Genomic DNA, 115,343 nt, shown 5'->3' with positions numbered 1-115,343 from the left:
CGCGTCCGGGCCCTCGGCGTCGGTCACCCAGGCGGCCCGGTTGCCGTAGCCGAGCACCAGCGGCAGCCGGCAGCGCACCCCCGGCGTGTCGGCGAGCACCCGGGCCGGGCCGTCGCGGTGGGTCAGCCAGTACAGCGAGCCGCGCACGTTCAGCACCCCGGCCCGGCCGGTGGCGTCGCAGGCCAGGTCCTTGACGTTGGTGGCGGCGCTGACCTGGTACGGCCGCCGCCCGGCCCGGGCGCCGCCGAGCGGCACGTCCAGCCGGCGCGGCGCCGGGGCGTCCAGCGAGTCGAGCAGCCAGACGTCCCCGGCGTGCTGGTACACCACCCGGACGCCGTCGGTGGCGGCCTCCCGGGCGTAGTACGCGGCGTGGTCGGTGTGCCGGCGCAGGCCGGTGCCGTCCGGGCGGACCGAGTACAGGTTGCCGACGCCCTCGTGGTCGGAGAGGAACGCGATCCGGGTGCCGTCGGCGCAGGTCACCGGCATCGGCGAGGCCAGGTGCCCGGGCAGGCCGGGCAGCAGCTGGTCGTGGTCCACCCAGAGCCGGCCGGTCGCGCCGCCCCGGTAGCGCTTCCAGAACGCGGGCTCGTGCGGCGCCGCGTCGGTCAGCAGCACGGTGTGCCCGGCGCCGACCTGCGCGTCCGCGACCGGCCCCCACGGCAGCCGCCGCCCCGGCGCGCCGTCGGCCGGCAGCTCCCACGCCCAGGCGTAGTGCGCGAACGGCTCGTGGTAGGAGGTGACCGCCAGCACCTCGCCGTTCGGCAGCCAGCCGCGCACCCGGGTGTCCTGGCTGCCCCAGTACGTCAGCCGGACGGCCTCGCCGCCGTCGACCGGCGCGGTGAACACCTCCGGGGTCAGCGCCGACCAGCTCGTCCAGGCCAGCGCCGCGCCGTCCGGCGACAGCCTGGGGTGGCTGACCCTGGTCCGGTCCGCGCTCACCCGCCAGGCCCGGCCGACCGCGCCGTCCGCGGCCAGCGGCGCGACCCAGACGTCGTCCTCCGCGGTGAAGGCGAGCAGCCCGCCGCGCACATGGGGGTACCGCAGGTATCCGGACACCCCTCCATGGTTCGATCAGCCGCCGGAGCCCGCAAACGCGGCCGGCTCCGGCGGGCCCCGCGGGGCCCGCCGGAGGGGCTGACAGCGGGTCATCGAACCGTGCTCTCCGGTCCATTGACAGGGAGGAGTCACAGCCGCTTCAGTGGTCTAGTCCAACTCCTGGGTGGGTGCCGGTGCGGCGGCACGCTCCCGGCCGGGAACCCCACAGTCCGGCGGACGGAGGAGGGCGTCCCCCACACAGAGGCAGGAGCATCCCCACATGCACACTCCCCGCAGGAAGCGGCTGCTCGCCGCCGGAACCGCCTGGGCGGTCGCCGCCACCGGCGCCGTCGCCCTCAGCTTCGGCCTGGCCGGGTCGGCCTCGGCCGGCGAGTTCCTGGTCAACGGCGGCTTCGAGACCAACGCCCTCAGCCCCTGGACCTGTACCGGCTCCACCGGCTCCGTGGTCACCGGCCACGCCCACTCCGGCACCTACGCGCTCGCGGGCGCCGCGTCCGCGTCCGACACCGCCCAGTGCACCCAGACCGTCGCGGTCGCCCCCAACACCACGTACACGCTCAGCGCCTACGTCAACGGCGCCTACGTCTACCTCGGCGTCAACGGCGGCACCTCGACCTGGACGCCGAGCACCGGCGGCGCCTACCAGAAGCTCGCGGTCAGCTTCACCACCACCGCCACCCAGACCTCCGCCACCGTGTTCACCCACGGCTGGTACGGCCAGGGCACCTACTACGCGGACGACATCTCGCTGGACGGCCCCGGCGCGCCCGCCTCGCCCTCCGCCAGCGCGTCCCCCTCCATCCCGGCCTCGCCGTCGCCGTCGACCTCCGCCTCGGCCTCGCCGTCCAGCTCGGCCTCCGCGTCGCCGTCGACCTCGACCTCGGCCAGCCCGTCCCCGTCCACCTCGGTGCCGCCCACCGGCAGCCACGCCCTGGTCGGCTACCTGCACGCCAGCTTCGCCAACGGCGCCGGCTACCTGAAGATGGCCGACGTCCCCGACAGCTGGGACATCATCGACCTGGCCTTCGGCGAGCCGGACTCCATCACCGGCGGCACCATCCACTTCAACCGCTGCCCGGTCACCGAATGCCCCGGCGTCGAGTCCGACGCCGACTTCAAGGCGGCCATCGCCGCCAAGCAGGCCAAGGGCAAGAAGGTCCTGCTGTCGATCGGCGGCCAGAACGGCGAGGTCCAGCTCACCACCACCGCCGCCCGCGACAACTTCGTCAACTCGGTCTCCGCGATCATCGACAAGTGGGGCCTCGACGGCCTCGACATCGACTTCGAGGGCCACTCGCTGTCGCTCAACACCGGCGACAACGACTTCAAGAACCCCACCACCCCGGTCATCACCAACCTGATCTCCGCGGTCAAGTCCCTCAAGGCCAAGTACGGCGCGAAGTTCCAGCTCACCATGGCGCCGGAGACCTTCTTCGTCCAGCTCGGCTACCAGTACTACGGCTCGGGCCCCTGGGGCGGCCAGGACCCGCGGGCCGGCGCCTTCCTGCCGGTCATCTACGGCCTGCGCGACGACCTCACCCTGCTGCACGTCCAGGACTACAACTCGGGCTCGATCATGGGCCTCGACAACCAGTACCACAACATGGGCGGCGCGGACTTCCACATCGCGATGACCGACATGCTGCTCACCGGCTTCCCGGTCGCCGGCAACACCAACAACATGTTCCCGGCGCTCAAGCCCTCGCAGGTCGCGATCGGCATGCCCGCCAACACCTACGCCGGCAACGGCTACGTCGCCCCGGCCGTGGTCAACCAGGCGCTCGACTGCCTCACCAAGGGCACCAACTGCGGCTCCTACACCCCGCGGGCCGGCAAGCAGCCGAACCTGCGCGGCCTGATGACCTGGTCGATCAACTGGGACAACTACAACAACAACGAGTTCTCGAAGAACTTCCACAGCTACTTCGGCTGAGAACCGCCGCAGCAGCAGTGACGGAGCCGGTCGTTCCCAGCGCGGGGGTGGCCGGCTCCGGCCGTTGCGGGGGTGGGGGCGGGGAGCGGCTGGCGCCGGTCGTTGCGGGGCGGGGGTAGGGGGTGGCTGGCGCCGAGCTGTGGGGGAGGGGGAGGGGGCAGAGCGGTCCGCCGCGGCAGGAGTGACGGAGCCGGTCGTTCCCAGTGCGGGGGCGGCCGGCTTCGGCCGTTGCGGGGCGGCGGGAGGGTTCGGGGGGCCGGCCCGGGGCCCCAGTTCCTCCCCAGAGGGGCTCTAGGGAGGGGTGTGATGCTGCCGGCCTCGCCATGCTCCGCCGTCGACAGGGGGAAGACCATGAACGGACCGGTCACACTGGTGGAAGCGCTCGCCCGGCACGCCGTGGAACGGCCGGGCCGGGAGGCGCTGGTGGTGCTGCGCGAGGATCCGGAGAGCAGAGCCCCCAGGTCGCGCCCCGGGGTCCGGCTGCCCGGTCTCCTGGTGCCCCGGGGCCTGGTGCAGGAGAGGGACGAGCCGGTCCGCCGCGGCGGGCGGCTGGCGCCGCTGCTGGCGACCCGCACGGACTACGCGGAACTCGACGCGGCGGCCCGGCGGTTGGCCGTGCTGCTGGCGGACCGGGGCGTGGCGGGCGGACGGGTGCTGGTCCTGCAGTCCGAGACCGCCAACTTCGTGTCCAGCGTGCTCGGCTGCCTGTACGCGGGGGCCGTCGCGGTGCCCGCGCCGGTGCCCGGCAACCGGCGCAACCACGACGAGCGGACGCTGGGCATCCTGAAGGACGCGGCGATCTCGCTGGTCCTCACCGACCGGGCCGCCGCGCCCGGCATCTCGCGGCTGATCGCGGAGGCGGGCCACGGCGGCGTCCCCTGCCTGGCGGTGGACGCCATCGAGCAGCCCGACCCGGCGGACTGGCGGATGCCCGCCCTCGACCCGGACGCGCCCGCCGTGCTGCAGTACACCTCCGGATCGACCGGCGACCCGCGCGGCGTGATGGTCAGCCACCGCAACCTGGCGGCCAACCAGCGCGCCGTCACCGCCCTGCTCGGCACCGGCCCCGAGGACCGGATCGGCGGCTGGCTGCCGCTGCACCACGACATGGGCCTGATCGGTCAGCTGATGCACCCGCTCTGGCTGGGCGCGACCTCCGTCCACCTGCCCGCCGAACTGTTCATGCGACACCCCGTGCACTGGCTGCGCACCGTCTCCGAGCACCGCCTCACCGTCAGCGGCGGCCCCGACATCGGCTACGAGCTGTGCCGCCGCCGGGTGACCGAGCGCCAGCTGGAGGGCGTCGACCTGTCGGGCTGGCGGACCGCCGTCAACGCCGCCGAGGACGTGCGCCCGACCACCCTGGACGGCTTCGCCCGGCGCTTCGAACCGTACGGGTTCCGGCCCGAGGCGTTCCTGCCCGCGTACGGCCTGGCCGAGGCCACCCTCGCGGTCACCGGCGGCCGCCGCGGCCGCACCGGGCCGCTCGCGGCGGACGCCGCCGCCCTGGAGCAGCACCGGCTGACCGGGCCGCTGCCCGGCCGGCCGGTGCGCGAACTCGTCGGCTGCGGCCGGCCCGGGCCCGAGGGCCCCGAGCTGAGGATCGTCGACCCGCAGACCCGCGAGGAGCTCCCGGAGGGCCGGATCGGTGAGGTCTGGGTCCGCGGCGAGTCGGTCGCGGCCGGCTACTGGAAGCGCCCGCTGGAGAACAACGCCACCTTCCGGGCCGTCACCGCGGCCGGCGCCGAGGGCTTCCTGCGCACCGGCGACCTCGGGGTGCTGCGCGACGGCGAGCTGTACCTCACCGGCCGGCTCAAGGAGCTGCTGCTGGTCGCCGGCCGCAACCTGTACCCGCAGGACATCGAGCGCGGCGCCCAGCAGCTCTCCAGCCGGCTCGGCGCGGGCGTGGTGTTCTCCGCCGGGCCGCGCGACGGCCTGGTGCTCGTCCAGGAGGTCCGCCCGGGCGGCCGCGCCGACCTCGACCTGCCGGCCCTCAACCTGTCGCTGCGGGTGTTCGTCTCCCGGGAGTTCGAGGTCCGGATCGGCAACGTGCTGCTGGTCCGCCCCGGCACGGTGCGCCGCACCACCAGCGGCAAGCTGGAACGCTCCACGATGCGCTCGCTCCTGCTCGCCGGACGGCTGCGCCCGCTGCACCAGGTGCTCGACCCCGAGGTCGCCGAACTCGTCGAGGCCGCCTCCCCGACGGCCCGGAAGGACCGGACGTGACCCTCCCCGTCGAACGGACCGCCCCGGCCGACACCCGCCCGCAGCACCAGGACGACGCCGCGGACGCCCGGATCGCCGCCCTGGAAGCGGAGCTCGGCGACCCGTGGAACCCCGCCAACCCGTACGGCAACGACACGCTGCTGCTCGCCGACGAGCGGGCCGAACTCCCCGCCGAGGCCGTCCGGCTGCTCGACCGGTTCGGGCTCGGCGCGGAGTTCGTGCCGGCCCGGCTCGGCGGCCGGCTCGAACGCGCCGACCTGCTGGTCCGGATGCTGCGCCCGGTCTTCCGCCGCGACCCGTCGCTCGGCGTCGGCTACGGCGCCGGCTCCTACCTCGCGGCGTCCGCGGTGTGGGCGGCCGGCAGCGAACGGCAGCAGCGCGACACCGCCGACCTGCTGCTCGCCGGCCGCCGGGCCGCCGTCGCCTACCGGGACCTCGCGCACGGGAACGCCTTCCTGCGCGAGGAGTTCCACCTGGCCGGCGCCCCGGGCGCCCGGCGGCTGAACGGCGCCAAGCGGGTCATCGTCAACTCCGCGCAGGCCGCCGCCGCGGTGGTCTTCTGCCGCACCGACGACCGGCCCGGCAGCCGCAGCCACACCGCCGTGCTGCTGGAACGCGACCGGCTGCCCGCCGACCGGGTCCGCGACCTGCCGCGCTACCCCACCGTCGGCCTGCGCGGCTGCTGGATGGGCGGCCTGGCCCTCGACGACTGCCCGGTGCCCGACGACGCGCTGCTCGGCGAGTGGGGCGGCGGCGTCGACCTGGCGCTCTCCTCCTTCGCCCTCACCCGCAGCGTGCTGCCCTCGATGGTGCTGGCCGGCGTCGACACCGCCCTGCGCACCGCCCTGCGCTTCGCCCTCCAGCGCGGCGTGTACGGCCGCCCGGTGCTGCGCAACCCGCAGGCCCGGGCCAGCCTGGCCGGCTCCTTCGCCGACCTGCTGGTCTGCGACAGCCTGGCGCTCACCGCGACCCGCGCCGCCCACCTGTACCCGGAGGCGGCGGGCGGCTACGCGGCCGCCGTGAAGTACCTGCTGCCGATCCTGCTCAGCGACACCGTGCACGACCTGTCGGTGCTGCTCGGCTCCAACCTGTACGTCAAGGAAGGCGAGTTCGGGGTCTTCCAGAAGCACGTCCGGGACCTGCCGATCACCAGCCTCGGCCACTCCGGCACGGCCGCCTGCCACTCCACGATCATCCCCCGGCTGCCGGTCCTGGCCGACCGGTCCTGGCTGCGCGAACCCCCGCCCGCCCCCGGGCTGTTCCACCTGCGCGGCGACCTGCCCGAGCCCGACCCGCGGCGGATCGGCCGCACCGCCGACCACGACCCGCTGCTGGCCGAACTCGCCCACGGCACCGCCCTGCTGGCGGACCTCCCGGACGAGCGCCACCCGGCCGCGCCCGCGCTGGCCGCCGTCCTGGACGCCGAACTGCGCGAACTGCGCGACGCCTGCCGGGCGATGGCCGACCACGGCCGCACCGGCCTGGCCACCCCGCGCAGCTACGGCCTCGCCGACCGCTACACCCTGCTGCTGGCCGCCGCGAGCTGCCTCGGCGTCTGGCGCCACCACCGCGACCGCGACGACTTCCTCGGCCGCCCCGGCTGGCTGGTCCTCGCCCTCCAGCGGATCTGCCGGCGGCTCGTCCCCGGCCTCACCGACCGGGCCGCGCCCGAGGACGAGACGCTCACCGAACTGCTCCGCCGGTACCGCGAGGGCGGCAGCCTCGACCTGTACGACACGCCGACGGCGGCACGAGGGGAATGACCACCGATGGAGACCCGGAGCCGGCGCCCGCAGCGCCGCGGGAGGAGGCACGGATGAGCACCGTACTGGAGCAGCCGCTGCTGCGCGGGGTGGCCGCCGAGGTCGCCGCGCTGCTCGCCGAACGCGGCGAGCGGGACGGCGGGTTCGAGCCGTCGTCCCGGTTCCACGACGACCTGGGCTTCGACTCGGTCATGCTGATGCAGTTGAAGTACCGGATCGAGACGCGCTTCCCCGAGCTCGGCGAGCTGTCGCTGGCCGACATGGTGGACGGCCTGACCGACGTCGCCACGCTCGCCGGCCACCTGGCGGAACTCGCGGAGGAGGACCGGTGATCCCGTTGCGGGACGCCCGCGCCGCGATCGGCGAGCCGATCGCCGTCGCCCCCGGCCCGGCGTCCGGCTGGGAACGGGTCCGCGAGGCGCTCGCGGTGCGCGGCAGCGCCGTGCTGGTCGCCCGGCTCGGCGAGTGGCTGCCGGCCGCCGGGGCCGACCCCGCGCCGGAGACCGGCTACCGGGCGGTGCTCGGCCGCGACTGGAACCGCTACCGGGCGATCACGCACAGCCAGGTCCGCGAACGCTTCCTGGCCTCCCGGATGCTGCTCAAGCGGGCCGCCGGCGAGGCGCTGCAGGCCCCGCCGGAGAGCGTCGACCTGGCGTACAAGCTCGGCGGCCGCCCGTACCTGCGCGGCTGCGACCAGGTCGACATCAGCCTCAGCCACACCGCCGAACTGCTGGTGGTCGGGCTGACCCGGCGCGGCTGGATCGGGGTGGACACCGAGCTCGACGACCGGGTGCTGCTCGGCACCGGCGCCGAGAAGCAGATCTGCACCCCCTACGAGGCCGGGCAGCTCGCCGCGATGGCCGAGCACCGCCGCAACCCCGCCCTGGTGCGGCTGTGGACCCTGAAGGAGGCCTACAGCAAGGCCATCGGGCAGGGCCTGCGGTTCCGCTTCACCGAGTTCGGCTTCACCTCCGAGGAGGCCCCGGTCACCGTGCTGCGCCCGGACGGCTCGCCCGGCACCGGCGAGGAGTGGAGCTTCGGCACCTGGGCGGTGGACGGCTACACCGTCAGCGTCGCGCTGTTCGACGCCGGGTTCGGCGACGCCGCCGACATCGCGGCGCTGACCATGCTCGACGACGGCCTCGTCGACGCGCTGATCGGCGGCCCGGGCCGCGGCCCGGACTCCCCAACGTAGCGGAAACGTCGCACGGCGCGACCGCCGGGCTATGATTCACCTCTGTCGGAGCCGTGGACGGGGGGCCAGTGATCCGGATACTTCTCGCCGAGGACATGAACATGGTGCGGGGCGCCTTGGTCGCGCTGCTCGGGATGGAACCGGACATCGAGGTGGTGGCCGAAGTCGACCACGGCGACCGGATCCTGCCGGAGGCGCTCGCGCACCGGCCCGACATCGCCGTGATCGACATCGACCTGCCGGGCATCGACGGCCTCACCGCCGCCGCCCGGCTGCGCGAGCAGCTCCCCGGCTGCCGGTCGCTGATCCTCACCAGCCTCGGGCGGCCCGGCACGCTGCGCCGGGCGATGGCGGCCAAGGTGTCGGGCTTCATCCTCAAGGACGCGCCACCGGCCGACCTGGCCCGGGCGATCCGCAAGGTGTCCGCCGGGGAGAGCGTGATCGACCCCCAACTGGCGGTCGCCGCCTGGGAGTCCGGCGACTGTCCGCTGACCGGGCGGGAGATCGAGGTGCTGCGGCTGGCCGCGGAGGGCGCCGAGGTGGCGGAGATCGCCTCCCGGCTGTTCCTGTCCTCCGGCACCGTCCGCAACTACCTGACCACCGTGGTCTCCAAGCTCAACGCCCGCAACCGGGTCGACGCGATCAGGGTCGCGAAGGCGGCGGGCTGGCTGCCTTGACCGGCCCGGCGGGCACCGACGCGGCCACCCGGAACGTGCCGCCGGGCAGCCGGTCCGCCGTCAGGCTCCCGCCCAGCCGGCCGACCCGGGTCCGCAGGTTGCGCAGGCCGCTGCCGGCCCGGCCCGGGGCCGGGCCGGACACCCCGTCGTTGTGGATCAGCAGGCGCAGCACCTCCTGCTCGGTGCCGAGTTCGACCCGGCAGTGCTGCACCTTGGAGTGCCGCAGCATGTTGGTCACCGCCTCGCGCAGCACCGTGGCCAGCACGGTGTCCGCCGGGCCGACCGGCATCGGTCCCTCCAGCACGGTGTCGACGGTGATGCCGGCCGCCTCCAGCATGGCCCGGGCCGCGTCCAGCTCGTTGCCCAGCGACATGTTCCGGTAGCTGGTGGCGACCGCCCGGACGTCCGACAGGGCCTGCCGGGACACGCCCAGCACCGACTCCAGCTCCTCGACGGCCCGCTCGGGGTGCTCCGGGACGAGCCGGATCGCCACCTCGCTCTTCAGCGTGATCGCGGAGAGGCTGTAGCCGAGCAGGTCGTGCAGGTCGCGGGAGAAGCGCATCCGCTCCTGGGAGACCGCGAGCCGGGCCAGCAGGCCGCGCGCCTCGTGCAGTTGGACCACCAGGGTGACCAGCCGGATCAGGCCGAACACCATCAGGCCGGTCAGCATCGTCGAGGTGGTCAGGTAGCTGATCGACTGCCCGTCGTAGTCGTAGTACAGGCCCACCCCGGCCATCGACAGCACCACGGCGGTGTACGAGGCCCAGTTCCACGGCGACCCGAAGGTCAGCAGGCAGGACGCGGCCAGGAAGCCGCCCGCGGCGCCCCACAGGCCGTGGTAGGCGACCACCGGCAGGTAGGTGAGCAGGGCCTGCAGCAGGAACACGTACCTGCCGTACCGGCGGCGGGCCCGCTCCAGGCCGGGCTGGGCGTGCAGCATCAGGCAGACCGAGATGACGGCGAAGGCGACCACCCCCGGCAGCACGTGCCAGGCGTCGGAGCGCACGGCGAACAGGTTCACCGAGACCTGGAACAGGAACGCCGCCAGCGCCGTGTAGAGGATGCCGAGCGCGAGCCCGGGCACCGGCCGCTCGGCCGGCCCCCCTTCCGGTCCTTCGCCCGCTCCTTCGCCCGGCCCCTCCCCCAACGCCTCCCCTGGCCCCTCCCCGAACTCCTCGCCGACCCGTTCCGAGGTCATCCGCTTCCCCTCCCGACTCGGACAGAACCCATCCGAGCCTACGGGGTCGGGGCCCCGGACGAGGCGGATCGCGGATGCCTGTCCGCCCGGCCGGGTGGCGGGGGTCCGGCTGGCTGGGCATCAGAAAGCTTCCGGGCAGCGGGGGTTGGGCCGTCCGGGCGTCAGGACGCGGCCGGGCCGAGCACCGCCTGGCCCACCGGCGACTCCAGCCGCCAGTCGGTGCCGATCGCCCCGCTGCCCGCCGTGATGTCGCTGGTGCCGACCGGGACGGCGGCCAGCCCGAGCACCGCGGCGGCCAGGCAGAGCACCTGCAGGGCCGCGCCGGCCTCGCGCAGCACCAGCGAGTAGGGCTGGCCGCTGTACTTCCACGCGGAGCGGGCGAACCGGGCGGTCCAGGTGACCACGGCCGGCGGGCGGCAGGACAGGCCCGCCGCCACTCCCGTGCAGTCCAGCAGCGTCGCCAGGTCCGCGGGGGAGTCGTTGACCAGGGTCAGCCGGTGGCCGAGCGGGTCGTAGTGGTAGGTGCCGGGCGCCAGCCCGGGGCAGGACCAGGCGGACAGGTACAGCTCCAGCGGGTGGGTGCCGCCCAGGCCGAGGTAGGGGCGGGTGCTGATCTGGTGGCCGGCCGGGCCCACCGGGTCGGGGCGCACCGCGCGGGCCCGGGCGGCCCGGTGCAGCAGGGCGCCGATCCGCTCCAGCGGCAGCGGGCCGCCGCCCGGCGCCGGGTCGGGGAGCCCCGGGTCCAGCAGCGCGAACAGCTCGGCCCGGGCCGGGGCGTCCGGCACCGGCGGCAGCGCGATCCGGGGGCCGGGCGGCAGCGGCCGGACCGCGGGCGCGGGCCCGATCCGGCCGGTGTGGGCGAAGGTCGCCCCGAAGTCCCCGTCGTGCCGACCGGTGGTCGAACGGGTGTGGAACATCAGGTCGGTGGGCGTCCACAGGGACAGCACCGGGTCGGCGTCCTCGGCGAAGCGGGCCGGCTCGCACTCCTTCCGGCGGTGGCCGGCCACCGCCAGCCCGGCGGCCAGCAGCAGGCGCAGCACCGCGTCGACGGCCGGCTCGGGCAGGCCGGTCTCGCGGGCCAGCTCGTCCGGCGCGACCGCCCGGCCGATCCCGGCCAGCAGCGCGGCCGCGGCGGGCCGGTGGCTGTGCGCCCGGAACAGCGACAGCGGGGACTGCGCGAGCAGTCCCCGCTCGCCGGCGGACAGCACGGTGAACCGCGACAGCCGCACCACCGTCCCCGGGCGGACGGCATCGTCCAGCCGGGCCTCCGCCGCGATCGGCACCAGCGACAGCAGCGGCACCTCGGAGTCGTCGAGGCCGACCGAACGGATCGTCAGCGGCGCGATCCGCTCCAGCAGTTCGGCCAGCCGCCGCTCCGCGCCGGGGTCGGCCCCGGCCAGCACGTTGGACAGCGAGATCGGCCCGAACGCCATCCGCCGCAGCGCCTCCCGGGCCACCGGGTCGGGCCGGTCGAGCCGGACGGTGCCCCACCGGTGGTGCAGCAGGGTGTCGCCGTCCGGCCCGTCGAAGTCCGCCGCCACGTCCTCGCGCAGCGACCAGAAGTGCCGTACGTCCAGTGGCTTGTCCGCCGGGGGCCGATCCATCCGTGTTCCTCGTGCCGGGCGGTCGTCGGGCGACCGGATCGATGCGAGCCACCGAGGATGCCCGGCTCCGCTGGAGCACCGCTGGAGCCGGGCGAAAGCCTCAGCTCAGAGGAACAGCGGGACGGGGTTGAGCCGTTCGTACGGGGTCGGTTCGGCGAGCCGGCCCAGCCGCACCGGCACGTCGAACAGCCGTCCGGGGGCGAACCGCGCCCAGAAGTGCCGCAGCCCGGGGACCAGCACCCGCACCACCGGCAGGCCGATCTCGGGGCGGGTCTGCTCCAGCACCAGCAGCTCCATGCCGTGCGCGGCGACCAGCCGTTCGGCGGTCTCCACGTCCTGCTTGAGGCAGGAGGACGCGGGCCACGGCCAGCGGCCGGGGCCGGACGGGGCGGCCGCCGGGTCGGGCAGCAGGTACGGGTGGGCCTCGGTGGTGGCCCCGCCGAACCAGGCCCGGGCCACCGGGTCGGCCAGCACGCCGTCCGTCCGGCCCCGCCCGGCCGCCGCGGCGGCGGGCAGCAGCTGCTCGCACTCGGCGACGGCCCGGCGCGCGGCCGTCACCAGGTCGAAGTGCGCGCCGAAGCCGAAGGACAGCTGCTGCGGCCCGCCCCCGGTCCGCGCGGAGACCGCCACCACCACCGGCACGCCCAGGTCGGCGGTGAGGTCCAGGGCCCACAGCCGGCGGCCCAGCCGCCGGTGGGTGGCCGGGGCCTGGTCCAGCCACGGGTCGCCCAGCGCCGCCAGGTCCACCCTGGGGTGCCGGGTGCGGTTGTACCACCACAGCGCGACCGCGTCCCGTTCGACCAGCTCCAGGAAGCCCTGCAGGATCGCGTCCTCCAGGCTGCTGCCGGCCGCGCAGCCGTTGGAGTCGGCCCTGGCCCAGCGGGCGCCGGTCCCCGGCGGGTGCGGCCCGTAGTAGAGGAGCGCGGTCGGCAGCAGCACCTCGCGCCGCCGGGTCAGCGACCACACCGGGGACCAGTCGACCGGCACGTCCGGATCGAACCGCTCGGTGACGTACTGGTAGAGCGAGTGGTCGGCGTTCCAGCGCTCCCGGTCGGCGAACTGCCGCTCGTCGTACAGCTGGCAGGTGTTCGGGTGCAGGGCCCGGTCGCCCAGCTCGCGCAGCGTGGCGCGGACCCGCGGCTCGCCGCCGTGCAGCGCGCCGGAGCGGTGCTCCAGCGCCTCGCACAGGGCGCTGACCCGGGCGTCCAGCTCGGTGGCGCCCTTGCCGCCGGAGATCCGGCGCAGCGGGGAGCGGCCGACCGGGGCGAGCGCGGACTGGGCGACGTACGAGTGCACGCCGTCCGGGCAGTGCGCGGCCCGGCTGATCCGGCCGATCAGCCCGGAGACCGGGCTGACCAGGTGGCCGTAGCGGTCCAGGACCTGCTGCGGCGTCAGGGCGCGGTGCCCGTTGCCGGCCCGGGACGCCTTGGGCACCGGACGCAGCACCACGGGGCGGGGCGGCCCGGGGTGCGCGGCGGCCGCGGCGGGCCCGGAACAGGACGGGCAGCGCGGGTCGCGCAGCACGGCGTGGCGCGCGACGGCCGGGCGGAGCAGGTCGAAGGTGTGGATCGACTGGTGGCCCGGCTCGCGCAGCCCGGCCAGCCACTGCTGGGCGCGGACCGCCGCCAGGTGCAGGCCGAGCGCCCGGGTCGAGGGCAGCGACGCCTCCGGGCAGGTCGGCGGGTCGGTCAGGGCGAGCGCCCGCTGGACCGTCAGGTCCTCCGGGCGGTTGTCCCGTAACCGGTGCGCCATGCAGTGCCAGCAGGCGGCGGCCTCGTCCCGGGGGTCGAAGAACGGGCCGGTCCAGATCTCGGTGCCGCCGGTCCGGGCCAGCATCCAGGCACCGCCGGCCGCCCGGCGCTCCGCCTCGACGGCCGCCAGCGCGCCGGACAGGTAGTCGCGGCAGAGCACCACCGTCAGGTCCGCGTCGGTGGCGTCCGTGACGCGCAGGCCGGCCGCCTCGAAGGCGGCGGTGGGGCCGGGGTCCGTCCCGTCGGCGCCGACCACCCGCACCCGGGCGTCGGCGAGCGCGCGGACGGTCGCCGGACCGTCCAGCCCGGCGGCCTCCCAGAAGCCCTCCGCCCGGCCGTCGGCCTGCCGCGGCACGCTGCCGCGGAAGGACAGCAGACCGGCGCTGGACAGCGACCCGACCAGGTTGCCGATCTCGGCGGCCGACCCGTCGGAGCTGTCCCGGACCAGCTCCCGCAGGTCGCGGGTGCCGTCCAGGAGCGGTGCCAGCGACTCCAGCAGCCGGCCCCGGAGCCGGGTGGTGCCGCGCTCGGAGATCAGGAAGGTCCCCTCGCCGACCACCACCTCGGCGCGCAGGTGCCGTTTGAAGCCGACGGGAGGAAGGACCCCGGCCCCCACCTCAGTTGCCCTCGATGGTGAAGCTCAGCGCGGTCGGACAGGCGTCCGCCCAGGGGTTCTCGGAACGGGCGCCGCCGCCGGGCAGCACCGGCGCGGTGGCGCCCTCGGGCAGCGAGAGCCCGAACTCGGCCAGGACCTCGGCGGGTTCCTCCAGGTAGCGCAGGCGGAGACCGGGCTCCAGGTGGGTCCGAACGACGAGTTCGGCGAAACGCCAGTCGGACTCCAGGTGCCGGGTGGACGGTATCGGACGCGGGACGGTGGCGAGCACGGACGTTCTCCTTGGGATGGGGACTTGCTGACCGGAGGACAGGTGTTCGTACGGGAGGGAATCCTCCGTGACGCCCACCCGGTCGGAACAGTGGTTCCCTCACGCCTTGCGCGTGAATATCTCATGTGCCCGGCGTTCCGGATTCCCGCCCGAATCCGTGAGGATCTCACTGTTGTCGGGACGGGTCCGCGTGCCAAGCTCCAGGGAACCCATCCGTCCGCCCGCCACTGGAGAGGAGGCGGATCAACCGTGCAGATCAGTCTTCTGGGACCGTTCACCGCTGAGCACCTGGGAAGCCCTTTCGTTCCGAGCGCGGCCAAGCCGAGGCAGATCCTGGCGCTTCTGGCGCTCCAGGCCAACCAGGTCGTCACCGCGCAGACCCTGATGGAGGAGATCTGGGGTGAGGCGCCGCCCCGATCGGCCGCCACCACCCTGCAGACCTACATCCTCCAGCTCCGCCGGCTGCTCACCCAGGCCCTCGGCTCGCCCGCCGCCGCCAAGGACGTGCTGGCCACCCGCTACGGCGGCTACCTGCTGGACGTCCAGCCGGGCGAGGTCGACAGCAGCGAGTTCGAGCGCCTCGCCGCGCTCGGCCGGGCCGCCCTCGACCAGGGCGACGACGAGAGCGCCTCGCTGCTGCTCTGCCGCGCCCTCGACCTGTGGCGCGGCCCGGTCCTGGTCGACGTCAACATCGGCCCGGTCCTGGAGATCGAGGTGATGCGGCTGGAGGAGGCCAGGCTGTCCGCCCTGGAGGGCCGGATCGGCGCCGACCTCCGGCTCGGCCGGCACGCCGCGCTGCTCGGCGAACTGACCGTGCTGTCCGCCCGCCACCCGATGCACGAGGGCCTGCACGCGCAGCTGATCCTGGCGCAGTACCGGTCCGGCCGGGCCTGGCAGGCGCTGGAGACCTACCGGCGGCTGCGCGAGACGCTCATCCGCGAGCTCGGCATCGAGCCGTCCAACCGCGTCCAGCGGCTGCACAACGCCGTGCTCGCCGCCGACCCGCGCCTCGACCCGGTCTCCGCCGGGGTGCTGGAGGCCGACCGCCTGGTCGGCTGAGCACCCCGGCCGGCCCGTTCCGCGCCCGTCCCACGCCCGTTCCGCGCCAGTTCCGAGCCCGCCTCGGGTCCACCCGGACCCGAGGCGGGCTCGACGCGTGCGCCGTAGCGTGCCACCGGGGTCCGTCCAGGGCCCCTCCAGCGGCCCTCCAGCTCCCGGGTGCACGCTGCGGGGGAGATGCCACTGCGAAGGAGTATCGATGACAGCGTCCCGACCGTTGCCCGGTGACCAGGCCGAGACTGAGATCCGCGGCTGGCTGATCGACCGGCTCAGCGAGTCCCTCTCCCGGCCCCGCCACGAGATCAACCCCGACATGCCGTTCATCGAGTGCGGCCTCGACTCGGTCGCCGCGCTCAGCCTGTTCGGCGACATCGAGGAGAAGTTCGGCCTCTACCTGGAGCCGGCGATCGCCTGGGAGTACCACCCCACGGTGACCGCGATGGCCGCCTACCTGGCGAGCGAGGCCGGCGCCTCCGCCTGAACCCGGACGCCCCGGGCCCGGGCGGAGGCGGCCGCCCGGGCGGAGCGGAGTCCGGCGCCCGCGGGACTCCCCGTCCGGAGCCCCGCGGGCGGCCGGGCCGGGGAGCGGCGGCACCCCGGCCCGGTACCCCGGCCCGGTACCCCGGCCCGGCTGCGGAACGCCGGGCCCGCTCGCGCGAGACGCCCGGCCGGGAGCCCCGGCCGGGCGTCTCGCCGCTGCCCCGCCGCCCCGCGGCCGGGCCGGACCCGTCAGTGGTCCACCGGACGGCCCGTGGTGCGCTGCCCGAGCGTCAGCACGGTCAGCGTGAGGAGCGCCATCGCCGCCGCGATCACCCCGAACAGGGCCCCCGCGCCGTGCTGCTGGAGCACCGGCAGCAGGACGAACGGCAGCGCGGCCGCGCTCAGCTTCGACAGCGAGTACGCGGTGCCCGAGGCCGCCGCCCGGATCGCCGTCGGGTACTGCTCGGCGAGGTACACGTGCGAGACGGTGGAGAACACGTTGCTCGCCAGCGTGTACAGCACGCCGCACACCACCACCGAGGCCGCGCCGTTCGCGAAGCCGAAGCCCAGGCCGGCCAGCGCCATCACGGACGCCGACAGCGCGGCCAGCAGCTTGCGCTCCATCCGCTCCATGATCGGCACCGACAGCAGCGAGCCCAGCGGGTAGCCGAGGAACGACGCCGCGGTGTAGCCCAGGCCCGCCACCACGCCGTAGCCCTTCGCGGCGAGGATCTGCGGGGCCAGCGTCCCGAAGCCGTAGTAGCCGACCACCGACAGCACGCAGAACAGCCACAGCATCACGGTGCGGCGCAGGAACCGGGGCGAGAACACCGCCCGCACCCGCACCCGGGGCGCCGGCGCGTCCGGGACGGCGGGGGTCGCGGGCGGCTCGCCCGGGGCCCGGCCCTCCAGCAGCGCGGTCAGCCGCTCGGCCTCCTCCCGGCGGCCCACCGCGGCCAGCCAGCGCGGCGACTCGATCAGCTGCCGGCGCAGCACCCACACCACCGCCGAGCCGAGCGAGCCCAGCACGAACAGCCAGCGCCAGCCCGCGATCCCCAGCGGCGACAGCGGCACCAGCCACAGCGCGGCGAAGCCCACCGCGGGCACCCCGCAGAACGCGATCGTGTACGCCCAGGCGGTGAACCGGCCGCGCCGGTTCGCGGGCAGCACGTCCGCCAGGTAGCAGTCCGACAGGGCCTGCTCGGCGCCGATGCCGACGCCCGCCAGGAACCGGGTCGCGATCAGCCACTCCGCGTTCGGCGAGAACGCGCCCAGCAGCGAGAACCCGGAGTACAGCGCCAGGTTGACCAGGAACGCGGTGCGCCGGCCGACCCGGTCGGCCAGCCGCCCGAGCAGCAGCGCGCCGACGAACTGGCCGACGAACGCGGAGGCCAGCACCAGCTTCAGGGTGGTGCCGTTGAAGGCGAAGTCGTGCTGCAGGACCTTCGAGATCACCCCGGACAGGTTGTTCTCGAAGGTGTCGAAGAGCAGGCCGACGCCGATGATCGCGGTCAGCCTGCGGTGGACGGGGCCGATCGGCGCGCGGTCCAGCCGCGCGCCGATCGAGTCCGGGACGGCCGGGCGGGCCTGTCTGGTCTGCTGGTCGAGCATGAGGGGGCTCCTCCCACCGCGGCGCCCCGGCCGGGACCGGCCGGGGCGCCGCGGGAACACGGGTGACGGTGGAACGGGACGGGTGACGGGCGGTCAGGCCAGGCGGGCGGCCGCGGCCGCGTCGCCCTCGCCGCGCCGGACGGGCGCGCTGACCTCGTGCAGGAAGCCGGCGACCTCCTTGTAGGAGGCCCAGAAGCCCATCTCGACGTACGGGATGCCGCGCTCGGCGCAGTACTCCATGGTCAGCACCCGCGCACGGGCCAGGTGCTTCTGCGGCATCGCCGGGAACAGGTGGTGCTCGATCTGGTAGTTCAGCCCGCCGTACAGGAAGTCGATCAGCGGGGACGGGGTGATGTTGCGGGAGGTGAGGACCTGGCGCTCCAGCCAGTCCAGGGTCTCCTCCTCGCCGTCGCGGATCTCCATGCCCTTGTGGTTCGGGGCGAAGATCATGCCGAAGTAGACGCCCAGCACGGCGTGCTGGACCAGCAGGAACGCCACCGCCAGGCCCGGCGGCAGCAGCCAGAACACCAGGCTCAGGTAGAACGCGGCCCGCACCACCAGCAGGGTGGTCTCCAGCACCGGGCGCTTGGTGTCGCCCTTCACGATGGCCCGCACCGCGGTGCGGTTCATCTTGAAGGCCTCCAGGGTCAGCAGCACGAAGAACAGCACGCTCTGGTAGCGCACCACGAACCGCTGCACCCCGGTCCGGGTGGCGTACTGCTTGATGTCGAAGATCGCCGTGCGGCGGCCGATGTCGGGGTCGAGGTCCAGGTGGTTGGGGTGGCTGTGGTGGCGGTTGTGGTGGTTGACCCACCAGCCGTAGCTGACGCCGTTGACCAGGTTGGCGTGGAAGTAGCCGACCACGTCGGCCGTCCAGCGGCTGCGGAACATCGCCTTGTGGCCGGCCTCGTGCCACATGAAGGCGCTCTGCGCGCCGCACAGGCCCATCCAGGCGGCGACCAGCAGCTGCCACCAGGAGTCGCCGATCAGCGCGAAGGCCGCCAGGCCGCCGACGATCATCGCGGTGTTGACGGAGATCCGGCCGTAGTACCAGCGGGGCGTCAGGTCCAGGAGGCCCTCGGCCTTCACCCGCTGGAGCAGCTCGGAGAAGGACGCGGACGCCCCCTTGCCGGCCGGGGCGGTGGCAGTGCCGGCCGCGCCGCGCCCGGCGCGGGCCCGGCGGGTGTCCAGCGGGGTGGCACCGCCCGGGGTGTCCGTGGTGACGCGTGGAGTCTGCATTGCGTGGGCTCCCAGAATCAGGCGCACCCGGTCGCGGCGGACGGCGGAGACGGCCCGACCGCGGGGCACGACACGAAGAAGGTGAAGCGGCCGGGGTGCGCTGCCCGGGCCGTGGACGGGGCGAACACGGCACCGCGCGCCCGCCGCACCAGCATCCGACCGGGAGCTGACGCCCCCCTGATCGGCCGCTGACCCGGCCCGCGGCGGCGCGCCCCTGACCTGCCGGTTCAGCTCTCGGCGGCCAGCCGGGCGTCCAGCTCCCGGACCACCCGGTCGGCCGCCTCGGCGACCTCCGGGTCGTCCGGGGCGCCGACGATCGCCATGAAGGACTCGACCAGCGACTGCCGCAGGGCCTCGGTGGACTGCTCGGACATCGGTACCTCCTACGGAACGGGTGGACGGGGGACGTCAGAACGCGCCGCAGGCGCGGAAGATGTGCGCGAACGCGGGCAGCGACGCGGGGCCGTCGAACGCCACGTACTCGGTCAGCACCGTGTCCGGCGCCCACTTCTCCTTGTAGGCGAGCTGGGTCTGCGCCGGGTACACGGCCGCGCCGTGCTCCCACAGGAAGTGCATCAGCCAGCGGAACGACGGGCTGTGGCCCGGCAGTTCGCGCTCCTCGGCCAGCCCGGTGAACGGCGTGAAGCCGAAGTGCAGCCACTCGACGCCCTCCGAGCGGAACAGGTCGATCGCCGCCGAGTTGATCGCCTCCATCAACCCCGGCGACCCGCCCGGGATCCGGCGGCTCAGGTCGTGCATCCAGCCCGCCCGGGCGCCGTACACCGGCGAGTACGAGATGTAGCCCACCGGGGCGCCGTCGATCGTCCCCAGGAACAGCCGGCGGTGCTGCTGCGCCTCCCCGCCGAGCTGGCCCACCAGGAACTCCAACTGGTGGACGTCCTCGCCCTTCGAGCCCAGCCACTGCCGGTCGATGCCCTCGATCGCCGAGGCCCAGTCGCCCGGCTCGACCTCGGTCACCCGCAGCCCGTTGCGCAGCGCCCGGGAGATCTTGTTGCGCAGCTGCATGAACCGGGTCCCGCGCAGCGAGAACTCCGGCAGGTGCACCGCCCAGGACGCGCCGATCTGGTTCACGGTGAAGCCCCGCGCGGCGTACGCCTCGGCGTCGTGCCGCTGCAACTGCACGGCGACCAGGCTCCGCCCCTCCTGCCGGACCCGGGCGCGGAACGCCTCCAGCAGCGGCGCGTAGTCGCCCTCGGCGGCGAACGGGCCGCCGAACTGCACCGCGAAGCGGCCGGTGCGGCGGAAGACCACCACACCGTCCAGGCCCGGCTCGGTGAACAGCTCGTTGCCGCTGTTCAGTGCCAGGAACGAACTCGGATTCTCGGCTTGCGTGTGCCGGCGGACGGCCTCCAGGACCTGCCCGGGGGATGTGGCGGTGACAGCCGTGGTCATCGCGGAATTCCTTTCTCGGGTAGTGGGACGAGAAGAGTAGAGCACCTGCCAAATAGGTCGGGAAAGGGGTTTCGGAAGGGCCTTTGGAAGCGTCAGTACTTCGTCAGCGGGATGTCAGCGGGGTCGGGCAGAGTTCTTCTCGTCGAGACCGGAACGGGAGACCGGAAAGGGATCGAGGAGAGGTGCCCGGAGTGGTTGATCGGGGGCTCGGGTTTCGGCTCGGGTCGGGTTTTACCGCCTTCGCAGGTTCGAATCCTGCCCTCTCCGCGTAGGGCTGTGTGTTTGGGAGAGGTGCCCGGAGTGGTTGATCGGGGGCTCGGGTTTCGGTCCGGGTCGGGTTTTACCGCCTTCGCAGGTTCGAATCCTGCCCTCTCCGCGTAGGGCTGTGTGTTTGGGAGAGGTGCCCGGAGTGGTTGATCGGGGGCTCGGGTTTCGGCTCGGGTCGGGTTTTACCGCCTTCGCAGGTTCGAATCCTGCCCTCTCCGCGTAGGGCTGTGTGTTTGGGAGAGGTGCCCGGAGTGGTTGATCGGGGGCTCGGGTTTCGGTCCGGGTCGGGTTTTACCGCCTTCGCAGGTTCGAATCCTGCCCTCTCCGCGTAGGGCTGTGTGTTTGGGAGAGGTGCCCGGAGTGGTTGATCGGGGGCTCGGGTTTCGGTCCGGGTCGGGTTTTACCGCCTTCGCAGGTTCGAATCCTGCCCTCTCCGCGTCAGCAGCGGCCGTCCTGCCCGTTCGGGGCGGGCGGCCGTTTCCGCGTGAGGTGCCGGAGAGGCTGGAATGGCTGTGACGCTCGCTCCCCGACGGGCCCTGGTGGTGGCCAACCCGGCTGCGGGTACCACCGGGGAGGAACTGGTCCGTGAGGTGCTGGCCGTGTGCCGGGGGTCGCTCCCCGAGGTGGCGCTGCACCGCACCGAGTACCGGGGCGACGCCGAACGGACGGTGCGCAGGGCGCTGTACGGCGGCGGTCCCGCGCCCGACCTGGTGGTGGCGGTGGGCGGCGACGGCACGGTGCGGGAGGTCGTCGAGGGGATGACCCGGGGCGCGACCGGCGCGCCCGCCGCCCTGGCGATCGTCCCGGCCGGCACCGGCAACTCGGGCTACAAGATGCTCTGGGGCGAACGCCCGTGGACCGAGGCGCTGGGCGCGGTGCTCGCCGCCGGCCCCGGTGCCCGGCTGCGCCGGCTGGACCTGGGCCGGGTCGCCGAGAGCGGCCACCTGGTGCTGCTGGGCGCCTGCTCGGGCGTGATCGCCGAGGCGCTGGTCACGGCCCGGCGGATCCCGCTGGCCGGGCGGGCCCGGTACGCGCAGGCGTTCGCGGAGACCGCGGCGGCGTTCACCCCGTACCCGGGCCGGGTGCTGGTGGACGGCACGGTCGTGCACCAGGGGCCCACCGTGCTGGCGAACGTCGGCGGCGGGCAGCACCGCGGCGGCCGCTACCGGGTGCTGCCGCACTCCGAGCTGGACGACGGCCTGCTGGACGTGTGCGTGATCGGCGCCGAGGTCGACCCGGCCGACGTGCCCGCGCTGACCGAGCGGGCCGAGCACCTGGAGCTGCCCGGCGTCGTGTACGCCCGGGGCCGGCGGATCACCGTGGAGCGGCTGGACGGCCGCCCGCTGGTGTTCGAGCACGACGGCGAGCTGCAGCCGCCCCACTGGAGCTCGATGACGCTGGGCGTGCTGCCCGGCGTGCTGCCGGTGTGGGGGGCCGCGGCGCTCGCCGCGGTCTGAGGGAACGTCTGGACCGGCCGCCCCGGGGCCGGCCCGGGGCGGCGCCACCGCCGAACCGGGGGAGCCCCGTACATGCCCGTGCTCAAGGAACTCACCGCCTGGGCCGCCTGGTTGCGGCCGGAGGACATACCGGAGCGGGTGCGCTCGCTGGCGGCCAGCCAGGTGCTGTCGCAGCTCGCCTCGATCCGGGCCGGCGCCGACCACCACCTGGGGCGCCGGCTGATCGAGGCCTTCGGCCCGCCGCTGCAGCCCGACCCGAGGGTCGGGGCCTGCGTGCTGGCGGGCCTCGGCTCGTACCTGAACCTGGACGACACCGCGTACGCGGGCCACCTGTCCAACTCGACGGTGGCGGTGCCGCTGGCCTTCGCCCGGGCCCGCGGCCTGGACGGGGCGGCGCTGCTGGCCGCCGTGGTCGCCGCCAACGAGTGCGCGGCCCGGATCACCGCCGCCGCCACCCTGGGCCCGCTGCGCGGGCACAGCGCCGTGCACACCCACCTGGCCGGCTCGGTGTGCGGGCGGCTGCACGCCGAGGGCGCCGACGACGCGGTGTGGACCAACGCGCTCGGCCTGGCCTTCGCGATGCCCAACTGGCCGCTGATGCGGGCCTTCCTGGCCAGCGACGCCCGGCTGTTCAACTCCTTCACCCCGGTGCGCACCGGCATGGACGCCTGCGACGGGGCCCGGGTCGGGCTGCGCGGGGCCGCCGACATCGTCGAGCACCCGGACGGGTTCCTCGACCGCTTCTCCGCCGTGCCGCTGCCGGACGCCGTCAACGCCGGGCTCGGCGAGCGCTGGCACACCGAGACGCTCTCCTTCAAGCTGCACCCGGGCGGGCCCGGGATCGACGCGGCCGTCGACTGCGCCGCCGACCTGCGCCGCGACCTCGGCCCGATCCGCCCCGAGGACGTCGCCGAGGTGGTGGTCGAGGTCTCGCTGTACACCCTGTTCGCCGGGCGCAAGGCGGCCGGCTACGTGGTCGGGCCGGGCTCGCCGATCGGCGCGCTGGTGCTGCACACCCCGTACCCGGTGGCGACGGCGCTGCTGACCGGCGGCCTGACCGTCAACGACTTCGGGGCGCCGCTGCTCAACGACCGGGGCCGCTGGGCGGTCGCCGAGAAGGTCCGGCTGGTGCACGACCCGGAGCTGACCCGGGCGCTGTTCGCCTCCGAGGCGCCGTTCGGCGAGGCGCTGCGCCAGGCCGGGCCGGACGCCGAGCCGTGGCTGCGCGAGTTCGCCGGCGAGGACGAGGCGGCCCGGGCCGTCGCGGCCGCCAACTCCCGCCCGGCGGGCGACTTCACCAGCGCCGCCAAGGCCACCGGCGCGCGGATCACCGTCCGGCTCACCGACGGCCGCAGCGCGGTGCGCGAGCGCCTCGTCCCGCTGGCGGCGGCGGGGCCGCACACCCGGGCCCACCACGCCGAGCTGATGCGGGAGAAGTTCACCGAGCACGGCGGCGACCGCTCGGTCGCGGAGGCCGCGGCGGGCCTCGACCGGATGGATCCCGACGAACTCCGGGACTGGATCAGTGCCGCACTGGCCTGACCGGAGGGGGGAAACCATTCCATTCCCGGCATCAGATTCATGTCAGGAAGGCGTCAGAACCCGATGTCATCATCGCATCGACTCGGGTCCGAAAAATCTCGGCGGAATTCTGCGGAAAGGCTGATGATGACGCTGGAGAACACCTCTCGGGAAAAGCCGCTGAAAAGCTACAAGCTCTTCATCGGCGGAAAGGACCTGGAAGGCGACGGCTGGGTCTACACGGTGAGTTCGCGTTCCCTGTTGGAGGACGTGTTCACCAGCGTCAGCCTCAAGCGTGCGCTCGAACAGGACGAGGACAACACCGAGGCCGCCCAGCACCCCTACGTGGTGGGCCGCTGCGCGATCGCCTCGGACGAGGCCATCGACCTGGCCAGCGAGGCCGCCGCGGCCGCCGCGCCCGGCTGGGCCGCGGTGCCGCTGGAGCGGCGGATGCGCCTGGGCACCCGGTTCCGCGAGGAACTGCTGCGCCGCCAGGACGAGTTCGTGGACATGCTGGTGGCCGAGGCGCACCCGGTGCGGCTGGCCCGCTGGGAGCTGTCCTGCCTGCTCCAGGTGTACAGCGAGGAGTCCATCTACTGGTACCGCCAGCGGATGCACACCGAGTTCGAGCACGCCGGACGGCGCCTGATCGTCCGCCGGCAGCCCGACGGCGTGGTCGGCTTCAACCCGCCGCAGAACGCCCCCGCGCCCTCCGCGGCGCTCGCCGTGCTGGCCCTGATGGCCGGCAACGCGGTCGTGGTCCGCGCCCCGCGCTCCATCGCGCTGTCCACCCTGTGGGTGCTGCGCGACGTGGTCGCCCCGCTGCTGGACGAGCTCGGCGCCCCGCCCGGAGTGCTCAACGTGGTCTGCTCCAACCCCAAGCAGACCCTGGACCGCTGGGTGTCCAGCCCGCTGGTCAACGACATCTTCTACATCGGCGGCAGCCAGGAGGGCCTGCGCTTCCAGGAGCAGTGCGTGGCCACCGGCACCAAGCCGATCCTCGAACTGGCCGGCAACGACGGCATCATCGTCTGGGAGGGCGCGGACCTCAAGTACGCGGCCGAGGCGATCACCGAGTCCTTCTACGGCTCCGGCCAGATCTGCATGGTGCCCAACTACGTGCTGGCGCACCCGGCGATCGCCGACGAGCTGATCGAGGAGGTGAAGCGGCAGGTCGCCGACGTCCGCCCCGGCTACCCGGAGGACGAGGGCGTGCTGCTCTCGCCGGTCCGCCGCTCCGAGAAGTTCTTCACCCTGCTCAACCAGGCCCTCGACCGGGGGGCCACCCTGGTCACCGGCGGGCAGCGCACCGAACTCGACGGCACCCCCTCGGAGACCGGCGTCTTCCTGCAGCCCACCGTGGTGCGGGTGGACGGGCTGGCCGGCGCCCGCGAGTACGACGTGGTCAAGCAGGAGACCTTCTTCCCGCTGCTGCCGATCGTCGTCCCGGAGGTCCGGCCGAACGACGAACTCCTGGACAGCTTCATCGACTTCGTCAACTCCAACGAGTACGGGCTGCGCAACTCGCTGTGGGCGAAGTCCGCCCGGGTGATCAACGCCTTCGTGCAGCGCGTCACCAACGGCGGCCTGCTGAAGGTCAACGACTCGCACATCGGGTTCCTGCCCTACCTGCCCAGCCACGGCGGCACCGGCCTGACCGGCGGCGTGTACGGCGAGGCCAACTACCCGATGCTCAAGACCTCGCACATCCAGGGCGTCTCCATCGCCCACGACGTCAGCCCGCGCCAAGCGGTCTTCGGATCCTGACCCCCACCGCCCACCACCCCTGACAGAGGTGCCCTTCCGATGCGTTCACTCGATGTCGCCCGCGAGGTGTCCGAGCGGTACCACCCGGGTCTGGCCAAGGCCCTGGGCGAACTGCCGTACGCCGAGCGCGAGGCCCCCGGCAGCCCGGTGATCGACCTGTTCCGCCGGCATGGCGGCGTCGGCCTGCTGATCCCCGCCGAGTACGGCGGTCTCGGCGCCGACCCGCTGGAGGCCGTCCGGGCGCAGCGCGCCCTGGGCGCGCTCTCGCCCTCGCTGGCCGCCGCCGTCACCATGCACCACTTCACCGCCGCGATGCTGTACGCCCTGGCCGACGGCCCGGGCCGGCTGACCGCCGAGCAGCTCGAACTGCTGCACGGCGTCGTCCCCGAGCAGCGCCTGATGGCCTCCGGCTGGGCCGAGGGCCGCACCCAGCAGAACATCCTCACCCCGGCCGTCACCGCCGACCGGGTCCCGCACGGCTACCGGCTCAACGGCTCCAAGAAGCCCTGCAGCCTGGCCCGTTCGATGGACCTGCTGACCGCGTCCATCGCGGTGCCCGGCGACGACGGCACCCCGGAGCTGGCGCTGGCCCTGGTCCGCGCCGACACCCCGGGGCTGAGCGTCCACCCGTTCTGGGGCAACGACGTGCTGGCCGCCGCCGAGAGCGACGAGGTCCAGCTGTCCGCCGTGTTCGTCCCCGAGGAACTGGTGATCCGCACCGCCGCGGACGACCCGGACCGGATCGAGGACCTGCAGAACGCCGGCTTCGCCTGGTTCGAGCTGCTGATCTCGGCCGGCTACCTCGGCGCCGCCTCCGGCCTGGTCGAGGAGGTGCTGCGGCGCGACCGCGGCGGCGTCGCCGACCGGGCCGAACTGGTGCTGCGCACCGAGGCCGCCGCCGCGCTGCTGGAGGGCGCCGCCCGCGCCGTCGCCGACGGCGTGAGCGGCGAGGAGGCCGTCGCCCAGGTGCTGGTCGCCCGCTACGCGGTGCAGCGCGACCTCACGGCGATCGCCGACCAGGCGCTGGAACTGCTCGGCGGACTGGACTTCATCCGCTCCTCCGACCACTCCCGGACGGCCATCGCGCTGCGCCCGCTCGCCTTCCACCCGCCGTCCCGGGCCGCCGCGGCCGGGCCGCTGCTCTCCTACCTCTCCGGCGACCCGCTGGTGCTCTCCTGAAACCCGTCGTCCCGAAAGCGAGTTGATCGATGACTACCGTGCTGGAACCCAGGGTCGACACCGAGGAGGAGATCCTCGGCCTCTACCGGGCCCACCTGAGCAAGGGCCGGGCCACCCTGGCCGAGCTGTTCGGCAGCCACATGGAGGTCGAGTCCTCCGGCGCCTGGCTGACCACCAGCGACGGCGAGCGCTTCCTCAACGCGGGCGGCTACGGCGTGTTCATCATGGGCGCCCGGCACCCGATCGTGGTCGAGGAGGTCGCCCGCCAACTGCACACCCACCCGACGGCCACCCGCATCCTGCTGGAGCCGACGGTGGCCCGCGCGGCCGAGGCGCTCACCGCGATCACCCCGGCCGGCCTGGACCGGGTGCACTTCGCGCTCTCCGGCGCCGAGGCGGTCGAGACCGGCCTGAAGCTGGCCCGCGCCAACGGCCACAAGCGCACCGTCTCGTTCAAGGGCGGCTACCACGGCAAGACCCTGGGCGCGCTGTCGGCCACCGCCAAGGAGGTCTACCAGGCGCCGTTCCGCCCGCTCATCCCGGACGTCCTGCACCTGCCGTTCGGCGACATCGACGCGCTGCGCGCCGAACTGGCCGCGCACCCCGGCGAGGTCGCGGTGATCATCGAGCCGGTGCAGGGCGAGGGCGGCGTGATCATCCCGCCGAAGGGCTTCCTGAAGCAGGTCGAGGAGGCCGTCCGCGAGTACGAGGGCTTCCTGATCCTCGACGAGGTGCAGACCGGCTTCGGCCGCCTCGGCGAGTGGTGGGGCGCCGACATCGAGGGCGTCACCCCCGACGTCCTGCTGGCGGGCAAGGCGCTCGGCGGCGGCATCGTCCCGGTCTCCGCGGCGATCGCCACCCGCAAGGCGTTCAGGCCCTTCGACAAGGACCCGTACGTCCACACCGCGACCTTCTCCGGGCAGCCGCTGCTGATGGCCGCCGTGCAGGGCGCCGTGCGCGCCGTGCAGGAGGAGCGGCTGGTGACCCGGTCGATGGACCTCGGCGCCCGGCTGCTGCCGCGGATCGAGGAGATCGCCCGCCGCAACATCCCCGAGCTCGTCGTGGACGTCCGCGGCCAGGGCCTGCTGATCGGCGTGGAGCTGGTCGAGGCGGGCCTGGCCGGCGAGCTCCTGATCGAACTGTTCAACCACGGGGTCGTGGCCAACCACTCGATGAACGGCAGCTCGGTGGTGCGCTTCACGCCGCCCGCGATCCTGGCCGACAGCGACGTGGAGTTCCTCCTCGACTCCTTCGACAAGGCCACCCTCGACCTGGTCCGGGGCTCGGCCACGATGCCGGAAGGCGGTAAGTAACCGTGCGACACGTGACCCTGGACGCGGTGGTGAGCGGCGAGAGCGCCGAGCACGTCTTCGCTGAGGTGCTCCGCTGGGAGCGCTACCCGGACCTCGCCCCGCACGTGCGGGCCACCACCGTGCACTCCACCCTGCCCGAGCCGGTCGGCTCCTCCAGCTGGGAGCTGCACTTCCGCAGCGGCCTGCTCCGCTGGACCGAGGACGACCGGTTCTTCCCGGAGCGCCTGCAGCTCGAGTTCGAGCAGAGCGACGGCGACTTCGACTCCTTCACCGGCCGGTGGACGTTCACCCAGGCCGGCCCGGACGTCAACGTCGCCTTCGAGGCCGACTTCGACTTCGGCATCCCCAGCCTCGAAGGCATCCTCGACCCGATCGCGGAGCGCGTCATCCGGGAGACCGTCGCCTGGGCCGTCACCGGCCTGTTCCCCGCGACCAGGCTGACCGGCGACGTGGAGCTGGTCGCCGGCGTCACCCACTGACAGGAGGCACCCCGTGGACCAGGCAAACCCGTTCGAGACCCCGAGAACCCACGCCCTGCACCGGGCCGAGTACCTGACCGCGCTGGCCGTCACCACCGGCCTGATCGTCTGGCACCTCGACGAGATCCGCTGGCTGCCCGCGATCGGCCTGTTCCTCTACATCGACCTGATCGGCTACATCCCCGGCGCCCTGGCCTTCCGCCGGGCCGGCGGGAAGCCGATCGCCAAGGCGTACTACGTCCTCTACAACACCATGCACAGCCTGCTCACCCAGGGCGCCGTCGCGGCGCTGTGGTGCTGGCTGGTCAAGCCGGAGTGGGCGCTGCTGGTGCTGCCGTTCCACCTGTTCGGCGACCGGGGGATCTTCGGCAACTTCATGAAGTCCTTCGCGCTGCCCTTCGAACCGGTCCGGCAGCCCGGCTACCTGCGGCTGCTGGACGACCTCGGGGTCGCCCACCCCAAGCCGCTCGGCCACGCCTCCGACCCGGTACCGGTCGGCCACCGCCCCCGCGGTGCGGCCGCCGCCACCCCGGCGGCCGCGCCCGAACCGGCCGGGGCGGCGCGGTGAGCGCGCCCGCCCAGGCCCCGGTCGAACCCCCCGAGGAGGTCCGCCGCCGCCGGGCGCTGTACCACCTGGCCTCGCCGGTGGCGGTCCTCACGGTGGCCCACCGGGGCCGCCTGCACGGCACCACCGTCTCCACCGCCACCCTGGTCTCGCACCGGCCGCTGATCCTCGGCGCCAGCCTGCGGGCCGACTCGGTGCTCGCCGAACTCGCGGTCGCCGAGGGCCGGTTCTCGGTCAACGTGCTGGACGGCGACCAGGGCGGCCTGGCCCGCTGGTTCGCCGACTCCGGCCGGCCCGAGGGCTCCCGCCAGTTCGACGGCCTCCAGTGGCGGCACGACCCGTACACCACCGCCCCGCTGCTGGACGGCGCGCTCGCCCAGTACACCTGCCGGACCGCCGGCCGCACCCCGGTCGGCGACCACGAGGTGCTGCTCGGCCGGGTGGTGCGCGCCTCCGCCGAGGACTTCGGCGTCCCGCTGCTCAGCTACGCGGGCGGCCTGTACGTCGGGGAGCTCTTCCCGGTCACCGACCACTCCGCCACCAGACCATCCGAGAAGGGGAAGCAGCAGTCATGACCGAATCAGTGGCCCGCGAGGCCGACTGGGACCTGGCTCCCGGCCTGCTCGACGGGGCCAAGGAGCTCGCCCTCTCGCCCGCCGACTGCGACCTCGCGTACTGGATCACCCAGGTCGCCCAGGGCACCCTGCGCGGCCGCGGGGTGACGGGGCACCACGAGAGCGCCGGGGTCCCCGACTTCCTGCGCGCCCCCGGCCCGCTGCGGGACGCCCTGGTGCTGGAGTTCGGCTTCCGCGGCCTCTCCGAGGAGATCGCCACCCGGCTGCTCGCCCACTACGTGGCGATCGCCCCCGGCATCCCCGAACTGGAGTTCTACACCACGCAGTTGGTGGACGAGGCCCGGCACGCCCGGGTGTTCCGCAACCACCTGGTGGAACTCGGCCTGCCCGCCGCCACCCTGCTGCGCGACATCGACGACATGGCCGCCGACTACCGCCGCCGGGTCCTCCAGCCGGTCGAGGACTTCACCCTCGACATCGTCCGCGACCAGCGGGACTTCATCGGCGGGGTGGCCGTCTTCGCCATCGTCATCGAGGGCGTCCTCGCCCCCGCCGCCGAACTCAGCGAGCGCAAGTGGACCCCGCTGTCGCCCGCCACCGGCGAGATCTCCCGGGGCACCGCGATCGACGAGATCCGCCACCTGACCGTCGCCTCCACCATCCTGCGCGACCACGTCGCCGCCCACCCCGAGTACCGGCCGCGGCTGCTGGAGATCCTCCGGGCCGGCGTCAAGCTGTGGGACGAGATCCCCGACCGGGAGTTCGTCATCCACCGCGAGGAACTGTTCCAGCAGGGCATGCACCAGCACGCCGACCTGATCGGCGACTACGAGGTCTGGCCCGGCGTCCGCCTCCTCGACACCACCCCCGAGCAGCGCTACGACATGGCCGAGCGGTGGACCGACGAGATGGCCGAGGCCCGGATGGCCTACATGGGCCTGCCGGTCGAGGTGCTCTCCTCGGAAGGCGACGGGATATGACCGTCGGCCTGCCCGAAGCGGCCGGCCGGCCCGGCTACCCGGCCGACCGGCACCCGGTGATCTGCGGCGTCGGCGGCTACGTGCCGCCCGACGTGGTCACCAACGCCGACCTGGTCGCCCGGCTGGACACCTCGGACGAGTGGATCCGCACCCGCACCGGCATCGCCGCCCGGCACTTCGTCGGCCCCGGCACCGCCACCTCCGACCTCGCCGTCGAGGCCGGCCTGCGCGCCCTCAAGTCCGCCGACGACTCCCAGGTCGACGCGGTGGTGCTGGCCACCACCACCCCCGACCACCCCTGCCCGGCCACCGGCCCCTCGGTCGCCGCCCGCCTCGGCCTCGGCGGCGTCCCCGCCTTCGACGTCTCCGCGGTCTGCACCGGCTTCCTGTACGGCCTGGCCACCGCCGGCGGCCTGATCGCCTCCGGCGCGGCCGCCCGGGTCCTGCTGATCGCCGCCGACGCCTTCACCACCATCGTCAACCCCGGCGACCGCTCCACCGCGGTGATCTTCGCCGACGGCGCGGGCGCCGTGGTGCTGCGGGCCGGCCGGGCCGACGAACCCGGCGCGGTCGGGCCGATCGTGCTCGGCTCCGACGGCGACCAGCGCGAGATGATCACCGTCCCGGCCGGCGGCTCCCGCACCCGCTCCACCGACGAACAGCCCGCCCACGGCGACCAGTACTTCCAGATGGCCGGCCGGGCGATCTTCCGGCAGGCCGTCGAGCGGATGACCGAGTCCTCCCAGCAGGCGCTCGCCGCCGCCGGCTGGCAGCTGGCCGACGTCGACCGGCTCGCCTCCCACCAGGCCAACGCCCGGATCCTGGCCGCCGTCGCCGAACGCCTCGACATCGACCCGGAGCGCCAGCTCTCCAACATCGAGCGGGTCGGCAACACCGGCGCCGCCTCCATCCCGCTGCTGCTCGCCCAGTCCGCCGAGAGCGGCGACCTGCGACCGGGCCAGCGGGTGCTGCTCACCGCCTTCGGCGGCGGCCTCACCTGGGGCGCCGCCACCCTCACCTGGCCCGACCTGGGCCCCCACCCGACACCCGACGCCCGCTGAGGAAGGACACCGCCGTGTTCGAAGAGATCAAGGCCATCCTGGTCCACAAGCTCAAGGTCACCCCCGAGCAGGTCACCCCCGAGGCCACCCGCGAGGACATCGAACTCGACTCCCTCGCCGTGGTCGAGCTCTCCCTCGTCCTGGAGACCGAGTTCGGCGTCAGCGTCACCGACGACGAACTCCTCGACACCGAGACCATCGGCGAGATGGCCGAACTCGTCGAGTCCCGGATGAGCCGGGTCTGATGGCCGCGCGCGAGATCGCCGTCACCGGACTGGGCCTGGTCACCCCGGGCGGGATCGGCACCGGCCCGAGCTGGGCGGCGGTCCGCGCGGGCCGCGGCACCGCGTCCCACGACCCCCTGCTCGCCGAGCACCCGGCCCGGATCTCCTGCCGGGTGCCCGGCTGGGACCCGGACCGGCTGCTCGGCCCCCGCCGCGCCCACCGCCTCGACCGCTTCACCCAGTTCGCCCTGGTCGCGGCCCACGAGGCGGTCACCGACGCCGGACTCGACCCGCGGACCTGGGACGGCGCCCGGGTCGGCGTCGTCCTCGGCTGCGCCGACGGCGGACCCGGCACCGTCGAGGAACAGCACCGGGTGATGCTCGAAAGCTCCCCGAGCCGGGTCTCCCCGCTGCTGCTGCCCATGCAACTGCCCAACATGCTGGCCGGCCAGGCCGCCATCGAGTTCGGCGCCACCGGCCCCAACCTGGTGGTCGCCACCGCCTGCGCCTCCGGCACCACCGCCCTCGGCACCGCCCGCGACCTGCTGCTGCTCGACCGCTGCGACATCGTGCTGGCCGGCGGCGCCGAAGCGATGATCACCCCGCTGGTGATGGCCGGGTTCGCCAAGATGGGCGCCCTCTCCACCCGCTTCGACGACCCCGCCACCGCCTCCCGCCCCTTCGACGCCGACCGCGACGGCTTCGTCGCCGGCGAGGGAGCCGGCGTCCTCGTCCTCGAACGCGCCGCCGACGCCCGCGCCCGCGGCGCCCGGATCCGCGCCCGGATCGCCGGCTACGGCGCCACCGCCGACGCCCACCACGTCACCGCGCCGCACCCCGAGGGCCACGGCATCGACGCCGCCATCCGCGCCGCGCTCGCCGACGCCGGCGCCACCGGCGCCGACGTCGACCACGTCAACGCGCACGGCACCTCCACGCCCCGCAACGACCTCGTCGAGGCGACCGTGCTGCGCCGCACCCTCGACGGCGACCCGCTCGTCACCTCCACCAAGGGCGTCACCGGCCACCTCCTCGGCGCCGCCGGCGCCGTCGAGGCCGCCTTCACCGTCCTCGCCGTCGAACAGGGCCTCGTCCCGCCCACCGCCAACCTGAACACCCCCGGCGACCGGATCGACATCAAGATCGCCACCGCCGAGACCCACCGGCCGATCGGCCTCGCCCTCAGCAACTCCCTCGGATTCGGCGGCCAGAACGCCGTCGTCGCGATCACCCCCTGACCGCCCGACCGGGCGGCGGACCACCGCGCCGGCGCACCGCACCCCGACCCCGGCGGGCCCCGGGCCCCACCCCGGCGACGGCCCGCCCACGCCAGCCCACCGGAGCCCAGATGACCGTCACCGCCCCCGCCGCCGTCCAGGCCGCCGCCCCCGCGGCGAGACCGGGAGGACGGCTCGGCACCGCCCACATCGTCTTCCTGATCGTCTCCGCCGCCGCCCCGCTCTCCGCCATGGTCGGCACCGTGCCGCTGGCGTTCGCCATCGGCACCGGCGCGGCCGTCCCCACCGCCTTCCTGTTCGCCGGCGCCACCCTGCTCTGCTTCTCGGTCGGCTACGCGGTCAGCGCCCGCCGCACCGGCGGCTCCGGCGGCTTCTACGCCGCCATCGCCGACGGCCTCGGCCGCCCCGCCGCGATCGGCGCCGGCTGGCTCGCCGTCCTCGCCTACAACGCCGCCACCGTCGGACTCGTCGGCGCCCTCGGCTACTTCACCCAACTGGTCCTCGCCGCCCACGGACTGGACCTGCCCTGGCAGCTGTGCGCCGCCGCCGGCCTGCTGGCCGTCGCCGCGCTCGGCTACCGCGACATCGCGGTCAGCGCCCGCCTGCTGGCCGTCCTGATGGTCGGCGAGATCGGCATCCTCGCCGCCCTCGACCTCGCCATCGCCGGCCGGCACGGCGCCGCCGCCCTGCCCGCCGCCGGGATCTCGCCCTCCGGGGCCCTCGGCGCCGGCGCCGGCGTCTCGCTGATGTTCGCCTTCATCTCCTTCATCGGCTTCGAGTCCGCCGCCCTGTACGGCAAGGAGGCCCGCGACCCCGGCCGCAGCGTCCCCCGCGCCACCTACGTCGCGGTCCTGCTGATCGCCGGGTTCTACGCCCTGACCAGCTGGGAGGCGGTCGGCGCGATCGGCCCCGACGCCGTCCGCGACACCGCCGCCGCCCAGCAGGGCGACCTGCTCTTCGGCATCGGCCGGGACTACCTCGGCGGGGCCGGCGCCACCACCCTGCAGATCATGCTGTGCACCAGCCTGTTCGCCGCCACCCTCGCCCTGCACAGCGCCGCCAACCGCTACGCCCAGGTCCTCGCCGACGACGGCCTGATGCCCGCCCGGCTCGCCGCCCTGCACCGCCGGCACGGCTCCCCGCACCGGGCCAGCCTCGCCCAGAGCGGGCTGAGCGCCGTCGTGGTGGCCGGCTTCGCGCTCGCCGGACTCGACCCCTACGCCGACCTCACCACCAGCATGCTCGGCCTCGGCACCCTCGGCATCGTCGTCCTCCAGGCCGCCGCCGCCCTCGCGGTGCTGGCCCGCGCCCGCACCGGCGGCGCCGGCTGGTGGCAGGGCGTCCTGGCCCCGCTGCTCGGCCTGCTCGGCCTGGCCGCCACCGTCGTCCTGGTGGTCGGCAACTTCGACCTGCTGACCGGCTCCCACCACGGACTGGTCTCCGAACTCCCGTGGGCCGTCCCGCTGGTGGCCGGAGCCGGGCTGCTCTACGCGCTGCGGATGCGCGCCACCCGGCCGGTCCGCTACCGCCGGATCGCCGCCGCCCACCTGCCGCCCCGCCCGCGCCCGCGGCGCACCCGCTGACCACCCGCTGACCACCCGCCCCACCCGCGGCCCGGCCGGCCGGCGTCCCCACCGCCGTCCCGGCCGGGCCGCGTCCCGGCCACGACCACCCGCCAGGAGAAGACGTGCACGACGTACGCGAGCTCATCGACCTCGGCCCCGAAGCGGTCCGCCGCCTCGGCCGCCGCCGGTACACCCTGGACCTCGACGGCCTGCGCGCCCTGCACCGGCGCCGCGCCGAGCAGTTGGAGGAGCACGAGCGGCTGCGCGGCGAACTCAAACGCGCCGCCAAGGGCGGAGCCCGCGACGAGGACGCCCGCGAACTGGCCCGCCGGCTGCGCGAGCACGCCCGGACCGCCGAGGAGGCGCTGCGCGCCACCGAGGACGAACTCCAGGCCCGGCTGCTCACCATCCCCAACCTGCCGCTGGACACCGTCCCCGACGGCGACAGCGAGAAGGAGGCGGTCGAGGTCCGCCGGTCCGGCCCGCACCGCCCGGTCGGCGGCCCCGCCCTCCACCACGCCGACCTCGGCGAGGCGCTCGGCATCCTCGACCTCCCGCGCGCCTCCCGGCTCTCCGGCGCCCGCTTCGCCGTCACCCGCGGCCCCGGCGCCCGGCTCGAACGGGCCCTGGGCGCCTTCCTGCTGGACCTGCACACCACCGAGCACGGCTACACCGAGTACTCGGTGCCGCACCTGGTCGACCGGGCCACCATGACCGGCACCGGCCAACTGCCCAAGTTCGAGGAGGACCTGTTCGCGACCTCGGTCGGCGACCGCGAGCTCTTCCTGATCCCGACCGCCGAGGTGCCGCTCACCAACCTGGTCGCCGGAGAGCTGCTGGACGCCGGGGCGCTCCCGCTCGCCCTCACCGCCCGCACGCCCTGCTACCGCTCCGAGGCCGGCTCCTACGGCCGCGACACCCGGGGCATCCTGCGGCTGCACCAGTTCGAGAAGGTCGAACTGGTGCGGATCTGCGCCCTGGAGGACGCCCAGGCCCAGCTGGAACTGATGGTCGGCCAGGTCGAGGAGTGCCTGAAGAGGCTCGAACTCTCCTACCGGGTCGTCCTGCTGCCCGCCGGCGACCTGGGCTTCTCGGCCCGGACGACCTACGACATCGAGGTGTGGATGCCGGGCGGCGACACCTACCGGGAGATCTCCTCGGTCTCCGACTGCGGCTCCTTCCAGGCCCGCCGGGCGGGCATCCGGCACCGCGGCGCGGAGGGCCGCAAGCAGGTCGCCGCCACCCTCAACGGCTCCGCCCTCCCGATCGGCCGCACCGTCGCCGCCCTGCTCGAACAGGGCGCCCAGCCCGACGGCTCGGTCCTGCTGCCGGCCGCGCTCGCCCCGTACACCGGCTTCCGCCGGATCCTGGCCGACGGGACCACCGCCTAGGCCGCCGTCCCGGAGCCCCGGAGCCTCGGAACAGCCCGGGGGCCGGGAACGGCCCGACGCCCCCGCCGCGACCCCGTCCGCGGCGGGGGCGTCCCCTTCAGGCGGTGCGGGCCAGGTCCTGGTTCAGGACGCCGTGGAAGACCCGGGTGAGTTCGGGCGAGGGCTCCATGCCGAGCTCGTCGACCAGGCGCTTGCGGGCGGCCCGGTAGACCTGGACCGCCTCGGCCTGGCGGCCGCTGCGGTAGAGCGCGACCATCAGGGTGCCGGTCAGCCGCTCCCGCCACGGGTGGGCCGCGCTCATCCGGCGCAGCTCGCCGATCACGGCCGTGGGCTGCTGGTGGTGGGCGCCGAGCCAGAGCAGGTCCTCGCGGGCGGCCAGGGACTCCTCCTCCAGCTGGAGGGCGGTGGAGCGGCACAGCGGGCCGGGGGAGACGTCCTGCAGCGGGGCGCCGCGCCAGTGCGACAGCGCGGCCGTCAGCAGGTCGCCGGCGAGCGACGGGTCGGTCGCCATCACGGCGCGGGCGTGCGCGAGGTCCTCCTGGAAGAGCACCAGGTCGACGTCCTGCGGGGCGACGTCCAGGACGTAGCCGGAGGAGCGGGTGATCAGGGCGGGGGCCTCGCCGCCCGGGCCGGCCAGCTTCCGGAGGGTGCGCCGCAGCCGGGAGACGTGGGCCTGGAGGGCGTTCTCGACGGTGGCCGGCAGGTCGTCGCCCCAGATCTCGGCGTACAGCTGGTCGGTGGGGACGAGTCGGCCGGCGCCGATCAGGAGGGCGGCCAGCAGGGTGCGCTGCCCGACGCCGGGGATGGGGCGGACGCGGCCGTCGACTTCCACGCTGACCGGTCCGAGGATCCTGAACTGCATGGGGTACTCCGTTGGGGTGTGGTGGGCCTGGGAGCGCCGGGGAGGCCGCCGTCCGTTCCGGAAGCGCGTTCGGATTGTCGGATCACCACCTTGAGCGCGGCTGGAGGCCCCGGACAGCAGGCCGCCCCCGCCCGGGGCGGGCGGGGGCGGCCTGCTGGTGACGCGCAGGGGGGAGGGATCACCAGGTGACGGGCAGTCGGTGGGTGCCGTAGAGCAGCATGTCGTCGCGGAACGGGACGTCCGTCAGGTCGACCGCGAGCCGCAGGTCGGGGAAGCGGTCCAGGATCGCGTTGAGCGACACCTCCAGCTCCAGGGTGGCCAGCGGCGCGCCCACGCACTTGTGGATGCCGTGGCCGAACGCCAGGTGGTGGTGGGCGTCGCGGCGCAGGTCCAGCCGCTCCGGCTCGGGGAACACCTCGGGGTCGTGGTTGGCGGCGGGCAGCGCGAAGATGATGCCGTCGCCCTTGGGGACCGCCACGCCGCCGATCTCCATGTCCTCGGCGGCGGTCCGGATGAAGTCGTGCTGCTTGATCGAGGAGTAGCGCATCAGCTCCTCCACCGCCCCGGGCACCAGGCTCCGGTCGGCGCGCAGCTCGGCCAGCTGCTCCGGGTTGCGCAGCAGGAACAGGATGTTCATGGAGATCTGGTTCGCGGTGGTGTCGTGGCCCGCGAACAGCAGGAAGCGGGCCATCGCGACCAGGTCGTCCCGGCTGATCTCGCCCTTGTTGTAGTGGTTGACGACCAGGCGGCTGATCAGGTCGTCCTGCGGGTCGGCCTGCTTGCGGTCGATCAGCCGGCTCATGAAGTCGGTCAGCCCGGCGAACGCGGCCCCGGCCTCCTCGGGGGTGGCGGTGGGGGAGGTGACGACCCGGCCGTTGGTCTGGAACTCCTCGTGGTCCTCGTACGGGACGCCGAGCAGGCGGGCGATCACCAGGGTGGGCAGCGGGTCGGCGAAGCCCTCGACCAGGTCGGCGGGCTTGGGGCCGGCCGCCAGGTCGTCGAGCAGGCGGTGGGTGATCCGCTCCACGTCGGGCTGCAGGGCGCGGGTGGCGCGGGCGGTGAACTCCGGGATGACCATCCGGCGCAGGGTGGCGTGGTCCGGGTTGTCCAGCCGGAACATCGACAGCGCCCGCGGCGTGGGCGGCAGCGGGATCAGCGCGGGGAAGTTCTCCGCCATGTCGTCGGAGCTGACCCGCCGGTCGGCTATCGCCGAGCGTACGTCCTGGTAGCGGGTGACCAGCCAGGCGCGGCGACCGCCGGCCAGCCGCACCGGCCGGGGCCGGCCTTGGCGCAGCTCGGCGTAGGCGGGCGGCGGCAGCAGCGGGTCGGTGCGCGGCAGCGGGTAGTCGAGGAGCGTCTCGGTGTCGGTCATCCTTCTGCTTCCTGTGCGGGACGGGGCGGTGCGGGACGGGGCGGTGCGGTGCGGTGCGGTGCGGGCGGTGCGGGGCCCGGCCGGGTGGCGGCGGCCGGGTGGCGGGCGGCGGGCGGGCGGGTCAGACCCGGTCGGTGATCCGGACCACGGCCCCGGCCACGGTGAAGCCGACGCCGACGGCGAACAGCAGGACGTGGTCGCCGGGCTGGAGCTCGCCCTTCTCCCGCAGGTGGTCGAGTCCGGCGAACTGGTCGCCGGCGCCCAGGTGCCCGGTGTACCGGCCGAGGTCGGTCCAGAGGGTCTGCTCCTCGGTCAGGCCGAGGAGGTCGTGCAGCTCGGCCTGGCCGCCGCCGCGGTGCACGAACGGCAGCACGGCCCGGGTGATCTGGCCGAGTTCGAGCCCGGCCTCGGCCAGCACCTGGTCGCGGGTGCGCAGCACCAGGGCGATCCAGCGCTCGAACTCGCCGGCGGCCTCCGGCGTCGACGCGTGCGTGTCGAAGCGCCGCTCGATCGGCACGGGCTGTTCGGCGAGCGGCGCGTCGGCGAACGGGACGGTGCCGCGGTCCCAGGTCTCCAGGCCGTTGTCGGCGTTCTCGACGCTGGCGAGCAGCCGGGCGAAGCCGCCGTCGGCGGAGAGCACCAGGGCGGTGCCGCCGTCGCCCCAGATCGACTGGGTGTAGGAGTTCCAGCGGTCGATGGCGGGGGCGGCGAAGCGGTCGCCGGTGGTGAGCAGGGCGTGGTCGACGGTGCCGCAGTCGAGGTAGGCGGCGGCGAGGTGCAGCGCGGCCAGGCCGCCGGCCGAGCGCTGGTCCAGGGTCAGCGCGACGGCCTGCGGGCCGATCGACTGCTGCGAGACGTACGAGGCGGGTGCCCAGCAGTCCAGGCCCTGGAACCAGACGCAGGCGTGCAGGTGCAGGCCGATCGCGGCGGGGTCGACGCCGGAGCGGCCGACGGCCTGGCGGGCGGCGTGCACGGCCAGGTCGACGGGCGCCGCGCCGTCGGTGTCGATGGCGATGGACTCGTAGCCGAGGTCGCGGTGGCTCTCGCCGACCAGGCCGGCGCCGACGGCGGCGTCCAGCGGCCGGGCGGCGGGGATGCAGCGGCCGGTGCCGGCCAGGTACAGCTCTCTGCGGTAGCGCACGGGTTCTCTCCGGGGTCGTGGGCAGGTCACCAGGAGGGCACGTCGGTGATCTGGAAGACCGCGGCGGCGAAGTTGAAGCCGACGCCGCAGCCGTAGAGCAGGACGTGGTCGCCGGGGGAGACCAGCCGGTTGGTGATCAGGTAGTCGAGTCCGGCGAACGGGTCGCCGGCGCCGATGTGGCCGGTGTGCCGCCCGAGTTCGTTCCAGACGGTCTGCTCCTCGGTCAGGCCGACCAGGTCGTGCATCTCGGCCTGGCCGTCGCCGCGGTGCTGGAAGGGCATGGCGGCGCGGGCGATGTCCCCGATGGCCAGGCCGGCCTCGGCGAGCACCTCGTCCTTGAGCCGGATCATGCTCTCGACCCAGAGCTTCCCGTCGGAGGCCGCGTCGGGGTTGCTGAGCTGGTACTCGCCGCGCTCCCAGACCGGGACCGGCCACTGGGTGCCGGGGCGGTCCCGGAACTCCTGGTCGGCGCGGGTCCAGCCCTCCAGCTCGTTGAGGCCGAAGGCGGTGGTGGCGACCAGCCGGGCCGGGCCGGGGCGGGTGGTGAGCGCGGCGGCGGTGGCGCCGTCGCCGAAGATCAGCTGGCGCTGCATGTTCCAGCGGTCCAGCATCGGGGCGGTGAAGCGGTCGGCGGTGGTGATCAGCGCGGAGCTCGCGGCCCCGGAGGTCAGGTAGCCGGCGGTGAGCTGGAGGGCGCCGATCGCGGTCAGCGAGCGCTGGTCGATGGCGAAGGCGACGGCCTGGCTGCCGGAGGTGCGGGCGGCCACGTAGTTGGCGGACGACCACCAGTCCAGGCCCTGGAACCACAGGTGGGCGTGCAGGTGGAGGCCGTACTCCCCGGTGGGGATGCCGGCCCGTTCGACGGCCTGCCGCCCGGCCCGGACGGCCATCTCGGGGGCGGAGACGGAGCCGGGCTCCACGGTGACGGAGAGGTAGCCGAGGTTCTGGTTGGGCTCCTTGACCAGCCCCTGGGCGACGGCGTCGGCCACCGCGAAACGCTCCGGCAGCCAGACCCCGGTGCCCGCCAGGTAGACGTCTTGCCAGCGCATGCTCTCTCCTTCGTGCCAGTACCACCGCCATGAGTAGGGACAGTGTGGGGAGGAGCGCTGACCCGGGCCTGACCCGGCGTTGACGTGCCGCGGCCGGAGCCGCCGCAGCCGCCGGAGGAGCGTGCGGAGCCGTCGGAGGAGCGTGCGGAGAAGCCCGAACGCCCGCGGCCGGGGGATGCCGCGGGCGTTCGGGAGCGGTGGGTCAGCCCTGCTTCGCCGGCTTCGGCAGCAGCTGGACCGAGGCCGCGACCAGGACGCCGAGCAGGGCCAGCACCTCGGTGCTGACGGTGAAGGCGTGGATGAAGGAGGACGGCTTCAGGTCGGTGCCCAGCAGGTTGTAGAACAGGTTGCCGATGATGGCGACGCCCAGCGCGGTGCCGACCTGCACCGCGGTGGACAGCACCCCGGAGGCGGCGGCGGCGAACTGCGGCGGGATGCCGGAGAGCACCGTCGCGGACAGCGGGGCCATCACCATGCCCATGCCGAAGCCCGCCACCAGCAGCGCCGGGATGATCCAGCCGATGGCGCCGTCGGTGCCCAGGTCGTCGGCGATCAGTTCGAGCGCGCCGAGGCCGACCGCCAGCACCAGCGAGCCGACCGCGAGGGTCTGCCGGCCGAGCTTGGCGCCGATCTGCTTGGCCGCCATGGACGCCGCGAAGAACCCGGTGCCCAGCGGGATGAAGATCGCGCCGGACTGCAGCGCGCTCTGGGCCCGGCCCTGCTGCAGGTACAGCGCGAACACCAGGAAGAAGGTGGACATCACGGCGTAGAACAGCAGGGTGGTGACCAGGCCGACGGAGAACGCCCGCTGCCGGAACAGCCCCATGGTGATCAGCGGGGCGCCGCCGCGGGCGCCCAGCCGGGCCTGGTACCAGGCGAAGGCCGCGAGCAGGACGACGGAGACCGCCAGGCACTCCCAGGTCCAGGCGGGCCAGCCCTCCTCGCGGCCCTTGATCAGCGGCAGGATCACGCCGACCAGGCCGACGGTCACCAGCAGGGTGCCGAACAGGTCCAGCTTGGCGCTGCCGGTGCCCTTGGACTCCGGGACGAACCGGGGCGTCATGGCCAGCACCAGCACGCCGATCGGCACGTTGATCAGGAAGATCAGCCGCCAGCCCAGGCCCCACAGGTCGGCCCGGATCAGCACACCGCCGATGAGCTGGCCGAACACGCCGGCCAGGCCCATCGCGATGCCGTAGTAGCCGAAGGCCTTGGCGCGGGCGGGCCCGCTGAAGGCGACCGTCAGGATCGCCAGCACCTGCGGCATCATCAGGCCCGCGGACACGCCCTGGGCGACCCGGCCCGCGATCAGCTCGCCGGCGTTCGGCGCGATGCCGCAGACCCCGGAGGCCACGGTGAACAGGGCCAGGCCGATGGTGAACATCCGCCGCCGGCCCAGGATGTCGCCCAGGCGGCCCGCGGTGATCAGCACCGCGGCGACGGCCAGGCTGATGCCGGCCACCACGAACTGCACGGCGCCGGTGCCCGCGTGCAGCTTCTCCTGGATGGAGGGGATGGCCACGTTCACGATGAACATGTCCAGGGTGACCATGAACGTCGGTGCCAGGACCACCGGCAGGGTCAACCACTTCGGCTGGTCCGCCGCTGCGACGGGCGGCGGCGCCGCCGCCGTGGTCCTGGCGTCGGCTGTGTCGGTCATCGGTGAGACTCCTTAGTCGCGTGGATCGGCGCCGTGCTCGGCCGGGACACGCCCGGACAGGGGCGCACGGCACCGTTCTCGCATGGTCCCGGCCGCCCCTCGACCGGCTCTGGAGGATGACTCAAGCCGCCGCGCGGGCCAGTTCGCGCCGCAGGTGCCGCACCAGGTCACCGGTCACGGCCAGCGCGTGCTCGCGGTCGTCGATGTAGAAGTGGTCGCCGGTGAACTCGCTGTTGCCCAGGTAGCGGGGGGTGCGGCTGTCCCAGGACGCCATCGCGCCCGGGTCCATCAGCGGGTCGGACCGGCCCGAGTAGGCCACGACCGGGCTCTCGGTGCGCGCCTTGTCGTCCCGGTAGGTGGAGACCACGGCCAGGTCGGCCCGCAGCGCCGGGACGATCATCGTGAGCAGGTCCTGGTTCCCGTACACCTCCTCCGGGAACGAGCCCAGGGTGCGCATCCAGCCCACCAGCTCCGGCTCCGGCATCTGCGACTGCTCGTAGGTGACCTGGGAGAAGCCCTCCGGGGCCCAGCCCGAGACGCCGAGCAGCAGCGGCGCCGGCAGGCCGTCGCGCTGCAGCACCAGCGAGACCCGGTAGGCGAGCTGGGCGCCCAGGCAGTGGCCGAAGAACGCGTACGGGCGGTCGTCGAGGTCGTCGGCGATGGCCTCGGCGGTCGCCTCGACCAGCGGCTCGATCTCGGTGAACGCCTCCTCGGCGAGCCGCTTCTCCCGGCCCGGCAGGTTGACGATCTGGTGCGCCACGTCGTGCGGCAGGTACTCGTGCCAGTTGCGGTAGATGGTGCCGCCGCTGCCCGCGTGCGGGAACAGCATCAGCCGCACCGAGGTGTCCGGGCGGACCTCGGCGGGGAAGAGCCACTGGCCGGTGGTGGCCGGTGTCGACATGGGGTGTCTCCTTGGAGGTTCGGGACGGATCAGTCGGACCGCTCGGCCAGGGCCTGCGCGCGCACCGCGGGCAGCACCTGGTCGGCGAGCTCCTTCAGTTGCGGCCAGGGGTCGAGCGTCCCCAGCCGGATCACCAGGTGCCGGGCGCCCGCCCGGACGTACCCGGACAGCCACTCGGCGCAGTCCTCGGCGCGGCCGGCGCCGTACGCCTGGATGCCGCGCATCAGCTCCAGCGGGCGGCCGTAGTAGCCGCGCACGTACCCGTCCAGCTCGGCCTCGGCCGAGGCCCGGTCGGCCCCGAGGCCGACCGTCGCGTACAGGCCGGGCACCACCGCGTCGGCGGGGCGGCCGTACTCGGCGAGCTTGCCGCGGATGGTGTCCCAGGCCGCCCCGTACGCCTCGGCGGTGGGCAGGAACGGCAGCCAGCCGTCGTACTGGCGGGCGATCCGGGACAGCACCCGGGGGGTGTCGCTGCCGGCCAGCCAGACCCGGGGGCCGCCCGGGACGGCGGGCGGCGGCAGCCGGTCCAGCATCGAGGCGCTCAGGTGGCGGCCCTCGAACACCGGGCCGCCGTCCGACCAGGCCTGCTTCCACAGCCGGACGGTCTCGTCCAGCCGGCCCGCCCGGCCCGCGAAGGGCACCCCGACGGCCTCGAACTCGGCCTCGCTCTCCGGCATCGGGAAGCCCGCGCCGACACCCAGCTCCAGCCGGCCGCGCGCCGCGTGGTGCAGGCTGGAGACCAGGTTGGCGCCCAGCAGCGGGTGGCGCAGCGCGGCGGTCAGCGCGCCGGTGCCGACCGCCAGCCGCTCGGTCGCGCCGGACACGGCGGCCAGCACCACCACCGGGTCGAGCCGGGGGCGGGCGGTCAGCGAGTCGCCCGTCCACACCGCGTCGAAGCCCAACTCCTCGGCCTTGCTCGCCAGTTCCAGCACGGGACGGATGTCCCAGGAGCCGGTCATGGCCATCTCGCGGGTCGGCAGCAGCAGGCCGACGCGCAGCGGCTCGGTCATCGGAGGTCCCCTTCGGACAGGAGGGCGGCAGCGGTGGGAGCGGCGGGAGCGGCGGCCGCGGCGAGGTACCGCTCGCGCAGCACCCGGCGCAGGATCTTGCCGGTGGGGTTGCGCGGCACCGCGTCCACGAACTCCCAGCGGGTGGGCGTCTTGTAGTCGGCGAGCCGCCCCGACAGGTGCCGCAGCAGCTCGCGGGGCGTCACCGCCCGCCCCGGCCGGACCACCACGCACGCCAGCACGGCGTCGCCCCAGAGCTCGTCCGGCACGCCGAGCACGGCGCTCTCGGCGACCGCCGGGTGCCCGTCGAGCGCCTTCTCCACCTCGGCGGGGTAGATGTTCTGGCCCGCCGCGATGATGGTGTCGTTGATCCGGTCGCACAGGTACAGGTAGCCGTCCTCGGTGAGGTAGCCGGCGTCGCCCATCCGCAGCCACTCGCCGTCGATCGCGTCGGCGGTCGCCCCCGGCAGGCCCCAGTAGCCCAGCATCCGGGCCGGGGTGGACACGCAGACCCGGCCGATGGCGCCCGGCGGCAGCTCCTCGCCCGCGTCGTCGACGACCTTCAGCCGGTGCCCCGGGCAGGCCCGGCCCACCGAGCCCAGCACCGGGCTGCCGACCCAGTGGTCCTCCGGCGGCAGGCAGACCGCGACCGTGCCGGTCTCGGTCGCCGCGTAGATCTGCGCGAACTCGCAGTCCAGCAGCTCCAGGCAGCGGCCCAGCAGGGCGTCCGACATCGGCGCCGCCCCGTAGGCGACCTTGCGCAGCGAGCGGAACGCCGCCTTGGAGGCGCCGCGCTCCTCGATCATCATCTGCAGCATGGCCGGCGCCGCGAAGGTGGTGGTGACCCCGTGCTCGGCGATCAGCCGCACCGCCTCCTCGCTGACGAACATCCGCATCACCACGTTGGTGCCGCCCGCCGCGAAGCCGTGCATGAACCAGCCCATCCCGGCGATGGAGAACCCGGGCAGCGAGATCAGGTTGCGGTCGGTCGGCAGCCAGTCGATCCAGGCGACGCCCGCCCCGGCCATCGCCGCGGGCAGCGTGAAGAAGCTGCGGTGCGCCAGCACCACGCCCTTGGGCGCGCCGGTGGTGCCGGAGGTGTAGATCTGCAGCACCGCGTCGTCCGGGCCGCCCGCGGTGCCGGGCGGCGTGGCGGCGAAGCCCGCCGCCCAGGCCCGCTGCCCGCCCGACTCGCCCGGCGGGGCCAGCTCCACCACCTGGCGCAGCCCGGGCAGCAGCGGCCGCACCTTCTCCACCAGCTCCCCGAACGCGGGCTCGGCGAAGAGCAGTTCGGCCGCCGAGTCGCTCAGGATGTGCTCGGCCTCGCCGGCGGTCAGCCGCCAGTTCACCGGCACCAGCACGGTGCCCGCCTTCGCGCAGGCCAGCGCCAGCTCGTAGTAGTGCTCGGACTCCTTGCCCAGGTACGCCACCCGGGAGCCGGTGCCCAGCCCGGCGGCCAGGATCGCCCGCGCCGCCCGGCTGCTCTCCTCGTCGATCCGCCGGTAGTCGGTCACCCGGCCCTCGCAGAGCACCGCCGGGTGGCCGGGCCGCTCGGCGGCGTGCCGGGCGGCGGCCTCCGCCAGGGTCTGTGCGGTGCCCATCAGGACGCCTGCCTCTCGCTCGCGGGGGTGGCCGGGACCTCCGCGAGCTGCTGCGCGACGTGCGCGGCGAGCTTCGCGGCGGTCGGGTGGTCGAAGGCCAGCGACGGCGCCAACGGCACCAGGAACGCCGCCTCCAGACCGTTCTTCAGGTCGATCGCCACCAGGGAGTCCAGGCCGACCTGCACGAACTCGGTGTGCGCGCCGACGTCGTCCGGGTCCTCCAGGTGCAGGGCCCGCGCCACCAGGTGGCGGATGAACTCGGTCAGCGCCGGCACCCGCTCCCCGGCCGGCAGCGCCGCCACCGAGGCGGCGTCCAGCACCGGGGCGTCCGAGGCCCGCGCCGACACCAGCTCCGCGTACAGCGCGTTGACCACCGGCTTGGACGCCGAGAAGCGGTCCCAGTCGCACTCGCCGGCCACCAGCTGCACCGGACCCGGCCGCCCCAGCAGCGCCACGAACGCGTCCAGCGCCCGCTTCGGCGTGAAGTAGACGATCCCCTCCCGCTCCAGCGCCTTCACGTGCTGGGCGCTCAGCCGCGCCGACATGCCGATCTCCGACCACGGGCCCCAGTTGACGCCCAGCGCCGGCAGCCCGCGGGCGGAGCGCCAGTGCAGCAGCTGGTCCAGGAAGGCGTTCGCCGCCGCGTAGTTGGACTGCGAGGCGCCGCCGACCACCGAGGCCGCCGAGGAGTACGCGGAGAAGAACTCCACCTCCTCGAACTCGCCCGCCAGCTCGTGCAGCAGCCACGAGCCGTACACCTTCGCGCCGAACAGCAGGTCCAGCGACTCCCAGGTCTGCGCCGACACCGGGGCGTCCGCCAGGCCGCCCGCCGCGTGCACGATGCCGCCCAGCGGGAGGCCCAGCCCGCGGACCGCGTCCGCCAGCGCGGCGACGTCGGTGTCCGCGTCCAGCCGGCTCCGCAGCACCCGCACCCGCTCGGGCCCGCCGAGCCGCTCGTGCAGCGCCGCCAGCTCCGCGCCCTCCGGCACCCGCCGGCCCAGCAGCGCGACCAGGCCCGCGCCCTCCGCCAGCAGCCGCTCCGCGGTCGCCGTGCCGAGCGCGCCCAGACCACCCGTGACCAGGTACGCCCGGTCGCCGCGGACCGGCGAGGCCGCGCCCGGCACCGGCTCGCCGACCCCCGGCTCGGCCGGCCGCAGCCGCCGCACCAGCCGGCGCCCGCCCCGGTAGGCGACCTGGAAGTCGCCGCCGTCGGCGGCGCCCCACTCCCGGGCGGCCGCGCCCGGCTCGTCCTCGTCGACCAGGGTCACCCGCAGCATCGGCCGCTCGTTCAGCAGCACGTGCCCGAAGCCCCACAGGGTCGCCGCCGCCAGTCCGGAGCCGTCCCCGGGCCCGTCGCCCGGCAGCACCTGCGCCCCGGACGTGACCAGCCACAGCCGCACGCCGCGCGCGCCGTCCCGCTCCAGGCCGGCCAGCAGCTCCAGCAGCGCCGTGTAGTTCGCCTCGCACTCGGCCCGCAGCCGGGCCGCCGACGGCGCGCCCGTGCCGGGGCGCCAGTACCAGGCCAGGTCGGTGGCGTCCTCGGCGGCCACCAGCTTCAGCGCCTGCTCGCCGGTGTCGGCCGACAGCGCCCGCACCCCGTCCGGGAGCGACTCCGGCACCGGGGCGCCGAGCACCACCACCCGCCGCTCGACGGCCGGCCCGGCGGCGGCCGCCAGCTCCGCCCACACCGGGCGGTGCAGGAACGCGGCCGGCTCGCCGGCCTCCTCCGAGCCGGGGCCCGCGCCGTTCGGCAGCCAGTACCGGCGCCGGTCGAAGGCGTACCGGGGCAGCTCCACCCGGGGCAGCTCCCGGCCCCGGAACACGCCCGCCCAGTCCACCGGCTGCCCGGCGGCGTACATCTGGGACAGCGAGCGCAGGACGGTCAGGCCCTCGCCCTCCTTCGGGTGCAGGCTGCTCAGCCAGCGGTGCTCCCCGGCATCGACGCAGCCCTTCGCCAGCGAGGTCAGCGCCGTGGACGGCCCCACCTCGACGAAGACGTGCTTGCCGCGCCGCTCCACCGCGCGCATCCCCGCCTCGAAGGCGACCGGCTCGCCGATGTGCCGCACCCAGTACTCCGGGTCGGTCAGCTGCGCGGGCCGGGCCACCTTGCCGGTCAGGTTCGAGATCAGCGTCAACTGCGGCGCCCGGAAGACCACTCCGGCCAGCGCGGCGCGGAACTCGTCGAACACCTCGGCCATCAGCGGCGAGTGGAAGGCGTGCGAGACGCGCAGCGCCTTCGCCTCCAGGCCGCGCTCGCGCAGCCGCGCCACCACTTCGGCCAGCGACCGCTCCCCGCCCGAGATCACGCACTGGGTGGGGGAGTTGACCGCCGCCATCGCGAGGTCGTCGTACTCGGCCAGCAGCGGCGCCACCTCGGCGGCCGGGGCGGGCACCGCCGCCATGCCGCCGGGCGCCGTCACCGACTGCATCAGCCGGGAGCGGGCCTCCACCAGCACCACCGCGTCCCGCAGCGTGAACACCCCGGCGACGGCCGCGGCCACCACCTCGCCGATGCTGTGCCCGATCAGCGCGCTCGGCCGGGCGCCCCAGGACAGCCACAGCTTGGCCAGCGCGTACTCCAGGGTGAACAGCGCCGGCTGGGTGAACCGGGTGCGGTGGATCGCCTCCTGGTCCTCGCCCTCGCCCAGCAGCAGGTCCCGCACCGAGCGGCCCAGCAGCGGCGCGAACAGCTCCTCGCAGGCGTCCACCTGCTCCCGGAACACCGGGTGCCGCTCGTACAGCGGCCGGGCCATGCCCGGGTACTGCGAGCCCTGCCCGGTGAACAGGAACGCCGTCTTGCGCGGCTCCGGCACGTCCAGGGCGCGCCGGTCCAGCTGGGCCAGCGACTTGGCCAGCAGGGCGTCCAGCTCCGCGCGGGAGCCGACCGCGCCGGCGATCCGCAGCGGGTGGTGGGCCCGGCCGCTCGCCGCCGTCCAGGCCAGCTCGCCGATCCCGAGCTCCGGGCGCCCGGCCAGGAACTCCTGGTAGCGCTCCACCAGGGCCCGCAGCGAGCGCCGGTTCTTCGCCGACAGCGCGAACACCTCGGGGCGCTCCTCGGCCGGCCGCGCCGCGGCCTTCGCGCCCGGCGGCTCCTCCAGCACCACGGCGGCGATCGTGCCGCCGAAGCCGAACGAGTTCACCAGCGCCCGGCGGACGCCCGCCTCCCACGGCCGGTTCTCGGTCGGCACCGTCACCGGGTACCGGTCCCAGGGGATCCGGCCGGACGGCGTGCGGAAGTTCAGGTGCGGGAAGATCGTGCCGGCCCGCATCTGCAGCAGCGCCTTGATCACGCCGACCAGGCCCGCCACCGGCTCCATGTGGCCCAGGTTGGTCTTCACCGAGCCGACCGTCACCGGGTTCTCCCGGGTGTGCGACTCGGCGAACACGTCCGCGATGGCGCCCATCTCGATCGGGTCGCCCAGCGGCGTGCCGGTGCCGTGCGCCTCCACGTACTGCACGTCGGCCGGCCGCAGCGCCGCGCGGCGCAGCGCCGCCCGCATCACCTGCTCCTGCGCCGGGCCGTTGGGCACGGTCAGGCCCGCCGAGTCGCCGTCCTGGCCGACCGCCGAACCGCGCACCAGGCCGTACACGGTGTCGCCGTCCCGCTTGGCGTCCGAGTAGCGCTTGAGCACCAGCACCGCGCAGCCCTCGGCCCGCACGTAGCCGTCCGCCGACTCGTCGAAGGTCTTGCACTGCGCGTCCGGTGCCAGCATGTTCGCGTTGGAGAAGATCACCGGGATCCGCGGGTGGTGCAGCGCGTTGACGGCGCCCGCCAGCGCGATGTCGCACTCCTTGCGGCGCAGGCCCTCCACCGCGGCGTGCAGCGCCGTCAGCGAGGAGGCGCAGGCCGCGTCCAGCGACACGCACGGGCCGCGCCAGCCCAGGAAGTACGAGAGCCGGCCCGACAGCGGGAAGAAGGTGATGCCGGAGGCCAGGTGGCCGTCCAGGTCCGGGTAGTCGAGGGAGTCCAGCTCCAGCGCGTAGTCGATCGAGCTGGCGCCCACGAACACGCCGCCGTTGGAGCGGCGCAGCGGCGTCGGGTCGATGTTGCCGTGCTCCAGGGCCTCCCAGGCGGTCTCCAGCAGCAGCCGCTGCTGGGGATCCATGTACCGGGCCTCCTTGGGGGAGATGTTGAAGAAACCGGCGTCGAACAGGTCGATCCGGTCCAGGAAGCCGCCGCCGGCCGCGCGGATCCGGCCGGTCGCCTCCTCCTCGGACTCCCCGCCCCGGGCGGTGAACCGCTCCAGGTCGAAGCGGTCCTCCGGGAACGGCACGATGCCCGAACGGCCCTCGCGCAGGAACGCGGAGAACTCGTCGGGCGTGCCGCTGCCACCGGGGAAGCGCAGGCCGATGCCGACCACGGCCACCGGCTCGTACTTCTCCAGCATCAGGTCCCGGATGGTCTGCTGCTGCTCGCGCACGGTCTCCAGTGCGACCCGCAGCTGCTCGTCGGCCGCGGACGCGGCGGTCTCCGGCATGGGTTCCCCTCCCTCGTGACGGAACGTGCGGCTCAGGACTGGTACAGGTCGCGCAGCAGGTGGTCGACCAGCGCCCGCTCGCCGTCCGGCTCGGCCGTGACGGGGGCGGGGGCGGCGGGCGCCTCCTCCCGGGGGAGCACCAGCTCCGCCAGGTAGGCGACCAGGTGGGCGACCGTCGGCTCGTTGAACAGCGTGTTGGCGCTGATCGCGCAGTCCAGGCGCCGCTCCAGCCGCTGCTTCAGCTCGGTCAGCCGCAGCGAGGTCATTCCCAGGTCGAAGAAGCTGCGCTCCAGCGGCAGCTCCTCACCGGGTTCGAGCAGCAGGCTCGCCCGGAACTCGTCCACCACCAGCTCGCGGAGCCGCTCCAGACGCTCCGGTTCCGGCAGGGCCAGCATCGCCTCCACGGCGGCGGGCGCACTCATCACGGGACTCCATCTTCTCGCGGGCGGGTCGGCACCCATGCCACCAAACCCCGCTGACCCTCCCCTGACACCCCGCTGACCTGCCCCGCGGCCACCTCCAGCGGAGGTCCACCGCCACTCGACCGCCCCGGGGAAGACTTCGACGCGGCACTGCCCGACAACGGGCGGTCGACGCCTCCGGGCTGCCCGTCTTTATGTAAGGAGTAACGGCAATGAGTGATCTCAACGACGTGGTGACGCGTTACCTGTCCATCTGGAACGAGGCGGACGCCGAAGCGCGCGCGGCCGCGATCGCCGACCTCTTCGCCGCCGATGCCACCTACACCGACCCGCTGGCGGACGTCGAGGGCCACGCCGGTGTCGCGGCCCTGATCACCGGCGCCCGCGAGCAGTTCCAGGGCCTGGACTTCAAGCTGTACGGGACCGTCGACGCGCACCACCACATCGCGCGCTTCCAGTGGGAGCTCGTCCCGGCCGGCGCCACCGAGAACGTCGCCATCGGCTTCGACGTGATCGCGCTGGACGGCTCGGCCCGGATCAAGAGCGTCCAGGGCTTCCTGGACAAGGTCCCCGCCGGGGCCTGACCGGGAACGCCGGTCGGAACGCCGAAGGCCCCCTCGCGCGGAGCGAGGGGGCCTTCGGACTGTCGGTGCGCCGCCAGGGACTCGAACCCCGGACCCGCTGATTAAGAGTCAGCTGCTCTAACCAACTGAGCTAGCGGCGCCTGCTGACCCGGAGAACACTACCTGGTCAGCGGCCGGAACACACAATCGGCCCGGACCCGCCCCGACGTATGCTGAGCTCGGCGCACCCCGCACCTGCCGAGAGGAACCACCGTGGGCCAGCTGACCCTGCTCTTCCTGGTCCTGCTCGCCTCGGTGGTCACGATGCCGCTGGCCCGGCGGACCAGGATCCCGCAGCCGGTACTGATGACCATGGTGGGTCTGGTCTTCGCGGTCGTCCCGCAGATCCCCAACGTGCAGATCAACCCCGAGTTCATCCTGCCGCTGGTGCTGCCCCCGCTGATCTTCGCGGTGGCCCGGCGCTCCTCGGTGCGGTACTTCAAGGCCAACATCCGCTCCATCCTGCTGCTGGCCGTCGCCCTGGTGGTGGTCACCACCACCGCCGTGGCCGGGGTGTTCAGCTGGCTGGTGCCCGCCGCGCCGCTGGCCGCCGCGGTCGCGCTGGGCGCGCTGGTCTCGCCGCCCGACCCGGTCGCCGCCGTCGCGGTGGCCGGCGAGGTCGGCCTGCCGCGCCGGCTGACCGCGGTGCTGGAGAGCGAGGGCCTGTTCAACGACGTCACCGCGATCGTCATCTACTCGCTGGCCGTCGAGGCCGTCGTCGACGGCGACCTGTCGGTGGGCCGGGCGGTGGAGCGCTTCCTGCTCTCCGCGGTGGTCGCGGTCGCCGTCGGGGTCGGGCTCGGCTGGCTGAACGCGAAGATCGCCGGCTTCCTGGAGGACCCCACCCAGCAGGTCGCGCTCAACCTGCTCGTCCCGTTCGCCGCCTACACGCTCGCCGAGGAGGCGCACGGCTCCGGCGTGCTGGCCGTCGTGGTCTGCGCGCTCTACCTCGCCGACCGGGCCTCGGACGCCGACGAGGTCTCCTACCGGCTGGTCGGCAACGCCTTCTGGGAGATCGTCGAGACCCTGATCACCGGCGTCGCGTTCGGCCTGATCGGCCTGGAGCTGTCCACCGTCCTGCAGGACGTCAAGGACACCTGGCACACCATGATCGGCGACACCGCGATCGTCATCGGCGTCGTCGTGCTGCTGCGCCTGCTCTGGCTGCTGCCCGCCGCCTGGATCTCCAAGCGGGTCACCCACGGCGAGGAGGACACCCCGATCAGCTGGCGGGAGACCGTCGTCCTGTGGTGGTCCGGCATGCGCGGCGTCGCCACCGTCGCCCTCGCCCTCGGCATCCCGCTCGCGATGCGCGACGGGCTGGCCTTCCCGGCCCGCAGCGAGATCGTCTTCATCGCCTTCAGCGTCGTCCTGTTCACCCTGGTGGTCCAGGGCCTGACCCTGCCGTACGTGGTCAAGCTGCTCGGCCTGGACAGCGACCACGACGCGCACGAGCAGGCCGTCCGCGAACTCTGGTGGCGCGCCGCGAAGGCCGGACTGCACCGGCTCGCCGAACTGGAGGAGGAGGACCAGCTCCCCGCCGAGCTCACCGAGCGGCTGCGCGAGCGCCAGCACGACCGGCTCGCCCGGCTCTGCCCCGAGAAGTACGAGGAGGAGGAGGCGCTGGAGGCCAAGCGCCGCGGCAAGCAGTGGCGGCAGGCGTTCGCCGTCGAGCAGGAGATGATCGCCGCCTCCCGGCGCGAGGTGCTCGCCGCCCGCGGCGAGGCCGGCGCCGACCCCGAGGTCGCCGACCGCGTGCTGCGCGCACTCGACCTCCAGTCGGCGCGGAAGTGACGGACCGTCGACCACCCGGGGCGGCGCCCGTGGTGCCGCCCGGACCGGCCGCCCGCAGGGCATAGGGTTGGCGGCGGGCAAGGCCGTCGACGGAGCCGGCACACGCACACGTACCCGCCCGGACCAGCGCGACCCTCCCGCCGGAACCAGCCGGTATCTGCACCCCGTATGACGCTAGGAGCAACCGATGTCGGACACCCCCGCCAACGGCCGGACCCCGTTGGACCGCACCCCGCAGTGGGCCGCACTGGGGAAGCACCGGGCCGAACTCGACGGACAGCACCTGCGCGGGCTGTTCGCCGCCGACCCCGACCGCGGCACCCGATACACCCTGCGGGTCGGCGACCTGTACGTCGACTACTCGAAGAACCTGGTCACCGACCGCACCCTCGACCTGCTGCGCGACCTCGCCGCCGCGACCGGCGTCGCCGAGCTGCGCGACGCCATGTTCCGCGGCGAGAAGATCAACACCACCGAGGACCGCGCCGTCCTGCACACCGCGCTGCGCGCCCCGCGCGGCGCCGTCGTCGAGGTCGACGGCGAGAACGTGGTGCCCGCCGTGCACGCCGTCCTCGACAGGATGGCCGCCTTCTCCGACCGGATCCGCTCCGGCGAGTGGACCGGCCACACCGGCAAGCGGATCCGCAACGTCGTCAACATCGGCATCGGCGGCTCCGACCTCGGCCCCGCGATGGCCTACGAGGTGCTGCGCTCCTACACCGACCGCGACCTGACGGTCCGTTTCGTCTCCAACGTCGACGGCGCCGACCTGCACGAGGCCGTCCGCGACCTGGACGCCGCCGAGACGCTGTTCATCGTCGCCTCCAAGACCTTCACCACCATCGAGACCGTCACCAACGCGGTCGTCGCCCGCGGCTGGCTGCTGGACCGGCTCGGCGCCGGGAACGAGGCCGTCGCCAAGCACTTCGTCGCGCTCTCCACCAACGCGCGGGGCGTCGCCGACTTCGGCATCGACACCGCCAACATGTTCGAGTTCTGGGACTGGGTGGGCGGCCGCTACTCCTACGACTCCGCGATCGGCCTCTCGCTGATGATCGCGATCGGCCCCGAGCGCTTCCGCGAGATGCTGGACGGCTTCCACCTCGTCGACGAGCACTTCCGCACCGCCCCCGCCGAGCAGAACGTGCCGCTGCTGCTCGGCCTGCTCGGCGTCTGGTACGGCGCGTTCTTCGACGCCCAGGCGCACGCCGTGCTCCCGTACTCGCACTACCTGTCGAAGTTCACCGCGTACCTCCAGCAGCTCGACATGGAGTCCAACGGCAAGTCCGTCGACCGGGCGGGCAACCCCGTCGACTGGCAGACCGGCCCGGTCGTCTGGGGCACCCCCGGCACCAACGGCCAGCACGCCTACTACCAACTGCTGCACCAGGGCACCAAGCTGATCCCCGCCGACTTCCTCGGCTTCGCCCGGCCGGTCGCCGACCTGCCGGACGCCCTGGTCGCCCAGCACGACCTGCTGATGGCCAACTTCTTCGCCCAGACCCAGGCGCTGGCCTTCGGCAAGACCGCCGAGGAGGTCGCCGCCGAGGGCGTGCCCGCCGAGCTCGTCCCGCACAAGACCTTCCGCGGCAACCACCCCACCACCACCGTCCTGGCCGGCGAGCTCACCCCGCACGTCCTCGGCCAGCTGGTCGCCCTCTACGAGCACAAGGTGTTCGTCCAGGGCGCGGTCTGGAACATCGACTCCTTCGACCAGTGGGGCGTCGAACTCGGCAAGGTCCTCGCCAAGAAGATCGAGCCGGTCCTGCTCACCGGCGAGGGCACCGACGCCCTCGACGCCTCCACCGCCCACCTGGTCGGCCGCTACCGCGAGCTGCGCGGCCGCGAGTAAGCCGCCCCCGGAGCGGGGGCCACCGGCGCGGACCGCCGCCGGTGGCCCCCGCTCCCCGTTTCCGGCCCGACCCGGCTCAGCCGACCCGGGCCAGCAGCGAGTCGGCGTGCGCGGTGACCAGCCCGCGGGCGCGGGACGGGTCGGCGGCGGCCAGCGCGCGGGCCAGCTCCAGGTGCTCGGCGTGGTCGCGGTCCGCGCGGTCGGGGGTCGCGGTGGCGGCGGCGGAGACCCGGGTCTGGTAGTCCCACAGGGTCTCGTAGAGCGAGGTCAGGACGGGGTTGCCGGCCGCCCGCAGCAGGGTGAGGTGGAAGTGCCGGCCGGCCTCGACCGGGTGCGGGTCGCGGTGCTCGCAGGCGGCCAGCAGCTCCGCTCCGGCGGCGGCCAGCGCGGCCGGGCCGCGGGCCGCCAGGGTGTCGATCGCGGCGCGCTCGAACAGCACCCGGGCGGCCAGCACGTCGCGCGCCTCGCCCGGGGCGACCGGGACGACCAGGGCGCCGCGCTTGGGGTACAGGTGCAGGAAGCCCTCGGCGCGCAGACGCAGGAACGCCTCCCGGACCGGCGTCCGGGACAGGCCCAGCTCGGCGGCGACGAGGCCCTCGGAGAGCAGCGTGCCACCGGGCCAGCGGCCGTCCAGCAGACGGCTGCGGACGTGCTGGTAGGCCCGGTCGGCGGTGGGCAGGGGATCGGTCGTCACCAGGGCATTCTGCCACGCGCCGGTGCCTTGCATCCAAGCTTGCATCTATGATGCGGGCATGCCTCCGAACCCGCCGCGCGCCCGCACCGCCCTGTTCGTGACCTGCCTGAACGACGCGCTCTTCCCCGCCACCGGCCGCGCCACCGTCACCCTGCTGCGCCGCCTCGGCGTCGAGGTGGACTTCCCCGCCGCGCAGAGCTGCTGCGGCCAGATGCACTTCAACACCGGCTACCGCGAGGAGACCGCGAAGCTCGCCCGGCACTTCGTCGACACCTTCGCCGACTACGAGGAGATCGTCGTCCCGTCCGCCTCCTGCGCCGGGATGCCCGCCGAGGCGTACCCGCTCGCCGCCCGGGCGGCCGGGGATCCCGGGCTGGCCCGGGCGGTCGCCGAACTCGCCCCCAGGGTCGTCGAGTTGACCCAGTACCTGACCGACCGGCTGGGCGTCGAGGAGGTCGGCGCGTACTTCCCGCACCGGGTCGCCTACCACCCCACCTGCCACAGCCTGCGGGCCACCGGGCTGGGCGACCGGCCGCACCGGCTGCTGCGCGCCGTCCGCGGCCTCGACCACGTCGACCTGCCCGCCGCCGAGGAGTGCTGCGGCTTCGGCGGCACCTTCGCGCTGAAGAACCCCGCGGTCTCCGGCGCGATGAACGGCGACAAGGCCCGGCACGTCCTGGAGACCGGCGCGTCCGTGCTGGCCGCCGTCGACAACTCCTGCCTGATGAACATCGGCGGCCGGCTCACCCGGGACGGCCATCCCGTCCGCACCCTGCACCTCGCCGAGATCCTGGCCCGCACCGAACAGGACGGGCCGCTGCCCGGCGTCCCCGTCGCGGAGGCCGCCCGATGACCAGGTCGTTCCTGGGCTGGCCCGCCTTCCCCGAGGCCGCCGCCCGCGAGGTCGGCAACCGGCAACTGCGCGAGAACGTCCGCCGCGCCACCCGCACCATCCGCGGCAAGCGGGCCGTGCTCGCCGCCGAACGCCCCGACTGGGAACAGCTGCGCGACAGCGCCGCCGCGATCAAGGACCGGGTGCTGGCCGGCCTGGAGGAACACCTGCTCCGGGTCGAGGAGAAGGTCACCGCCGCCGGCGGCACCGTCCACTGGGCCCGGGACGCCGCCGAGGCCAACCGGATCGTCACCGACCTCGTCCGAGCCACCGGCGAACGCGAGATCGTCAAGGTCAAGTCGATGCTCACCGAGGAGATCGGCCTCGACGCCGCCCTCGAAGCCGCCGGGATCAGCGCCCGCGAGACCGACCTCGCCGCCGCCATCGTCCAACTCGGCGACGACCTGCCCTCGCACGTCGTCGTCCCCGCGCTGCACCGCAACCGCGCCGAGATCCGCGAGATCTTCGCCCGCGAGATGGGCCGGCACGGCCGCCCCGCCCCCGACGGGCTCACCGACGACCCCGCCGAACTCGCCGAAGCCGCCCGGCTGCACCTGCGGGAGAAGTTCCTCGGCGCCAAGGTCGCCGTCTCCGGCGCCAACTTCGTGGTCGCCGAGACCGGCACCCTGGTCGTCGTCGAGTCCGAGGGCAACGGCCGGATGTGCCTCACCCTCGCCGACACCCTGATCTCCGTCGTCGGCATCGAGAAGACCGTCCCCACCTGGGCCGACCTCGAAGTCTTCCTGCAACTGCTGGCCCGCAACGCCACCGGCGAGCGGATGGCCCCCTACACCAGCACCTGGACCGGCACCGTCGACGGCGACGGCCCGCGCGCCTTCCACCTCGTCCTGGTCGACAACGGCCGCACCCGCGCCCTCGCCGACCCGGTCGGCCGACAGGCCCTGCGCTGCATCCGCTGCGGCGCCTGCATGAACACCTGCCCCGTCTACGAGCGCACCGGCGGCCACGCCTACGGCTCGGTCTACCCCGGGCCGATCGGCGCGATCCTCAACCCGCTGCTGCGCGGACCCGACGACCCGCAGACCGCCTCGCTGCCGTACGCCTCCACGCTGTGCGGTGCCTGCAACGAGGTCTGCCCGGTCCGGATCCGGTTCACCGACGTGCTGCTCGACCTGCGCGCCCAGGTCGCCGACGGCGGGAAGCACCCCGTCGAACGGGCCGCGCTGAACACCGTCGGCGCCGTGATGGAACGCCCCGCGCTCTGGAAGGCCGCCGTCAAGGCCGCCGGACTGGTCGGGCCGCTGCTGCCCGCCCGCACCCCGCTGCCCGGCTGGACCGACAACCGGGCGCTGCCCGACATCCCCGGCGAGTCCTTCCGCCGCTGGTGGAAACGGAACGAAGGAGACCGCGCATGACCAGCGCCGCCCGCGACGAGATCCTCCGCCGGATCCGCGCCGCCGCCGTCCCGCCCGCCCCCGAACCGCCCCGCGACTACCTCCGGCACGCCCCCGGCGTCCCCGACCAGGACCGCCCCGCCGTCCTCGACCTGTTCGCCGCCCGGCTGGCCGAGTACGGCGCCCGGGTGCTGCGCGCCGACACCCCCGGACCCGCCGTCGCCCGCGCCCTCACCGACGAGGGCGCCCGCAGCCTGGTCGTCCCCGCCGGCACCCCCGCCGACTGGCTCACCGACTGGACCGGCGAACTCCGCACCGACCGGCCGCCGCTCGACCACGCCGCGCTCGACGCCACCGACGCCGTCCTGACCGGCTGCGCCGCCGCCGTCGCCGACTCCGGCACCCTCGTCCTGGACGGCGGACCCGCCCAGGGCCGCCGCGCCGCCACCCTGCTGCCCGACCTGCACGTCTGCGTGGTCCGCGCCGAGCAGGTCCGCTCCGCGCTGCCCGGCGCGCTCGGCCGGCTCGACCCCGCCCGGCCGCTCACCTTCGTCAGCGGGCCGTCCGCCACCGCCGACATCGAGATGATCCGGGTCAGCGGCGTGCACGGGCCGCGCCGACTGGCGGTGGTCCTGCTCGGCTAACCGCTCGTGGGGCCGGGGGAGGCGGTGACCGCCGGACGCGGCGCCGGGCCGTGCCGCGCCGTGTACACCAGGCCGAAGCCCAGGCCGAGCGCCAGCGCCACCGCGCCCGTCCAGGCCAGCGCGCGCCGCAGCCGCCGTCCGCGGCGCTCCCGCCGGTGCGCGCGCAGCGCCGCCGCCTCGGCCTCGGCGAGCTCCGCGTCGAGCCAGGCGGCCCAGTCGGCGTGCAGCTCGTCGGAGGCCATGGCCCCGGACATTAGCAGCCCTTTACACACGCCCCGGGGCGTCCGGGGGCGCTCAGACAACGCGAAAGGCCCCCCGGTGAAGGGGGGCCTTTCGCTGTCGGTGCGCCGCCAGGGACTCGAACCCCGGACCCGCTGATTAAGAGTCAGCTGCTCTAACCAACTGAGCTAGCGGCGCCTGCTGACGTGGAAGACTCTAGCAGCGGCCGGGGCCGGACCCCAAATCGATTGCCGCCCCGCGCCCACCTCGCGCCCATCCCGCGCCCACCCGGACGGCACCCCCCGTTCAGCGCGCGTTCGACAGCGGGGCGTCGGCCTCCCGGCTCCGGCCCCGGGCCGCCCGGACGCACGCCCACAGCACCACCGAGGCGCCCGGCAGCCACGGCTCGCTGGTGTCCGGCGCGACGATCCAGCGGCTGGACGAGGACTCCGGCTCGTCGATCGGGCGCTGCACCGGCGGCACCGTGATCGCGTCCCCCGGGCCGTGGCACAGCAGCGGCGGCACGTCCCGGGCCCACTCCTCCCAGGCCAGCAGCGTCCGCAGCCGGGCCGCCGTCCCCGGCTGGGTGAACAGCAGCGTCCGCCCCCGGTAGGTCGCCACCGGGCCGCAGCCCGGGCCCGAGGCCCACAGCTCGTCCAGCACCCGGCGGCCGAACACCGCCGGCAGGCTGATCACGTCGAACACCCGGCCGCACGGGAGCACCGCCGGCGCCCACGGCCGGGCCTCCCACAGGGCGCGCATGCTGCTCGGGTACTCGCTGGCGGAGGCGAGCCACGCCTCCCCGGCGACGCTGACGTACTCCACGGATTGATAGGTCCAGATGTCCACCCGGCAAGGGTGGACCGGCGGCGGGGCGAGGAGAACGGAAAACGACGTTCGCCGGACAGCCCGGGGTACGGGGGCGTACCATCGCCCGCCGCATATGCCACTGGCCTGCCGGGGCCCTCCGGCCGGCCTGCTCCCCGGGCCTACTCCTCCGGGCCCCGGCGCTGGAGCGAGCGGCCGTACTCGACCATCTTCGCCGCGTAGTCCGGCGTCCAGTCCGCCCGCGCGGCGATCTGCTCCGACGAGAGCGCGTCGAACCGGCGCGGATCCGCGAGCTGGGCCGCCGCCAGCGCCTGGAAGTCCGTCGCCCGCTCCGCCGCGGCCCGGAACGCCAGGGCCAACTCGGTCGAACGCGACAGCAGTTCGGACGGATCGTCGATCGACTCCAGGTCGAAGAACCGCTCGGGCTCCGGCTCCGCCCCGGCCGGCTCGAAGATCAACTCGACCGGCCGGATCCGTCGGGCCGGGCCCGGCACCGAGGGAACGACCGCCGGAGTCGGCGAACCGCCCTGGTCGGACGCCTGCGGATGCGAGTCGGGCATGACGGGGCACCTCCGGGGGTGAGGGGAAAGACGGCCGCCGTCCATTGTCGCGCGCGAACCGTCAGAACCGGAACGGTGCGCCCGCGAGCGCTATTCCCCGCCGGGGGCGTGCGGCGGCTGATCGCACGCCCGCCCGGGGCCTACAGCCGGACCCGGTGCGCGGCCAGGTGGGCCAGGACCGCGTGGTTCGCCTCCCAGCCGTCCGGGAACTTCACCGCGACGCCGAGCTGCACCGGGTCGGTGGCGGGGTGGTCGTCGAGCAGCTCGGGGATGCCGGCCCGGGCCACCACGACGCAGGCGTGCCGGTGCCGGGAGGCGAGCACGCAGAGCCGGCCGGTCTCCAGGTGGAAGGCGGTGGCGTCGGGGCGGCCGGAGAGCGGGTGCAGCACGACGGTGACGTCGTACTCGCGGCCCTGCAGCCGGTTCGCGGTGTCGACCGTGACGGCCTCGCCGGCCGCCGGGTCGACCGGGACGCCCAGCCGGGCCAGCTCGGCGCGGACCGCCGCCGCCTGGTCGCGGTGCGCGGTGCCGACCGCGACCCGGCCGGGGGTGAGCGGGGCGGACCCCTGCTCGGAGTGCGCGGTCAGCTCCCGCTCCAGCAGCCGGCGGACGGTCGCGGCGACCGCGGCGACCGCCTGCGCGTCGGTGCGGACGGTGTGCCGGGCGGGCAGCTCCAGCAGCGCCCAGCCGCTGGCCGCCGCCTCGTCGATCGCCGCGTCCACCGCCGACCCGTCGCCGCGCCGGCCGGGCACCAGCGTCCGGTCGTCCGGCCCGGTCCCGGCCCGGAACGGCGTGTACGGGTAGAACGCGGCCGAGACCAGCGGCGCGGCCGAGGCGGGCAGCCGCCAGGAGACCGGCAGCCGGTGCGGCCGGATCGCCGGGTTGTGCGCCAGCAGGGTGACCACCGCGGACGACGACGGGTCGTAGGACAGGCCCGCCCACTGGTCGGTGCCGACCACGGTGAACGGGTCGAGCTGGCCCGGGTCGCCGACGAACAGCGCCCGTTCGAAGAGCCGGGCGACGGCCAGCAGCGCGTCCGAGCGCATCTGGTACGCCTCGTCGACGATGGCCTGCCGCCAGGGCTGGTCGGTCTTCACCCACTGCCACTTCGCCGCGGTGGAGATCACCACGTCCTGCTCCAGCAGGTCGGCGACCTTGTCCGCGGCGGTGACGTTGGCGTGCCGCAGCGCCTCCGGCGCGGGCCTGGAGTCGCTCGCGTGCAGCCGGCCGATGCCGATGCCCGGCGCCTTGGACGCCAGCCGGTCGACCAGGTCGTCGACCTGGCTGTTGGTCTGCGCGACGATCATCAGCCGCTCGCCCGCGCCGACCAGCTCGCGCGCGGCCCGCACCACCAGCGTCGACTTGCCGGCGCCCGGCGGGGAGTCGACCACCACGCCGCGCGGCGCGCCCGGCGCCGGGCGGACCACGGCGTCCAGGATCCCGGCCACGGCCCGGTCGGCCGCCTCGCCGGGGGACGGTTCGGCGGTCGGCCCGGGGCCCGGCCCGGGGGAGCGGCGGCCGGTCGGGGCGTCGTCGGCCGCGGTTTCGGTTTCGGTTCCGGAGGGGTTCATGTCGGTGGTCATTCCCATTCGTCCGCGCCGAGCGGCGCATCCTCGGCGGCCACCGGCGGGCCGCCGTGCGTCCACGGCGTGTCGGCGGGCTCCGGCAGCGGCGCGGACTGCCGGGGTGCCAGCTCGAACAGCGTGAACACCACGGCCGTGCCCGGCTCCGGCACCGAACCGGGCTCCGGATCCTTGCGGCGGCCCATCCCGGACAGCAGCCGCACCACCACCTCGCCCGGCCCGGACGAGACGACCTCGGCCCGCTGGGCCGGCTCGGCGTGCGCCCGGTACACCTCGCGGCCCGGATCGGCGTGCGGCCGGTCGCCGGTGCGCACCACCAGCAGCGGCCGCGGCTTGGGCGAACGGCCCGCCGACCACTCCGGCACGACGTCCACCACCTCGCCGGCGAACGCCTCGCCGGCCAGCCGCCGCTCCGCCATCGCCAGCGGGTCGTCCAGCGCCTCCTGGATCTCCAGCTTCGCCTGCTCCCGCTCGCGCTGGGCCAGCTTGCGGGCCGCCGTCACCGCGTCGTCCCGGCGCGGCTGCGGGGGCTCGCCGGCCGCCACCCGGTCCCGGTGCATGGTGAACGACCAGCGGTCGCCCTCCCAGCGGTCCGGCAGGTGGCCGGCGGCGGGCAGCCCGCGCAGCAGGTCGACCGCCCGCCACACGTCGTCCCAGGCGGGCCGGGTCACCGCCAGCAGCACCCGGCCCAGCTCGGCGTGCGCCCGCTCGACCAGCGCGGCCGCCCGGCGGAGCTCCGCGTCGTCCCGGGCGGCCTCGGCCCGCTCGCGCACCGCCAGCGCCGCGTCGTGCCGCAGGATCGCCGGGGCCAGCACCCGCTCGTCGAACTTCGGGTCGGTGGTCGGACCGGCCGACGGGTGCAGCAACTGCCCGTCGCCGTCCCGCGCGGACTCCACCCACGCGGCGGCCGACGCGCCGACCGCCGCCGGCTCCAGGCCGACCGGCGGCAGGTGCCAGGCCAGCCGGGCCGCCAGGTGCTGGTCCTCCAGGTTGCTCTGCCCGGTCGCCCAGTGCCGCGCCAGCAGGCCCGTCGCCGTCAGCAGCATCGACGAGCCCGGCACCTGCGCCCGGTCCGTCAGGTGCGTCAACCAGCGGCCCATCAACGGGACTTCGGTCGGCGCCGGGTACTCGCCCGGCTCCGGGTCGTCCGCCGTGCGGCGGAACCGGGTCGAGCGGCCGAGCAGCGCCAGGTGCGCCACCCCGCCCGCGTTCGGCACCAGCAGCTGCGGCGCGTCCGCGCACAACTCCCGCACCACCGGCACCTTCTCGCCGCTCACCGGATCCTTCTCGGAGCCCTCCCGCAGCTCCACCCCCTCGGCGAAGGACGCCAGGTACGGCACCAGGTCCGCCGCCATCGCGGCCAGGAACTCGGCCCGCTGGGTGCGGTTCAGCGGCTGCGGCACGAAGTGCAGCCGGGGCGCCTCCCGGTCGGTGCCCAGCAGCACCGCCAGCGGCGCGCCGGTCTCGCCCGCCGCCGCCAGCGGCACCAGCACCATCGGCCGCTCCGACAGGTGCCGGTGCCGCACCGTCGCCAGCGGCCGGGCCCGCTGCGCCCGCACCGCCTCCAGCCGGGCCAGGGTGGACAGCAGGCTCACCGCACGCCCCCGGCGGCCAGCGCCTCCGCCCGCAGCCGGGCCGCGTACGCCAGCCGCTCGGCGGCCTCGTCCGGCTCCGGGCCCCCGGTCGGATCATCCGACTCCGGGCCCGCGCCGCCGCCGGCCGCGGCCGCCAGCGCCTCCTCGACGGTGCGCAGCGACCCCAGCTCGCCGCGCACCCCGCGGCCCAACTGCTCGACGCCGCCCGCGCAGCGGGCCTGCTCCCGGCAGTGGAAGCCCAGCTCGCAGGTCGAGATGCACTCCGGCGCGTACGCGGCGGGCACCGCGGCGACCGCCTCGGCCAGCTCGCCGGCCGGCCGGGTCGGGGTGCCCTCGGCGTCCCGCGCGAGGTCGAAGGTGACGCCCTCGGGGAGCGCCGCGAGCAGCTGGTCGATCCGCGTCATCCGGGACAACTGCCGCCGGGTGACCGCGAGTTCGCGCCGGACGTCGACCGGGACGGCGACCGGCTCGGCCGAGAAGTCCTTCGGGCAGACCAGCAGCACCGTCAACTCCGGCGCCCCCGGCAGCTCCTGGACGGCGTACGGATCCGCCGCGACCGGCCGGCCGGCCAGCCGGGCCGCCGCCTCCTGCAGCGCCAGCACGTACACCGCGGCCTGCCGGGCGGCCGCGCCGACGTGCGCCGGATCGGCCGAACCGTCCAGCACCGGGAAGGACTTGATCTCCACCACGGTGCACCGGCCGCCGTGCACCACCAGCGCGTCCGGCTCCAGGTAGGCCGGGCTGCCCGCCACCTCCAGCCGGAGCATCGGGTGGTCCAGCAGCGCCCAGCCCGCCGGGTCGGCGGCCGCCTCGGCCAGCACCGCCAGCGTCCGCTCCGCGCGGACCGCCGGGGACGCCGAGGGCAGCAGGTCGGGCACGGCGAGCGAGGCCGCCTCGTCCGCCGGGACGCCCAGCCGGCGGCGCAGCGGCTCCAGCAGCACCGCGTAGCCGTCCCGCTTCAGGCGGGACTCGAACACCAGGCCGCGGCGGATCGCGAACGGCGACTGGCCGAACGGCGCCGGACGGCCCAACTGCCGGGCGAGCGCGGTCTTGTCGATGCCCGCGGCATCCAGCAGGGCGCGGCGGCGGCAGCCCGGATTGGCGGCGAGCGCGGCGAGGGCACGGGCGTCGAGGCTGCGCTGCGGCGCCGGGCCGCGCAACTCGGAGAGCCGCCGCAGCGGCGGGGTGGCCTGCCCCAGGTGCGAGACGTTCATGGTGCGGCCCAGTCTCGCATCCGGAACCGACAGAGCGGAGCCCGGTCGTCGAGTCGGCAGGTCGGGTGGAGGATCATGGGACGCGGCCCCCACCGCCGGGGGCGCCGCACCGCCGCACCGCACCCCTTCGAACGAGGTACCCCCATGCCCGCCCGCATCGTGCTGGTCCGCCACGGCGAGACCTCCTGGTCGGCCACCGGCCGCCACACCGGCCGCACCGACGTCCCGCTCACCGACGAGGGCCGCGCCATGGCCCGCGCCCTCGGCGAGCGCCTGGCCCGCGCCCCGTGGAACGGCCTGCCCGACGCGACCGTCTGGACCAGCCCGCTCTCCCGCGCCCGGGAGACCGCCGAACTGGCCGGCTTCGGCGACCGCGCCACCGACCGCCCCGAACTCCTCGAATGGGACTACGGGCAGTACGAGGGCCGCACCGGCGGCGACATCCGGGCCACCGACCAGCCCGGCTGGCTGATCTGGCGCGACGGCGTGCCCGGCGGCGAGACGCTCGCCCAGGTCTCCGACCGGGTCGACGCGCTGCTCGCCGAGATCAACGGGCGGCACGGCACCCCCGACCCCGACACCACCACCATGAACTGCGCCGACTGCGAGGTCGTCCTGTTCGCCCACGGCCACCTGCTGCGGATCCTCACCGCCCGCTGGCTCGGCCTGCCCGCCGAGTACGCCCAGCGGCTCAAGCTCGGCACCGCCGCGCTCTGCGTGCTCTCCTGGGAGTACGGGCTGCCGGCGGTCGAGGTCTGGAACGACCACAGCCACCTGGAGAAGCTCGGCCGCTGAGCACCGGCCGCTGAGCACCGGCCGCTGAGCACCGGCCACTGAGCACCGGCCGCTGAGCAGTTCGGGCCGCGGGGGAGTTCAGGCCGCCGCGTCGTAGCCGTCCAGGAAGTCCCTGACCTCCGGCACGGCGCGGTGGCCGCGCAGCCGGTCCGCGGTCTGCGCCAGCATGCCGCGGATCCGCGCCGACCTGACCTGGCCGAGCAGCGAGACCGCGGCCGCGCCGTGCTCGCCCGCGCCCGCCAGGTCGCCCCGGCCCAGCCGGTCGTGCGCCAACTCGGCGGTGTACAGCACCCGGTTGCGCACGAAGTGCGGCTGCTGGAGCCCTATGGCCTGCTCGGCCCGGGCGCTGGCCCGGTCCCACTCGCCCAGCGCCGACCAGCACTGCGCCTCCTGCCCGGCCAGCTCCGCCTCGCCGAAGAAGGACATCCACTCCGGGTCGGCGTCCGGCCGCTCGCCCCGCTCGAACAGCCCGTACGCCCGGGACAGCGCCCGTTCGCAGGCCGTCCGGTCGCCGAGCAGCGCCCAGCCGCCGGCCTCGCGCAGCGCCAGCAGCGACATCAGCCGGTCCGAGCCGAGCCCGGCCGCCGCGGCCTGCCCGGCCTGGGCGGCCCGCAGCGCCTCCCGGGGGCGGCCGGCGTCCCGGGCCAGGAAGGCGCTGTTGCTGAACACGTGCGCCTCCAGGTGCGGGTCGCGGGCCATCCGGGCGGTGGCCAGCGCCTCCGAGTAGAACGACCTGGCGTCGGTCAGCCGGTTCGAGTCGTGCGCCAGCCAGCCCACCGAGATCGCCAGTTCGCCCGCGCCGCTCTGCAGCCGGCGTTCGGTCGCGGCGTTGTAGTCGCCGTCGTTGAGCAGCACGTAGGCGCTGCGCAGCGACTGCCCGGCCAGCTCGAACAGGGCGTCCGCGCCGTGCGCGTCGTCCAGCAGCCGGATGTCCCGGACCGCCTGCTCGACCCCGCGCACCTCGGCGGCGCCGACCCGGTGGCGCTCCGGCCGGAGCGGGACGGCGGGCGGCGGACCGGTGGGCGGCGGGGCCTGGTCCAGGCCGAGCACGGTCGCCAGGGCGGTGGGACCGCCGTTCAGGAACGTACGGCGAAGCACGTCGTCGTTCTCCTCGTCAGGCCGGAGCGGTGCGTCCGGCGGGAGCGCCGGGGCGGACCGCCCGGCGGCCGGCGCGCGGCGGCGGACCGCCGTGCGGGGCGCGAAGCCGAGCTCCGCCAGCGACTTCTCCGGCCACAGGTGCCGGAACACCCGCTCGTACGCGTAGTTGGGGCAGCGGATCTCGCCGGACTCGACCCGTCCGACGTAGCGCGCGTCGCAGGACACGTGCTCGCCGATCTCCCGGGCGGCCCGGCGGACCAGGGTGGCGAACTCCCCCGGCGAGAGGGCGCCGCGCAGCTCGCGCATCGCCTGGTTGGGAACGGGCGCCGGACGGGGCCCGCCGGTTCGGGTGGCTGCCATGCTGCACTCCGAGGTCGTGCCGGGGTGGCCGCGCCGACCCCTGGGGGGAGGGCCGCCGCGTCGCCACGACAGTACCGGCAGTCACCGTGCGAACACGGCCGGTTGTCGGAGTGGAGTGGGTCAATTGCGGGCAATCCGGACGTAGTTGCCGCGTTGTGCCATGAAATGCCATGGCTTGCTGTATCGGAGGCCGTGGCCTGGGAGCCCGGTCCCGCGTTGTGCTGATACATGGACACCGGCGGTACGGGCCCCCTCCCGGACCGGCCTCCCGTCGCACGACCGGGTGACGGGGCGGCATCCGGTTTCCGCGCGACCCGAGGTGACAGGAGGTCCCCCATGGCCACCGGAGTTCCCCAGTACGGACGGGCGGCCGCCCCCGCCGCGCCGGCCGCCCCCGCCGCCGTGCCCCCGGTGAGCTCGGCCAGCCGGATCGTCCGGTACGACACCGTCACCGTCCAGGTCCGGCACGGGCTGGAGGCGGTCGACATCCTCCGGCTGCGGCGGGCCTGCGGGGCCGTCCAGCAGACCGCCGGCGGCAACGCGATCGCCTTCCTCGTCCCGGCCGGCACCGCGCTGCGCTGGCACCTGGCCGGCTCCGCCTGTACGCCGGGGGCGGACCTGCTCCCCCCCACCGACCCGCGCTGGATCATCCCGCCCTCCGGCTCCCAGCCGTGCCCCCGCCCCACCGACGCCTGGGTGCTGCGCTCCGCGCTCTGCGAAGCCGCCACCACCCTCACCGCGGGTGGTCTCGGCCCGCTCTGAGCGCGCCCAGGGCTCTGCTGACGCCTCATCAGAGAACTTGCCCGACGCGGTAGTTGGCATGCAAGCGTCGTCTCAGCGGGCGGACCGATCGATTCCGCAGCGGGCACCACCGAACGCGCAGTGTCACCGCGGGGAGCGAGCGCGGGGCGTCCGCGCGGGCGTCACCGCAGGGTGCGGTCGCGGCCGTCGAAGTGAGGGCCGCGCTGGGATCATCGGATAATGGGCCCATGGGCCGCCCACGCACCACCCCGACCGCCCCCGCCGTCTCCGGCCGCACCCACGCCGAAGGCCCGCTCACCGCCGCCGTCGCCTCCGGCACCGCCGAGCTGCGCCCCGACCGCGACCGGCCGCACGCCTGGGAACTGCTGCTCGACGGCGCCCCGCAGTCCCTCGTCGACCTCGCCGACCCCACCCACCTCGGCTTCGCCTACCAGCGCCGGATCGGCCACCTGATCGACCTCGCCGCCCCCGCCCGGCAGCCGCTCACCGCGCTGCACCTCGGCGGCGGCGCCCTCACGCTGGCCCGCTACACCGCCGCCACCCGGCCCCGATCCCGCCAGCAGGCCGCCGAGATCGACACCGCGCTCACCGAACTCGTCCGCGCCGAACTGCCGCTCGACCGCGGCTGGCAGCTCAAGGTCCGCGGCGGCGACGCCCGCGCCGTCCTCGAACGCACCCCCGACGACTCCACCGACCTGCTGGTCGTCGACGTCTTCGCCGGCGCCCGGGTCCCCGCGCACTGCGCCACCGTCGAGTTCGCCCGGCACGCCGCCCGCGTCCTGCGCGCCGACGGCCACTACGCCGCCAACATCACCGACGGCGGCGCGCTCGCCTTCGCGCGCGCCCAGACCGCCACCCTGCTGGCCGTCTTCCCCGAGCTCTGCCTGATCGCCGACCCCGCCGTGCTGCGCGGCAAGCGCTTCGGCAACCTCGTCCTGTGCGCCGCCGGCACCCCCCTCCCGCTCCCCGAGCTGACCCGCCGGCTGGCCACCGACCCGGCCCAGGCCCGCCTCCTGCACGGCCGCGACCTCACCGACTTCACCGCCGGCGCCACCCCCGTCACCGACACCGCCGCCGTCCCGTCCCCGGCCCCGCCGAGCGGCGCCTTCGACTGAGCGGCTGGGCGGCTGGGCGACGCGGTTCAGCGCCGCAGCGCGGCCGGGTCGAGGCCGAGCGGGAAGGGGTCGGTGAGGGCGGTCGACCCGCCGGGGCCGACGGTCCGGTCGAGGTAGCCGCCGCCGTCCGGGGCGAGCCGGCCGAGGTGCAGCCGCGGCGCCGGGTCGAGGTCGACGCGCCAGTAGTGCGGGACGCCGGCGGCCGCGTACAGGCCGGGCTTGGTCCGGCGGTCGATCACCTTGGTGGACGGCGAGGCGATCTCGATCGCGACCACGACGTCGTCCGCGTGCAGGGTGGCCCCGGCCCGGGCGGCCGCGGCGGCGTCGGCGACCACCAGGTCGGGGATCAGCAGGCCGTCCGGGACGAGCACGTTGACGGCCTCCAGCACCTCGAACGCCGTGGGTGCCCGGCTGCTCAGCGACGCGGCCAGGCGGGCGGCGGCGCGCTGGTGGGAGACGCTCTCGCGAGGGCTCAACAGCAGTGTGCCGCCGATGAGTTCGACGCGGTGGTGGGTGTCCTCGGCGAGGTCGAGGAGCTCGTCGGCGGTCCAGCGGCCGGAGCGGGCGCGCACGGTCTCAGTGGCCGCCCGGGAGGCCGCGGTGCTTGTACATGGCGGCGGCGGTGAGCAGCAGGCCGGCCGCGATCGGGATCAGGACGGCGACGGCGCCCTCGCCGGCCGGGCGGGTGGGGGCGGCGGTGAGGGTGAGGCGGTCGGGGGCGGCGGCGGTGGGCGGGGGAGCGTCGGCCGGGGCCGGGCGGGGGGCGGCGGGGCGCGACGAGCCGGCGGGGGTGGCCGCGGGGGCGGCGGCCGGCAGCGGGGTGGCGGCGGCGCGCTGCACCGGGACGGTCGCCTCGGGGGCGCGGGGGCTCTCGGCGGGGCTGTTCGGGCGGGTCCCGCCGGTGTCGCGGCCGCCTTCGGGGCCGGAGCGGGAGGCGCGGGCGCCGTCCTCGGCGCGGGGCTGCGGCGGGACGGCGGAGAGCAGGCCGGCGGCGAGCGAGAAGGCGTCGGGGCGGTCGGCGTGGTGGCCGGGGAGCGGGAGTTCGCCGGCCCCGAGCTGCTGCTGGAGGTGCTGGTCGAGCTGCTGGTCGAGGTGTTGGTCCAGGACGCCGCCGAGGCCCTGCCCCGGGCGGGTGCCGGCGGTGCCGACCGTTTCGACCGTCCCGGCGGTGTCCGCGCCGCCGTCCGGGGCGAGCCCGTCGAGCGCGCCGCCCACCGCGCCGTCCACCGTCCCGCCGAGCGGCGGCCCGCCGCCGTCCGGGCCGGCCCGGAGCGCGGTGCCGACCGTGCCGAGGGTGCGGCCGGGGTGGTGCGGGGGGTGCCCGGTGTCGGCGGCGGCCGCGTCGGTCGCGCCGAGGCCGAGGCCGAGCACCTGGGCGGCGAGCACGCCGCCCGCCGCCAGGGCCCCGGGGCGCCCCCAGCGCTGCCGGGGGGTGTCCGAACGTCGCGGTCGCTTCGCGTGGTTGGTTCGCACACCAGGGGAGAACGAGCGGGACTCCCCGCGGTCACGCCCGTCGCTCACACTCCGTCACACTGTGCGGGGGTGCGGGAGTCCTGGCGAGCCCCCTGGCGGCCCCCCGCGCGGGGGTCAGGCGAGCCCTCCGCGTCGGATCACCTCCGCGTACCAGCGGGCGCTGGCCTTGGGGGTGCGCCGCTGGGTGTCATAGTCGACGTGGACGATGCCGAAGCGCTTGCTGTAGCCGTACGCCCACTCGAAGTTGTCCAGGAACGACCAGAGGTAGTAGCCCCGCACGTCCGCCCCGGCGGCGATCGCGTCGGCCACGGCCTCCAGGTGCAGCCGGACGTAGCGCAGCCGCTCGGGGTCGTGGACCTCGCCGTCCGGGCCGACCTCGTCCTCGAAGGCGGCGCCGTTCTCGGTGACCATCAGCGGCAGGCCGAAGTCGCGGTGCAGGCCGGCCAGCGAGTCGGACAGGCCGGTGGCGTCGATCGGCCAGCCCATCGCGGTGACGTCGTCGTTGGCGAGGTGGAAGACCACGTCCTCGGAGCCCGGCCAGCAGCTGAACTCGCTGTCGCCGTGGCCGTCGTTGCGGGCGGCCTCCGCGCTCTCGGCGGTGGCCTCGCCCGGTGCCGAGACGACGGTCGGGTTGTAGTAGTTGAGGCCGAGCAGGTCGATCGGCCGGCCGATCTCGGCCTCGTCGCCGGGGCGGACCAGCTCGTCCCAGTCGACCAGGTGGGCGGTGTCGGCCTTCAGGTCGGCGTCGTAGCCGCCCTTGAACATCGGGCCGGTCCAGATCCGGTTGCCGACCGCCTCGATCCGGCGGGCCGCCTCGCGGTCCGCGGCGGTGTCGGTGAGCGGGCGGACCAGGTGCAGGTTGAGCGAGACCGCGACCTTCGCCGAGGCCGGCAGCACCTCGCGCAGCGCGCCGACCGCCAGGCCGTGGCCGAGGTTGAGGTGGTGGGCGGCCTTGAGCGCGTCCGCCGGATTGGTCCGCCCGGGGGCGTGCACGCCGGAGCCGTAGCCGAGGAACGCGCTGCACCAGGGCTCGTTGAGGGTGGTCCAGACCGGGATCCGGTCGCCGAGCGCGGCGCCGGCCAGCGCCGCGTACTCGGCGAAGCGGTGGGCGGTCTCCCGGACCGGCCAGCCGCCGGCCTCCTCCAGGTCCTGCGGGAGGTCCCAGTGGTAGAGCGTGGCGACCGGCGAGATGCCGTGCTCCAGCAGGGTGTCGGTCAGCGCGCGGTAGAAGTCGAGGCCGCGCTCGACGGCCGGGCCGCGGCCGGTCGGCTGGATCCGCGGCCAGGACAGCGAGAACCGGTACGAGGTGAGGCCGAGGTCGGCCATCAGCCGGACGTCCTCGCGGAAGCGGTGGTAGTGGTCGACGGCGACGTCCCCGGTGTCACCGTTCAGCACCTTGCCGGGGGTGCGGGCGAAGGTGTCCCAGATGGACGGGGTGCGGCCGTCCTCGGCGGCCGCACCCTCGATCTGGTAGGCGGCGGTGGCCGCGCCCCAGGCGAAGCCGGGCGGGAAGGCCACCCGGGGGGCCGCCGCCGGGGTGTGGGCGGCTGTGGTCGGATCGGTCATGGTCATACGGGAGCGCTCCCATGGCTGAGGAGTGGACAGGGCTGCTGCTGGGCCGGGGGTCCGGTCAGCTCTTGACCGCGCCGGACGTGATCCCGCCGACGATGTGCTTCCCCAGAACGGCGAAGATCAGCAGGAGCGGCAGGGTGCCGACGAGCGCACCCGTCATGATCACGGCCTGGTTGATGTCGTGCCCGGAGCCGCCGCCGATCGCGGAGAGCGCCACCTGCACGGTCGGGTTCTGCTGGGTGAGCACCACGAACGGCCAGAAGAAGTCGTTCCAGGACTGCACGAACACCAGCATGCCGAGCACCGCCATGGCGGGCCGGGCGATCGGGAACACCACGTGCCAGATGATCCGCAGGCTGTTCGCGCCGTCCACCCGGGCCGCCTCGATCAGCTCGAACGGCAGCGCCTCGGACAGGAACTGGCGCATGAAGAACACGCCGAACGCGGCCACCAGCGAGGGCAGGATCACCGACTGCAGGTGGTTGCCCCAGTCCAGCTTGGTGACGATCCGGTAGAGCGGGATCACGCTGAGCTGCGGCGGGATGGTCATGGTGGCGACCACCAGGGTCAGCAGCGCGTTGCGGCCGCGGAAGCGCAGCTTGGCGAAGGCGAAGCCGGCCAGCGTGGAGAACAGCACCGTGGACAGCGCCACGCAGCCCGCCACGACGGTCGAGTTCAGCAGCGCGGTGCCCATGTCCGCCTGGTCCCAGGCGGTGGTGATGTTGTTCCACAGCTCGCCGCCGGGCACCATCGGCGGCGGCGACTGGGCCACCCGCTCACCGGTGCTGGAGGCCGCGACGAAGGTCCAGTACAGCGGGAACAGCGACACCAGCGCGGCGATCCCGAGCAGCACGTACGCGACCGGGCCGGCCTTGTCGTGGTCGCCGGCCCGGCGGCGGAACAGGCCGCGCGGACGCTCCTGCTCGGCGGGCCGCGCCCCGCGGGCGGAGGGGGTGGACAGGGTGGCGGCCATGTCAGCCTCCCAACTCGTGGCGCTTGCGGTAACGGGTGATCAGGTACTGCGCCAGGCCGATCAGCAGCAGGAGCAGCAGCATCGTCCAGGCCACCGCCGAGGCGCGGCCCAACTGGCGGGACGGCCAGCCCAGTTCGTACAGGTAGAGGCTGAGCGTCTGGAACTGGTGCGCGGAGCCGCCGGACACGCCGACGCCGCCCCCGAACAGCATCGGCTCGCCGAACAGCTGGGTGGCGCCGATGGTGGAGACGATGATGGTGAACATGATGGTCGGGCGGATCGACGGGATGGTGATCCGGACGAACTGCTGCCACCGGTTCGCCCCGTCCAGGCTCGCCGCCTCGTACAGGTCCTTCGGCACCGCCTGCATCGCGGCCAGGTAGATCAGCGCGTTGTAGCCGGTCCAGCGCCAGGTCACGATGGTGGAGATGGCGATCTGCGAGGGCCAGGTGTCGGCGTACCAGTTCGGGTGGATCCCGACCGCGTCCAGCATCCAGTTGACGAAGCCGTAGTCCGGGTTGAACAGCTGGACGAACACCAGGGTCGCGGCGGCGATCGAGGTCGCGTACGGCGCGAGGATCGCGACCCGGAAGAAACCGCGGCCGCGCATCCGGAAGTTGAGCAGGTGGGCCAGCCCGAGCGCCATCAGCAGCTGCGGGACGGTGGAGATCACCCCGATGGTGAAGGTGTTGCGCAGCGCGGTCCAGAACTGGTCGTTGGACCACAGGCGGGTGTAGTTGCCGAACCCCCGCCACTCCATCACGTCCGGCTTGAGCAGGTCGACGTAGTGCAGCGACAGCCAGCCCGTCCAGATCAGCGGGAAGAGGCCGAACGCGGCGAAGCAGAGGAAGAACGGGGCGATGAAGGCGTACGGCGACGCCTTGAGGTCGAACCGGTACAGGCGGGAGCGCCAGGCGGGGCGCGCGGGCGGGGCCTCGGCGCGGACGTGGGTGGCCACTTGGGGTTTCCTTCCCGGAGGTGGCGAGGGGCGGCGGAACGGCGCCCGGCCGGGTGGGCGGACCCGGCCGGGCAGTAGGGACCGGCTACCGGCGGCGGGCGCCGGCCCGGATCAGTGGCCGGTCTTGTCGTCGACCAGCTTGGTCACGTTCGACCAGGCCTTGGCCGGGTCGGTGCCGTGCTCCTCGATGTCGAGGATGCCGTTGTCGGTGATGATCGTCTTGACGTTGCCGTCCTGCTCACCGATCGGCGCCGGCTTGATGGACTGCGCGGCGGCGGCGAAGATCTGGCCGGTCGGCGCGTTGTTGAAGTACTCCTGCTTGGCGCCCTGGACGGCCGGCTGCTGCAGGCCGCCGACGGTGGAGGGCACGTTGCCGACCTTGGTGAAGACCTTGGCCTGCTGCTCCGGCGCGGTCAGCCAGGCCACCAGGGCCGCGGCCTCCTTGGTGTGCTTGCCGGCCTTCGGCACGGTCAGGAAGGCGCCGCCCCAGTTGGAGCTGACCGGCGCGGCGGCGACGTCCCACTTGCCCTTGCCGGAGTCGCCGGAGTACTTGCTGATGATGCCGGTCATCCAGGACGGGCAGACCACGGTGGCGAACTTGGCGTTGGCGAACGCGGCGTTCCACGGGTCCTGGAACTGGCGCAGGCCGGCGCTGATCTTGGCCTGCGAGGCGGCGACCGAGAGGTCCCAGGCGGTCTTCACGCCGGCGCTGGTCTTGTAGACGAGCTTGCCGGAGGCGTCCGAGTACTGCTCGGGCTGGGCCGACAGGACGGCGTTGAACAGGCCCGAGGCCGAGTCGGTGAAGAAGGTGCCGGCCGGCGCCTGCGCCTGGTACCGCTTGCCCGCGTCGACGAACTTCGACCAGTCGCCCGCCCACAGCTTCGCGACCTCCTCGCGGTCCGTCGGCAGGCCGGCCTGCTGGAACAGGTCGCTGCGGTAGCAGATCGCCATCGGGCCGATGTCGGTGCCCAGGCCGATCAGCGCGCCGGACGCGGTGGTGGCCTGCTTCGACTTCCAGTCCAGCCAGTTGGCGGGGTTGATGCCCTCGGTCTTGCCGAGGTCGACGAACTTGTCGCCCAGGGTGTTGGTGGCCTGCGCGATGTAGCCGACCTCGACCGCCTGGACGTCCGCCAGGCCGCTGCCCGAGGCCAGGTGGGTGGTCAGCGCGTCCCAGTACTTCTGACCGTCCTGGACGGTGTCGTACTTGATGGTGATGTTCGGGTGCGCGGCCATGTACTCGTCGTACAGGCCGGCCTCCTTGTAGCCGAAGGTGCCGAAGTCGCCGACGTTCAGGGTGATCTTGGCGTTGGCGTCGCCGCCGCCCTTCTCCCCGCCCTTGTCGGAGCTCGACGAGCAGGCCGTGAGCAGCAGGGTGGAGGCGGCGAGGACGGCGGTGGCGACGACAGCGGCTCTGCGGGGGCGGGAGGTGGTGCGCATGGGGGCGAACTCCTTTGTCCGGGTGATGGGTCCGGGTGGATGGTCCAGGGATGGCCCGGTGCCTGCTCGGTGGCCGTCCGGGTTGCCGCCGGATTGCCGCCGGGTGTCTTCCGTGGGTCTTCCGCGGTCTTCCGCGGTGCTGGCCGGGCTGGAAACGAGAGCTTCGTGGGTGTTCTTGGTGCGCCGAATCTTGGCTACAGTGTGGGAGCGCTCCCACAGCTGGGCATGCCGGAAGGTTGCTGTGTCGCGGGGGTGAGTGTCAAGACGTGGTGACATAAACGTTGCCGGAGCGTTTCCGCCCCCGTTGCTGCCGCCGTCGGCGTCCGCGGGCTGTCCCGGGGCCGGTCAGGGGGCGGGCCGGATGGTCGGAAACACCGCGGGACCGGCCACAATGAACACTCCGTGCGGGGCCGGGGCGGGCCCGCACGGAACCGCTCCGCCCCGCCCGCGGCACGTCCCGCCCGCCCCGCCCGCGGCACGTCCCGCCCGCCCCGACCGACCTGACCGACCCGTCCGTCCCGTCCGTCCGACCTGTCCCATCCGTCTCAGAGACACGAGAGGTGTAGCGATGAGCCCGACCGCACAGCGCCCCGACGCGCTCCACCCGGGCGCCGGCGGCAGAGCCACCGCGCGCCCCACCCTGGAGGAGGTGGCCGCGCTGGCAGGCGTCGGCCGCGGCACCGTCTCCCGGGTCATCAACGGTTCCCCGAGGGTCAGCGCCAAGGCCCGCGAAGCCGTCCAGGCCGCCATCGCCGAACTCGGCTACGTGCCCAACCGGGCCGCCCGCACCCTGGTCACCTCGCGCACCGACTCGATCGCGCTGGTCGTGCCCGAGGCCGAGACCAGGCTGTTCTCCGAGCCCTACTTCTCCGACATCATCAGCGGCGTCTCGGCCGAACTCGCCGAGACCGACATGCAGCTGCTGCTGATCCTGGTCCGCAACCAGCGGGAGCGCGACCGGCTCTCGGCCTACCTCACCGCCCAGCGGGTCGACGGCGTGCTGGTCGTCTCGGTGCACCGCGACGACCCGCTGCCCGGACTGCTGGAGAGCCTGGAGATCCCCTCCGTGCTGGCCGGCCGGCGCGGTGACCTCGAACCGCTCAGCTACGTCCACGCCGACAACGCCGGCGGCGCCCGGATGGCCGTCCGCCACCTGCTCCGGCGCGGCTGCGCCCAGGTCGCCACCCTCACCGGCCCGCTCGACATGGAGGTCGCCCAGGCCCGCCTCGGCGGCTACCGCCGGGCCCTGGAGGAGGCCGGCCACGCCTACGACGAGGAACTGGTCGGCCTGGCCGACTTCACCGAGGAGGGCGGCCGGATCGCGATGCGCGAACTCCTGTCCCGCAGGCCCGAGTTGGACGGCGTCTTCTGCGCCTCCGACGTGATGGCGGCCGGCGCCATGCAGGTGCTCCGGGCCGCCGGGCGGCGGATCCCCGACGACGTCGCGGTGATCGGCTTCGACGACTCGATCGTCGCCCGGCACACCGACCCGCCGATGACCAGCGTCCGGCAGCCGATCGAGGAGATGGGCCGCACCATGGCCCGCCTGCTGCTCGACGAGATCCACGAACGCGGCCGGGCCCGGCGGCAGGTGGTGCTGGCGACCGAGCTGATCGTCCGCGACTCCGCCTGACGGCGGGCACGGTCGGCGGCGCGGCCGCGGCCCGCGCGGGGGCCCGGTGGGTGTGGGGTTCGGCGTGCGCGGTGGGCCTGCTGCCGCCTCCGCGCGCCGTGCTCCGCCGCGCGGGGCTTCGAGGGCATCCGGGCTCAGGAGTTGGGGCGCAGCGTCCAGACGATCTCCAGCACGCCGGTGACGGCGCCGTCCTCGCGGGTGATCTCCACGGTGATCGGGAACTCGGGGCGCTTGCCCTCGTCCAGTTCGGCGATCACCTCGGCGACCGGGCGGCCGAGCGTCGCGGTGGCGGTCACCACGCCGCGGGCGAGCTTCTTGAACGAGATCTCGCCGACCGTCGGCAGCGGCACCGCGCGCCCCAACTGGTCGCCGAACGCCGCCAGCACGATCGCCCCGCTGGCGGACTCGGCCAGCGTGAACATCGCCCCGGCGTGCGGCCCGCCCACGTGGTTCCGGTACTCCGGCAGGTCGGGCAGCCGCAGCACGGCCCGCTCCGGGGTGGTCTCCAGGTACTCCAGCTGCAGGGTCTTCACCATCGGGACGGTGGAGGTGAGCAGCTCGCCGATCGGGGTAGAGGTCATGCCCTGATGTTACTTGCGGGTAGCTTGGTCGTCCATGGCCCGCGCGACTCCGCCCGTGCGCCCGCGCGCCCGCCCGCCGTCCCGCACCCCAACCCGGCCTTCGGCCAACGGGGTTCGGGCCGCCCCCGGGAACGACGAAGGCCCCGGTCGATTTCTCGACCGGGGCCTTTGTGCTCTGGGGTGAGTGACGGGACTCGAACCCGCGGCCACCTGGACCACAACCAGGTGCTCTACCAACTGAGCTACACCCACCATCTGTCAGGTGCTTTCCCGCTTTCGCGTTCCCGCTCCGACAGGAAGAACTCTACAGGATGCCGAGGGGTGCTCGCGCCAGGGTTTTCCCGACCACCCGGACCGGCCCGCTGGTCAGGTGGTGGGCAACTGGTGGCGGGCGGCGATCTCCCGCGCGGTGTCGGTGTCCGGGCCGGGCTGCGGGACGAACACCGCCTCGCGGTAGTAGCGCAGTTCGGCGATCGACTCGCGGATGTCCGCCAGCGCGCGGTGGTTCCCGCCCTTCTGCGGGCTGTTGTAGTAGGCGCGCGGGTACCAGCGGCGGGCCAGCTCCTTGATCGAGGAGACGTCCACGATCCGGTAGTGCAGGTGCCCCTCCAGTTCCGGCATGTCCCGGGACAGGAAGCCGCGGTCGGTGGCCACCGAGTTGCCGCACAGCGGGGTCCTGCCGGCCTCCGGCACGTGCTCGCGGACGTACGCCAGCACCCGCTCCTGCGCCTCGGCCATGGTCAGGCCGTCCGCGAGCTCGTCGAGCAGGCCCGAGGCGGTGTGCATCTGCCGCACCACCTCGGGCATGCCCTCCAGCGCCTCGGCGGGCGGGCGGATGATCACATCCACGCCTTCGCCGAGCACGTTCAGCTCGGAGTCGGTCACCAGGGCGGCGACCTCGATCAGGGCGTCCCGATCGAGGTCGAGGCCGGTCATCTCACAGTCGATCCATACCAGACGGTCATTCACGCCCTCACCCTACGGCGCGATCACGCGCCCCCGACACCGCACGCGCCCCGTCCGGACCGAAGTCCGCCGCCCCGCGCGCCCCGCGCTCCGGCTCGGACTCCGGACGGTGCGCCGCCTGCCGGCCCCGGGCGCCGGGCTGCTCGCCGTCGGCATCCTCCGCGATGGCGTGCTCCACCGGACGGTCCGGACGCTCCGCCGACCCGCGCCCGCCCGGGTACGCCGCGCTCGGCCGCACCGGCTGCCCCGGCGAGGGCTGCGCGTGCGCGTGCGCGGGCGGCGGCCCCTGCTGGGCCGACGGCTGGCCGTACGGGCCCGGCTGACCGGGCTGACCCGGCTGGCCGTGGGAGCCCGGCTGGTGCGGCTGGCCGCCCGGGGCGGCCTGGCCGGCGGCCCGGCCCGCGTACCGGGGGTCGACCGGACGCTCCGGCGCCCGCCCGCCGAAGGCGCCCGGCGGCGGACCGGCCTGTGGCGGCACCAGCGGACGCGGACGCTGCCGCCCCGCCGCGCCCGCGCCGGGACCGTTCGCCCCGCCGCCCGCGCCACCCGTACCGACCCCGCCCGGGGCCGGCTGGCCGTGCTGCCCGTGCTGGTTGTGTTGCCCGTGCGTCACCGGCCCGTGGGGCGGCTGCGGGTGCCCGCCCTGGAGCGGGCCGCGCTCGGCCGCGCCGCCCTGCGACTGCGGCGCCACCGGCCCGCCGACGGCCGGACGCCGGGCCCGGAAGGTCGTCCGGTAGGCCGCCGGGGAGACCCCGAGCTGCCGCCGGAAGTGCCCGCGCAGCGCCACCGGCGAGCGGAAGCCGCAGCGCCGGGCGACGTCGTCCACCGACAGGTCCGAGGTCTCCAGCAGCCGCTGCGCCTGCAGCACCCGCTGGGTGATCAGCCACTGCAGCGGCGCGCTGCCGGTCAGGGTGCGGAACCGGCGGTCGAAGGTGCGCCGCGACATGTACGCGCGGGCCGCCAGCACCTCCACGTCGAACTGCTGGTTGAGGTTCTCCAACGCCCAGGTGACCACCTCGGCCAGCGGGTCGTTGCCGATCTCCTCAGGTAAAGACTGGTCGATGTACTGGGCCTGACCTCCGCCGCCGCGGCGGTTCGGCACCACCAGCCGGCGGGCCAGCGCGTTGGCGGCCTCGGCGCCGTGGTCGCTGCGCACCACGTGCAGGCACAGGTCGATGCCGGCCGCGGTGCCCGCGGAGGTGAGCACGTCGCCGTCGTCGACGAACAGTTCGCGCGGGTCGACGTGCACCCGCGGGTAGCGCTTCGCCAGCGTCGGCGCGTACATCCAGTGCGTGGTCGCCGGGCGCCCGTCCAGCAGTCCGGCGGCGGCCAGCACGAAGGCGCCGGTGCACAGGCCGATGATCCGGGCCCCCTCGTGGTGGGCCTTGCGCAGTGCGGCGATCGCCTCGACCGGCGGCGGCTGCGAGATCGAGCGCCAGGCCGGCACCACGATGGTGCCCGCCCGGGAGAGCGCCTCCAGCCCGTACGGGGCGGTCAGCGTCAGCCCGCCGGTGGTGGTCAGCGGGCCCTCCTCGCCCGCGCACACCAGCAGCCGGTAGCGGGGGACGCCGGCGTCCTGCCGGTCCACGCCGAACACCGACAGCGGGATCGAGCTCTCGAAGATCGGCGCCCCGCTGAACAGCAGCACCGCCACCGTCTCGCGCCGCCGCCGCCCGGCCAGCTTGCGCGGGGAGGACAGCGCGCCCGGGCCGGCCGCGGCCGAGAGCGGGTCCGCCGCGACGGCCGCACCCGCTCCGCCGTGACCGCTGTGCGAGCCGTGGGAACCGTGAACGCCGTGGTTGCCGTGTCCACCCGGGGTGAGGCTGCCGTGGCCGGAGACGGTGGGGGAGGGAGAGTGCGCCGACGGGTACTGACCGCCCGTCACCGCCGCGTTGCCACCCTGAAGCTGACCACCACTCGGAGCAGCGGCCGGTGAACCGGCCGACGCGCCACCGAACTTGCCGAGTCTCGCCGTGCCACCGGGATAGGACGACGGTTGGCGGCCGCTTTCAGGACCCGCGTCGCTCCTGCTCACCCTGCTCAAGGCGCTCCAGCCCCCTCGGTGGTGTGGTGGTCTCGGCTGCCGCTCTGCGAGCCAAGATCGAATCTACTTGGTGGACCGTTGCCGTTGTGACAAGTTCACCATCCGGCGCTATGTCGACATGGCAATTTGGCGTGAAGCATTCGATCACGAAGCGTGGCACCCGTCGACCCCGCTGTGAAGGGGGCGCGGACAAGCGTGGCCGGTTGTCGCACGACCCGTCGGCGATTCACCCGTCGACGGTGCACCCACCGTCCGCTGTGTGCTGCGGATTTGCCCGAACGGCAGGGGTGGGAGGCAAGTTGGCCGAAAACATGCGGTTCAAACAGGGGGCGTGAAACCACCTTCCACGCGCCACAGCGCACACCTGAGCCATGATCCCCGCGCCCCGCCAGCCCCCGGGCCAGACCCGAACCGGCCACTCCTGAACGTCCCTCACCTCACGCTCCGTCACTTGGTTCCCTCCATTCCACTTCCACCTCACCCACACCACCGCCCCCAGTCACCCCGGCTGCCCCGCCGGCCCGCCCCGTCCCGACCAGCCCACCCCGCCGACCCGGACGCCGCACATTCGTCCGAATCCGATCCCCTCGCCGCCCCGCCCCCTTACGCCCCGTGCCGACCCTGCCAGCCGCCCCGCCAGCCGTCCGCCGGACCGGGGCCCGCCGGGGTCAGAGCGCGCCCGCGTCGGCCGCGGCCCAGGCCGACGGGTACACCGGTCGCCACCCCAGCTCCCGCCGGGCCGCCTCGGTCGACACCTGGCCCTCCCACGGGTCGAACCCCGTTCCGGCCGTTCCCGCTGCCGCCGTCCCCGCTGCCGAACCCGACGGGTGGACCAGGCCGTTGAGCCGGTACAGGTGGTCCCAGGCGGTGAGCGGGGCGTCGTCCGCGACGTTGAAGGTGCGCCCGGCGGCGCCCGGGGCGACCGCGGCCCGCCACAGGGCCCGCGCCACGTCCGCGTGGTGCACCACGGCGAGCCGCTGCTCGGCGGGCCAGTGCGCCGCCCAGGCCGGCGACTGCTCCAGGTGCGGGTCCCGCTCCCCGTGGACGATCGCCAGCCGCACCACCCACCAGCGGCAGCGCCCCCGCCGACCGGTCGGCCAGCGCCCGCAGGCCCGCCCCCGCCTCCGCCTTGGACGCCGGGTACGCGCTCCACGCCGGGTGCGGTGCCGGCACGTCCTCCTCCACGGCGGGCCGACCGAGCCCCCGGCCGTGCACCAGGTCCGTGCTGACCTGGACGAACCGCGACACCCCCGCCTCCGCCGCCTCCCGGCCCAGCGCCACCGCCGCGTCCCGATTGACCGCCCAGGCCGCCTCGTCCGGCACCCCGCGCAGCGCCGCCGCCGCGTTCACCACCACGTCCACGTCCACGTCCGCCGGCGCCCACCGCCGGTCCGCCTCCTCGCGCAGGTCGCCGACCGCCACCTCGACCCCGAGCGCCCGCAGCCGGTCGGCCCGCCCCGCGTCCCGCACCAGCACCCGTACCGCCCCCGGCCCGGCCCACCCCGCCAGCCGGGGCACCAGTCGGCGGCCGACCTGCCCGGACGCCCTCGTCACCAGGATCCGCCGCACTCCCGCCGCCTTCATGTCCACCGTCTCCCCGCCCGTCGCCTCCGGGGAGTCCGCCGGCACCCGCCGACCCGCCGCTTCGCCGCGGCGGGGCCCGGTACCGGACCTCCGGGCCGGTCGTTCCGGCCCCGGGGCACCACTCTGGGCGCGCCGGACCGGCGGTGGCAGAGACCTCCCGAGCCAGGGATCGGCGATCCCTGGCTGCCCCCGCCCCGGCCCGGCCATCCTGGTGGGGGTGATCGACCGCCCGGCACTCGCCGACTTCCTGACCCGCTCCCGCGCCCGGCTCACCCCCGCCGACCTCGGCCTGGCCCCCGGCGCCCGCCGCCGCACCCCCGGGCTGCACCGCGAGGAGGTCGCCCAGCCAGCCGGGCTCTCCGGCGACTACTACGCGCGGCTCGAACAGCGCCGCGGCCCCAGCCGTCCCCGCAGCTGCTCGCCGCCCTGGCCCGCGCCCTGCGGCTGACCGAGGACGAACGCGACCACCTCTTCCACCTGGCTGTCCACCAACCCCGGTGCCAGCAAAGCCCGTTGGACCACATGCGCCCCGGGCTGCCGCTGATCCTCGACCGTCTGCACGACGTTCCGGCGCAGGTGGTCTCCGACCTCGGCGACGCGCTCGCCCAGAACCCGATGGCCGCCGCCGTCTTCGGCGACCTCTCCGCGGTGCCGCCGGCCGCCCGCAACATCGCCCTGCGCCGGTTCGCCGCCCCCGAACTCCGGACCCGCTTCCCGGCCGAGCAGCACGAGGCCATCGCCCGTGCTCACGTCGCCAACCTCCGCGCGGCGCACGCCGCCCGCCCCGAGGATCCCCGGATCGCCGAACTCCTGCACCAACTCCGCTCGAACGGAGCCGAGTTCGAAGACCTCTGGAGTCGCCACGAGGTCGTTGTGCGCCGCAGCTCCCGGAAGACCGTCCCGCACCCCGCCGTGGGCCCCCTCGACCTCGAACGCGAAGTGCTCGCGGCCGCGGGCGAGGGCCAACCCCTCCTGGTGCACACTGCCCGGGCCGGCAGCGAGGCCGCGAGCCGCCTCGACCTCCTGCGCGGCCTGGGTGCCGAAACGGACGCGACCCGAGACTGACTGTCCGTCACATTCCGTCCATCGCAAGCGAGACGTGCGTCGTCCGAGTCATCCGGTTCACCGTCCCTCGACTGCGGCGGGGCTCACCCCGCCGCAGTCGAGGCGTCCCCCCAGCGGGCCTGGACGGCGACGGCGGACGGTGCCGGAACGGGCTCGACCGGTGCGAGCGGGACGGCCTTCGCCAGCGCGACCGGCTGCCCGAGCGGGACCTTCGACGGGCCCTGGACGCCCGCGGCGCCGGACGCGCCCAGGGCGTGCGCGGTGACCCGGGCGGGGGTCGGCGCCAGCCGGGAGGCAGGGATGGCCAGGCGGCCGTGCGGCCGCTGGACCCGACCGGCCGCGGCGGCCGCGACCGCGGCGAACCCCCGGCCGGCGGTGGGGCGTTCGACCGCGCCTGCGCCGAGGATCACCCGCACCGCCTCCGGCAGGTTCGGCACGCTCACCGTGGGGCGGTAGGCCCGCTCCGCCCACGGCCGCCCGTGGTGCAGCCAGGCGCTGCGCAGCCCCGTCGCCACGGCCCCCGCGACGTCGGCCGGACCGTAGTCGCCGACCATCCAGGTCTGCGCCTTCCAGTCCCCGGCCGACCGGAACCCGCACCGGCGCACCGCGATCTCGAAGATCAACGGGTCCGGCTTCAGGCAGCGGGCCTCCTCCGAGATGACCCAGCCGTCGACCAGCGAGGCGAGCCCGGTCCGCCGGATCTTCTCCAGCTGGGGCATCGTCCCGCCGTTGCTGACGATCCCCAGCGTCCACCCCGCCTCACGCGCCTCCCGGAGCGCCGCGACGTGCGAATCCGGGCACCGGATGTGCGAGTTGATCCCGAGCCGGTAGTGCGCGAGCATCGACTCGGCCGACCGGTCGAGGCCGTAGCGGCGCTTCGCCGCACCCAGTACCGTGCTGCGCGGTACGTAGCCGCTGCCGTCGAGCGTGATCAGCCAGTCGAGGTCCCCGGCGGGTAGGCCGTTCTCGGCGAGGAAGTCCTCCGCCCAGGCCCGGAACGCGGCATCCCTGGGCAGCAAGGTGTTGTCGAGGTCGAGCAGGAGCAGCGGCATGTCGAGCATGCTGCCAGCGGCCGCCTCGTATGCACCTGGCAATTGCCAAAGGCGGGTGGAATTTCCGCGAGTTGGCCGAATCCGGCTGGTACGCACGCAACTCGGACCATGATCCGAAAACCGGCCGGCCCCAGTCGCCGCCCCCGGCTTGACCGCCGACCCGAGTACCGACCCGAGTACCGGCTCGATCGTCGGCTCGGACGGGCGCAGGACAGGCGCCGGACGGGCGCACGGCTACGACAACTGCCGTACACCACCTGCGGGCAGGGGCGATGACAGTCGGGTCACGTTGTGTCGGCGCCCTGTTGCGCACAGCGCGTTCCGTCGGTCAAGCTCCTGGGAACCCGTCGCGCGGGGGCGCACGCCTGGGCGTGTGTCTCCCCCACAAGCGGGAACCTGATCGCACGAGGGCGCCGCCGCTGGGCGGGGCCCGTCCCGAGCCGTACTCTGAAAGGCACAGGTCGCCAAACGGTGGTAGTCGTTCCCGAACGCGTCACCATCGCTGCCGCCCCTGTCACCGGGGTCGGGCGGCCCGCCGCCGCGTCCCTTCGTGTAGGCCCGTTTCAGTCGAAGAGTTTTGAGCCATGGCCGGTCAAGAGCCTTCCGCTTCCCCTCACGGCAGCCCGCACCCAGCCGGGCCCGCCGCCGGGGGCCGCGGCGTCCCGCCGCCCGCCGGCGGGTCCGGCCGCCCCGGCGCCTCTCGTCGCGAGCCGCCCGGTTCCGACGCCGGACCGGAGCACGGCATCCCCGAGCGGGATGCTCCCGAGCACGACATCCCCGTACGCGACATCCCCGGAACGGCGGCCGACGCCGTCGCCGGACCTCGACCCGGTACAGCGGAGGACGCGATGACCGACCGATCCCGTCCCGCCACCGGCCGCCGCGACGGCGAACCGCTGCTCCAGGAGCACGGCTCGCGGGCCTGCGACCCGCAGTTCCAGCACGGTGTGGTGGTCGGCTTCGACGGCTCGCTCTCCAGCGAGCGGGCCCTGGCCTACGCCGTCGGCATGGCCCGCCGCTCCCGCTGCGGCCTGGTGATCGTCCACGTCGCCAACCGGCTCCCCACCACCGTCTGGGCCGGCTGCGAGCCACCCGTCTTCGTGGACCTCCCGGACCAGCGCACCGAGATCCTCGGCCTCGAACTCGCCTGCGCCGACTTCCTCTCCGGCGTCCCCTGGATCCTGGTCGAACGCGGTGGGGACATCTGCCACGAGATCGAGGAGGTCGGCCGCGAGTACGCCGCGGACGCCATCGTGGTCGGCAGCACCCACGGCCTGCTCGGCAAGATCTTCGGCTCCGTCTCCGGTCGGCTCGCCCGCCGCGCCAACCGCCCGGTGATCGTCATCCCCTGACCGGCCCGAGCGGCACTGTCCGTCGGGGCACACGACCCGCGCCCGCTGCCGGGCCGACCGGCACTATGGGCCGATCGAGTCGTTCCGGGTCCCACCGGTGCGCCGTGACGGCCCCCGATCGACCGTTTGATTGATCATGCCAAGGTGACCAATCGTCATATCGACGTACTGACAGCCGTGCGACGCATCGCGGCGGCCGCTCCCCGCCGTCCCGTACCCGCGATGCTCGGGGTCGCAATGCTGGCCCCCGCCGTCCTGGGCGGCTGGGCGTCGGAACCTGGCAGCAAGCGCGGCGGCGAGGTGCGCAACGAACTGCGGCTGGACATCAGCACCAACGCCGGCAACGACCCGGGCGTGCGACTCCGCAGCGGGGAGACGGCGACCCGGACCTACCACCTGAGCAACCACGCCGAGTACCCGCTCGGCAACGTGCTGCTGAACGATCCGCAGCTGCCCGACGGCCGCCTCTCGTGCGGGGCGGACCGGAGCATTCCGCCCGGTGGCTCCCTCGACTGCACCACCACCTTCACCGCCGCGGCCGGACCGCAGACCGCCCGGGTCACGGCGGTCGCCGACGCGCCCGGCGGCCTGCCCCAGGCGCACGCCGACGCGTCCACCGGCTACCTGGGCATCACCGCGGGCCTCCGCCTCACCCGGGTGGGCACGCCCTCCGGCACGGGCCTGTCCCGCCGGGCCATGCCCGGAACAGCCCCGAGCGCCACTCCCGGGGACCCGACCGGAGCGGCTTCCGACGCCTCCGCCCACACCTCCGCAGCCTCCGCCCACGTTTCTGCGGAAACCACCGCCGGAGCCGCTGGCAGGCCCGCGACCAGGGCGGTGACCGGCGTCGGCGGTACCATCGAACTCCAGTACCGCCTGGAGGCGTTCGGTGACGTCCCGATCACCGCCGCCTCGATCACCGAAGGGCTGCCTGGGCTTGGCGCGGTGGACTGCCAGGGCCTCGACGGCAGCCGCACCATCGCTCCCGGGCAGGCCGTCGACTGCCGGGCGACCGGTACCGCTCGCCCGGGCCGCCAGACCGGCAGGGCCCACGCGGACGGCCTGGCGGACGACGCGACCGTCGGCCCGGACGGCCGCCGCCAAGCCCCCCGCCGGGTCTCCGCCGAGGCCGACGGGGCCTACGACGGGCTACGGCCGACCCCGCCGACCCAGGAGCCGAGCGCACCCGCGCCCACCGGCCCGGGTACCGGTCCGGGCTCCGGTACGGGTCCTGGCCCTGGCGACGGCGTCAGCCCCGGCCCGGGTGCCGGTACGGGAACGGGGCCGGGGCCGGGCAGCGCGACCGGCACGGGCCCCGGCACCAGTACCGGCGCCGGACCCGGGACGGCGGGAGCGGGCGGGAGCGGGAACGCGGGCACGCCGCCGACGTCCTCGGGGGACTCCGTCCCGCCGGGACTCCTCCCGGTGTCCGTCCCGCCCGGCTCCCAGCCGCTGGCCGCCGCACCGGGTCGGCAGCCCGGCGCCGCAGCGCCGGGTCTGCCTGCGGCGGCCGGGGCCGCCGGGGCCCTGGCCCTGGGCGGGCAGGTGCTAGCCCCGTTCCTCCCCGGGCAGGCGCCGGCCCTGCTGCCGGGCGGGAGCGCCTTCGCCCGGCCGGCCTCGCCCTTCACCGCGTCGGGGCAGGCCGGTCCGGCAAGTCCCCGGGCCGGGAGCCAGGTCGGTGGCATGGTGGCGAACCTCGGGGGTGTGGCGGGCCTCCAGGCGGCAGCGTCCCCGGGCCCGAGCCGGGGGGTCACACCGGGGGCGAGCACCCCGGTCAGCCCCCTCCCACAGCAGTCGGCGTCCGCTGCGGGACGGTCCCCGGAGGGGCAGGCGCAGAGCCAGTTCGCGGAAGGGGACTGGCCGCCGGGGGAGGAGGACGACCCCTGGGACAGCACCGAGGTGATGATGCTCATGCTGGCGCTCGTCCTGCCGATCCTGTGCGTACTGGCGGCCGCGTTCACCACCCGAGGTCGAGGCCGGAGGCGGCGGTGACCGGGGCGATTCCGGCCGTACTGGCCGCACTGTCCGCACCGGCAGCGGTGGTGCCGGATGTGACGGCGGTGCCGACGCTGACGGAGCGGAGGGGCGTGCCGCGCGCGGGCGGGCAGGGGGCCGTGCCCGCCGCGTTCGCGGCAGCGGCGGGCACGGGTGCGGCTGGCCCTGCTGACAGCACTGTTGTCGAGTCAAGGATCGGGTCGGAGCGCATGCCGGTGGTCGGCGGGCGGGCGGGCCCGCGCGCGGGTGCCGGGGGTCGGCCCGGTGTGCGCGCGGGCATGGTCGGGCCGCGATGCTGACCGTCACCCTCGCCGCCGTGTCGGGTGCGGTGCTGGCGCTGGTGATCGGCCTGTTGCTGGGGCGGACCAAGCGGGCGCGTGAAGGGACGACGACACCGCAGGCGATGTCCTTCGCCGGGGCGGCGATCCTCGGCTTCTTCGCGCTCTTCCTGGGCTTCAGCATCGCCGGCACCTGGCAGCAGCTGAACGCGGCGCGCCAGCACACCTACGAGGAGTCGCGGGCTCTCACGGAGGCTTACTGGACGGCCGGCGGCCTGCCCGACGCCGACCGGCCCGTGGTGCGGGCCAGACTGCGGACCTACACCGGGGTGGTGATCGACGACGAGTGGGCCACCATGCAGCACGACACCGGGAGTCAGAACGCCTGGCGGGCGATCGACCAGGTGCGGGCCGCCGTCGACCATGCCACGGCGCACAGCCAGGTCGAGGCGAGTGCCCGGACCGACGTGCTGCGGAGCCTGTCCGAGGTCAACGCCAAGCGGAACGCGCGGCTGGGTGATCTCCGTGCGTCGGTGCCCGTCCTGGCGATCGGCGGCCTGCTGGTGGGGGCGGTGTTCGTCCTGGCCACCCCCTCGGTGATCGGGCTGACCTCCAATCCGCGGAATCTGGTGCTGATGTGCTTCGTGGGCGCCTCCGTGGCGTTCGGGGTGAGCATGGTGGCGGTGATGAGCGGGCCGTTCTCCGGCGCGGTGCGCGTCCAACCGACGGCGTTCCAGTTGGCGTTGGAGCGCTACGACCAGATCGACGACGACGCCGGGAAGTCGGCCCCGCCGCTGTTCCGGCCCTGACCGGCCCTGACCGGTGCGGCGCAGTGCGCTACACCGGGTTCAGGGCATCTGACCGGCCGCGCCCGCGCCCGCCGAATTTCAGGACGTCACGCCGAGTTCGCGTGCGATGAGCATCCGTTGGACCTCCGAAGTCCCCTCGCCGATTTCCAGGATCTTGCAGTCGCGCCACATGCGGGCGACCGGGTACTCGTTCATGAAGCCGTAGCCGCCGTGGATCTGGGTCGCCTCGCGGGCGTTGTCGACCGCGGCCTCGGACGCGTACAGCTTGGCGATGGCCGCCTCCTTCTTGAACGGCTCGGCGTGCAGCAGCCGGGAGGCGGCGTCCCGCCAGGCCAGGCGGGAGATGTGCGCGCGTGTCTCCATGTCGGCGAGCTTGAACTGGATGACCTGGTTGGCGCCGATCGGCCGCCCGAAGGCGCGGCGGGTCCCGGCGTACTGGACGGACTGGTCGACGCACCCCTGGGCCAGGCCGGTGGCCAGGGCCGCGATGGCGATGCGGCCCTCGTCGAGGATGCGCAGGAACTGGGCGTAGCCGCGGCCCTGGCGTCCGAGCAGGTTGGCGGCAGGCACGCGACAGTCGGTGAAGGACAGCTCTCGGGTGTCGGAGGCGTTCCACCCAACCTTCGAATACTTCTTCGACACCTGGAACCCGGCGGTTCCAGTGGGAACGATGATGGAGGAGATTTCCCTGGTAGGCGAGTGATTTGACGATCCATCACTCGAATGTGTGAGCGGTTCGGTCAGCGCGGTGACGGTCACCAGCCCGGTGATGTCGGTGCCGGAGTTGGTGATGAAGCACTTGCTGCCGTTGATCACCCACTCGTCGGTGGCCTCGTCGTAGCGCGCGGTGGTCCGGGTCGCGCCCGCGTCCGTGCCGCCCTCGGGCTCGGTCAGGCCGAAGGCGCCGAGCACCTCGCCGGACGTCAGCTTCGGCAGCCACTCGCGCTTCTGCTCCTCGGTGCCGAAGAGGTGGATCGGCATCGCGCCCAGCGAGACCGCGGCCTCCAGGGTGATCGCCACCGAGGAGTCCACCCGGGCCAGTTCCTCCAGGACCAGGCAGAGCGCGAAGTAGTCGCCGCCCATGCCGCCGTACTCCTCCGGGAAGGGCAGCCCGAACAGGCCCATCCGCCCCATCTCCCGGATGATTTCGTACGGGAATTCATTCTGCTCGTAGTATTCGCCGATCTTCGGCGCAATCACGTCGTTGGCGAACTCCGCGACGGTGCGGCGGAGTTCCTCGTACTCACTGCTCAGGCGGTGGTCGAGCACGGCTGATCCTCCCGGGATCGCGGCCTGGTGGGCCTGGTGGGGCGGGTGGTCGGAGGGGGGTCGGGGGTCAGCCCGTCGGCCCGAGCAGGGCGCGGACGGTCCTCGACGGGCTGGGGCGGCCGAGGTGACGGGCCATCCAGCCGCTGGTCGCGGCGAGCGCGGCGAGGTCCACGCCGGTCTCCACGCCCAGGCCGTGCAGCATCCAGACCAGGTCCTCGGTGGCCAGGTTGCCGGTCGCGCTCTTGGCGTACGGGCAGCCGCCGAGGCCGCCGGCCGAGGCGTCCACCACGGTCACGCCGGAGCGCAGCGCCGCCAGGGTGTTGGCGAGCGCCTGCCCGTAGGTGTCGTGGAAGTGCACCGCCAGCCGTTCGACCGGAACACCGGAACGGGTGAATGCGGCGAGCAGTGTGTTGACGTGCCCCGGGGTGGCGACGCCGATGGTGTCGCCGAGGCTCAGTTCGGCGCAGCCCATCTCCAGCAGCGCCAGGCCGTGGCGGACCACCTGTTCGACCGGGACCGGCCCCTCCCAGGGGTCGCCGAAGCACATCGACAGGTAGCCGCGCACCGGCACCCCGGCGTCCGCGGCGCGTTCGACCACCGGGCGGAACATCGCCATCGCCTCGTCCGCCGAGCGGTTCAGGTTCCGCCGGGCGAAGGTCTCGGTCGCGCTGGCGAACACCGCGATCTCGGCGGCGCGATGCGCCAGCGCCCGGTCCAGCCCGCGCTCGTTGGGCACCAGGACGGGCAGCCGCAGCCCCGGGAAGCGCTCCGGCAGCCCGGCCAGCCGGGGCATCAGCTCCTCGGCGTCCGCCAGCTGCGGCACCCACTTGGGGTGGACGAAGCTGGTGGCCTCGACGGTGCGCAGCCCGGCGGCGGCGAGCCGGGTGATGAATTCGGCCTTCACCTCCACGGGGACGAGGGCGCCCTCGTTCTGCAGCCCGTCGCGCGCGCCGACCTCGTAGATGCGGACCCGGCCGGGCAGCTCCGGATCGCGGACCGGCTGCGGAAGACCGAGTTCGAGCACGGTCGGATCGACCTGCGGGGAGGTGCCGGGGGTGGTCGGCGGCGTGCTCATCGGGCCGCCTCCGGGAGGGGCGCGGCGGGTTCGGACGGCTCCTCGGCCGCCGTGACGGCCGCTGTGACGGTCACCAGCGGCGCGTCCATCGTGACGGTCGCGCCGGCGGTCACCCGCAGGTCGTCGACGGTGCCGTCGTGCGGCGCGGAGATGACGTGCTCCATCTTCATGGCCTCCAGGACCAGCAGCGCCTGGCCGCGTCGGACGGGTTCGCCGGGCTCGACCTTGACCACGGTGACGGTGCCTGGCATCGGCGCGGTGAGGGTGCCGTGGTGGACGGTGCCGGCCGCGGCGCGCTCGGCGATTGCGTCGAACGGGTGAACGGGCCAGGCGTCCCCGTCCACGCCGAGCCAGTGGGTGACCCCCTCCGGCGTGCGTTCCGCGGCGACCGTGAAAGTGGCCTGCAGGCCGTCAACGGCAAGGCGCAGCAGGGTTCCGTCGAGACTCGCCCTGGCCTTCCGGACCGGCCCGCCGACCACGCGGACCTCCCACTCGGGGGAGGACGTCGCGGAAAAACCGCTAGCGCTCTCGAATTCACCATTGGTAATCATTCGACAGCTCACGGTGACCGGTTCGCGGCCGGGGATCCGGAGCCGGTGCGTGGTCCACGCGGCCTCGCCACCGAGCCGCCAGCCCGAAGGGAGGGAGAAGGGATCGGTCCAGCCGTCGGAGGCGTCGGCGCGGCCGAGTTCGAGCTGCCGCAGCAGTGCGGCGGCGAAGTGGAGCAGGTCGACCGACTCGGGACGGGTGTACGGGGAGCTCAGCAGGGAGGCGTCCTGCTGGGCACTGCGTTCCACCAGTCCGGTGTCGAGCCGTCCTGCCGTCACCTCGGGCTGCGCCAGCAGCCGGCGCAGGTAGCCGGTGTTGGTGGTGACGCCCAGGATGCGGGTCTCGGCGAGTGCGGCCCGCAGCCGACGGATCGCGGTCGGGCGGTCGGGCCCGTACGCGATCACCTTGGCGAGCATCGGGTCGTACAGGCTGCCGATCCGGTCACCGGGTGCGATTCCGGAGTCCACCCGGACGCCCTCCCCGGAGGGTTCGTCCAGCAGCAGCACCTCACCGCCGGTGGGCAGGAAGTCCCGTTCCGGGTCCTCGGCGCAGATGCGGGCCTCGATCGCGTGGCCCAGGAAGGAGACGTCCGACTGAGCGAACGGCAGTGCCTCGCCCGCGGCGACGCGCAGCTGCCACTCCACCAGGTCCAACCGCCGCGGGCCGTCCGGCCCGTCCACGGCGACAGCGAGTTCGGTGACGGGGTGTTCCACCTGGAGGCGGGTGTTCATCTCCATGAAGAAGAAGTCGAGGACGTCGTCCGCGTCCGGCCCGGCCGGGTTGCCGCCGGGGACGATGAACTCGACCGTGCCGGCGCCGGTGTAGCCGCAGGCTTCGGCGGCGCGCACCGCGGCCGCGCCCATCGCGGCGCGGGTCCGAGGGTTCAACAGGACGGAAGGGGCCTCTTCGATGAGTTTCTGATGGCGGCGCTGCAGACTGCACTCGCGCTCGCCGAGGTGGACGGTCCGGCCGTGGGTGTCGGCCAGGACCTGCACCTCGATGTGCCGGGGCTGGTCGACCCAGCGCTCCAGCAGCAGGGTGTCGTCGCCGAACGCGGTGCGGGCCACCCGGCGGGCGGCGGCGAGCTCGGCGGGCAGCTCGGCCGGGTCGCGGACCAGCCGCATGCCCTTGCCGCCGCCGCCGGCCGAGGGCTTGAGCAGCACCGGGTAGCCGATCCGGGTCGCCGCCTCGATCAGCTGCTCGTCGCTGGGCGAGCCGTCCTCGCTGCCGGGGACGACCGGCACCCCGGCGGCCCGGACGGCCTCCTTGGCGTTGATCTTGTCGCCCATCAGCTCCACCGCGGCCGGCGGCGGGCCGATGAAGACCAGCCCGGCGTCCGTGCAGGCCTCGGCGAACGCGGAGTTCTCGGCGAGGAACCCGTAGCCGGGGTGGACGGCCTGCGCGCCGGTCCGGCGGGCGGCGTCCAGGATCAGGTCGGCGCGCAGGTACGTCTCGGCGGCCGAGCTGTCGCTCCGGTCGGCGGGCCCGAGCCGGACCGCGAGGTCGGCGGCCCGGACGTGCGGGGCGTCGGCGTCCGCGTCGCTGTGCACGGCGACCGAACGCACGCCCAACCGCCGGAGGGTGCGGATGACCCGCAGCGCGATCTCGCCGCGGTTGGCGACGAGCACGGTGTCGAACATGAGAGGTGTTCCTCCGTCACGAAGGGAACGGTGAGCGAATGGACGATGCGTCACCAGCGGCGGCCCCGGCGGGGCGTCACATGCGGAAGACCCCGAACGGGCGCGGTTCGGCGAGCGGGGCGTTGGCGCAGGCGGTGAGCGCCAGGCCGAGTGTGGTACGGGTCTGCAGCGGGTCGATCACACCGTCGTCCCACAGCCGGGCGGTGGCGTAGTACGCGTTGCCCTGGCGCTCGTACTGCTCGCGGACGGGGCGCTTGAACTCGTCCTCGTCCTCGGGGGGCCACTGCTCGCCGCGGGCCTCCACCTGGTCGCGGCGGACGGTGGCCAGCACCGAGGCCGCCTGCTCCCCGCCCATCACGGAGATCTTCGCGTTCGGCCACATCCACAGGAAGCGGGGTGAGTAGGCCCGGCCGCACATCGAGTAGTTGCCCGCCCCGTACGAGCCGCCGATCACCACGGTCAGCTTGGGCACCCGGGTGCAGGCCACCGCGGTGACCATCTTGGCGCCGTGCTTGGCGATGCCGCCGGCCTCGTACTGGCGGCCCACCATGAAACCGGTGATGTTCTGCAGGAAGAGGAGGGGGATGCCGCGCTGGTCGCACAGTTCGATGAAGTGCGCGCCCTTGAGCGCGGACTCGGCGAACAGGACGCCGTTGTTGGCGACGATGCCGACGGGGTGGCCGTGGATCCGGGCGAAGCCGGTCACCAGGGTGGTGCCGTACTCGGCCTTGAACTCGGCGAACCGGCTGCCGTCGACCAGCCGGGCGATCACCTCGCGCACGTCGTAGGGGGTGCGCGGGTCCACCGGCACCACGCCGTACAACCCGGCCGGGTCGACCGCGGGCGGCTCGACCGGGGCGAGCGGCCACGGCCTGGCGGCTCGCGGGCCCAGCCCGGCCACGATGGTGCGGACGATGGAGAGCGCGTGCGCGTCGTCCTCCGCCAGGTGGTCGGTCACGCCCGAGGTGCGGGAGTGGAGGTCGCCGCCGCCCAGTTCCTCGGCGGTCACCACCTCGCCGGTGGCGGCCTTCACCAGCGGGGGGCCGCCCAGGAAGATGGTGCCCTGGTTGCGGACGATCACCGCTTCGTCGCTCATCGCCGGGACGTACGCGCCGCCCGCTGTGCAGGAGCCGAGCACCGCCGCGATCTGCGGGATCCCGGCGGCGGACAGGCGTGCCTGGTTGTAGAAGATCCGCCCGAAGTGGTCGCGGTCGGGGAACACCTCGTCCTGCATCGGCAGGAACGCCCCGCCGGAGTCCACCAGGTAGATGCAGGGCAGCCGGTTCTCCAGGGCCACCTCCTGCGCGCGCAGGTGCTTCTTCACCGTCATCGGGTAGTACGTACCGCCCTTGACCGTGGCGTCGTTGGCCACCACCAGGACCTCGCGACCGGCGACCCGGCCGATGCCGGCGATCACCCCGGCGGCCGGGGCGGCCCCGTCGTACAGGCCGTCGGCGGCCAGCGGGGCCAGCTCGAGGAACGGCGACCCGGGGTCGAGCAGGGTGTCCACCCGCTCCCGGGGCAGGAGCTTGCCGCGGGCGACGTGCTTGGCGCGCGCCTTCTCACCGCCGCCGAGCGCCGCCGCCGCGAGCTTGCCGCGCAGTTCGGCGACCAGCTCCCGGTGGGCCTGCGCGTTGGCCAGGCCGGCCGGAGCGGACGGGTCGACCGCGCTCTCCAGCCGGGGGGCCGGCGCGTCGGCGGCGCTGAACGGCGGTGCGGAGGGGGCGGTGCCCCGCGGAGGAGCGGGAGACCACGGAGGGGTCTGTGTCGAAGAGATGACCATCCCAAGAGCTCCCTTGCCCTCGGATTCGGATCCGGGCAGGCCGAAGGGCGAGTCGGCCTGCCCGTGTTAATGAGCGTTAACTCTGCGGCCAGGTTAACCATCGATAACCCGACTGTCTACGATGGGCAGCATGCCCAACCGCGCCACCGCCCCCGCGCTCCCACGCCGTGACCAGATCCGGAAGGAGGCCGCCAGGCTCTTCGCCGCCCGCGGCTTCCTCGGCGTAGGCGTCGACGAGATCGGCAAGGCGGTCGGCATCAGCGGCCCCGGCCTGTACCGGCACTTCGCGGGCAAGGACGCGATGCTCGCCGACCTGCTGGTCGGCATCAGCGAGCGCCTGCTGGAGGAGGGGCGGCGCCGCGAGGGCGAGGCCGCCGGGCCGCGGGCCGCGCTGGACTCCCTGATCGACGGGCACATCGACTTCGCCCTGGACGACCGGGACCTGATCACCCTCCACGACCGCGAGCTGCTCCACCTCAAGGAGGCGGACCGCCGCCGGGTGCGCCGGCTCCAGCGCGGCTACGTCGAGCTCTGGGTCGCGGTGGTGCGCGAGGCCTTCCCGCCGCTGGCCGCGCCCGAGGCGGAGCCGGTCGCCCGCGCTGCCGTGCACGCGGTGTTCGGCCTGCTCAACTCCACCCCGCACAGCGCCGCCCGGCAGCAGGCCCAGGCCCAGGCGCAGGCCGACGCCGGTTCCGAGCGCTCCGGGCTGGCCCGCGACCACATGGCAGCCCTGCTCCGTGCGCTCGCCCAGGGGGCGTTCGTGGCCGCCGCCGCGGCGGCCGGAGGAATCGAGGCGGCCGGAGGGGCCGGAAGGGTCGAAGGGGCTGCGGAGGCCGTGGAAGCCGGAGGGGTCGAAGGGGCCGGGGAGCCCGGCGGGGTGGGTGACCTGTAGCAGGGTCCACCCCCTGCGGCCGGTTGACCTGCGGAGGCGTGTCTGCCGCGGCCGGCCGGGGTGAGGCCAGCCCCACCCCCACCTAGGACGATCGGCTGATCCAGGTCTAGCCGATCGTCCGAGGCGCACCACCGCGCAATGCGGGCAACCTGTAGACGGGAAGGAAGCTCGGCCCGAGGTCGTTCAGCTTCCCATGCGCCCTCGAAACCGATGGACGCTCCACCGGCCGAATGGTTAGCATCACTAAATATGCCTGAGACTCATGGTTTTCCTGAGCGCAGTTGGCTCCGCCGACTCGGTGGCTACTGCTGGCGCTACCGTCGCAACCTGCTGCTGTCCTTCGGGGCCTCGCTGGTCGGCATGGCGATCACCGCGGCCGTCCCGCTCATCACCAAGGTGATCATCGACGACGTGATTACCGCGCACAGCCGCTCGCTCACCCCGTGGGCGGTGCTGCTGCTGGTCGCGGCCGCGGCGGTGTTCCTCTGCACCCAGATCCGGCGGTACTACGGCGGGCAGCTCGCGCTGGACGTCCAGCACGACATGCGCGCCGACCTGTTCCGCTCGCTGACCAGGCTCGACGGCCACCGGCAGGACCGGCTGGACACCGGCCAGGTGGTCGGCCGGGCCACCTCCGACCTGCAGTTGGTCAACGGCCTGCTGTCGATGCTGCCGATGATGACGGGCTACGCCCTGATGTTCGGCATGTCGCTGGTGGTCATGCTCTGGCTGTCCGTGCCGCTGACCCTGATCGCCCTGGTGATGGGCCCGGTCCTGTGGTGGCTGGCCACCCTCAGTCGCAAGCGCCTGTTCCCCGCCACCTGGGACGCCCAGCAGCGGGCCGCCGAGGTCGCGGGCGTGGTGGACGCCGCGATCGGCGGGGTCCGGGTGGTCAAGGGCTTCGGCCAGGAGGCCCAGGAGCGGGGCAAGCTGGAGCGCGTCTCGCGCGGGCTGTTCGCGGCCCGGCTGCGGTCGATCCGGCTGAACGCCCGCTATACCCCCGCCATGCAGGCCGTCCCCGCGCTCGGACAGGTCGCGGTGCTCGCCGTCGGCGGCTGGCTGGCCGTCCGGGGGGACGTCACGCTCGGTACCTTCGTCGCCTTCTCCACCTACCTGGCGCAGATGACCGGCCCGGTCCGGATGCTCGCCATGGTGATCACCGTGGGCCAGCAGGCCCGCGCCGGAGTGGAGCGCGTCCTGCAGCTGGTCGACCAGCGCCCGCTGGTCTCCGAGCCGGCCGACGCCCGGCCGCTCGACCCGGCCGCCGCGTCGGCCGAGACCCCCGCGCTGGAGCTCGACCGGGTCGACTTCCACTACCGCGCCGAGGAGCACCCCGAGCCGGGCAGCGTGCCCGACGGCGTTCCGGTGCTGGAGGGTCTCAGCCTGCGGCTCGCCCAGGGGGAGACGCTGGCCCTGGTCGGCGCCTCCGGCTCCGGCAAGTCCACCGTCGCCCAGCTGGTGCCCCGCTTCTACGACCCGACCTCCGGCACCGTCCGCCTGTTCGGGCAGGACGTCCGCGAGGTGACCCTCGACTCGGTGCGCGCGACCATCGGCATCGTGCCCGAGGAGAGCTTCCTGTTCTCCGAGAGCGTCCGCACCAACATCGCCTACGGGCACCCGGAAGCCACCAATGAGCAGATCGAGGCCGCCGCCCGGATCGCCCAGGCCGACGGCTTCATCCGGGAACTCCCCGGCGGCTACGACACCAAGGTCGGCGAACAGGGCCTCACCCTCTCCGGCGGCCAGCGCCAGCGCATCGCGCTCGCCCGGGCCGTCCTCACCGACCCGCGCCTGCTGCTGCTGGACGACGCCACCTCTGCGGTGGACCCGCAGATCGAGGCGGAGATCCACGACGCGCTGCACAGCGTGATGGCCGGCCGCACCACCCTGCTGATCGCCCACCGCCGCTCCACCCTGCAGCTCGCCGACCGGATCGCCGTCCTGGAGGCCGGACGGCTGATCGACCTCGGCACGCACGAGGAGCTCACCGCCCGATGTCCGCGCTACCGGTCGCTCATCACCGACCCGGACGCGCTGGCCGCCCCGGCCCCCGCCCACGGAGCCGCGCCCGAGCGGGCCGCCGCCGAGGCAGCGTCCGCCCCGGCCGCCGCCAAGCCCGGCGCGGACGCCGCACTGCTCGCCAAGGTCGCCGCACTGCCGCCCGCGACGGACACCCCCGAGGTCCCGATCGAGCAGGCCGAGGCCGCCGACCCCCGGTTCAGCCTGGCCCGGCTGCTCGCCCCGTTCCGCCGCCCGCTGCTGCTCGCCCTGTTCCTGGTCGCGCTGGACACCGCGGCCGGACTCACCCTGCCGGTCCTGATCCGGCACGGCATCGACGACGGCGTCAGCAAGGCGGCGATCGGCGGCGTCGCGGTCGCCTCCCTGCTGGCCCTCGCCGTCGTCCTGTTCGACTGGCTGGTGCAGGCCACCGAGAGCCAGGTCTCCGGCCGCACCGGCGAACGCGTCCTCTACACCCTGCGCCTGAAGATCTTCGCGCACCTCAACCGGCTCGGCCTCGACTACTACGAGCGGGAGCTGACCGGCCGGATCATGACGCGGATGACCACCGACGTCGACTCCATCTCCTCGTTCCTGCAGACCGGCGTGGTCACCGCGGTGGTCAGCGTCTTCACCTTCCTCGGCATCTTCGCCGCCCTGATCGTGATCGACCCCGGCCTGGCCCTGGTGGTCTTCGCGGTGCTCCCGCCGCTGATCATCGCCACGCTGGTGTTCCGCCGGAAGTCCGCCCAGCAGTACCAGGTCTCCCGGGACCTGATCAGCACCGTCAACGCGGACCTGCAGGAGAACGTCGCCGGCATGCGGATCGTCCAGGCCTTCCGCCGGCAGGACGCCAACACCGAGCGGTTCGTCGAACGCGGCCTCGCCTACCGGCACGCCCGGGCCAAGGCCCAGTTCTACATCTCGCTGTACTTCCCGTTCGTGCAGTTCCTCTCCAGCGTCGCCTCCGCGCTGGTGCTGATCGCCGGCGCCTCCCGGGTCGACAACGGGACCCTCACCATCGGCGCCCTGGTCGCCTACCTGCTGTACATCGACCTGTTCTTCGCGCCGGTCAACCAGCTCTCGCAGATCTTCGACGGCTACCAGCAGGCCGCCGTCGGCCTCGGCCGGATCCGCGACCTGCTGCGCACCCCCACCAGCACGCCGCAGGCCGAGAACCCCGTCCCGGTCGGCACGCTGCGCGGCGAGGTCGACTTCCGGAACGTCAGCTTCGCCTACAACGGCGGGGGTGAGGGCAACCCCGAGGTGCTCTCCGGCATCGACCTGCACATCCCGCCGGGCCAGACCGTCGCCCTGGTCGGCGAGACCGGGGCGGGCAAGTCCACCCTGGTCAAGCTGGTCGCCCGGTTCTACGACGCCACCGGCGGCGCCCTGCGGGTGGACGGCACCGACCTCACCAGCTACGACCTGGAGGAGTACCGGCACCGGCTCGGCGTCGTCCCGCAGGAGGCCTACCTCTTCGCCGGGACGGTCCGCGACGCCATCGCCTACGGCCGACCCGACGCGAGCGACAGCGAGGTCGAAGCGGCGGCCAAGGCGGTCGGCGCCCACGAAATGATCACCAGGCTGCCCGGCGGCTACCGCCACCAGGTCGCCCCCCGCGGCCGCAACCTCTCCGCGGGCCAGCGCCAGCTCATCGCGCTCGCCCGGGCCGAGCTGGTCGACCCCGACATCCTGCTCCTCGACGAGGCCACCGCCGCACTCGACCTCGCCACCGAAGCCGCCGTCAACCACGCCGCCGACCGACTCAGCGGCGGACGCACCACCCTGGTCATCGCCCACCGGCTCACCACCGCCGAACGCGCCGACCGGATCGTCGTCCTCGACCACGGCCGAATAGTGGAGGACGGCACCCACGCCGAACTGCTCGACCGCGACGGCGCCTACGCCAAACTGTGGAGCGCCTTCATCGCGGAAGGGCACCCGACACCGGCCCTCGGCTGAGCGTTCGGGGAGGCGGCGAGCCCGGGAGCCGATGAGCCGGCGGGCCAGCGGGCCGGTGCGGCGCCGTACCCGCCGTCCGGCGGCGGGTACGGAACGCCGGTAAGGAACGGTCGGAGGCCCTGGCGGGGAAAGACCGTTCGATCACGGAGCTGTCTCGGGCGGGATGCGACTGGGCCGCTCACCGGTTGCGACTCGGCCACCGGCCGCCACACCGGCGGACCGCCTGGTAGACAGAACGGGCGACCGACGGAGGGGACGGGAGCACCACCCCCGTCACCAGGTCGAGAGGCCACGCCCATGCGCCCACGCGCGTCCGCGCCGCCGACGGTCGCCCTCTACGCGGCCGGCCAGCTGCCCGCCTACCTGCTGCCCACCCTGGTGGGCCGCCTGACCGGCGGGCTCGGCCTGACCGCCACCCAGGCCGGAGCACTCGGCAGCACCCTGCTGCTCGCGTCCGCCACCGTCGCGCTGCTGCTCGCCGGGCGCGTCACCGCCCTCGGCCCGGGCCGGACCGCCCGGGCCGGCCTCGGCCTGCTCGCGGTCGGCTGCGCGCTCGCCGCCACCGGGCCCGGCCTCCCGCTGCTCGCCGCCGCCCTGGCGGTGGCCGGCCTCGGCGCGGGCGCCGCCACCGCCGTCGCCACCACCGGGCTCGCCGGGGCGGCCGATCCGCACCGCACCACCGTCCGCGCCCTGCTCGCCACCTCGGGCACCGCCGCCGGCCTCTACCTGCTGCTCCCGCACCTCGGCGGTGGCCCGGCGGCCCCCTTCGGCGCGCTCGCACTGGTGGCGCTGGCCGCCGCCGTCCCGGTGCGCGACGCGAGGGGCCACAGGAGCCGCCGCACCCGTCGCGCACCGGTCCCGGCGGACGGCCGCCCGCGCGGCGCGGGCGCCGCGGGCGGGACGCGGGCGGGGGCCGTCGCGCTCATCCTGGCCGTCCCGTTCTGGTCGATGGCGCAGAACGCGCTCTGGGGCATCAGCGGCCAACTGGGCCACCGCCAGGCCGGGATGGGGGAGAGCGCCCTCGGCCTGGTCTTCGCACTGGCGCTGCTCGGTGGCCTGCTCGGGGTGACCGCCGCGGGCGTGCTCGGCACCAGGACCGGCCGTGCGGCCCCGATCGGGCTCGGCACCCTGGTGATCGCCGGGTGCGCCCTGCTGACCGGGACGGCCCGCGGTCCGGCCGCGTTCAGCACCGGCGAGCTGCTGTGGAACCTGCTCTACCCGATGGTGCTCAGCCACCTGCTCGGCCTCGCCGCCGCGCTCGACCCGAGCGGCCGCCGGGCCGTCCAGACCTCCGCCGCCTCCGCCCTCGGCGTCGCCTGCGGGCCGCTGGTCGGCGCCACGCTGGCGAACGGCCTCGGCTACCCGGGAACGGGCGCGGTGCTCGCCGCCCTGCTGCTGGCCAGCGCGGGCCCGCTGACCCTGGCCGCCCTGCCGCGCGGGCCGCGCCGGCCCGTCGGCCCCCGGCTGGTGGTCGGCCGTCCGACCCGCCGCCGGACCGCCCTCCGACGCCGCGCCCGCACCGGGCCCGGCAGCGCCCACCCCGGCGGGGCCGACCCGCTCGTCCGCATCCCGGAGCAGCGCCGGGCGGCCCCGGCCACCCGCCCGGAGGGGCGGACCGTCCGCACCGGCTACGCCTTCAGCAGCGCCCGGAACAGCGCCTCGACGTCCACCCCGGACGGCAGCTCGCTGACCTGACCGTCCCCGACCTCCACCACCCGCCACCGAGCGGCACCGCCCTCGGGGCCGGCGCCTGGGCCGGGGTCAGAGCAGGTGGCGGAGGCGGTGTCGGCGCGGCGGGCCAGGTCGGTGGTGACGAACCGGCACCCCAGCGCCCGGACCAGCGGGCGGACGGCGGACAGGTCCGGCGAGACCCGGTGCGCCGGGCTGTCGGGGTGCGGGCCGACCAGCACCGGTTCGCCGTCCAGCCACCAGACCCGGGCCTCCTCCGTCCGCCCGTCCGCGGCCCGGACGAACGGCTCGAAGCGGCGCAGCACCAGCCCGCCCGCCAGGAACTCGCCCTGCAGTTCGGCGAAGCGCGACGCCACGCGCTCCAGCGCGTCGAGGTCGGCCAGCTCGGGCACGTAGCAGGCTTCGGCCCACTCGTGCTTGCGGGACTTCACGTAGTCCTTGACCACCGCCGGGCCGGAGCCGCCCAGTTCGGCCGCCGCCGCGGCCAACGCCCGGCGGTCCCAGCCGGTGCCGGGGAGCCAGATGCTGGCCGGGGTCAACGGGGCGAACGTCCGGTACCAGCCGGGCAGTTCGTGGGCGGTCGCGTACGCGACCGGTCCGGTCAGCAGCGGGCGGCCGCGGGCCGCCAGGGCCTCGGCGAGCCGGCCGTACCGGGCGGTGGGGATCATCCAGCCCCGGTACCAGAGCGGCCCTCCGCCGGTCGGGACGCGGCGGACCGCCGCCTCGACGTCCCCGGCGAGCAGCGCGTCGTGGTCGAGCAGGGCGTGCTCGCCGCCCACCGCCCGGAGCGCCGCGAGCTCCCAGGCGAAGTGCGGGTCGACCCGTCGGGGGAGGAGCGGGTCGGACGGAAGGATGACGGCAGGCTCGACCATGCGGCTCAGAGTAGGCGCACCACTCGGTGGCGGGCCCGGAACTCCCCGACCCCGCCGCGTCGGGCCGTCCGGGAGCCGCACGGGAGCCGCACGGAAGTCGCTCGGGAGCCGCGCGGAAGACCGCCGGGGGCGGCGGAAAAACCGGTCGACACCCCCTTCCCGGCCCTGTAAGGATGACCGCGTGCGATGGAGGACAGGACGTCAGAAACCCACTGCCGGAAGGCGACCCCGCCAGGCCGCGCGGACGGTGGTGCTCTCCCCGGAGGGGGAGGTCTTCCTGTTCCGCTCGGACAACTCCGAGATCGGCGTCCACTGGAGCGCCCCGGGCGGTGGCCTGGAGCCCGGCGAGTCCCCGATCGAGGGGGCCCTCCGGGAACTGCACGAGGAAACCGGCTGGACCGACCTCCGACCGGGCCCCCTCCTCTGCACCTGGGAGCACGACTTCACCTGGCACGGCACCCCGGTCCGCCAGCACGAGCACATCTTCCTGACCCACGGCCCGCGCCGCGAACCGGGTGACGTGGCGGCGGTCCACCGGGTCGACGGCATCCTCGGATGGCGCTGGTGGACGTCGGCCGAACTCGCCGCGCCGGACGTCGCCCCGCTCTGGCCGCCGAACCTGGCCGACCTGCTCGCCGCCGTCCGCGCCGCGGCACCCGACCCGATCGAACCCGTCCAGCTCGGCTACGTACCCAACCGCGCGCCGTCCGAAGGGGCCTGAGCCGACAGCGGGAGGGTACGGCGGGGCCCGGCCGGAGCACCCGGCCGGGGCGGCTCAGCGGACCGGCCGCCGACCCCGCCGGCGGCCGCGGGCGGCCGGCACCTCGGCCTGCCAGTCACGCAGCCCGAGCTCCCGGTCGTGCACCGCCTCCGGGTTGATCACCACCGACAGCGCGGCGGACCGCAACTCCTCCGGGCTCAGCCCGGTCGAGCGCAGCAGCCGCTCGGTGGGGACCGACACGGCGATGGCCGCCCGCCAATCCGGCAGCACCACCTGGCAGGTGCCGGAACCGAAACGCAGCAACCGGGCCGACACCCGACGGTCCGGAGCCCGCCCGACGGGGCCGGCAGCCTCGGCCGACCCGGGCGACCCGGCGATCAGCACCCCCATCGGCACACCCACCAGCTCCACCGACACCCCCGCGACCCCGGCTGCGGCCTCCTGCTCCGCCGCCGCGCCGTACCCGCCCGACGCCGCCGGTGTCGCCCGGACCTGGCTCAGCCGCCGTGAGGGCGAGGGCCGCCGGGGCGGGCGCACCCGGCCCACCACCTCGCCGACCCCCCAGGCCCCCGCCGACCACTCGACCACCCCGGGAGCACCCGCGTCCGCAGCCACCCCGTCCGCAGCCCGCCCGTTCCCCACCGGTCCGTTCACCACCGGTCCGTCCACCGGTCCGTCCATCGGCCCGTTCTCCGCCGCGCTCCCCGCCACCGCGGGCCCGGGCGACGGCCGGCCGCGCCCGGCGCCATCGCCCGCCGAACCGGCTTGCGCCGGACGGCGGGGGGCGTCCGCGTACGGCCGGTCCGACGCGTTCTGGTCGAGCGAGGTCATGGCTGTGCCCTCCGAATTCCGAGCTCGCCCGATCCTGCACCACCGATGCGGGCCCGGCCAAGGGACGTGTGTGGACATCCGATGGTTCCTGCCGCCGGTTCCCGCCGTGCGACAAACCCGTTGCGGGTTCCGGGAACGGCGATAGGGTCGGCGGCATGTCCCCTTCGTCATGCCTGCGCTGGTGGCCGTCCTCCTAGGACGGCCGTTCCCCACGCATGACTCCAGGGCCGTCCGCGAGGACGGCCCCGGCGCGACCACTTCGGACGGAGCAGGGCGGATCCCGGCGGGCGGCCACCAGCCGCGAACCCAGGAGCACCCTCCCGTCATGAACGCCACCACCAGCCCCGCTGCCGCCCTCCCCGCCCTTCCCGCCGACCCCGACGCCACCGCGAACCCGCTGGTCGCGACGACCGCCACCGGACACCGCCGCATCCTGACCGGCGACCGCCCGACCGGTCCGCTGCACCTCGGCCACTACTTCGGGACGCTCCGCAGCCGCGTCGAACTCCAGGCGCAGGGCATCGAGTTGATGATCGTGATCCCCGACTACCAGGCGCTCACCGACCGGGACCGCGCCGACCGCCCGGACGAGCACGCGGAGAACCTGGTCCTCGACTACCTCGCCGCCGGCGTCGACCCCGGGCGCGCCACGGTCTTCACCCACAGCGCCGTCCCCGCGCTCAACCAGCTGATGCTGCCCTTCCTCAGCCTGGTCAGCGTCGCCGAACTCTCCCGCAACCCCACCGTCAAGGACGAGATCGCGCACTCCCGGCAGGCCGCCGTCAGCGGGCTGATGTTCACCTACCCCGTCCACCAGGCCGCCGACATCCTGTTCTGCAAGGCCGACCTCGTCCCGGTCGGCCAGGACCAGCTGCCGCACCTGGAGATCACCCGCACCATCGCCCGCCGCTTCAACGACCGCTACGCCGCCCTCTTCCCCGAACCGCAGGCCCTGCTCTCCCGCGCCCCGCTGCTGCTCGGCACCGACGGGGGCAAGATGAGCAAGAGCCGGGGCAACGCCATCACCCTCGGCGCGAGCGAGGACGAGACCGCCAAGCTGCTCCGCGGCGCCGTCACCGACCCCGAGCGCCACATCCGCTACGACCCCGAGCACCGCCCCGGCGTCTCCAACCTCCTGCTGCTCACCGCGCTCTGCCAGGACCGCGACCCGCACGCCGTCGCCGAGGAGATCGGCAGCGGCGGGGCCGCCCTCCTCAAGCGCACCGCCACCGAGGCGGTCAACGAGTACTTCCGCCCGCTGCGCGCCCGCCGCGCCGAACTCGCCGCCGACCGCACCGTCCTGCGCGAGGTCCTGCACGCCGGCAACGCCCGCGCCAACGACACCGCCGACCGCACCCTGGCCGAAGTCCGCACCGCGATGGGCACCTTCACCTGCACCCGCTGACCACGCACCGGCCGTCCCGGGCCGTCACCGGCCGTCCCGGACCGTCTCGGGCCGTCTCGGGGAAAGGTGAGCAGGAGAGAGGGGCGGGGAATGCCGACGGCCGGACCGGGTGGGCCGTTCCCGGACGGGGGATACCGTCGGTAGGCGGAACGACGGCCGGCCGCCCACCGAGCCCGGCAGCACCCGCCCGCCCCCGCCCTCCCGCGCACGCTCCCCGAAGGAGTACCGGATGCCCCTGCGCCCGCTCCGCCCCGGCGACCGGGTCGCCCTCGTCGCCCCCAGCGGCGCGATCGACCCCCACCGACTCGACCTCGGCATCGACGTCCTCCGCTCCTGGGGCCTGGAGGCGGTCGTCCTCCCCCATCTCCACGACACCCACCCCACGCTGGCGCACCTGGCCGGCACCGACGCCCACCGCGCCGCCGACCTGCAGGCCGCCTGGCTCGACCCCGGCATCGCCGCCGTCCTCTGCGTCCGCGGCGGCTTCGGCGCCCACCGGATGGTCGACCTCCTCGACTGGGACGCGATGCGCGCCGTCCCGCCCAAACCGCTGGTCGGGTTCAGCGACGTCACCGTCCTGCACGAAGCCGTCGCCCGGGAGCTCGGCGTCCCCACCCTCTACGGCCCGATGCCGGGCACCACCGTCTTCAGCACCGACGCCGCCACTGCCGAACACCTGCGCCGCACCCTCTTCGAGCCCGCCGGCACCACCGTCCTGACCGGACCCGACGCCACCGCCCTCGTCCCCGGCCGGGCTCGCGGCGTCCTGATGGGCGGCTGCGCCTCCCTGCTGGCCGCCGACCGCGGCGTCCCCGGCGCCCGTCCGTCCTTCGCCGGCGGGCTGCTCGTCCTGGAGGACGTCAACGAGCAGCCGTACCAGCTCGACCGGATCCTCACCCAGCTGCGCCGCAGCGGAGCACTGGAAGGTGTGGCGGGCGTGGCCCTCGGCTCCTGGGACGGCTGCGGGCCGACCGACGGCGTGCGCGCCGTGATGCTCGACCACCTCGGCGGGCTCGGCGTCCCCGTCCTGTGGGAACTCGGCTTCGGCCACTGCCCGTCCTCGATCACCGTCCCGCTCGGCGTCCCCGCCACGCTCGACGCCGACGCCGGCACACTCACCCTCGACGCACCTGTTCTCAGCACCCCTACCGGCGCGTAGGGTGCGAGCCATGCACGACGAAGGCACCCGCACCACCGCCCCCGCCCCCGAGCAGCCCGCCGACGCGGAGCAGGCAGTGACCCGGGCCCTCGCCCTGCTCCGCGGCCCCGGCAGCGGCACCGGACGAACCCTCCTCGGCCTGGCCGGACCGCCCGCCGCCGGAAAGTCCACCCTCGCGCGCCTCCTGATCGACGAGGTCAACCGCCGGGAGGGCCCCGACACCGCCGCCTACCTCCCGCTCGACGGCTTCCACCTCTCCAACGCCCAGCTCGACCGCCTCGGCCTGCGCCCCCGCAAGGGCGCCCCCGAGACCTTCGACGCCCGCGGTTACCTCGCCCTCCTCCAGCGCGTCGCCACCGACCGCTTCCACGACGTCTACGCCCCCGACTTCGACCGCCACCTCGACGAACCGGTCGCCGCCCGCCACCTCGTCCGCCCCCACACCCGCCTCGTCATCACCGAGGGCAACTACCTCGCCGCCCCCACCACCCCGTGGACGGAGGCCCGCAGCCTGCTGCGCGAGCTCTGGTACGTCGACGCGGACGAGACCACCCGCGACGCCCGCCTGCTCGCCCGCCACACCGCCGGCGGCCAGGACGAGACGACCGCCCGCCGGCGCATCGACAGCAACGACCTGCCCAACGCGGCCTACGTGGCGAGCACCCGCGCGACGTGCGACTGGGTGGTCCGTACGGGCGAGTTTGCATCCGTCGTCCGATCGGCGTAGTGTCGACTAGTCGCTCGACAGGGAGCACCGGACACGCGGTCTGCGTGGACGGTCCCGGGGCGGCCAATCCCTGAGAAACCAGTTCGATGATCCGTGGCGGGTCGGCGTGTCTTTCGCGTCCCCGTTCGTATTTCGGCGTGCTCGTTTTCGGAGATTGCGGCCGATTCGCTTTTCGGAGCGGGGATCGGCTAGAGTTTGAAACGTCGGACGGGCCGTCAGGTCGCGGAAGACGAAAGCGGATCGGATCGAATGAAACTCCGGAAAACGGAGCGGAAAACATCTGCTAAGCTGGAAACACGGAAGAACGAAGCGCCCGGAGATGCGGTCGGAAGGCCGGTCGAAGGAAGCGTCCGTTCCTTGAGAACTCAACAGCGTGCCAAAAGTCAACGCCAGATATGTTGACATCCCCGGCCGACCGACGTGTTCGGTTGGTTGGAGATTTCTTTATGAAGTAACACTAGCGAGGACGCAGTGCGCGGGACCGCCTTATTCCGGCTGGTCGCCGTGCCGCTCTTTGTGAAGACATTCACGGAGAGTTTGATCCTGGCTCAGGACGAACGCTGGCGGCGTGCTTAACACATGCAAGTCGAACGGTGAAGCCCTTCGGGGTGGATCAGTGGCGAACGGGTGAGTAACACGTGGGGAATCTGCCCTGAACTCTGGGACAAGCCTTGGAAACGAGGTCTAATACCGGATACGACCGCTTCCCGCATGGGGGGTGGTGGAAAGCTCCGGCGGTTCAGGATGATCCCGCGGCCTATCAGCTTGTTGGTGGGGTAACGGCCCACCAAGGCGACGACGGGTAGCCGGCCTGAGAGGGCGACCGGCCACACTGGGACTGAGACACGGCCCAGACTCCTACGGGAGGCAGCAGTGGGGAATATTGCACAATGGGCGAAAGCCTGATGCAGCGACGCCGCGTGAGGGATGACGGCCTTCGGGTTGTAAACCTCTTTCAGCAGGGAAGAAGCGCAAGTGACGGTACCTGCAGAAGAAGCACCGGCTAACTACGTGCCAGCAGCCGCGGTAATACGTAGGGTGCGAGCGTTGTCCGGAATTATTGGGCGTAAAGAGCTCGTAGGCGGCCTGTCGCGTCGGATGTGAAAGCCCGGGGCTTAACCCCGGGTCTGCATTCGATACGGGCAGGCTAGAGTGTGGTAGGGGAGATCGGAATTCCTGGTGTAGCGGTGAAATGCGCAGATATCAGGAGGAACACCGGTGGCGAAGGCGGATCTCTGGGCCATTACTGACGCTGAGGAGCGAAAGCGTGGGGAGCGAACAGGATTAGATACCCTGGTAGTCCACGCCGTAAACGTTGGGAACTAGGTGTTGGCGACATTCCACGTCGTCGGTGCCGCAGCTAACGCATTAAGTTCCCCGCCTGGGGAGTACGGCCGCAAGGCTAAAACTCAAAGGAATTGACGGGGGCCCGCACAAGCAGCGGAGCATGTGGCTTAATTCGACGCAACGCGAAGAACCTTACCAAGGCTTGACATACACCGGAAACTGGTAGAGATATCAGCCCCCTTGTGGTCGGTGTACAGGTGGTGCATGGTTGTCGTCAGCTCGTGTCGTGAGATGTTGGGTTAAGTCCCGCAACGAGCGCAACCCTTGTTCTGTGTTGCCAGCATGCCTTTCGGGGTGATGGGGACTCACAGGAGACTGCCGGGGTCAACTCGGAGGAAGGTGGGGACGACGTCAAATCATCATGCCCCTTATGTCTTGGGCTGCACACGTGCTACAATGGCCGGTACAAAGGGCTGCGATGCCGCGAGGCGGAGCGAATCCCAAAAAGCCGGTCTCAGTTCGGATTGGGGTCTGCAACTCGACCCCATGAAGTTGGAGTTGCTAGTAATCGCAGATCAGCATGCTGCGGTGAATACGTTCCCGGGCCTTGTACACACCGCCCGTCACGTCACGAAAGTCGGTAACACCCGAAGCCGGTGGCCTAACCCGTGAGGGGAGGAGCCGTCGAAGGTGGGACCAGCGATTGGGACGAAGTCGTAACAAGGTAGCCGTACCGGAAGGTGCGGCTGGATCACCTCCTTTCTAAGGAGCACACGGCAGCTTCGGGCGAATGTCCCGGAGTGCTAGCTCATGGGTGGAACGTTGACTATTCGGCACACACGGTGATGGAGATCGCGAGTACTGCCCTTCCGGGGCGTGGAAAGCGGCGTTCCGGAGGCGGGTGTGTCGGGCACGTTGTTGGGTCCTGAGGGAACGGCCAGTGGTCGTTGTCTTCAGGTTGCCGGCCTCATGCGAGGCATGTCCGCGAGGGTGTGCTGGGTTTGGGTGTCTGGTCGTTGTTTGAGAACTGCACAGTGGACGCGAGCATCTGTGGCCAAGTTTTTAAGGGCGCACGGTGGATGCCTTGGCACCAGGAACCGATGAAGGACGTGGGAGGCCGCGATAGGCCCCGGGGAGCTGTCAACCGAGCTTTGATCCGGGGGTGTCCGAATGGGGAAACCCGGCAGTCGTCATGGGCTGTCACCCATACCTGAACACATAGGGTATGTGGAGGGAACGCGGGGAAGTGAAACATCTCAGTACCCGCAGGAAGAGAAAACAACCGTGATTCCGGGAGTAGTGGCGAGCGAAACCGGATGAGGCCAAACCTTGAGCGTGTGAGACCCGGCAGGGGTTGCGCTCAAGGGGTTGTGGGAAAGTTCTTCAGTCGTCTGCCGGCGGCTGGGCGAGTCAGAAACCGTATGGGTAGTCGAAGGACATGCGAAAGGTCCGGCGTAGAGGGTAAGACCCCCGTAGACGAAATCTGTACGGCTCGCTTGAGCTTCTCCCAAGTAGCACGGGGCCCGAGAAATCCCGTGTGAATCTGGCGGGACCACCCGCTAAGCCTAAATATTCCCTGGTGACCGATAGCGGATAGTACCGTGAGGGAATGGTGAAAAGTACCGCGGGAGCGGAGTGAAATAGTACCTGAAACCGTGTGCCTACAAGCCGTGGGGGCAGCCTTCGGGCTGTGACTGCGTGCCTTTTGAAGAATGAGCCTGCGAGTTTGCGGTGTGTAGCGAGGTTAACCCGTGTGGGGTAGCCGTAGCGAAAGCGAGTCCGAATAGGGCGTTCGAGTTGCATGCCCAAGACCCGAAGCGGAGTGATCTAGCCATGGGCAGGTTGAAGCGCGGGTAAGACCGTGTGGAGGACCGAACCCACCAGGGTTGAAAACCTGGGGGATGACCTGTGGTTAGGGGTGAAAGGCCAATCAAACTCCGTGATAGCTGGTTCTCCCCGAAATGCATTTAGGTGCAGCGTCGCGTGTTTCTTGCCGGAGGTAGAGCACTGGATAGGCGATGGGCCTCACCGGGTTACTGACCTTAGCCAAACTCCGAATGCCGGTAAGTGAGAGCGCGGCAGTGAGACTGTGGGGGATAAGCTCCATGGTCGAGAGGGAAACAGCCCAGAACACCGACTAAGGTCCCTAAGCGTGTGCTAAGTGGGAAAGGATGTGGAGTCGCAGAGACAACCAGGAGGTTGGCTTAGAAGCAGCCACCCTTGAAAGAGTGCGTAATAGCTCACTGGTCAAGTGATTCCGCGCCGACAATGTAGCGGGGCTCAAGCACACCACCGAAGTCGTGTCATTGCAGCAATACTCCCAACGGAGGCTGTGATGGGTAGGGGAGCGTCGTGTGCCGGGTGAAGCAGCCGAGGAATCGAGTTGTGGACGGTTCACGAGTGAGAATGCAGGCATGAGTAGCGATACAAGAGTGGGAAACTCTTGCGCCGATTGACCAAGGGTTCCTGGGTCAAGCTGATCTGCCCAGGGTAAGTCGGGACCTAAGGCGAGGCCGACAGGCGTAGTCGATGGACAACGGGTTGATATTCCCGTACCCGCTTTGAAGCGCCAACGTCGAACCAGGTGATGCTAAGGCCGTGAAGCCGGCCCGGAGTCTTCGGACGATGGGACGTGGTGGAGCCGCCGGTCCAAGCCTGTAGTAGGTGAGCGATGGGGTGACGCAGGAAGGTAGTCCAGCCCGGGCGGTGGTAGTCCCGGGGTAAGGGTGTAGGCCGAGCGGTAGGCAAATCCGCCGTTCATGAAGGCTGAGACCTGATGCCGAGCCGATTGTGGTGAAGTGGATGATCCTATGCTGTCGAGAAAAGCCTCTAGCGAGTTTCATGGCGGCCCGTACCCCAAACCGACTCAGGTGGTCAGGTAGAGAATACCGAGGCGTTCGGGTGAACTGTGGTTAAGGAACTCGGCAAAATGCCCCCGTAACTTCGGGAGAAGGGGGGCCATTGCTGGTGACGGGACTTGCTCCCTGAGCTGGTGGTGGCCGCAGAGACCAGCGAGAAGCGACTGTTTACTAAAAACACAGGTCCGTGCGAAGCCGTAAGGCGATGTATACGGACTGACGCCTGCCCGGTGCTGGAACGTTAAGGGGACCGGTTAGTCTAGTTTCGGCTAGGCGAAGCTGAGAACTTAAGCGCCAGTAAACGGCGGTGGTAACTATAACCATCCTAAGGTAGCGAAATTCCTTGTCGGGTAAGTTCCGACCTGCACGAATGGCGTAACGACTTCTCGACTGTCTCAACCACAGGCCCGGTGAAATTGCATTACGAGTAAAGATGCTCGTTTCGCGCAGCAGGACGGAAAGACCCCGGGACCTTTACTATAGCTTGATATTGGTGTTCGGTTCGGCTTGTGTAGGATAGGTGGGAGGCTTTGAAGCCGTGACGCCAGTCATGGTGGAGCCATCGTTGAAATACCACTCTGGTCGTGCTGGATGTCTAACCTGGGTCCGTGATCCGGATCAGGGACAGTGTCTGGTGGGTAGTTTAACTGGGGCGGTTGCCTCCTAAAGGGTAACGGAGGCGCCCAAAGGTTCCCTCAGCCTGGTTGGCAATCAGGTGTTGAGTGTAAGTGCACAAGGGAGCTTGACTGTGAGACTGACGGGTCGAGCAGGTACGAAAGTAGGGACTAGTGATCCGGCGGTGGCTTGTGGAAGCGCCGTCGCTCAACGGATAAAAGGTACCCCGGGGATAACAGGCTGATCTTCCCCAAGAGTCCATATCGACGGGATGGTTTGGCACCTCGATGTCGGCTCGTCGCATCCTGGGGCTGGAGTAGGTCCCAAGGGTTGGGCTGTTCGCCCATTAAAGCGGTACGCGAGCTGGGTTTAGAACGTCGTGAGACAGTTCGGTCCCTATCCGCTGTGCGCGTAGGAGTGTTGAGAAGGGCTGTCCCTAGTACGAGAGGACCGGGACGGACGAACCTCTGGTGTGCCAGTTGTCCTGCCAAGGGCATGGCTGGTTGGCTACGTTCGGGAGGGATAACCGCTGAAAGCATCTAAGCGGGAAGCCTGCTTCGAGATGAGCACTCCCACCTCCTTGAGAGGGTAAGGCTCCCAGTAGACGACTGGGTTGATAGGCCGGATATGGAAGCCCTGTGAGGGGTGGAGTTGACCGGTACTAATAGGCCGAGGGCTTGTCCTCAGTTGCTCGCGTCCACTGTGTTGTTCTGAAACAACGACCCCCACCGACACGGGTGGGTGGTGCACAGTTTCATAGTGTTTCGGTGGTCATAGCGTGAGGGAAACGCCCGGTTACATTCCGAACCCGGAAGCTAAGCCTCACAGCGCCGATGGTACTGCAGGGGGGACCCTGTGGGAGAGTAGGACGCCGCCGAACAATTCTTCTGAGAAAGCCCCCCGACGGGATGTCGGGGGGCTTTCTCGCGTTTCCGGGACGGAAGTCGGGAGGGGCCGGCGGGTGCCCGAAGGGGCAGAGGGTGGGCGGGAGGGTGTTATTCCTGGGGGTGCCGGGGCTGGGAGTATTGCCGGGCCGGACAGTGCACGGCACACTGTGGCGTCATGGTCGTGGAGCAGGACGAGGGGGCCGGTGTCGACGCCGGTCGGGGCGGCGACGACTTTCGGGCGTTCTACGAGGCGGCGTACGGGCAACTGGTGGCGCATCTGTACGCGCTGACGGGCGATCTGGGCGAGGCACAGGATGCTGCCCAGGAGGCGTTCGTGCGGGCGTGGAACCACTGGGGGCGGCTGGTGTCGCACGAGAACCCGGTGGCTTGGGTGCGGTTGACGGGGCAGCGGATCGCGATCAGCCGGTGGCGGCGGGCTCGGACGGCGTTGCAGAGCTGGATCCGGCACGGGGACGGGCAGTCGTCACCGGTTCCGGGGCCCGGGCCGGAGACGGTGGCGTTGGTGGAGGCGTTGCGGCGGTTGCCGGAGGCGCAGCGGTCGGCGTTGGTGTGGCACCACATGGGCGGGCGTTCGGTGGCGGAGATCGCCGCGGACGAGGGGGTGCCGGTGGGTACGGTGAAGGCGCGGCTGCACCGGGGGCGGCAGGCGCTGGCGGTGCTGTTGGGGGAAGAGCCGGCGGCGGTCGTCGAGGAACCGGTGGTCGCGCCGCTGCGGCCGGTTCGGGCGGTTGCCGCGGCTGAGGCACGTGGGGCGGCGGGGGGCGGCGGTGCCGGGGGCGGCGAGACTGAAGGGGGAGCGGCGGACGTGGAGTTGACGGGGGATCGGATGCGGGTCGCGGAGGGCTGCAGGTCGCATGTCTAGGCCAGGAGCCCCGGGGGGCGGGCTGCCGGAGGTGGACGCGGACGAGGCGGAGAACCGTCCGGCGATCGGTGCTGCCCGGTTGGAGGCGATGTTCGACGGGTTGCGGCGCGACGTGGTGTTGGGGGTGCCGGCGCCGGAGAGCGCCGAGGTGGTGCGGCGCGGGGTGCGGCGTCGGCAGCGGCGTCGGACCGGGGTGGTGGCCGGGGTGGGGGTGCTCGGGGTCGCGGTGCTGTGGACGGTGGCGACGGTGGTGCCGTTGCGGACCGGGCACCAGGGGGTGGCGGGGGTGCCGGTGGAACAGTCGGCGCTGCCGCGGCCGAAGCCGGTGGAGACGTTGGCCCTGCCGCCGGCGCCGTCGGTGCCGGCGCTGCCGTCGGGGAGCCCGGGTCCGGGCACGGTGGTTCGGGTGTCGGAGGCGCTGCCGTTGCACGCGGCGGACCTGGAGGTCCGGGCCCTGGCGCTGGGGGTGAACCGGCTGCCGAACGTGCTGGGCGGGTACGGTCCGTGGTCGGTCGTCGGGGCGTTCTCCGGTGAGAGCGGCAGCCCGAGTCCGGGCGCGAGCCCGAGCGCCTCCTCGGGGACGGCCGCGTCCCCGAGCACGAGTGCGACTACGAGCGCGAGCGCGAGTGCGGGCGGCAGCGCCCAGAGCGGTCAGGCGGTGCCGTCCGGGACGCGGGGGACGGTGTTCGCGGACGGCTGTGTGCCGCGCCTGGTGCTGATGGCGGGGGCGGGCGAGGTGTGGGGGGAGAGCTACACGGACGGCGGGGACGCGGCGCCGACGGCGGACCAGTACGTGCTGCGGTTCGGGTCGGAGGCGGACGCGGAGGTCGCGGGGGCCCGGCTGCTGCAGGGCGGGGAGTGCGTGGCGCCGGGGTCGGGCTGGACGGTGGAGGACCGGAACGTCGGCGTGGTGGCGCTCGGGATGCGGCAGCCGGTGGTGGCGGCGGAGGAGGTGGCGGTGCACGTCCGGGGTTCGCTGGTGGCGGTGCTGGTGGTGCGCCGGGGCGGGCGCGGGGTGGCGCCGGAGGCGGGGGCGTCGGAGCCGTTCCGGGCCGCGGCGGCGGAGTTCCTGACCCTGGGGCTGGCGTCCCCGTCGATGGTCCTGGCGTCCCCGCTGCCTTGAGCGCGGCCGCCGGGCGTGGTCGTGTCGGTTCGGGAGGGGCGTAGGAGGGACATAGGTGGGGCGGGGGAGGAGCGTGGGAGGGGCGCGGGGGAGGGTTTCGAAAAAACTTCGGAATCCCGTGCAACCTGCCCGGCTCGGGCCGCGTTGGAGTGTTGGGACTGTCGCTGTGTGGGCGGCGGTCAGGGGGGAACGCCAGGCCGGACGGCCGGGGCAGAACAGGGGACTGTCCCGTCCGCCCGGTCCGGCGTCGTTCCCGGCGTGACGGCGTGTGTGACAGCGCGCGTGACAGCGTGTGTGACAGTGCGACGGCGCGACAGCGTGACAGGCCGTGGTGAGCCGCCGGGCTCCGGCCGGAGGGGAATGGCGTGGGGGTGGAGACCGTGGGCGCGGAGGCCGTGCCGGATCTCGGCGAGTTGCGCAGGCGCGCGGCCGCGGAGGGGCCGGAGGAGCCGGCGGGCATGGTGGTGTGCGAGAACCTGGTGCGCATCCACCGCTCCGAGGGGGTGGAGGTGCAGGCCCTGCAGGGGCTGGACCTGCTGGTCGAGGAGGGTGAGCTGATCGCGGTGGTCGGCGCCTCGGGTTCGGGGAAGTCGACGCTGCTGGGCATCCTCGCGGGGTTGGACGTGCCGACGGCGGGCAGTGCCCGGGTGGCGGGGCACGACCTGCTGGCGATGGGCAAGCGGGAGCGGCTGGAGTTCCGGCGCCGGACGGTCGGCTTCGTCTGGCAGCAGACGGCGCGCAACCTGCTGCCGTACCTGACGGCGGTGGAGAACGTGATGCTGCCGATGGGGTACGCGGGCGTGCCGCGGCGGGAGCGGCGGCGGCAGGCGGTCGAGCTGCTGGGACTGCTCGGGATCGGGCACCTGGCGGGCCGGCTGCCGGTCGAGATGTCGGGCGGCGAGCAGCAGCGGGTGGCGATCGCGGTGGCGAACGCCAACGCGCCGGCGCTGCTGCTGGCGGACGAGCCGACCGGTGAGCTGGACAGCGCGACCAGCGAGGAGATCTTCTCGGCGCTGCGTTCGGTGAACGAGGAGCTGGGGGTGACGGTGCTGATCGTCACCCATGACCTTATGGTGGCGCAGGAAGTGCGCCGCACCGTGCGGATCCGCAACGGGCGGACCTCGACGGAGGTGCTGCGTCCGGACCGGGGTGAGCCCGGAGTGGAGTACGCGGTGCTGGACCGGGTGGGCCGGCTG

At 73.8% G+C, this 115,343-nt stretch carries 88 protein-coding genes, 8 tRNA genes, 3 rRNA genes and 3 pseudogenes (2 of these 102 running past the window's edge); 54 read left to right on the top strand and 48 right to left on the bottom strand.

Features of this window, described 5'->3' with window-relative positions; genetic code table 11:
• A protein-coding gene (locus KSE_RS13580; protein WP_041293890.1) for a S41 family peptidase crosses the window boundary here: on the bottom strand, window positions 1-1,056 show its beginning. 2,163 nt of this gene lie to the left of the window's left edge; only the first 1,056 of its 3,219 coding nucleotides appear in the window; it begins with the start codon at window positions 1,054-1,056; the stop codon falls past the left edge of the window.
• 259 nt (window positions 1,057-1,315) lie between these two features.
• Between KSE_RS13580 and KSE_RS13575 the strand changes: the two genes are divergently transcribed.
• The 6 genes from KSE_RS13575 to KSE_RS13550 all read left to right on the top strand — a co-directional run bounded on the left by KSE_RS13575 (window position 1,316) and on the right by KSE_RS13550 (window position 8,850).
• On the top strand, window positions 1,316-2,989 hold the full coding sequence (locus KSE_RS13575; RefSeq protein ID WP_014135884.1) for a chitinase: 1,674 nt from the start codon (window positions 1,316-1,318) through the stop codon (window positions 2,987-2,989).
• A 351-nt stretch (window positions 2,990-3,340) separates the two neighbouring features.
• A complete protein-coding gene (locus KSE_RS13570) occupies window positions 3,341-5,215 on the top strand; it encodes a fatty acyl-AMP ligase (protein WP_014135883.1) in 1,875 nt (624 codons plus the stop codon).
• Entirely contained in the window at window positions 5,212-6,978 is a 1,767-nt protein-coding gene (locus tag KSE_RS45785) for an acyl-CoA dehydrogenase family protein (protein WP_014135882.1), read from the top strand. The genes KSE_RS13570 and KSE_RS45785 overlap by 4 nt, the downstream gene beginning before the upstream one ends.
• 53 nt (window positions 6,979-7,031) lie before the next feature.
• The gene (locus KSE_RS13560) at window positions 7,032-7,310 is read left to right on the top strand and encodes an acyl carrier protein (RefSeq protein ID WP_014135881.1); all 279 of its coding nucleotides are present in this window, start codon (window positions 7,032-7,034) and stop codon (window positions 7,308-7,310) included.
• The gene (locus KSE_RS13555; protein ID WP_014135880.1) at window positions 7,307-8,173 is read left to right on the top strand and encodes a 4'-phosphopantetheinyl transferase family protein; all 867 of its coding nucleotides are present in this window, start codon (window positions 7,307-7,309) and stop codon (window positions 8,171-8,173) included. The genes KSE_RS13560 and KSE_RS13555 overlap by 4 nt, the downstream gene beginning before the upstream one ends.
• Before the next feature lie 68 nt (window positions 8,174-8,241).
• Window positions 8,242-8,850, top strand: a complete 609-nt coding sequence (locus tag KSE_RS13550; RefSeq protein ID WP_014135879.1) for a response regulator transcription factor — start codon at window positions 8,242-8,244, stop codon at window positions 8,848-8,850.
• On the opposite strand, the gene KSE_RS13545 is transcribed toward KSE_RS13550, so the two are convergent.
• The 4 genes from KSE_RS13545 to KSE_RS13530 form a co-directional block, all read right to left on the bottom strand.
• Complete coding sequence (locus tag KSE_RS13545; RefSeq protein ID WP_014135878.1) at window positions 8,816-10,048, bottom strand: sensor histidine kinase; 1,233 nt, start codon at window positions 10,046-10,048, stop codon at window positions 8,816-8,818. The two genes, KSE_RS13550 and KSE_RS13545, sit on opposite strands and share 35 nt — an antisense overlap.
• Window positions 10,049-10,209: 161 nt before the next feature.
• A complete protein-coding gene (locus KSE_RS13540; protein WP_014135877.1) occupies window positions 10,210-11,652 on the bottom strand; it encodes a SagB family peptide dehydrogenase in 1,443 nt (480 codons plus the stop codon).
• Window positions 11,653-11,757: 105 nt separating this feature from the next.
• Entirely contained in the window at window positions 11,758-14,019 is a 2,262-nt protein-coding gene (locus KSE_RS13535; RefSeq protein ID WP_014135876.1) for a TOMM precursor leader peptide-binding protein, read from the bottom strand.
• A 1-nt stretch (window position 14,020) separates the two neighbouring features.
• Window positions 14,021-14,287 (bottom strand): TIGR04351 family putative TOMM peptide, encoded by a 267-nt coding sequence (locus KSE_RS13530; RefSeq protein ID WP_033259462.1) that lies wholly within the window; start codon window positions 14,285-14,287, stop codon window positions 14,021-14,023.
• Between the two features lie 249 nt (window positions 14,288-14,536).
• Between KSE_RS13530 and KSE_RS13525 the strand changes: the two genes are divergently transcribed.
• On the top strand, window positions 14,537-15,346 hold the full coding sequence (locus KSE_RS13525; protein WP_014135874.1) for an AfsR/SARP family transcriptional regulator: 810 nt from the start codon (window positions 14,537-14,539) through the stop codon (window positions 15,344-15,346).
• A gap of 199 nt (window positions 15,347-15,545) precedes the next feature.
• Window positions 15,546-15,827 (top strand): acyl carrier protein, encoded by a 282-nt coding sequence (locus KSE_RS13520; protein WP_014135873.1) that lies wholly within the window; start codon window positions 15,546-15,548, stop codon window positions 15,825-15,827.
• A gap of 248 nt (window positions 15,828-16,075) precedes the next feature.
• Here KSE_RS13520 and KSE_RS13515 read toward each other — a convergent pair whose 3' ends face one another.
• From KSE_RS13515 to KSE_RS13505, 4 genes are all read right to left on the bottom strand, one after another.
• Window positions 16,076-17,437 carry an MFS transporter gene (locus tag KSE_RS13515; protein ID WP_014135872.1) on the bottom strand — a complete coding sequence of 454 codons (1,362 nt, stop codon included), beginning with the start codon at window positions 17,435-17,437 and terminating at the stop codon, window positions 16,076-16,078.
• A 93-nt stretch (window positions 17,438-17,530) separates the two neighbouring features.
• A complete protein-coding gene (locus KSE_RS13510; protein WP_014135871.1) occupies window positions 17,531-18,676 on the bottom strand; it encodes a fatty acid desaturase family protein in 1,146 nt (381 codons plus the stop codon).
• Window positions 18,677-18,903: 227 nt separating this feature from the next.
• Window positions 18,904-19,050 carry a hypothetical protein gene (locus KSE_RS43370; RefSeq protein ID WP_014135870.1) on the bottom strand — a complete coding sequence of 49 codons (147 nt, stop codon included), beginning with the start codon at window positions 19,048-19,050 and terminating at the stop codon, window positions 18,904-18,906.
• Between the two features lie 34 nt (window positions 19,051-19,084).
• Window positions 19,085-20,089, bottom strand: coding sequence for a bifunctional lysylphosphatidylglycerol flippase/synthetase MprF (locus tag KSE_RS13505; RefSeq protein ID WP_014135869.1), 1,005 nt, complete (start codon window positions 20,087-20,089; stop codon window positions 19,085-19,087).
• A 176-nt stretch (window positions 20,090-20,265) separates the two neighbouring features.
• On the opposite strand from KSE_RS13505, the gene KSE_RS42120 reads away from it, so the two are divergent.
• The 19 genes from KSE_RS42120 (at window position 20,266) to serS (ending at window position 35,671) form a co-directional block, all read left to right on the top strand.
• Window positions 20,266-20,356, top strand: a tRNA-OTHER gene (locus KSE_RS42120).
• An 18-nt stretch (window positions 20,357-20,374) separates the two neighbouring features.
• Window positions 20,375-20,465, top strand: a tRNA-Arg gene (locus KSE_RS42115).
• Window positions 20,466-20,483: 18 nt separating this feature from the next.
• A tRNA-OTHER gene (locus KSE_RS42110) sits at window positions 20,484-20,574 on the top strand.
• 18 nt (window positions 20,575-20,592) lie between these two features.
• A tRNA-Arg gene (locus tag KSE_RS42105) sits at window positions 20,593-20,683 on the top strand.
• Between the two features lie 18 nt (window positions 20,684-20,701).
• Window positions 20,702-20,792, top strand: a tRNA-Arg gene (locus KSE_RS42100).
• A 70-nt stretch (window positions 20,793-20,862) separates the two neighbouring features.
• Complete coding sequence (locus tag KSE_RS13500) at window positions 20,863-21,813, top strand: diacylglycerol/lipid kinase family protein (RefSeq protein WP_014135868.1); 951 nt, start codon at window positions 20,863-20,865, stop codon at window positions 21,811-21,813.
• 72 nt (window positions 21,814-21,885) lie between these two features.
• Window positions 21,886-23,355, top strand: coding sequence for an MmgE/PrpD family protein (locus tag KSE_RS13495; RefSeq protein ID WP_014135867.1), 1,470 nt, complete (start codon window positions 21,886-21,888; stop codon window positions 23,353-23,355).
• 123 nt (window positions 23,356-23,478) lie between these two features.
• On the top strand, window positions 23,479-25,101 hold the full coding sequence (locus KSE_RS13490) for an aldehyde dehydrogenase family protein (RefSeq protein WP_014135866.1): 1,623 nt from the start codon (window positions 23,479-23,481) through the stop codon (window positions 25,099-25,101).
• Between the two features lie 39 nt (window positions 25,102-25,140).
• On the top strand, window positions 25,141-26,280 hold the full coding sequence (locus tag KSE_RS13485; protein WP_014135865.1) for an acyl-CoA dehydrogenase family protein: 1,140 nt from the start codon (window positions 25,141-25,143) through the stop codon (window positions 26,278-26,280).
• Between the two features lie 29 nt (window positions 26,281-26,309).
• Window positions 26,310-27,593 carry an aspartate aminotransferase family protein gene (locus tag KSE_RS13480; protein WP_033259461.1) on the top strand — a complete coding sequence of 428 codons (1,284 nt, stop codon included), beginning with the start codon at window positions 26,310-26,312 and terminating at the stop codon, window positions 27,591-27,593.
• 2 nt (window positions 27,594-27,595) lie between these two features.
• On the top strand, window positions 27,596-28,072 hold the full coding sequence (locus KSE_RS13475; protein WP_033259460.1) for a type II toxin-antitoxin system RatA family toxin: 477 nt from the start codon (window positions 27,596-27,598) through the stop codon (window positions 28,070-28,072).
• A gap of 13 nt (window positions 28,073-28,085) precedes the next feature.
• Window positions 28,086-28,640, top strand: coding sequence for a hypothetical protein (locus KSE_RS13470; RefSeq protein ID WP_014135862.1), 555 nt, complete (start codon window positions 28,086-28,088; stop codon window positions 28,638-28,640).
• Window positions 28,637-29,212 (top strand): flavin reductase family protein, encoded by a 576-nt coding sequence (locus KSE_RS13465; protein ID WP_014135861.1) that lies wholly within the window; start codon window positions 28,637-28,639, stop codon window positions 29,210-29,212. Before KSE_RS13470 ends, KSE_RS13465 begins: the two co-directional genes overlap by 4 nt.
• Window positions 29,209-30,192: a ferritin family protein gene (locus KSE_RS13460; RefSeq protein ID WP_033259459.1), complete on the top strand. Its 984-nt coding sequence runs from the start codon at window positions 29,209-29,211 to the stop codon at window positions 30,190-30,192. The genes KSE_RS13465 and KSE_RS13460 overlap by 4 nt, the downstream gene beginning before the upstream one ends.
• Window positions 30,189-31,253, top strand: coding sequence for a beta-ketoacyl-ACP synthase III (locus KSE_RS13455; protein ID WP_014135859.1), 1,065 nt, complete (start codon window positions 30,189-30,191; stop codon window positions 31,251-31,253). Before KSE_RS13460 ends, KSE_RS13455 begins: the two co-directional genes overlap by 4 nt.
• Window positions 31,254-31,267: 14 nt before the next feature.
• Window positions 31,268-31,498, top strand: coding sequence for an acyl carrier protein (locus KSE_RS13450; protein WP_014135858.1), 231 nt, complete (start codon window positions 31,268-31,270; stop codon window positions 31,496-31,498).
• Window positions 31,498-32,715 (top strand): beta-ketoacyl-[acyl-carrier-protein] synthase family protein, encoded by a 1,218-nt coding sequence (locus tag KSE_RS13445; protein WP_014135857.1) that lies wholly within the window; start codon window positions 31,498-31,500, stop codon window positions 32,713-32,715. Before KSE_RS13450 ends, KSE_RS13445 begins: the two co-directional genes overlap by 1 nt.
• A 110-nt stretch (window positions 32,716-32,825) precedes the next feature.
• A complete protein-coding gene (locus KSE_RS13440) occupies window positions 32,826-34,298 on the top strand; it encodes an APC family permease (RefSeq protein WP_014135856.1) in 1,473 nt (490 codons plus the stop codon).
• Between the two features lie 104 nt (window positions 34,299-34,402).
• The gene (gene serS, locus KSE_RS13435) at window positions 34,403-35,671 is read left to right on the top strand and encodes a serine--tRNA ligase (RefSeq protein ID WP_014135855.1); all 1,269 of its coding nucleotides are present in this window, start codon (window positions 34,403-34,405) and stop codon (window positions 35,669-35,671) included.
• Between the two features lie 97 nt (window positions 35,672-35,768).
• Here serS and KSE_RS13430 read toward each other — a convergent pair whose 3' ends face one another.
• From KSE_RS13430 to KSE_RS13385, 10 genes are all read right to left on the bottom strand, one after another.
• The gene (locus KSE_RS13430) at window positions 35,769-36,533 is read right to left on the bottom strand and encodes an AfsR/SARP family transcriptional regulator (RefSeq protein WP_014135854.1); all 765 of its coding nucleotides are present in this window, start codon (window positions 36,531-36,533) and stop codon (window positions 35,769-35,771) included.
• A 178-nt stretch (window positions 36,534-36,711) separates the two neighbouring features.
• Window positions 36,712-37,905, bottom strand: coding sequence for a cytochrome P450 (locus KSE_RS13425; RefSeq protein ID WP_014135853.1), 1,194 nt, complete (start codon window positions 37,903-37,905; stop codon window positions 36,712-36,714).
• Between the two features lie 121 nt (window positions 37,906-38,026).
• Window positions 38,027-39,046, bottom strand: a complete 1,020-nt coding sequence (locus KSE_RS13420) for a ketoacyl-ACP synthase III family protein (protein ID WP_014135852.1) — start codon at window positions 39,044-39,046, stop codon at window positions 38,027-38,029.
• Window positions 39,047-39,072: 26 nt separating this feature from the next.
• The gene (locus KSE_RS13415; RefSeq protein ID WP_014135851.1) at window positions 39,073-40,095 is read right to left on the bottom strand and encodes a ketoacyl-ACP synthase III family protein; all 1,023 of its coding nucleotides are present in this window, start codon (window positions 40,093-40,095) and stop codon (window positions 39,073-39,075) included.
• A 202-nt stretch (window positions 40,096-40,297) separates the two neighbouring features.
• Window positions 40,298-41,755, bottom strand: a complete 1,458-nt coding sequence (locus KSE_RS13410; protein WP_014135850.1) for an MFS transporter — start codon at window positions 41,753-41,755, stop codon at window positions 40,298-40,300.
• A gap of 121 nt (window positions 41,756-41,876) precedes the next feature.
• Entirely contained in the window at window positions 41,877-42,656 is a 780-nt protein-coding gene (locus KSE_RS13405; RefSeq protein ID WP_014135849.1) for a thioesterase II family protein, read from the bottom strand.
• A 29-nt stretch (window positions 42,657-42,685) separates the two neighbouring features.
• Window positions 42,686-43,666: an LLM class flavin-dependent oxidoreductase gene (locus KSE_RS13400; RefSeq protein ID WP_014135848.1), complete on the bottom strand. Its 981-nt coding sequence runs from the start codon at window positions 43,664-43,666 to the stop codon at window positions 42,686-42,688.
• Entirely contained in the window at window positions 43,663-45,264 is a 1,602-nt protein-coding gene (locus tag KSE_RS13395) for a long-chain-fatty-acid--CoA ligase (protein ID WP_014135847.1), read from the bottom strand. The genes KSE_RS13400 and KSE_RS13395 overlap by 4 nt, the downstream gene beginning before the upstream one ends.
• A complete protein-coding gene (locus KSE_RS13390) occupies window positions 45,264-49,742 on the bottom strand; it encodes a type I polyketide synthase (RefSeq protein WP_014135846.1) in 4,479 nt (1,492 codons plus the stop codon). Before KSE_RS13390 ends, KSE_RS13395 begins: the two co-directional genes overlap by 1 nt.
• A 32-nt stretch (window positions 49,743-49,774) precedes the next feature.
• The gene (locus KSE_RS13385; RefSeq protein ID WP_197540711.1) at window positions 49,775-50,164 is read right to left on the bottom strand and encodes an acyl carrier protein; all 390 of its coding nucleotides are present in this window, start codon (window positions 50,162-50,164) and stop codon (window positions 49,775-49,777) included.
• 212 nt (window positions 50,165-50,376) lie between these two features.
• On the opposite strand from KSE_RS13385, the gene KSE_RS13380 reads away from it, so the two are divergent.
• Window positions 50,377-50,748 (top strand): nuclear transport factor 2 family protein, encoded by a 372-nt coding sequence (locus tag KSE_RS13380; protein ID WP_014135844.1) that lies wholly within the window; start codon window positions 50,377-50,379, stop codon window positions 50,746-50,748.
• A gap of 66 nt (window positions 50,749-50,814) precedes the next feature.
• On the opposite strand, the gene KSE_RS13375 is transcribed toward KSE_RS13380, so the two are convergent.
• Window positions 50,815-50,888 (bottom strand) — tRNA-Lys (locus KSE_RS13375).
• A gap of 112 nt (window positions 50,889-51,000) precedes the next feature.
• Between KSE_RS13375 and KSE_RS13370 the strand changes: the two genes are divergently transcribed.
• Window positions 51,001-52,581, top strand: a complete 1,581-nt coding sequence (locus KSE_RS13370) for a Na+/H+ antiporter (protein WP_014135843.1) — start codon at window positions 51,001-51,003, stop codon at window positions 52,579-52,581.
• Between the two features lie 187 nt (window positions 52,582-52,768).
• On the top strand, window positions 52,769-54,433 hold the full coding sequence (gene pgi / locus KSE_RS13365) for a glucose-6-phosphate isomerase (protein WP_014135842.1): 1,665 nt from the start codon (window positions 52,769-52,771) through the stop codon (window positions 54,431-54,433).
• A 76-nt stretch (window positions 54,434-54,509) separates the two neighbouring features.
• Here pgi and KSE_RS13360 read toward each other — a convergent pair whose 3' ends face one another.
• Window positions 54,510-55,127, bottom strand: coding sequence for a GntR family transcriptional regulator (locus KSE_RS13360; RefSeq protein ID WP_231873164.1), 618 nt, complete (start codon window positions 55,125-55,127; stop codon window positions 54,510-54,512).
• 58 nt (window positions 55,128-55,185) lie between these two features.
• Between KSE_RS13360 and KSE_RS13355 the strand changes: the two genes are divergently transcribed.
• Genes KSE_RS13355 through KSE_RS13345 form a run of 3 tightly spaced genes read left to right on the top strand, consistent with a single transcriptional unit; the run spans window position 55,186 to window position 58,018 of the window.
• A complete protein-coding gene (locus KSE_RS13355) occupies window positions 55,186-55,980 on the top strand; it encodes a (Fe-S)-binding protein (protein WP_014135840.1) in 795 nt (264 codons plus the stop codon).
• Complete coding sequence (locus KSE_RS13350; RefSeq protein ID WP_014135839.1) at window positions 55,977-57,395, top strand: lactate utilization protein B; 1,419 nt, start codon at window positions 55,977-55,979, stop codon at window positions 57,393-57,395. Before KSE_RS13355 ends, KSE_RS13350 begins: the two co-directional genes overlap by 4 nt.
• Window positions 57,392-58,018 carry a LutC/YkgG family protein gene (locus tag KSE_RS13345; protein ID WP_014135838.1) on the top strand — a complete coding sequence of 209 codons (627 nt, stop codon included), beginning with the start codon at window positions 57,392-57,394 and terminating at the stop codon, window positions 58,016-58,018. Before KSE_RS13350 ends, KSE_RS13345 begins: the two co-directional genes overlap by 4 nt.
• Here the strand turns inward: KSE_RS13345 and KSE_RS13340 are convergent.
• The 7 genes from KSE_RS13340 to KSE_RS13310 all read right to left on the bottom strand — a co-directional run bounded on the left by KSE_RS13340 (window position 58,015) and on the right by KSE_RS13310 (window position 64,017).
• Window positions 58,015-58,260 carry a hypothetical protein gene (locus KSE_RS13340; RefSeq protein WP_148283095.1) on the bottom strand — a complete coding sequence of 82 codons (246 nt, stop codon included), beginning with the start codon at window positions 58,258-58,260 and terminating at the stop codon, window positions 58,015-58,017. The two genes, KSE_RS13345 and KSE_RS13340, sit on opposite strands and share 4 nt — an antisense overlap.
• A gap of 101 nt (window positions 58,261-58,361) precedes the next feature.
• Window positions 58,362-58,435 (bottom strand) — tRNA-Lys (locus KSE_RS13335).
• 108 nt (window positions 58,436-58,543) lie between these two features.
• A complete protein-coding gene (locus KSE_RS13330) occupies window positions 58,544-59,086 on the bottom strand; it encodes a bifunctional DNA primase/polymerase (protein WP_014135836.1) in 543 nt (180 codons plus the stop codon).
• Window positions 59,087-59,226: 140 nt separating this feature from the next.
• Entirely contained in the window at window positions 59,227-59,625 is a 399-nt protein-coding gene (locus KSE_RS13325; protein WP_014135835.1) for a hypothetical protein, read from the bottom strand.
• Between the two features lie 140 nt (window positions 59,626-59,765).
• Window positions 59,766-61,208, bottom strand: a complete 1,443-nt coding sequence (locus tag KSE_RS13320; RefSeq protein WP_014135834.1) for an AAA family ATPase — start codon at window positions 61,206-61,208, stop codon at window positions 59,766-59,768.
• Window positions 61,205-62,803, bottom strand: coding sequence for a hypothetical protein (locus KSE_RS13315; RefSeq protein WP_014135833.1), 1,599 nt, complete (start codon window positions 62,801-62,803; stop codon window positions 61,205-61,207). The genes KSE_RS13320 and KSE_RS13315 overlap by 4 nt, the downstream gene beginning before the upstream one ends.
• Window positions 62,800-64,017: a hypothetical protein gene (locus KSE_RS13310; RefSeq protein WP_014135832.1), complete on the bottom strand. Its 1,218-nt coding sequence runs from the start codon at window positions 64,015-64,017 to the stop codon at window positions 62,800-62,802. The genes KSE_RS13315 and KSE_RS13310 overlap by 4 nt, the downstream gene beginning before the upstream one ends.
• A gap of 144 nt (window positions 64,018-64,161) precedes the next feature.
• On the opposite strand from KSE_RS13310, the gene KSE_RS13305 reads away from it, so the two are divergent.
• Window positions 64,162-64,812, top strand: a complete 651-nt coding sequence (locus KSE_RS13305) for a histidine phosphatase family protein (RefSeq protein ID WP_014135831.1) — start codon at window positions 64,162-64,164, stop codon at window positions 64,810-64,812.
• A 78-nt stretch (window positions 64,813-64,890) separates the two neighbouring features.
• Here the strand turns inward: KSE_RS13305 and KSE_RS13300 are convergent, their stop codons facing one another.
• On the bottom strand, window positions 64,891-66,270 hold the full coding sequence (locus KSE_RS13300; protein ID WP_014135830.1) for a hypothetical protein: 1,380 nt from the start codon (window positions 66,268-66,270) through the stop codon (window positions 64,891-64,893).
• A gap of 336 nt (window positions 66,271-66,606) precedes the next feature.
• Here KSE_RS13300 and KSE_RS13295 point away from each other — a divergent pair, with 336 nt between their 5' ends.
• Complete coding sequence (locus KSE_RS13295; RefSeq protein WP_014135829.1) at window positions 66,607-67,032, top strand: hypothetical protein; 426 nt, start codon at window positions 66,607-66,609, stop codon at window positions 67,030-67,032.
• A gap of 227 nt (window positions 67,033-67,259) precedes the next feature.
• Window positions 67,260-68,147, top strand: coding sequence for a spermidine synthase (locus tag KSE_RS13290; protein ID WP_014135828.1), 888 nt, complete (start codon window positions 67,260-67,262; stop codon window positions 68,145-68,147).
• A gap of 26 nt (window positions 68,148-68,173) precedes the next feature.
• On the opposite strand, the gene KSE_RS13285 is transcribed toward KSE_RS13290, so the two are convergent.
• From KSE_RS13285 to KSE_RS13260, 6 genes are all read right to left on the bottom strand, one after another.
• On the bottom strand, window positions 68,174-68,719 hold the full coding sequence (locus tag KSE_RS13285) for a Uma2 family endonuclease (protein ID WP_014135827.1): 546 nt from the start codon (window positions 68,717-68,719) through the stop codon (window positions 68,174-68,176).
• 4 nt (window positions 68,720-68,723) lie between these two features.
• The gene (locus KSE_RS13280) at window positions 68,724-69,533 is read right to left on the bottom strand and encodes a hypothetical protein (RefSeq protein ID WP_041293889.1); all 810 of its coding nucleotides are present in this window, start codon (window positions 69,531-69,533) and stop codon (window positions 68,724-68,726) included.
• Between the two features lie 201 nt (window positions 69,534-69,734).
• A complete protein-coding gene (locus KSE_RS13275) occupies window positions 69,735-71,192 on the bottom strand; it encodes a glycoside hydrolase family 1 protein (RefSeq protein ID WP_033259850.1) in 1,458 nt (485 codons plus the stop codon).
• Window positions 71,193-71,250: 58 nt separating this feature from the next.
• Window positions 71,251-72,165 (bottom strand): carbohydrate ABC transporter permease, encoded by a 915-nt coding sequence (locus tag KSE_RS13270; protein WP_014135824.1) that lies wholly within the window; start codon window positions 72,163-72,165, stop codon window positions 71,251-71,253.
• A gap of 1 nt (window position 72,166) precedes the next feature.
• Complete coding sequence (locus KSE_RS13265) at window positions 72,167-73,123, bottom strand: carbohydrate ABC transporter permease (protein WP_014135823.1); 957 nt, start codon at window positions 73,121-73,123, stop codon at window positions 72,167-72,169.
• A gap of 111 nt (window positions 73,124-73,234) precedes the next feature.
• A complete protein-coding gene (locus tag KSE_RS13260; protein ID WP_014135822.1) occupies window positions 73,235-74,560 on the bottom strand; it encodes an ABC transporter substrate-binding protein in 1,326 nt (441 codons plus the stop codon).
• Window positions 74,561-75,128: 568 nt separating this feature from the next.
• Here KSE_RS13260 and KSE_RS13255 point away from each other — a divergent pair.
• The gene (locus KSE_RS13255) at window positions 75,129-76,193 is read left to right on the top strand and encodes a LacI family DNA-binding transcriptional regulator (RefSeq protein WP_014135821.1); all 1,065 of its coding nucleotides are present in this window, start codon (window positions 75,129-75,131) and stop codon (window positions 76,191-76,193) included.
• Between the two features lie 134 nt (window positions 76,194-76,327).
• Here KSE_RS13255 and KSE_RS13250 read toward each other — a convergent pair whose 3' ends face one another.
• The 6 genes and pseudogenes from KSE_RS13250 to KSE_RS46325 form a co-directional block, all read right to left on the bottom strand.
• The gene (locus tag KSE_RS13250) at window positions 76,328-76,774 is read right to left on the bottom strand and encodes a DUF4442 domain-containing protein (RefSeq protein WP_014135820.1); all 447 of its coding nucleotides are present in this window, start codon (window positions 76,772-76,774) and stop codon (window positions 76,328-76,330) included.
• Window positions 76,775-76,950: 176 nt separating this feature from the next.
• Window positions 76,951-77,026, bottom strand: a tRNA-His gene (locus KSE_RS13245).
• Window positions 77,027-77,140: 114 nt separating this feature from the next.
• On the bottom strand, window positions 77,141-77,743 hold the full coding sequence (orn, locus tag KSE_RS13240; protein WP_014135819.1) for an oligoribonuclease: 603 nt from the start codon (window positions 77,741-77,743) through the stop codon (window positions 77,141-77,143).
• A gap of 625 nt (window positions 77,744-78,368) precedes the next feature.
• A pseudogene (locus KSE_RS39970) lies at window positions 78,369-79,439 on the bottom strand (helix-turn-helix domain-containing protein); the annotation flags it as partial.
• Between the two features lie 1,013 nt (window positions 79,440-80,452).
• Window positions 80,453-80,845 carry an NAD-dependent epimerase/dehydratase family protein gene (locus KSE_RS46330; protein ID WP_407927482.1) on the bottom strand — a complete coding sequence of 131 codons (393 nt, stop codon included), beginning with the start codon at window positions 80,843-80,845 and terminating at the stop codon, window positions 80,453-80,455.
• 94 nt (window positions 80,846-80,939) lie between these two features.
• Window positions 80,940-81,368, bottom strand: a pseudogene (locus KSE_RS46325) (NAD-dependent epimerase/dehydratase family protein); the annotation flags it as partial.
• A gap of 220 nt (window positions 81,369-81,588) precedes the next feature.
• Here KSE_RS46325 and KSE_RS13225 point away from each other — a divergent pair.
• Window positions 81,589-82,433: pseudogene (locus KSE_RS13225) on the top strand (helix-turn-helix transcriptional regulator).
• Window positions 82,434-82,516: 83 nt separating this feature from the next.
• On the opposite strand, the gene KSE_RS38355 reads toward KSE_RS13225, so the two are convergent.
• The gene (locus KSE_RS38355; protein WP_106437924.1) at window positions 82,517-83,485 is read right to left on the bottom strand and encodes an HAD family hydrolase; all 969 of its coding nucleotides are present in this window, start codon (window positions 83,483-83,485) and stop codon (window positions 82,517-82,519) included.
• 848 nt (window positions 83,486-84,333) lie between these two features.
• Here KSE_RS38355 and KSE_RS13215 point away from each other — a divergent pair.
• The 3 genes from KSE_RS13215 (at window position 84,334) to KSE_RS13205 (ending at window position 87,919) form a co-directional block, all read left to right on the top strand.
• Complete coding sequence (locus KSE_RS13215) at window positions 84,334-84,837, top strand: universal stress protein (RefSeq protein WP_014135813.1); 504 nt, start codon at window positions 84,334-84,336, stop codon at window positions 84,835-84,837.
• A gap of 222 nt (window positions 84,838-85,059) precedes the next feature.
• On the top strand, window positions 85,060-86,829 hold the full coding sequence (locus tag KSE_RS13210) for a hypothetical protein (RefSeq protein ID WP_033259851.1): 1,770 nt from the start codon (window positions 85,060-85,062) through the stop codon (window positions 86,827-86,829).
• Between the two features lie 295 nt (window positions 86,830-87,124).
• On the top strand, window positions 87,125-87,919 hold the full coding sequence (locus KSE_RS13205) for a bestrophin-like domain (protein ID WP_014135811.1): 795 nt from the start codon (window positions 87,125-87,127) through the stop codon (window positions 87,917-87,919).
• 78 nt (window positions 87,920-87,997) lie between these two features.
• Here KSE_RS13205 and KSE_RS13200 read toward each other — a convergent pair whose 3' ends face one another.
• From KSE_RS13200 to KSE_RS13185, 4 genes are all read right to left on the bottom strand, one after another.
• Window positions 87,998-89,188, bottom strand: a complete 1,191-nt coding sequence (locus KSE_RS13200; protein WP_014135810.1) for an acyl-CoA dehydrogenase family protein — start codon at window positions 89,186-89,188, stop codon at window positions 87,998-88,000.
• 67 nt (window positions 89,189-89,255) lie between these two features.
• Window positions 89,256-90,263, bottom strand: a complete 1,008-nt coding sequence (locus tag KSE_RS13195) for a hydroxymethylglutaryl-CoA lyase (RefSeq protein WP_014135809.1) — start codon at window positions 90,261-90,263, stop codon at window positions 89,256-89,258.
• The gene (locus tag KSE_RS13190) at window positions 90,260-92,452 is read right to left on the bottom strand and encodes an ATP-binding protein (RefSeq protein ID WP_014135808.1); all 2,193 of its coding nucleotides are present in this window, start codon (window positions 92,450-92,452) and stop codon (window positions 90,260-90,262) included. The genes KSE_RS13195 and KSE_RS13190 overlap by 4 nt, the downstream gene beginning before the upstream one ends.
• Before the next feature lie 76 nt (window positions 92,453-92,528).
• On the bottom strand, window positions 92,529-94,235 hold the full coding sequence (locus tag KSE_RS13185; RefSeq protein WP_014135807.1) for a carboxyl transferase domain-containing protein: 1,707 nt from the start codon (window positions 94,233-94,235) through the stop codon (window positions 92,529-92,531).
• A 130-nt stretch (window positions 94,236-94,365) separates the two neighbouring features.
• Between KSE_RS13185 and KSE_RS13180 the strand changes: the two genes are divergently transcribed.
• The 3 genes from KSE_RS13180 to KSE_RS13170 all read left to right on the top strand — a co-directional run bounded on the left by KSE_RS13180 (window position 94,366) and on the right by KSE_RS13170 (window position 100,785).
• Window positions 94,366-95,127, top strand: coding sequence for a TetR/AcrR family transcriptional regulator (locus KSE_RS13180; protein WP_014135806.1), 762 nt, complete (start codon window positions 94,366-94,368; stop codon window positions 95,125-95,127).
• A gap of 249 nt (window positions 95,128-95,376) precedes the next feature.
• Entirely contained in the window at window positions 95,377-99,090 is a 3,714-nt protein-coding gene (locus tag KSE_RS13175) for an ABC transporter ATP-binding protein (protein WP_014135805.1), read from the top strand.
• A 297-nt stretch (window positions 99,091-99,387) separates the two neighbouring features.
• Window positions 99,388-100,785, top strand: a complete 1,398-nt coding sequence (locus KSE_RS13170; protein WP_014135804.1) for an MFS transporter — start codon at window positions 99,388-99,390, stop codon at window positions 100,783-100,785.
• Here KSE_RS13170 and KSE_RS13165 read toward each other — a convergent pair.
• Window positions 100,719-101,651, bottom strand: a complete 933-nt coding sequence (locus KSE_RS13165; protein ID WP_014135803.1) for an ATP-grasp domain-containing protein — start codon at window positions 101,649-101,651, stop codon at window positions 100,719-100,721. The two genes, KSE_RS13170 and KSE_RS13165, sit on opposite strands and share 67 nt — an antisense overlap.
• A gap of 181 nt (window positions 101,652-101,832) precedes the next feature.
• On the opposite strand from KSE_RS13165, the gene KSE_RS44620 reads away from it, so the two are divergent.
• Window positions 101,833-102,372, top strand: coding sequence for an NUDIX hydrolase (locus KSE_RS44620; RefSeq protein ID WP_014135802.1), 540 nt, complete (start codon window positions 101,833-101,835; stop codon window positions 102,370-102,372).
• A 54-nt stretch (window positions 102,373-102,426) separates the two neighbouring features.
• Here the strand turns inward: KSE_RS44620 and KSE_RS13155 are convergent, their stop codons facing one another.
• The gene (locus KSE_RS13155) at window positions 102,427-103,053 is read right to left on the bottom strand and encodes a hypothetical protein (protein ID WP_148283094.1); all 627 of its coding nucleotides are present in this window, start codon (window positions 103,051-103,053) and stop codon (window positions 102,427-102,429) included.
• Between the two features lie 475 nt (window positions 103,054-103,528).
• Here KSE_RS13155 and trpS point away from each other — a divergent pair, with 475 nt between their 5' ends.
• The 9 genes from trpS to KSE_RS13110 all read left to right on the top strand — a co-directional run.
• Window positions 103,529-104,608: a tryptophan--tRNA ligase gene (gene trpS / locus KSE_RS13150; protein WP_014135800.1), complete on the top strand. Its 1,080-nt coding sequence runs from the start codon at window positions 103,529-103,531 to the stop codon at window positions 104,606-104,608.
• 229 nt (window positions 104,609-104,837) lie between these two features.
• A complete protein-coding gene (locus KSE_RS13145; RefSeq protein ID WP_014135799.1) occupies window positions 104,838-105,767 on the top strand; it encodes a S66 peptidase family protein in 930 nt (309 codons plus the stop codon).
• 10 nt (window positions 105,768-105,777) lie between these two features.
• On the top strand, window positions 105,778-106,494 hold the full coding sequence (locus KSE_RS13140) for a nucleoside/nucleotide kinase family protein (protein WP_014135798.1): 717 nt from the start codon (window positions 105,778-105,780) through the stop codon (window positions 106,492-106,494).
• Window positions 106,495-107,019: 525 nt separating this feature from the next.
• Window positions 107,020-108,543 (top strand): 16S ribosomal RNA (locus KSE_RS13135).
• A 290-nt stretch (window positions 108,544-108,833) separates the two neighbouring features.
• Window positions 108,834-111,939: ribosomal RNA gene (locus tag KSE_RS13130) — 23S ribosomal RNA — on the top strand.
• 78 nt (window positions 111,940-112,017) lie between these two features.
• Window positions 112,018-112,134 (top strand): 5S ribosomal RNA (rrf, locus tag KSE_RS13125).
• Together the 16S, 23S and 5S rRNA genes form the textbook arrangement of a ribosomal RNA operon.
• 182 nt (window positions 112,135-112,316) lie before the next feature.
• Window positions 112,317-113,024: a SigE family RNA polymerase sigma factor gene (locus KSE_RS13120; RefSeq protein ID WP_014135797.1), complete on the top strand. Its 708-nt coding sequence runs from the start codon at window positions 112,317-112,319 to the stop codon at window positions 113,022-113,024.
• A gap of 31 nt (window positions 113,025-113,055) precedes the next feature.
• Complete coding sequence (locus tag KSE_RS42095; protein WP_014135796.1) at window positions 113,056-114,147, top strand: hypothetical protein; 1,092 nt, start codon at window positions 113,056-113,058, stop codon at window positions 114,145-114,147.
• A gap of 365 nt (window positions 114,148-114,512) precedes the next feature.
• Window positions 114,513-115,343, top strand: the 5' portion of a protein-coding gene (locus KSE_RS13110) for an ABC transporter ATP-binding protein (RefSeq protein ID WP_014135795.1). 111 nt of this gene lie beyond the right edge of the window; 831 of the gene's 942 nt are visible here — the first part of the coding sequence; its start codon is at window positions 114,513-114,515; its stop codon lies beyond the right edge, outside the window.

The organism is Kitasatospora setae KM-6054 (assembly GCF_000269985.1).
Lineage (GTDB): Bacteria > Actinomycetota > Actinomycetes > Streptomycetales > Streptomycetaceae > Kitasatospora > Kitasatospora setae.
The sequence above is the reverse complement of the archived record's forward strand: the minus strand, read 5'-3'. Positions and strand labels throughout refer to the sequence as shown.

Bases quoted from the DNA above. Each gene is read 5' to 3' on its own strand.
- KSE_RS13575 (WP_014135884.1), top strand. From the start codon at position 1,316: ATGCACACTCCCCGCAGGAAGCGGCTGCTCGCCGCCGGAACCGCCTGG.
- KSE_RS13570 (WP_014135883.1), top strand. From the start codon at position 3,341: ATGAACGGACCGGTCACACTGGTGGAAGCGCTCGCCCGGCACGCCGTG.
- KSE_RS13560 (WP_014135881.1), top strand. From the start codon at position 7,032: ATGAGCACCGTACTGGAGCAGCCGCTGCTGCGCGGGGTGGCCGCCGAG.
- KSE_RS13545 (WP_014135878.1), bottom strand. From the start codon at position 10,048: ATGACCTCGGAACGGGTCGGCGAGGAGTTCGGGGAGGGGCCAGGGGAG.
- KSE_RS13540 (WP_014135877.1), bottom strand. From the start codon at position 11,652: ATGGATCGGCCCCCGGCGGACAAGCCACTGGACGTACGGCACTTCTGG.
- KSE_RS13520 (WP_014135873.1), top strand. From the start codon at position 15,546: ATGACAGCGTCCCGACCGTTGCCCGGTGACCAGGCCGAGACTGAGATC.
- KSE_RS13515 (WP_014135872.1), bottom strand. From the start codon at position 17,437: ATGCTCGACCAGCAGACCAGACAGGCCCGCCCGGCCGTCCCGGACTCG.
- KSE_RS13510 (WP_014135871.1), bottom strand. From the start codon at position 18,676: ATGCAGACTCCACGCGTCACCACGGACACCCCGGGCGGTGCCACCCCG.
- KSE_RS43370 (WP_014135870.1), bottom strand. From the start codon at position 19,050: ATGTCCGAGCAGTCCACCGAGGCCCTGCGGCAGTCGCTGGTCGAGTCC.
- KSE_RS13505 (WP_014135869.1), bottom strand. From the start codon at position 20,089: ATGACCACGGCTGTCACCGCCACATCCCCCGGGCAGGTCCTGGAGGCC.
- KSE_RS13500 (WP_014135868.1), top strand. From the start codon at position 20,863: ATGGCTGTGACGCTCGCTCCCCGACGGGCCCTGGTGGTGGCCAACCCG.
- KSE_RS13495 (WP_014135867.1), top strand. From the start codon at position 21,886: ATGCCCGTGCTCAAGGAACTCACCGCCTGGGCCGCCTGGTTGCGGCCG.
- KSE_RS13490 (WP_014135866.1), top strand. From the start codon at position 23,479: ATGATGACGCTGGAGAACACCTCTCGGGAAAAGCCGCTGAAAAGCTAC.
- KSE_RS13485 (WP_014135865.1), top strand. From the start codon at position 25,141: ATGCGTTCACTCGATGTCGCCCGCGAGGTGTCCGAGCGGTACCACCCG.
- KSE_RS13480 (WP_033259461.1), top strand. From the start codon at position 26,310: ATGACTACCGTGCTGGAACCCAGGGTCGACACCGAGGAGGAGATCCTC.
- KSE_RS13460 (WP_033259459.1), top strand. From the start codon at position 29,209: ATGACCGAATCAGTGGCCCGCGAGGCCGACTGGGACCTGGCTCCCGGC.
- KSE_RS13455 (WP_014135859.1), top strand. From the start codon at position 30,189: ATGACCGTCGGCCTGCCCGAAGCGGCCGGCCGGCCCGGCTACCCGGCC.
- KSE_RS13445 (WP_014135857.1), top strand. From the start codon at position 31,498: ATGGCCGCGCGCGAGATCGCCGTCACCGGACTGGGCCTGGTCACCCCG.
- KSE_RS13440 (WP_014135856.1), top strand. From the start codon at position 32,826: ATGACCGTCACCGCCCCCGCCGCCGTCCAGGCCGCCGCCCCCGCGGCG.
- KSE_RS13430 (WP_014135854.1), bottom strand. From the start codon at position 36,533: ATGCAGTTCAGGATCCTCGGACCGGTCAGCGTGGAAGTCGACGGCCGC.
- KSE_RS13425 (WP_014135853.1), bottom strand. From the start codon at position 37,905: ATGACCGACACCGAGACGCTCCTCGACTACCCGCTGCCGCGCACCGAC.
- KSE_RS13415 (WP_014135851.1), bottom strand. From the start codon at position 40,095: ATGCGCTGGCAAGACGTCTACCTGGCGGGCACCGGGGTCTGGCTGCCG.
- KSE_RS13410 (WP_014135850.1), bottom strand. From the start codon at position 41,755: ATGACCGACACAGCCGACGCCAGGACCACGGCGGCGGCGCCGCCGCCC.
- KSE_RS13405 (WP_014135849.1), bottom strand. From the start codon at position 42,656: ATGTCGACACCGGCCACCACCGGCCAGTGGCTCTTCCCCGCCGAGGTC.
- KSE_RS13400 (WP_014135848.1), bottom strand. From the start codon at position 43,666: ATGACCGAGCCGCTGCGCGTCGGCCTGCTGCTGCCGACCCGCGAGATG.
- KSE_RS13395 (WP_014135847.1), bottom strand. From the start codon at position 45,264: ATGGGCACCGCACAGACCCTGGCGGAGGCCGCCGCCCGGCACGCCGCC.
- KSE_RS13390 (WP_014135846.1), bottom strand. From the start codon at position 49,742: ATGCCGGAGACCGCCGCGTCCGCGGCCGACGAGCAGCTGCGGGTCGCA.
- KSE_RS13385 (WP_197540711.1), bottom strand. From the start codon at position 50,164: ATGAGTGCGCCCGCCGCCGTGGAGGCGATGCTGGCCCTGCCGGAACCG.
- KSE_RS13380 (WP_014135844.1), top strand. From the start codon at position 50,377: ATGAGTGATCTCAACGACGTGGTGACGCGTTACCTGTCCATCTGGAAC.
- pgi (WP_014135842.1), top strand. From the start codon at position 52,769: ATGTCGGACACCCCCGCCAACGGCCGGACCCCGTTGGACCGCACCCCG.
- KSE_RS13355 (WP_014135840.1), top strand. From the start codon at position 55,186: ATGCCTCCGAACCCGCCGCGCGCCCGCACCGCCCTGTTCGTGACCTGC.
- KSE_RS13350 (WP_014135839.1), top strand. From the start codon at position 55,977: ATGACCAGGTCGTTCCTGGGCTGGCCCGCCTTCCCCGAGGCCGCCGCC.
- KSE_RS13345 (WP_014135838.1), top strand. From the start codon at position 57,392: ATGACCAGCGCCGCCCGCGACGAGATCCTCCGCCGGATCCGCGCCGCC.
- KSE_RS13340 (WP_148283095.1), bottom strand. From the start codon at position 58,260: ATGGCCTCCGACGAGCTGCACGCCGACTGGGCCGCCTGGCTCGACGCG.
- KSE_RS13325 (WP_014135835.1), bottom strand. From the start codon at position 59,625: ATGCCCGACTCGCATCCGCAGGCGTCCGACCAGGGCGGTTCGCCGACT.
- KSE_RS13320 (WP_014135834.1), bottom strand. From the start codon at position 61,208: ATGACCACCGACATGAACCCCTCCGGAACCGAAACCGAAACCGCGGCC.
- KSE_RS13310 (WP_014135832.1), bottom strand. From the start codon at position 64,017: ATGAACGTCTCGCACCTGGGGCAGGCCACCCCGCCGCTGCGGCGGCTC.
- KSE_RS13305 (WP_014135831.1), top strand. From the start codon at position 64,162: ATGCCCGCCCGCATCGTGCTGGTCCGCCACGGCGAGACCTCCTGGTCG.
- KSE_RS13300 (WP_014135830.1), bottom strand. From the start codon at position 66,270: ATGGCAGCCACCCGAACCGGCGGGCCCCGTCCGGCGCCCGTTCCCAAC.
- KSE_RS13295 (WP_014135829.1), top strand. From the start codon at position 66,607: ATGGCCACCGGAGTTCCCCAGTACGGACGGGCGGCCGCCCCCGCCGCG.
- KSE_RS13290 (WP_014135828.1), top strand. From the start codon at position 67,260: ATGGGCCGCCCACGCACCACCCCGACCGCCCCCGCCGTCTCCGGCCGC.
- KSE_RS13275 (WP_033259850.1), bottom strand. From the start codon at position 71,192: ATGACCATGACCGATCCGACCACAGCCGCCCACACCCCGGCGGCGGCC.
- KSE_RS13270 (WP_014135824.1), bottom strand. From the start codon at position 72,165: ATGGCCGCCACCCTGTCCACCCCCTCCGCCCGCGGGGCGCGGCCCGCC.
- KSE_RS13260 (WP_014135822.1), bottom strand. From the start codon at position 74,560: ATGCGCACCACCTCCCGCCCCCGCAGAGCCGCTGTCGTCGCCACCGCC.
- KSE_RS13255 (WP_014135821.1), top strand. From the start codon at position 75,129: ATGAGCCCGACCGCACAGCGCCCCGACGCGCTCCACCCGGGCGCCGGC.
- KSE_RS13250 (WP_014135820.1), bottom strand. From the start codon at position 76,774: ATGACCTCTACCCCGATCGGCGAGCTGCTCACCTCCACCGTCCCGATG.
- KSE_RS38355 (WP_106437924.1), bottom strand. From the start codon at position 83,485: ATGCCGCTGCTCCTGCTCGACCTCGACAACACCTTGCTGCCCAGGGAT.
- KSE_RS13215 (WP_014135813.1), top strand. From the start codon at position 84,334: ATGACCGACCGATCCCGTCCCGCCACCGGCCGCCGCGACGGCGAACCG.
- KSE_RS13210 (WP_033259851.1), top strand. From the start codon at position 85,060: ATGCTCGGGGTCGCAATGCTGGCCCCCGCCGTCCTGGGCGGCTGGGCG.
- KSE_RS13205 (WP_014135811.1), top strand. From the start codon at position 87,125: ATGCTGACCGTCACCCTCGCCGCCGTGTCGGGTGCGGTGCTGGCGCTG.
- KSE_RS13195 (WP_014135809.1), bottom strand. From the start codon at position 90,263: ATGAGCACGCCGCCGACCACCCCCGGCACCTCCCCGCAGGTCGATCCG.
- KSE_RS13190 (WP_014135808.1), bottom strand. From the start codon at position 92,452: ATGTTCGACACCGTGCTCGTCGCCAACCGCGGCGAGATCGCGCTGCGG.
- KSE_RS13185 (WP_014135807.1), bottom strand. From the start codon at position 94,235: ATGGTCATCTCTTCGACACAGACCCCTCCGTGGTCTCCCGCTCCTCCG.
- KSE_RS13180 (WP_014135806.1), top strand. From the start codon at position 94,366: ATGCCCAACCGCGCCACCGCCCCCGCGCTCCCACGCCGTGACCAGATC.
- KSE_RS13175 (WP_014135805.1), top strand. From the start codon at position 95,377: ATGCCTGAGACTCATGGTTTTCCTGAGCGCAGTTGGCTCCGCCGACTC.
- KSE_RS13170 (WP_014135804.1), top strand. From the start codon at position 99,388: ATGCGCCCACGCGCGTCCGCGCCGCCGACGGTCGCCCTCTACGCGGCC.
- KSE_RS13165 (WP_014135803.1), bottom strand. From the start codon at position 101,651: ATGGTCGAGCCTGCCGTCATCCTTCCGTCCGACCCGCTCCTCCCCCGA.
- KSE_RS13155 (WP_148283094.1), bottom strand. From the start codon at position 103,053: ATGGACGGACCGGTGGACGGACCGGTGGTGAACGGACCGGTGGGGAAC.
- trpS (WP_014135800.1), top strand. From the start codon at position 103,529: ATGAACGCCACCACCAGCCCCGCTGCCGCCCTCCCCGCCCTTCCCGCC.
- KSE_RS13145 (WP_014135799.1), top strand. From the start codon at position 104,838: ATGCCCCTGCGCCCGCTCCGCCCCGGCGACCGGGTCGCCCTCGTCGCC.
- KSE_RS13140 (WP_014135798.1), top strand. From the start codon at position 105,778: ATGCACGACGAAGGCACCCGCACCACCGCCCCCGCCCCCGAGCAGCCC.
- KSE_RS13120 (WP_014135797.1), top strand. From the start codon at position 112,317: ATGGTCGTGGAGCAGGACGAGGGGGCCGGTGTCGACGCCGGTCGGGGC.